The sequence below is a fragment of the Gellertiella hungarica genome (genome assembly GCF_014197145.1).
Lineage (GTDB): Bacteria > Pseudomonadota > Alphaproteobacteria > Rhizobiales > Rhizobiaceae > Gellertiella > Gellertiella hungarica.
The window spans coordinates 111942-204491 of sequence record NZ_JACIEZ010000007.1; the positions used below are offsets into that span (position 1 = coordinate 111942).

79 protein-coding genes and 3 pseudogenes (1 of these 82 cut by a window edge) are annotated in these 92550 nt (G+C 67.1%); 49 read left to right on the forward strand and 33 right to left on the reverse strand.

Annotation, left to right across the window (positions count from 1 at the left end; translation table 11 throughout):
- Positions 1–416, reverse strand: partial view of a hypothetical protein gene (locus GGR23_RS16290; RefSeq protein WP_183367373.1) — the 5' portion only. It extends 292 nt beyond the left edge of the window; 416 of the gene's 708 nt are visible here — the first part of the coding sequence; the start codon lies at positions 414–416; its stop codon lies off the left edge, out of view.
- Between the two features lie 226 nt (positions 417–642).
- Here GGR23_RS16290 and GGR23_RS16295 point away from each other — a divergent pair, with 226 nt between their 5' ends.
- Together GGR23_RS16295 and GGR23_RS16300 are read left to right on the forward strand one after the other, a co-directional pair.
- The gene (locus GGR23_RS16295) at positions 643–927 is read left to right on the forward strand and encodes a WGR domain-containing protein (RefSeq protein ID WP_183367374.1); all 285 of its coding nucleotides are present in this window, start codon (positions 643–645) and stop codon (positions 925–927) included.
- A 112-nt stretch (positions 928–1039) separates the two neighbouring features.
- Complete coding sequence (locus GGR23_RS16300; protein WP_183367375.1) at positions 1040–3049, forward strand: beta-N-acetylhexosaminidase; 2010 nt, start codon at positions 1040–1042, stop codon at positions 3047–3049.
- Here the strand turns inward: GGR23_RS16300 and GGR23_RS16305 are convergent.
- From GGR23_RS16305 to GGR23_RS16320, 4 genes are all read right to left on the reverse strand, one after another.
- On the reverse strand, positions 3040–3573 hold the full coding sequence (locus GGR23_RS16305) for a methylated-DNA--[protein]-cysteine S-methyltransferase (RefSeq protein WP_183367376.1): 534 nt from the start codon (positions 3571–3573) through the stop codon (positions 3040–3042). The two genes, GGR23_RS16300 and GGR23_RS16305, sit on opposite strands and share 10 nt — an antisense overlap.
- 71 nt (positions 3574–3644) lie before the next feature.
- Positions 3645–4841 carry an ROK family transcriptional regulator gene (locus GGR23_RS16310; protein ID WP_183367377.1) on the reverse strand — a complete coding sequence of 399 codons (1197 nt, stop codon included), beginning with the start codon at positions 4839–4841 and terminating at the stop codon, positions 3645–3647.
- Positions 4838–5254 carry a CxxCxxCC domain-containing protein gene (locus GGR23_RS16315; protein ID WP_183367378.1) on the reverse strand — a complete coding sequence of 139 codons (417 nt, stop codon included), beginning with the start codon at positions 5252–5254 and terminating at the stop codon, positions 4838–4840. Before GGR23_RS16315 ends, GGR23_RS16310 begins: the two co-directional genes overlap by 4 nt.
- Complete coding sequence (locus GGR23_RS16320) at positions 5251–6963, reverse strand: dihydroxyacetone kinase family protein (protein ID WP_183367379.1); 1713 nt, start codon at positions 6961–6963, stop codon at positions 5251–5253. The genes GGR23_RS16315 and GGR23_RS16320 overlap by 4 nt, the downstream gene beginning before the upstream one ends.
- A gap of 303 nt (positions 6964–7266) precedes the next feature.
- On the opposite strand from GGR23_RS16320, the gene GGR23_RS16325 reads away from it, so the two are divergent.
- From GGR23_RS16325 to GGR23_RS16335, 3 genes are all read left to right on the forward strand, one after another.
- Positions 7267–8109, forward strand: a complete 843-nt coding sequence (locus GGR23_RS16325) for a MetQ/NlpA family ABC transporter substrate-binding protein (protein ID WP_183367380.1) — start codon at positions 7267–7269, stop codon at positions 8107–8109.
- Positions 8110–8202: 93 nt separating this feature from the next.
- On the forward strand, positions 8203–9276 hold the full coding sequence (locus GGR23_RS16330) for a methionine ABC transporter ATP-binding protein (RefSeq protein WP_183367445.1): 1074 nt from the start codon (positions 8203–8205) through the stop codon (positions 9274–9276).
- Complete coding sequence (locus tag GGR23_RS16335) at positions 9257–9910, forward strand: methionine ABC transporter permease (protein WP_183367381.1); 654 nt, start codon at positions 9257–9259, stop codon at positions 9908–9910. Before GGR23_RS16330 ends, GGR23_RS16335 begins: the two co-directional genes overlap by 20 nt.
- Before the next feature lie 53 nt (positions 9911–9963).
- Here the strand turns inward: GGR23_RS16335 and GGR23_RS16340 are convergent, their stop codons facing one another.
- Positions 9964–10851 carry a cation diffusion facilitator family transporter gene (locus GGR23_RS16340; RefSeq protein WP_183367382.1) on the reverse strand — a complete coding sequence of 296 codons (888 nt, stop codon included), beginning with the start codon at positions 10849–10851 and terminating at the stop codon, positions 9964–9966.
- A 451-nt stretch (positions 10852–11302) separates the two neighbouring features.
- On the opposite strand from GGR23_RS16340, the gene GGR23_RS16345 reads away from it, so the two are divergent.
- Positions 11303–13018, forward strand: a complete 1716-nt coding sequence (locus tag GGR23_RS16345; RefSeq protein WP_183367383.1) for a methyl-accepting chemotaxis protein — start codon at positions 11303–11305, stop codon at positions 13016–13018.
- Positions 13019–13021: 3 nt separating this feature from the next.
- On the opposite strand, the gene GGR23_RS16350 is transcribed toward GGR23_RS16345, so the two are convergent.
- Positions 13022–14134: a Gfo/Idh/MocA family protein gene (locus GGR23_RS16350; RefSeq protein ID WP_183367384.1), complete on the reverse strand. Its 1113-nt coding sequence runs from the start codon at positions 14132–14134 to the stop codon at positions 13022–13024.
- Between the two features lie 201 nt (positions 14135–14335).
- On the opposite strand from GGR23_RS16350, the gene GGR23_RS16355 reads away from it, so the two are divergent.
- Genes GGR23_RS16355 through GGR23_RS16365 form a run of 3 tightly spaced genes read left to right on the forward strand, consistent with a single transcriptional unit; the run spans position 14336 to position 16363 of the window.
- Positions 14336–14866 (forward strand): sigma-70 family RNA polymerase sigma factor, encoded by a 531-nt coding sequence (locus GGR23_RS16355; RefSeq protein ID WP_183367385.1) that lies wholly within the window; start codon positions 14336–14338, stop codon positions 14864–14866.
- Positions 14859–15629 carry an anti-sigma factor family protein gene (locus GGR23_RS16360; RefSeq protein WP_183367386.1) on the forward strand — a complete coding sequence of 257 codons (771 nt, stop codon included), beginning with the start codon at positions 14859–14861 and terminating at the stop codon, positions 15627–15629. Before GGR23_RS16355 ends, GGR23_RS16360 begins: the two co-directional genes overlap by 8 nt.
- Positions 15630–15649: 20 nt before the next feature.
- On the forward strand, positions 15650–16363 hold the full coding sequence (locus GGR23_RS16365) for a Bax inhibitor-1/YccA family protein (RefSeq protein WP_183367387.1): 714 nt from the start codon (positions 15650–15652) through the stop codon (positions 16361–16363).
- Between the two features lie 107 nt (positions 16364–16470).
- Here GGR23_RS16365 and cfa read toward each other — a convergent pair whose 3' ends face one another.
- Complete coding sequence (gene cfa, locus GGR23_RS16370; RefSeq protein WP_183367388.1) at positions 16471–17622, reverse strand: cyclopropane fatty acyl phospholipid synthase; 1152 nt, start codon at positions 17620–17622, stop codon at positions 16471–16473.
- Between the two features lie 225 nt (positions 17623–17847).
- Here cfa and GGR23_RS16375 point away from each other — a divergent pair, with 225 nt between their 5' ends.
- The 5 genes from GGR23_RS16375 (at position 17848) to GGR23_RS16395 (ending at position 23231) form a co-directional block, all read left to right on the forward strand.
- Positions 17848–18573, forward strand: a complete 726-nt coding sequence (locus GGR23_RS16375) for an SH3 domain-containing protein (RefSeq protein WP_183367389.1) — start codon at positions 17848–17850, stop codon at positions 18571–18573.
- 242 nt (positions 18574–18815) lie between these two features.
- The gene (repA, locus tag GGR23_RS16380; protein ID WP_183367390.1) at positions 18816–20027 is read left to right on the forward strand and encodes a plasmid partitioning protein RepA; all 1212 of its coding nucleotides are present in this window, start codon (positions 18816–18818) and stop codon (positions 20025–20027) included.
- 55 nt (positions 20028–20082) lie between these two features.
- Positions 20083–21117, forward strand: coding sequence for a plasmid partitioning protein RepB (repB, locus tag GGR23_RS16385; RefSeq protein ID WP_183367391.1), 1035 nt, complete (start codon positions 20083–20085; stop codon positions 21115–21117).
- 162 nt (positions 21118–21279) lie between these two features.
- Positions 21280–22488, forward strand: a complete 1209-nt coding sequence (gene repC / locus GGR23_RS16390; RefSeq protein ID WP_183367392.1) for a plasmid replication protein RepC — start codon at positions 21280–21282, stop codon at positions 22486–22488.
- A gap of 386 nt (positions 22489–22874) precedes the next feature.
- Positions 22875–23231, forward strand: a complete 357-nt coding sequence (locus GGR23_RS16395) for an HNH endonuclease signature motif containing protein (RefSeq protein ID WP_183367393.1) — start codon at positions 22875–22877, stop codon at positions 23229–23231.
- Positions 23232–23288: 57 nt separating this feature from the next.
- Here the strand turns inward: GGR23_RS16395 and GGR23_RS16400 are convergent, their stop codons facing one another.
- From GGR23_RS16400 to GGR23_RS16410, 3 genes are all read right to left on the reverse strand, one after another.
- Entirely contained in the window at positions 23289–24329 is a 1041-nt protein-coding gene (locus GGR23_RS16400) for a glutamine synthetase beta-grasp domain-containing protein (protein ID WP_183367394.1), read from the reverse strand.
- A gap of 326 nt (positions 24330–24655) precedes the next feature.
- Positions 24656–25189, reverse strand: a complete 534-nt coding sequence (locus GGR23_RS16405) for an invasion associated locus B family protein (protein WP_183367395.1) — start codon at positions 25187–25189, stop codon at positions 24656–24658.
- Between the two features lie 22 nt (positions 25190–25211).
- Complete coding sequence (locus GGR23_RS16410) at positions 25212–33641, reverse strand: autotransporter-associated beta strand repeat-containing protein (protein WP_183367396.1); 8430 nt, start codon at positions 33639–33641, stop codon at positions 25212–25214.
- Positions 33642–33794: 153 nt separating this feature from the next.
- On the opposite strand from GGR23_RS16410, the gene GGR23_RS16415 reads away from it, so the two are divergent.
- The 9 genes from GGR23_RS16415 to GGR23_RS16455 all read left to right on the forward strand — a co-directional run bounded on the left by GGR23_RS16415 (position 33795) and on the right by GGR23_RS16455 (position 41486).
- A complete protein-coding gene (locus GGR23_RS16415) occupies positions 33795–34616 on the forward strand; it encodes a helix-turn-helix domain-containing protein (RefSeq protein ID WP_183367397.1) in 822 nt (273 codons plus the stop codon).
- Positions 34617–34733: 117 nt separating this feature from the next.
- Entirely contained in the window at positions 34734–35009 is a 276-nt protein-coding gene (locus tag GGR23_RS16420) for a hypothetical protein (RefSeq protein ID WP_183367398.1), read from the forward strand.
- A 116-nt stretch (positions 35010–35125) separates the two neighbouring features.
- Positions 35126–36055, forward strand: a complete 930-nt coding sequence (locus tag GGR23_RS16425) for a glutaminase (RefSeq protein WP_183367399.1) — start codon at positions 35126–35128, stop codon at positions 36053–36055.
- A 69-nt stretch (positions 36056–36124) separates the two neighbouring features.
- The gene (locus tag GGR23_RS16430) at positions 36125–36799 is read left to right on the forward strand and encodes a YdeI/OmpD-associated family protein (RefSeq protein WP_343066695.1); all 675 of its coding nucleotides are present in this window, start codon (positions 36125–36127) and stop codon (positions 36797–36799) included.
- Between the two features lie 217 nt (positions 36800–37016).
- Complete coding sequence (locus GGR23_RS16435; protein ID WP_183367400.1) at positions 37017–37448, forward strand: MarR family winged helix-turn-helix transcriptional regulator; 432 nt, start codon at positions 37017–37019, stop codon at positions 37446–37448.
- 149 nt (positions 37449–37597) lie between these two features.
- Positions 37598–39172, forward strand: coding sequence for an MFS transporter (locus tag GGR23_RS16440; RefSeq protein WP_183367447.1), 1575 nt, complete (start codon positions 37598–37600; stop codon positions 39170–39172).
- Complete coding sequence (locus GGR23_RS16445; protein WP_183367401.1) at positions 39169–40209, forward strand: HlyD family secretion protein; 1041 nt, start codon at positions 39169–39171, stop codon at positions 40207–40209. The genes GGR23_RS16440 and GGR23_RS16445 overlap by 4 nt, the downstream gene beginning before the upstream one ends.
- Positions 40210–40264: 55 nt before the next feature.
- Entirely contained in the window at positions 40265–41227 is a 963-nt protein-coding gene (locus GGR23_RS16450; RefSeq protein ID WP_183367402.1) for a DUF808 domain-containing protein, read from the forward strand.
- Positions 41228–41303: 76 nt separating this feature from the next.
- Positions 41304–41486 carry a hypothetical protein gene (locus GGR23_RS16455; RefSeq protein ID WP_183367403.1) on the forward strand — a complete coding sequence of 61 codons (183 nt, stop codon included), beginning with the start codon at positions 41304–41306 and terminating at the stop codon, positions 41484–41486.
- 76 nt (positions 41487–41562) lie between these two features.
- Here the strand turns inward: GGR23_RS16455 and GGR23_RS16460 are convergent, their stop codons facing one another.
- Positions 41563–42012 (reverse strand): DUF892 family protein, encoded by a 450-nt coding sequence (locus tag GGR23_RS16460; RefSeq protein WP_183367404.1) that lies wholly within the window; start codon positions 42010–42012, stop codon positions 41563–41565.
- A 197-nt stretch (positions 42013–42209) separates the two neighbouring features.
- Between GGR23_RS16460 and GGR23_RS16465 the strand changes: the two genes are divergently transcribed.
- The 3 genes from GGR23_RS16465 to GGR23_RS16475 are packed head-to-tail and all read left to right on the forward strand — an operon-like array spanning position 42210 to position 44714.
- Entirely contained in the window at positions 42210–43259 is a 1050-nt protein-coding gene (locus GGR23_RS16465) for a hypothetical protein (protein ID WP_183367405.1), read from the forward strand.
- Complete coding sequence (locus tag GGR23_RS16470; RefSeq protein ID WP_183367406.1) at positions 43252–43668, forward strand: phage holin family protein; 417 nt, start codon at positions 43252–43254, stop codon at positions 43666–43668. Before GGR23_RS16465 ends, GGR23_RS16470 begins: the two co-directional genes overlap by 8 nt.
- Positions 43665–44714 (forward strand): DUF3618 domain-containing protein, encoded by a 1050-nt coding sequence (locus GGR23_RS16475; protein WP_183367407.1) that lies wholly within the window; start codon positions 43665–43667, stop codon positions 44712–44714. The genes GGR23_RS16470 and GGR23_RS16475 overlap by 4 nt, the downstream gene beginning before the upstream one ends.
- Before the next feature lie 65 nt (positions 44715–44779).
- On the opposite strand, the gene GGR23_RS16480 is transcribed toward GGR23_RS16475, so the two are convergent.
- From GGR23_RS16480 to GGR23_RS16490, 3 genes are all read right to left on the reverse strand, one after another.
- Positions 44780–45025 carry a helix-hairpin-helix domain-containing protein gene (locus GGR23_RS16480; RefSeq protein WP_246365654.1) on the reverse strand — a complete coding sequence of 82 codons (246 nt, stop codon included), beginning with the start codon at positions 45023–45025 and terminating at the stop codon, positions 44780–44782.
- A 92-nt stretch (positions 45026–45117) separates the two neighbouring features.
- Positions 45118–46164 (reverse strand): Gfo/Idh/MocA family protein, encoded by a 1047-nt coding sequence (locus GGR23_RS16485; RefSeq protein ID WP_183367408.1) that lies wholly within the window; start codon positions 46162–46164, stop codon positions 45118–45120.
- The gene (locus tag GGR23_RS16490) at positions 46161–47150 is read right to left on the reverse strand and encodes an MDR/zinc-dependent alcohol dehydrogenase-like family protein (RefSeq protein ID WP_210296997.1); all 990 of its coding nucleotides are present in this window, start codon (positions 47148–47150) and stop codon (positions 46161–46163) included. The genes GGR23_RS16485 and GGR23_RS16490 overlap by 4 nt, the downstream gene beginning before the upstream one ends.
- Positions 47151–47411: 261 nt before the next feature.
- On the opposite strand from GGR23_RS16490, the gene GGR23_RS16495 reads away from it, so the two are divergent.
- From GGR23_RS16495 to GGR23_RS16525, 7 genes and pseudogenes are all read left to right on the forward strand, one after another.
- A complete protein-coding gene (locus GGR23_RS16495; protein WP_183367409.1) occupies positions 47412–48518 on the forward strand; it encodes an NAD-dependent epimerase/dehydratase family protein in 1107 nt (368 codons plus the stop codon).
- A pseudogene (locus GGR23_RS16500) lies at positions 48515–50557 on the forward strand (NAD-dependent epimerase/dehydratase family protein). The gene GGR23_RS16495 and the pseudogene GGR23_RS16500 overlap by 4 nt, the downstream one beginning before the upstream one ends.
- Positions 50557–51672 (forward strand): glycosyltransferase family 4 protein, encoded by a 1116-nt coding sequence (locus GGR23_RS16505; RefSeq protein WP_343066696.1) that lies wholly within the window; start codon positions 50557–50559, stop codon positions 51670–51672. Before GGR23_RS16500 ends, GGR23_RS16505 begins: the two are co-directional and overlap by 1 nt.
- Before the next feature lie 2 nt (positions 51673–51674).
- Positions 51675–52805, forward strand: coding sequence for a CgeB family protein (locus tag GGR23_RS16510; protein WP_183367410.1), 1131 nt, complete (start codon positions 51675–51677; stop codon positions 52803–52805).
- A complete protein-coding gene (locus GGR23_RS16515; RefSeq protein ID WP_183367411.1) occupies positions 52802–53893 on the forward strand; it encodes a CgeB family protein in 1092 nt (363 codons plus the stop codon). The genes GGR23_RS16510 and GGR23_RS16515 overlap by 4 nt, the downstream gene beginning before the upstream one ends.
- Positions 53890–55001, forward strand: a pseudogene (locus GGR23_RS16520) (CgeB family protein). The gene GGR23_RS16515 and the pseudogene GGR23_RS16520 overlap by 4 nt, the downstream one beginning before the upstream one ends.
- 2 nt (positions 55002–55003) lie before the next feature.
- Entirely contained in the window at positions 55004–55765 is a 762-nt protein-coding gene (locus GGR23_RS16525; protein WP_183367412.1) for a TIGR04290 family methyltransferase, read from the forward strand.
- Here GGR23_RS16525 and GGR23_RS23480 read toward each other — a convergent pair.
- The gene (locus tag GGR23_RS23480) at positions 55762–55884 is read right to left on the reverse strand and encodes a hypothetical protein (RefSeq protein WP_281375749.1); all 123 of its coding nucleotides are present in this window, start codon (positions 55882–55884) and stop codon (positions 55762–55764) included. The two genes, GGR23_RS16525 and GGR23_RS23480, sit on opposite strands and share 4 nt — an antisense overlap.
- A gap of 125 nt (positions 55885–56009) precedes the next feature.
- On the opposite strand from GGR23_RS23480, the gene GGR23_RS16530 reads away from it, so the two are divergent.
- The gene (locus tag GGR23_RS16530; protein WP_183367413.1) at positions 56010–56543 is read left to right on the forward strand and encodes a DUF1003 domain-containing protein; all 534 of its coding nucleotides are present in this window, start codon (positions 56010–56012) and stop codon (positions 56541–56543) included.
- Here the strand turns inward: GGR23_RS16530 and GGR23_RS16535 are convergent.
- Positions 56540–56977 (reverse strand): DUF1810 domain-containing protein, encoded by a 438-nt coding sequence (locus tag GGR23_RS16535; RefSeq protein ID WP_183367414.1) that lies wholly within the window; start codon positions 56975–56977, stop codon positions 56540–56542. The two genes, GGR23_RS16530 and GGR23_RS16535, sit on opposite strands and share 4 nt — an antisense overlap.
- 31 nt (positions 56978–57008) lie before the next feature.
- The gene (locus GGR23_RS16540; protein WP_183367415.1) at positions 57009–57908 is read right to left on the reverse strand and encodes a hydrogen peroxide-inducible genes activator; all 900 of its coding nucleotides are present in this window, start codon (positions 57906–57908) and stop codon (positions 57009–57011) included.
- A 141-nt stretch (positions 57909–58049) separates the two neighbouring features.
- Here GGR23_RS16540 and katG point away from each other — a divergent pair.
- A pseudogene (gene katG, locus GGR23_RS16545) lies at positions 58050–60218 on the forward strand (catalase/peroxidase HPI).
- Positions 60219–60320: 102 nt separating this feature from the next.
- On the opposite strand, the gene GGR23_RS16550 reads toward katG, so the two are convergent.
- Positions 60321–61658 (reverse strand): aminotransferase class I/II-fold pyridoxal phosphate-dependent enzyme, encoded by a 1338-nt coding sequence (locus tag GGR23_RS16550; RefSeq protein WP_210296998.1) that lies wholly within the window; start codon positions 61656–61658, stop codon positions 60321–60323.
- Positions 61659–61934: 276 nt separating this feature from the next.
- On the opposite strand from GGR23_RS16550, the gene GGR23_RS16555 reads away from it, so the two are divergent.
- The 4 genes from GGR23_RS16555 (at position 61935) to GGR23_RS16570 (ending at position 66796) form a co-directional block, all read left to right on the forward strand.
- Positions 61935–62684: an outer membrane protein gene (locus GGR23_RS16555; protein ID WP_183367416.1), complete on the forward strand. Its 750-nt coding sequence runs from the start codon at positions 61935–61937 to the stop codon at positions 62682–62684.
- Positions 62685–62822: 138 nt separating this feature from the next.
- Positions 62823–64313: a sensor histidine kinase gene (locus GGR23_RS16560; protein WP_183367417.1), complete on the forward strand. Its 1491-nt coding sequence runs from the start codon at positions 62823–62825 to the stop codon at positions 64311–64313.
- Position 64314: 1 nt separating this feature from the next.
- Complete coding sequence (locus GGR23_RS16565; protein ID WP_183367418.1) at positions 64315–64692, forward strand: response regulator; 378 nt, start codon at positions 64315–64317, stop codon at positions 64690–64692.
- Between the two features lie 259 nt (positions 64693–64951).
- The gene (locus GGR23_RS16570; protein ID WP_183367419.1) at positions 64952–66796 is read left to right on the forward strand and encodes a methyl-accepting chemotaxis protein; all 1845 of its coding nucleotides are present in this window, start codon (positions 64952–64954) and stop codon (positions 66794–66796) included.
- Between the two features lie 89 nt (positions 66797–66885).
- Here GGR23_RS16570 and GGR23_RS16575 read toward each other — a convergent pair whose 3' ends face one another.
- From GGR23_RS16575 to GGR23_RS16590, 4 genes are read right to left on the reverse strand one after another with little or no spacing between them, the layout of a single operon-like run.
- Positions 66886–67701, reverse strand: coding sequence for an N-formylglutamate amidohydrolase (locus GGR23_RS16575; protein WP_183367420.1), 816 nt, complete (start codon positions 67699–67701; stop codon positions 66886–66888).
- Entirely contained in the window at positions 67701–69014 is a 1314-nt protein-coding gene (locus tag GGR23_RS16580; RefSeq protein WP_183367421.1) for a type I glutamate--ammonia ligase, read from the reverse strand. The genes GGR23_RS16575 and GGR23_RS16580 overlap by 1 nt, the downstream gene beginning before the upstream one ends.
- Positions 69011–69649, reverse strand: coding sequence for a cysteine hydrolase family protein (locus tag GGR23_RS16585; protein WP_183367422.1), 639 nt, complete (start codon positions 69647–69649; stop codon positions 69011–69013). Before GGR23_RS16585 ends, GGR23_RS16580 begins: the two co-directional genes overlap by 4 nt.
- Positions 69646–70548 carry a MurR/RpiR family transcriptional regulator gene (locus GGR23_RS16590; protein WP_183367423.1) on the reverse strand — a complete coding sequence of 301 codons (903 nt, stop codon included), beginning with the start codon at positions 70546–70548 and terminating at the stop codon, positions 69646–69648. The genes GGR23_RS16585 and GGR23_RS16590 overlap by 4 nt, the downstream gene beginning before the upstream one ends.
- A gap of 190 nt (positions 70549–70738) precedes the next feature.
- On the opposite strand from GGR23_RS16590, the gene GGR23_RS16595 reads away from it, so the two are divergent.
- Genes GGR23_RS16595 through GGR23_RS16610 form a run of 4 tightly spaced genes read left to right on the forward strand, consistent with a single transcriptional unit; the run spans position 70739 to position 75456 of the window.
- Entirely contained in the window at positions 70739–72622 is a 1884-nt protein-coding gene (locus GGR23_RS16595) for a branched-chain amino acid ABC transporter ATP-binding protein/permease (RefSeq protein WP_246365657.1), read from the forward strand.
- 48 nt (positions 72623–72670) lie between these two features.
- Positions 72671–73831, forward strand: a complete 1161-nt coding sequence (locus GGR23_RS16600; RefSeq protein WP_183367424.1) for an ABC transporter substrate-binding protein — start codon at positions 72671–72673, stop codon at positions 73829–73831.
- Positions 73828–74544, forward strand: coding sequence for an ABC transporter ATP-binding protein (locus tag GGR23_RS16605; protein WP_183367425.1), 717 nt, complete (start codon positions 73828–73830; stop codon positions 74542–74544). Before GGR23_RS16600 ends, GGR23_RS16605 begins: the two co-directional genes overlap by 4 nt.
- A 24-nt stretch (positions 74545–74568) precedes the next feature.
- Positions 74569–75456 (forward strand): branched-chain amino acid ABC transporter permease, encoded by an 888-nt coding sequence (locus GGR23_RS16610; RefSeq protein ID WP_183367426.1) that lies wholly within the window; start codon positions 74569–74571, stop codon positions 75454–75456.
- 18 nt (positions 75457–75474) lie between these two features.
- Here the strand turns inward: GGR23_RS16610 and GGR23_RS16615 are convergent, their stop codons facing one another.
- A complete protein-coding gene (locus tag GGR23_RS16615; protein ID WP_183367427.1) occupies positions 75475–76692 on the reverse strand; it encodes an NnrS family protein in 1218 nt (405 codons plus the stop codon).
- 316 nt (positions 76693–77008) lie between these two features.
- Between GGR23_RS16615 and GGR23_RS16620 the strand changes: the two genes are divergently transcribed.
- The 4 genes from GGR23_RS16620 (at position 77009) to GGR23_RS16635 (ending at position 80372) form a co-directional block, all read left to right on the forward strand.
- The gene (locus GGR23_RS16620) at positions 77009–77629 is read left to right on the forward strand and encodes a hypothetical protein (protein WP_183367428.1); all 621 of its coding nucleotides are present in this window, start codon (positions 77009–77011) and stop codon (positions 77627–77629) included.
- A gap of 49 nt (positions 77630–77678) precedes the next feature.
- Entirely contained in the window at positions 77679–78074 is a 396-nt protein-coding gene (locus tag GGR23_RS23250) for a hypothetical protein (protein WP_246365660.1), read from the forward strand.
- Between the two features lie 11 nt (positions 78075–78085).
- Positions 78086–78529 (forward strand): hypothetical protein, encoded by a 444-nt coding sequence (locus GGR23_RS16630; RefSeq protein WP_183367430.1) that lies wholly within the window; start codon positions 78086–78088, stop codon positions 78527–78529.
- Between the two features lie 292 nt (positions 78530–78821).
- Positions 78822–80372, forward strand: coding sequence for a CHASE domain-containing protein (locus GGR23_RS16635; RefSeq protein WP_183367431.1), 1551 nt, complete (start codon positions 78822–78824; stop codon positions 80370–80372).
- A gap of 15 nt (positions 80373–80387) precedes the next feature.
- Here GGR23_RS16635 and GGR23_RS16640 read toward each other — a convergent pair whose 3' ends face one another.
- From GGR23_RS16640 to GGR23_RS16650, 3 genes are all read right to left on the reverse strand, one after another.
- A complete protein-coding gene (locus GGR23_RS16640; protein WP_183367456.1) occupies positions 80388–82022 on the reverse strand; it encodes an FGGY-family carbohydrate kinase in 1635 nt (544 codons plus the stop codon).
- A 113-nt stretch (positions 82023–82135) separates the two neighbouring features.
- Positions 82136–83611: an NAD-dependent succinate-semialdehyde dehydrogenase gene (locus GGR23_RS16645; RefSeq protein WP_183367432.1), complete on the reverse strand. Its 1476-nt coding sequence runs from the start codon at positions 83609–83611 to the stop codon at positions 82136–82138.
- 112 nt (positions 83612–83723) lie between these two features.
- Positions 83724–84929: a diaminopropionate ammonia-lyase gene (locus tag GGR23_RS16650; protein WP_183367433.1), complete on the reverse strand. Its 1206-nt coding sequence runs from the start codon at positions 84927–84929 to the stop codon at positions 83724–83726.
- A 113-nt stretch (positions 84930–85042) separates the two neighbouring features.
- On the opposite strand from GGR23_RS16650, the gene GGR23_RS16655 reads away from it, so the two are divergent.
- Positions 85043–85507, forward strand: coding sequence for an Lrp/AsnC family transcriptional regulator (locus GGR23_RS16655; RefSeq protein ID WP_183367434.1), 465 nt, complete (start codon positions 85043–85045; stop codon positions 85505–85507).
- Between the two features lie 30 nt (positions 85508–85537).
- Here GGR23_RS16655 and GGR23_RS16660 read toward each other — a convergent pair whose 3' ends face one another.
- From GGR23_RS16660 to GGR23_RS16685, 6 genes are all read right to left on the reverse strand, one after another.
- Positions 85538–87232 (reverse strand): methyl-accepting chemotaxis protein, encoded by a 1695-nt coding sequence (locus GGR23_RS16660; RefSeq protein WP_246365664.1) that lies wholly within the window; start codon positions 87230–87232, stop codon positions 85538–85540.
- Between the two features lie 166 nt (positions 87233–87398).
- A complete protein-coding gene (locus GGR23_RS16665; RefSeq protein ID WP_183367435.1) occupies positions 87399–87704 on the reverse strand; it encodes a DUF1236 domain-containing protein in 306 nt (101 codons plus the stop codon).
- A gap of 131 nt (positions 87705–87835) precedes the next feature.
- A complete protein-coding gene (gene sucD, locus GGR23_RS16670; protein ID WP_183367436.1) occupies positions 87836–88747 on the reverse strand; it encodes a succinate--CoA ligase subunit alpha in 912 nt (303 codons plus the stop codon).
- Positions 88748–88759: 12 nt separating this feature from the next.
- On the reverse strand, positions 88760–89941 hold the full coding sequence (locus tag GGR23_RS16675) for a malate--CoA ligase subunit beta (RefSeq protein ID WP_183367437.1): 1182 nt from the start codon (positions 89939–89941) through the stop codon (positions 88760–88762).
- A 16-nt stretch (positions 89942–89957) separates the two neighbouring features.
- Positions 89958–90917, reverse strand: a complete 960-nt coding sequence (locus GGR23_RS16680; RefSeq protein ID WP_183367438.1) for an HpcH/HpaI aldolase/citrate lyase family protein — start codon at positions 90915–90917, stop codon at positions 89958–89960.
- Between the two features lie 10 nt (positions 90918–90927).
- Positions 90928–92112: an aminotransferase class V-fold PLP-dependent enzyme gene (locus GGR23_RS16685; RefSeq protein ID WP_183367439.1), complete on the reverse strand. Its 1185-nt coding sequence runs from the start codon at positions 92110–92112 to the stop codon at positions 90928–90930.
- Here GGR23_RS16685 and GGR23_RS23485 point away from each other — a divergent pair.
- Positions 92111–92239, forward strand: a complete 129-nt coding sequence (locus tag GGR23_RS23485; protein WP_281375750.1) for a hypothetical protein — start codon at positions 92111–92113, stop codon at positions 92237–92239. The two genes, GGR23_RS16685 and GGR23_RS23485, sit on opposite strands and share 2 nt — an antisense overlap.
- Positions 92240–92550: the final 311 nt, after the last annotated feature.

Here is a 92550-nt window from a genome sequence, read left to right on the forward strand (position 1 = left end):
AGGCAGTCGCGCACGACCGGAACGAAGAGCTGCGTTCTCACCTCGTTGCGGCGGGCAATTTCCGCGATATCGGACAGCGGCACCGCATGGCGTGCCATGGCCGGCAGGCCGATCAGGCCATCCCAGGCGGTCGGCAACACCAGCATGAGCGCTCCGTCCTGCAGGACGATCCGGTGCCGCGCCGCAATCACCGCCAGTCTCAGAAGGGCCGCCGCAAGCGCCAGCACCATGAGGCCGAGGCCAAGGAGAAGGAGAACCGGCACAAGAAGCGTGGCATCCTCCCTCATCTCCGCCACAAGCAGAACGGCAGAAACCCCAAGCAGAAGGCCGAGCCCGGCGAGAAGACAGGAGAAGAGGCCGAGCAGCAGCCAGCGAATGACGGAGGGCGCCACCAGCTTTTCCGGAAAATCTGCCATTTGATGATCTTCAATCTTGCAGGAAGTGTTTGACGAGATTTGATATATCAGCGTCGGCCAACCGGAAAGAACCATAACTGGACCTTTGGAGCAGTACCGCGGCGCGTCACAGTTTACGGCGGTCAACCGCCGGCACGGTCATTCATCACGGCCGTGAATCGGTCGGGTCCGACCGATTCAAAACTCTCGTTGGACGGGAGGGACCATTCCCGCGAGACTCCCCCCCATGACCGACCTCCGCTTCCAGCTCTATGTCGAGCGCACCGATCCTCGCCGCAACATGGCGCGCTTTTACGCGCTCAGCATCGAGCCCTCGCTCTTCGGTGTCAGCCTCGTGCGGCGCTGGGGGCGCATCGGCACCTGCGGCCGGGCGCGGATCGAAACCATGGAGAGCGAGGGCGCGGCACTGGACCGCTTCCTCGCCCTGCTGGCGACGAAGCGGAAGCGGGGCTATCGTCCGCCCGTCCGGCCGGGTGCGGCGGGTTTGCCTGCCCTGCCTCCCACAAAATGACGGGCCTCCTGCCGGCATTTTCCCTTGCGGTTTTTCATTAATTCAAATTGATTGAGTCTGTCGCCGGCGCGCTGCTGCCGGCGCTGAGAACGACCCCGGAGGACCGACGACCATGCCCGCCCGCCCTGCCTTTCTGTTCGAAACCGAATGGGTGCCTGCCGCCGACGGCACCGAAAGCGCCTATATCCTGCGGATGACCAACCGGTCGGGCCGGAGCCTCGCCGGCTTCAGCCTGACGGTGAGCGGCCCCGGCCGGGTCGATCCCTCGGGCGAGGTCGAAGGTGCGCGCATCGAGATCCGGCTTTCCAACCACACCCGCTTCGTGCCGCCGGAAGGCATGGTGCTGGCGGATGGCGACACCTGGTCGATCACGGTGCGCAAGCTCAGCTGGCAGTTCCGCCACTGGAACGACGGCGCGCGCGGCGCCTATCTCACGCTCGCGGACGGTTCCACGGTGGCGCTGTCCGTCCGGCCGACGGCTTCGCGCAGTTCCAATGCGCCCTTCAGGCGCGGCGCGGAGCTCTGGCCGGTGCCCGCCGTGCCGCCGGTGCCGGTGTCGGTCATCCCCTGGCCGGAAGAGGTTGCGGTGGGCGGGCGGAGACCCCTGCCCGCCGGCCTGACGCCGAAGGCCGCCGATGCGGAAGGCGAGGCTGCCATCGGCGCCTTTTCCGGGCTGGTCGAGGCGCTCTTCCCGGCCGACGGCCTGGTGCGCAGCGAAGCCGAGGGCGGGCTTCCGGTTCTCCTGCATCGGGCAGACGGCATGGGCGCGGAAGCCTACCGGATCGATTTTGCCGCCGACGCCGTCTCCGTCCGTGCCTCCACGCGGACAGGTCTGCTCTACGGCCTCGTGACGCTCGGCCAGATCTGGCGCGGCGCGCGGCTCCATCCCGCCTCCTACGCCTTTCCCGCGACCGGCCACATCGAGGACCGGCCGGAGATGGGCTGGCGCGGCATGCATCTCGACGTCGCCCGCCAGTTCTATGCCACGGCCGAGATCCGCCGCCTGCTTGCCATTCTCGCCTGGAACAAGCTCAACCGCTTCCACTGGCACCTCACCGACGACGAGGCCTGGCGTATCGAGATCGAGGCCTATCCGGCGCTGACGGAGATCGGCGCCTGGCGCGGAGAGGGCCTGCCGATCCCCGCCCTCCTCGGAACGGGAGCGGAGCGGAGCGGCGGCTACTATACGAAGGCGGCTGTCCGCGAGATCGTCGCGCTTGCGGGCGAGCTGGGGATCGAGGTGGTGCCGGAGATCGATCTGCCGGGCCATTCCTTCGCCCTGCTCGCCGCGCTGCCCGAGCTTCGGGATCCGGCGGAACAGGGGGAATATCAGTCGGTTCAGGGCTTTCCCAACAACTGCATCAATCCCGCGCGGGAAAAGACCTATGAGGTGCTGGAGACGATCTTCGACGAACTGGTGGAGCTCTTCCCCTTCCGCACCATCCATGTGGGTGCGGACGAGGTGCCGCTCGGCGCCTGGTCGGGCTCGCCGGAAGCCTTGGCGCTTCTCGAGCGGCTTGCCGGGCGCGAGGCCGCCCAAAGCCATGCCCGCCGTCTCAACGTGCTCACCAATACCCATGGCGCGGACGACATCGAAGGCTCGGGCGCGGCGGTGCTGCAGGCGGTCTTCCTCGAGCGGGTGCAGAAGATGCTCGCCGCGCGCGGCTGCATCACCGGCGGCTGGGAAGAGGCGGCCCATGGCAATGTCATCGACCGAGAGAAGAGCTACCTCTGCGGCTGGCGCAGCGTCGAAGTCTGCGCCGCGCTTGCCCGGCAGGGTTACGAGATGGTCGTCTGCCCCGGCCAGGTCTATTACCTCGACATGGCCAACAGCCCCGACTGGGCCGAACCCGGCGCGAGCTGGGCCGGCTGGGCCGATTGCGACAAGCTCTATCATTTCGATCCCGTCGAAGGCTGGAGCGAGGCCGAACGGCGCAAGCTCCGCGGCATCCAGGCCTGCCTCTGGTCGGAATCGGCGCTCGACCGCGCCATCGTCGACCGGCTGGTCTTCCCCCGGCTTTCGGCGCTGGCGGAAAGCGCCTGGACGCGCCCCGGCGCAAAATCCTTCGAGCGCTTCAAGGCGATCGCGGCGCTGATGCCGGTCCTCTACGGCTATCCCTGATCGAAGAGGCCGGGCAGGAGCAGGTTCTCCTCCAGCCCGGCCACGCCCTCCAGCCGGAGAAGCCGGAACTTGGTCGCCACGCCGCCCGGCGCGGAAAAGCCGCCCGCCTGCCCCCCGCTTGCCATCACCCGGTGGCAGGGAACGACGAGCGGCCAGGGGTTCCTGGCCATCGCCGCGCCGACGGTGCGCGCTTCGCCGGGAAGGCCGGCAAGCGCCGCAAGCCGGCCATAGGTCACCGTGCGGCCGCGCGGCACGGACCGCAGCGCGCCATAGATCGCCCGCTCCTTGTCGCCGAGGTGCCGGTCGTCGAGCGGGAGTTCGCCGAAATCGACCGCCTCGCCCCGGAAATAGGCCATCACCATCTCCGCCCAGCGGGCGACCGGTCCTTCGGGGACGGGGAGGTCCACGGGCGCGCCGCCTCTTGCGGGATCGGGAAGGCCGGTGCGGACAAGGCCGGCCTCGCTCCAGGCCATGCGGAAGGGGCCCCAGTCGGTCTCGATCTCGAACACCTGCGTCCCGGTCATGCTGGCTGTCTCCCCTCGTCCTCTCGGGCTGTCATCATAGGCGCGCCGGCGAACCGGCCAAACCCGGAAAATCAGCGGGCGCGCTTCTGCAGCACGTCGAATTGCGGGTTGGTTTGCGAAAAGACCGGCAGGGCGGCCGCGCCCAGGATGGCGGTGTCCTTGCCCGTCGCGCCGAGGATGACCCGCGGCAACGCCCGTTCCGCCTTCGGGTCGAGCGGCGGCGGCAGCGGTTCCAGCCGCTCGGCAAGCCGCTTCAGAAGGCCCGGCGGCATCGCCCCGCCGATGACAACCGTTTCCGGATCGAAGGCAAGCTCGAACGTGTCGATCACCTGCCGCATCGGACCGACCGCCTCGTCGAGCCAGGCCTCGATCCCCTCCCCGCCCGCCTCCAGGCGCCGGTCGAGTTCCGCCGGGTCGAGCGACAGCGGGTCCCCGATGCCGAGATGGGCATGGACCGCACCGAGCGAGACGTAGCGGTCGAGGCAACCCCGCTTGCCGCAAGGGCACGGCTTCCCGCCGGGCACGACGGTCATGTGGCCGATTTCGCCCGCATTGCGCCGGCTTCCGCGATAGAGCTGGCCATCGAGAACAAGTCCGGCGCCGATCCCGCCGCCGAGCCACAGGTAGACGAAACTGCCGAGCCCGCGCGCCACCCCGTGCAGCCGCTCCCCGATCGCCGCCGCACTGGCGTCGTTCTCCACCAGAACCGGCAGGCCGATCCGCCCGGACAGCGCAGTCGCCACCGGAAAGCCTGCCCAGCCGGGCAGCGCGACGGGGCTGAGCGATGTCACCCCCTCTCCCTGGTAGCGTCCGGCCATGGCAAGGCCCGCGCCGAGCAACCGCTGCGGGTCGATGCCGGCCCTTTCGATCATCTCCTCCACAAGGCCCGCCATCAGGGGGATCGCCTCGTCCGGGCCGGGACGCAGCGCGGGCCTGCGCGCCCTCGCCCGGATTGCGCCGGAAAGATCGGTCAGCACGCCACCCGCATGGTCGCGCTCGAGCTCGAGCCCGATGGAATAGGCCCCGTCGGGATTGAGGGAATAGGGCGTGATCGGCTGTCCGCGCGGCAGCCGCCGGGGCTCCTCCGCCTTCAGAAGCCGTGCTGCGACCAGATCCTCCACGATGTTGGAAACGGTCTGGACGGTGAGCGCCGAAAGCCGCGCCAGTTCCGCCCGCGACAGCGGGCCGTGAACGCGGATCGCCTCGATGACCACCCGCCGGTTATGGGCCCTGGCCTGCTCCAGGTTGGTGCCGGAAACGGGTTTCATGCCTCGCCTCCCGGCGCCGGTTCGATCTTCTCCACCCGGTCTCCGGCAAAAAGGATCACATAGCCGCCGGTCCGTGCATCCTCCGCCGCCCAGCGCCGCAGCTGGCTCAGCCAGGGCTCCGAGCGGCTTCGGTCCGGCCGGCGCGGGTCGGCCAGAACGGTGCGTTGCGGCCCCTGCCGGTAGACCATCATGCCCGCCGTCGGGGGATGCCATTCCTCGCCGAGCGCCGCTTCCGTCCGCCACAGGCAGAGAAAGGCGCGGCAGGTGTCGGGTCTTGTGTCATAGGCGCGGCACCCCGCCTCCCCGGCCAGATGCCGGCAGGGTTCGTTCGCCGGTTTGTCCAGCGCATCGATGTCGGGCAGGCGGCAGCAGAGGCCGCATCCCGCGCAATCGCGTGCATCGAGCGGCGTCATGAAAGGCGCGCGCCGATGACGGTGGCGATCATCGCCAGCGAAACCGCGCCCGCATCCGGATGACCGATGCTGCGCTCGGCGAGCGGGCGCGCCCGGCCGAGCTTCGGGCTGAGAGGCGCGGTCGCCTCGGCCGCCTGGCCCGCCACTTCGGCGGCCTCTGTCCAGGCGATCTTCAGCGAGCCGGTCGCGGCAAAGCGCGCATCGAGCACGTCGACGAAGGGCACGAAGGCATCGACCAGCGTCTTGTCGCCCACTTTCGCCCCACCGGCCCGCATCACGGCGTCCAGAGCCGCGCGCGCTCCCTTCACCACCGCTTCGCCCGCCGGTTCCGCATCGTCGGAAAGTTCCGCCGCGAAGGCCTTGAGCAGCACGCCCCAGAGCGCGCCCGATGTGCCGCCCGCCCTGTCTGCCCAGGCTTCCGCCGCGGCCCTGAGGGTCGTTGCGGTTCCGGCGCCTGCCTCGGCAGCGGTCCGCGCGGCAAGAAGTGCGGCGGCCGAACCGCGCGCCATCCCCTGCCCGTGATCGCCGTCGCCGGCCTGCGCGTCGATGCGGCCGAGCTCCGCTTCCTTCTCCCTGAGAAGCGCCGCCATGGCCTCGAAGGTGCCGGCGATGCAGGCCGCCCCCCGACGGCCGGCTTCGGGTGCCCGGGCAAAACCGGCATTCCCGCCTTCCTCGCCGGACATGTCCTCGCTTCCGGGGGCTTCCAGCGCCTGCGGTGCCGCGCCGCGCCGCAGGACGGGCGTGTCGCAGGGCGCGGTCCAGAGGCTCTCCAGCTCCTCGTCGAGCCACAGGAGCGTGAGCGAGCAGCCGCTCATGTCGAGGCTGGTGACGAATTCGCCCGCCTCCGGCGCGACGACCGTCAGCCCTTCCGCGGACAGGCGCTCGGCAATGCGCGTCCAGAGCACGAAGAGTTCCTCGTATTTGGTGGCGCCGAGACCGTTCAGCAGAGCGCCCACCCGCGTCACGCCCGCAGGACGTTCCTCGAGCAGCCGGTCGGTGAGGAGCCGGGCGAGATCGGCGGCAGGGAGCGCCTCGCTTTCGGCGACGCCCGGCTCGCCGTGAATGCCGAGGCCGACGGCCATGCGGCCCTTTTGAACGGTAAAGAGCGGCTCGCGCGCGCCGGGCAGCGTGCAGCCGCCAAAGGCAACGCCGACGGTCACGGTGCGGCTGTTGGCATGGCGGGCGACCCGCTCCACCGCATCCAGCGCATGCCCGGCTTCCGCCGCCGCCCCCGCGATCTTGAAGACCACGAGATCGCCCGCGATCCCGCGCCGCTTCTCCGGGGTTTCGCGCGGCGCGCTCGCGACATCGTCGGTCACGTGGACGATCCTGACATCCATGCCCTCGGCGCGCAGCTCATCCGCCGCAACGCCGAAGTTCAGCACGTCGCCGGCATAATTGCCGAAGCCGAGAAGGATGCCGCCGCCCCGGTGCGCCGCCCGGCACACCCGGGCAACCGCCGCCGTCGAGGGCGAGGCAAAGACATCGCCGGCAACCGCCGCATCCGCAAGGCCGAGGCCGACATAGCCGGCAAAGGCCGGGTAATGGCCGGACCCGCCGCCCACCACGACGGCCACCTTGCCCTCCGGCGTGCGGGTGGAGCGCACCACGCCATTCCTCACCAGGCGCACGTAGCGGCCATAGAGTGCGGCAAAGCCCCGAAGCGCGGTCGCGGCAAAATCCTCGGGGGCATCGAAAATGGTGGTCATGGCTCGTCTCCTCCTTGGCAGTCGCGTTCGCCGCCCAGTGTCCACAGCTTCGCCGCCAGCACAAGGACGGTTTTTGCCCCGGCCGTCCGCCGCGAGGAGGAGGCGACCGGCGCGCTTCGTTATCTCTACTAAATCGGTAGATTTTCATTCCCCGGCTCCGGCCCGCTGCCGAAAACTGTTTGCTGCATCCGCGAAAGAAAGGTTTCTGATGCTTCGCTCCCGCGGCAGGGATCGGGCACCTTCATGGACAGAAACGGCAAGGCCCGTTTCGCTCCCGATTGATCCTCCCAAGGAACGACCCCGATGACCAATGCCCTTACTGTTCTTCTCTCGACCACCAGGATTACCCGCCGCGCCGGTCTTGCCGCTCTTCTCGGCGCCGTCGTCGCCTTTGCCGGCATGGCGCCCGAAGCCGCCCGCGCCGAAGGCAAGACGCTGAAGGTCGGCATCATGAGCGGCGAGGACGAGGACGTCTGGCGCGTCGTCACCGCCGAGGCCGCCAAGAAGGGCCTCACCATCGAGACGGTGGTCTTCAACGACTATACCCAGCCGAACGAGGCCCTGTCGCAGGGCGACATCGACGCCAATGCCTTCCAGCACCAGCCCTATCTCGACAACCAGATCAAGACCAACGGCTACAAGATCGTTCCGGTCGGCTTCACGGCAGTCTGGCCGATCGGCCTCTACAGCAAGAAGGTGAAGGCTGTCGGCGAGCTGGCCGAGGGCGCTTCCATCGGCGTGCCGAACGACCCCTCCAACGAGGGCCGCGCGCTGAACCTCCTCGCGCACGAAGGCCTCATCAAGCTGAAGGACGGCACGGGCATCCTCGCCACCATCGCCGACATTGCCGAGAACCCGAAGAACCTCGAGATCCGCGAGCTCGATGCCGGCATCGTCGGCCGGTCCATCGACGATCTGGATGCCGCCGTCGTCAACACCGACTGGGCGCTGAAATCCGGCCTCACCCCCGCCGAACGCATTGCGCAGGAGCCGGTCGAGGGCAATGCCTACCGCAACTTCATCGCGGTCCGCGAGGAAGACAAGGACCAGCCCTGGGTGAAGGATCTGGTGGCCGCCTACCAGAACCCGACCGTGAAGGCCGAGTTCGACCGCGTCTACAAGGGCACGGGGCTTGCCGCCTACTGATCCCGCGAACGCGACAGCGGGACGGGCCGCCGCGGGCAAGCGCCTGCGGCGGCCGATCCCGTTCTCGCCTCCTCCGGAAGGACTGACATGAAAATGGACAAGACGATCGCCGGCCAGCCCCTCGCCGGGCCGGAAACGGCGCCGGCCGTGGCCGAAATCCGCGGCGTGACCCGCACCTTCGGTTCCGCCAGAGCGCTCGACAGCATCTCGCTCACCGTCCGCAAGGGCGAGATCCTCGGCCTGATCGGCCGCAGCGGCGCCGGCAAATCCACCCTCATCCGCTGCCTCAACGGGCTGGAGCGGCCGGATTCCGGCTCGATCCGCATCGAGGGCCAAGAGATCACCGACCTCTCCGACAGGGCGCTCCAGCCGCTGCGCCGCCGCATCGGCATGGTGTTCCAGCATTTCAACCTGCTCTCGGCGAAGACCGTGATCGACAACGTGGCCCTGCCGCTCAAGATCGCCGGCGTCGCCCCTGCCGAACGGCGTCGGCGCGCGCTCGAGCTTCTCGATCTGGTGGGGCTCGCCGCGCGGGCGGATGCCTATCCCTCCGCCCTTTCCGGCGGGCAGAAGCAGCGCGTCGGCATTGCCCGCGCGCTCTCGGCCAACCCGGCCCTGCTGCTGTCGGACGAGGCGACCTCGGCGCTCGATCCGGAAACCACCCATTCGATCCTGGATCTCATCCGCGACATCAACCGCAACCTCGGGCTGACGGTGCTGCTCATCACCCACGAGATGGATGTGGTGCGCTCTATCGCCGGACGGGTGGCGGTGATCGACCGGGGCCGGATCGTCGAGGAAGGGGCCGTGGCCGATGTCTTTGCCCGGCCCGTCCATGCCGTGACGCAGAGCCTGCTTGCCGGCATCCGGCCGCAGCTTCCGGCCTTTCTCTTAGGCCGTCTCGGCGTGAACGGCACGGGCCCCGCCGTCTTTTCGGTCGATGCGGTGGGCGCCGATGCCGGGCGCGATTTCGCCCGCCTCTTCGGCGAGACGCTCGGGGCGCCTGTGCACCTCGTCCACGGCGGCATCGATCACATCGGGGACCAGCCGGTCGGCCGCTTCTTCTTCAGGGCCGAGGCCGATCGCCTTGCCATCCTCGCCCGGGCCGAAAGCCTGGGCCCTGCCATCCATGTGGAGTTCCTCGGCCATGAACCCGGTTCTCGTTGATCTCGTCTGGCGCGCCACGGTGGAAACCGTGGTGATGACCTTTGCCTCCGGGCTGATCTCGCTGGTCTTCGGCCTGCCGCTCGGCCTCCTTCTCGTCGCGACCGCGAAAGGCGGCGTTGCGGAAAACCTCTGGATCAACCGGCTGGTCGGCTGGGTGGTGAACGGCTTCCGCTCCGTGCCCTTCATCATCCTTCTGGTGGCGCTCATCCCGGTCACGCGGCTGATCGTCGGCACGGCGCTCGGCACCGGTGCGGCCATCGTGCCGCTCGCCATCGCCGCGACGCCCTATTTCGCCCGCATCGCGGAGGTGTCGCTGCGCGAGGTGCCGCGCGGCCTCATCGAGGCGGTGGAATCCATGGGGGCGAGCCGGCTGCGCATCGTGCGGGAGGTGCTGGTGCCGGAAGCGCTGCCGGGCATCGTCTCGGGCTTCACCGTCACGCTGGTGACGCTGACGGGCGCCTCCGCCATGGCCGGCGCCATCGGCGCGGGCGGTCTCGGCGATCTCGCCATCCGCTACGGCTACCAGCGCTTCGAAACCTCGGTGATGGTGGTGGTCGTGGTGATCCTCATCCTGCTCGTCTCAGGCATCCAGGTGATCGGCGACCGCATCGCCGCCGCACTGGAACGGCGCTGACAGGGCCGGGAGGAGCTGCCTTCGGCAGGGGCCATAAGCGGCCCCCTCCCCTCTCAGAGCACCAGCACGCCCTGGTGCTTGGCCTTGTTTTCCGGCTCCACGTGAATGGTGATCAGCGCCTGGGGGATGTTCTTCTTCAGGGCGGTCTCGATCCGGTCGCAGATCTCGTGCGCCTCGTCGACCGTGGTGGTGCCGGGCACGACCATGTGGAAATCGATGAAGGTGGCCTTGCCGGCATGGCGGGTGCGCAGGTCGTGAACCTCGAGCGCACCGGTCGCCTGATCCGATATGGTCTCGCGGATCATCTTCAGCATGTCGTCGGAAACCGCCTCGTCGAGCAGGCCGCTCAGCGATTCCGTGATCACCTTCCAGCCGGACCACAGGATGTTGATCGCGACGAGCCCGGCAAGGGCCGGATCGAGCTTCTGCCAGCCGGTAAGGATGGCGATCAGCACGCCGAAGGTGACGCCCACCGAGGAAACCACGTCGGAGAGCAGGTGGCGGCCGTCGGCGACGAGGGCCGGCGACCGGTGGCGGCGGCCATAGCTGATCAGCACATAGCACCAGATGCCGTTGATGGCGCTGGCAAGACCGTTGACCAGCAGGCCTTCCAGCGGCGCATCGAGCGCGCGGGGCGCCATGAAGCCCTTCCACGCCTCGTTCATGATCAGCAGCGCCGCGATGATGATCATCACCCCTTCCAGCACCGCGCTCATGAATTCGGCCTTGTGGTGGCCATAGGGATGGTTCGCATCCGCCGGCCGGGCGGCGACGCGGATGGCCACCAGCGCCGCAATGGCGGTGGCGACATTGACCGTGCTTTCCAGCGCATCCGACAACAGCGCGATGGAGCCCGTCAGCCACCAGGCAAAGGCCTTGAGACCGAGAACGGCAAAGCCGACCACGATGCTGCCGATCGCAATCCTGATGGTGCGGTCCATGAAATGCCTCCGTCTGACGGTCGTGAGATGAGCCGGGCCTCAGACAGGTTAGCCGGAGGATACCGGCGCCTCCGGGTTGCCGCGAGGCCGCCGCTGGATAAGCGGATAGCTGCGGCAGGGGACGGTTTCAAGCTGAAATTCACAGCTAAAACAAGGATTTGTGATATTGCGAGGCATTAGCATTAGCATTACCGGTATGTAACTGAGGAGGCGGCAGGCGGCTGCGTGCAGCCGCCGGTTTCAGCAGCGAACGATTGCATAGGAAAAGCAAAATCTTGGACAGGCGGGCCGGTGCCTGCGCAGAAAAGCCGCCGGGACGCCGCCTGCGCCTTCCCTGCCTTTCCCGGTTGCAGAAGGCGGCCGAATAAAACGATTTCGCGCAAGGATTATACGCCTGTTAACCGCTTTTGTGAGTAAATCGCGAAAATCAGATGTTCATCGAGATCCCTTCATGCCCCATCTTTCGCTCGGTTTCAGTGGTGATTCGAAGCACGTGCTCGATGCGCTGAAGCGCTCGCTCGCGGTGATCGAGTTCGACCTTCAGGGCCACATCCTGGATGTCAACGACAATTTCTGCCGCGCCATGGGCTATGACCGTTCCGAGATCGTCGGCAAGCATCACCGCATCTTCGTCGATCCGGCCGAGGCGGCTTCTCCGGAATACCGGCAGCTCTGGGAGAGCTTCGCCCGGGGAGAGGCGGCGCAAAGGCAGTTCAAGCGGCTTGCCAAGGGCAACCGGGTGGTCTGGATCGAGGCGACCTACAGTCCGGTGATGCGGCGCGGCAAACCCTACAAGGTGGTGAAGATCGCGACCGACATCACCGCCGCCAAGCTTCGGACGCTGGACAGCAACGGCAAGCTGGAGGCGCTCTCGCGCTCCCAGGCGGTGATCGAATTCACCCCCGACGGGCAGGTGCTCGACGCCAACGAGAACTTCTGCCGCGCCATGGGCTATGAGCGCTCGGAGATCGTCGGCCGGCATCATTCGATGTTCTGCCTGCAGGCGCATGTGCAGTCGCCTGATTATGCCGGCTTCTGGAGGCGGCTGGCAGCGGGCGAGTTCTTCACCGATCAGTTCACCCGTCTCGACAAGGCGGGCAACGAGGTGCACATCCAGGCGACCTACAATCCCATCATCGACGATACCGGCAAGGTGGTGAAGGTGGTGAAGTTCGCCACCGACATCACGGGCCGGGTGCAGGCGATGCAGACCCTTGCGGAAGGGCTCGGGCGGCTTGCCGACTGCAATATCCGCATGACCATCGACGAGCCCTTCGTCTCCGACTTCGAGCCCCTGCGGCAGGATTTCAACCGCTCCATCGGCCGCTTCCAGGAAACGCTGGAGCTGGTGCTGGCGGAAACGGCGGGCCTGAACGAGCGCAGCAACGACATGCGGCGCAGCTCCGACAGTCTCGAGGACCGCAGCCACCAGCAGGTCGCGGCTCTGCGCCAGACGACGGCGGCGCTCGGCACCATCACCGGCACCATCCGCGATGCCGGCACCCGCACGGTGGAAACCCGCGGCCTTGTCCGCGATGCCCGGCAGGCGGCGGCCGATTCGGTCAAGGTCCTGAACGCCACCGTGGAGGCCATGGGCCGGATCGAGGGCGCCTCGCGCGAGATTGCCAGCATCATCGGGGTGATCGACGAGATCGCCTTCCAGACCAACCTTCTGGCGCTGAATGCCGGGGTGGAAGCGGCCCGCGCGGGCGAGAGCGGCAAGGGCTTTGCCGTCGTCGCCCAGGAGGTGCGGGCGCTGGCCCAGCGCTCCGCCGATGCCGCCCGGGAAATCGGCCGGCTGATTGCGCGGTCGTCGGAGGAAGTCACCGGCGGCGTCCGCCTCGTGGGCGACACGGGCGACGCGCTTCGCCGCATCGAGGATTTCGTCCGCACCATCGACGGCAATGTCGAGGCCATGGCGGCCGCGGCCGCGGAGCAGACCCAGCAGCTGTCCGAGATCAGCCTGGCGGTGGAGACGCTCGACCGCAATTCGCAGGAAAACATTGCGCTGGTCGACGGCATGAACGCGGTCAGCCGCGCGCTCGCCCAAGGGGCGGAATCCCTCTCGGCCCTCGTCGGGCGCTTCAAGCTCAACCGGCGCAAGGCCATCCGCGAGCCGGGCTCCGCCGCGGCGGCGGCCTCGCCCGCCCAGCGCCGCGTCGCCTGAGGATCAGCCGACCGGGACCCATTCCCTGGCGAGCGCCGAAGCCGCCATGGCATGCACCGTGCGCTCGATCCGCAGCCCTTCCTCGAAGGTGATCACATGGGCCGGCGCACCTTCGATGGCCGCCAGCAGTTCCCGGCATTCGATGGCCTTCAGCTCGTTGAAGCCGAGCCCGTGGCCGGGTGCGGGAATGAAGCGGTCATAGGGCCGGTGGACCGGTGCCGCAAGAACGGTGCGGAACCCCTGCAGGCCTCCGGGATCGGCGGTCGTGTAGAGTTGCAGCTCGTTCATCCGCTCCTGGTCGAAGAGGATGGAACCTTCCGAACCGTAGATCTGCAGCGCGATGCGGCCCTTGCGCCCCCATGCCGACCGGTTGACCATCAGCACGCCGGAGGCCCCCTCCTCCGTTCTGAAAAGTGCGGAGGAGATGTCGTGGTTTTCCACCGTGCGCGTGCCGCCTTCGCGGGTCGGACGGGTCTGGTAGGGCTTGGCCATGTCGGCGGCCACCTCCGCGATCCGCCCGTGCAGCACGCTCAGCAGCGAGAGCGGGTGGACGGCAAAATCGTCGAGCGCCCCGTAGCCGGAGGTCTTCTCGCTCTTCCAGTAGAAGGGCTCGGCCGCATCGGCCATGTAGTCCTCGTCCATCTCGAGGCGGATGTGGTTGACCGTGCCGATCCGCCCCTCGGCGATGATGGCGCGCGCCAGCCGGATCATCGGGTTCTGGATGTAGTTGTAGCCGAGGATCGCGATGCGCCCCGAACGCCGCGCCGCCTGCGTCATGCGCTCCGCATCGGCCAGCGACGTCGCCATCGGCTTCTCGCACCACACGTGCTTGCCCGCCTCCAGCGCCGCCACCGCCATTTCGGCATGGAACTGGTTCGGCGCGGCAATGGAGATGACGTCGATCGCGGGATCGGAGAGGAGGTCGCGCCAGTCGCCCGTCGCGCGCGCGAAGCCGAAGGCGCGGCCCTGGCGCTGCGCAAGCTCCTCGGTCGCATCCGCCAGCGCCAAGAGCCGCGGCCGCTCCACGTCGCCGAAGACGGTTGCAACGCTGGTCCAGGCCAGCGCGTGGCACTTGCCCATGTAACCCGAACCGATCAACCCGACGCCGAGACCCATCCGCTTTCCTCCCTCGCATGCGAATCGTTTTAAAGGCCAGCCTAATCGAGGCCGGGCGGGGATGCGAGGCGGCATGTCGGCGGCGGGGCCGGGGCGAAGGACCATGCGCGCACGGCCGCCGGATGCCCCTCCCCTCATTTTTTCTCATCATGCGAGGCGGGCCACTGGAATAAATCCGCGGGTTGATCCGTATATGAGGGCATGGACCGCGACAAACGACCCTTCGACATCATCGGACAGCTGGCGAGCCTTCGCCGCTATGCCCGCGCGCTCGTGCGCAACGGACAGGATGCCGAGGACCTGGTGCAGGACGCGCTGCTGCGGGCCTACGAGAAGCGCTCGACCTTCCGGAAGGGCGCCAATCTCAGGAACTGGCTCATCTCGATCCTGCACAACACCCATGTGGACCGCCTGCGCGCCGCCCGTGCGCGCCGGCAGGCGGACATGGAGGAGCTGGACGAGATGTCGGCGGTCCTGCCGGCCGGGCAGGAAGAGGCGATGCGGCTTGCGGATGTGCGCCGCGCCTTTCTCGACCTGCCGGAAGAGCAGCGCGCCGCGCTCCACCTCGTTGCGGTGGAGGAGCTCTCCTACCAGCAGGCCGCGGACGCGCTGAACATCCCGCTCGGCACGCTGATGTCGAGGATCTCGAGGGCGCGGGCGCGTCTGCGCGCGCTCGACGAACCCGGACGCGAAGCGCCGACGCTCAGACTTGTGAGGAATGCCGATGACTGAACCCGAACCCGTCGCAGAGACCGATTTCGACGCCTATGTCGACAATCAGCTGGACCTGGCCGGCCGGGCGCGGGTGGAAAATCATCTGGCCCACAATCCCGCGGCCGCCGCAAGGGTGATGGCCGACCTGCACATGCGCTCGGCGCTGAAGCTGGCCTTTGCCGATCCGCCGGCCACCGATCGCGCCGAAACGCGTGAGGCTGCGCGCCGGCTCGGCTCGGCCCTCAACGGGCAGCAGATGTGGTCGGGCCTGCGCCGTGCGGCGGCGATCCTGCTCTTCGTGTCGGCGGGCTGGCTTGCCAACAATGCCTTCAACCCGTTCGGCCCGCGCGAGGTGAATGCCTCGACCCACCCGCCGGATTTCGTGTCCCAGGCGGTCGATGCGCACCGCACCCAGGAGATCCGCCAGGGCATGGCTTCGCAGAAGCTTGCGGGCACCTTCGATCCCGAGGAGATCCGCTCGGCCACGGGCATCGTGCTGCCCGAGCTGCCGAAGGGCTGGCGGGTTGCGGAGGCGGAAGTCTTCCCCTCCAGCTTCGGCCCCAGCGTCGAGGCCGTGCTGGTCGGCGAGGATAGCCGCCGGCTTTCCCTCTTCGCCGTCCGCCCCGGGCACTTTGCCGTCGAACCGGTCAGCGCGACCGCGCTCGGCGAGGCTCAGGCCGCCTGGTGGCAGATCGGCGATGTCGCCTATGCGGTCGTTTCCAGCGACCGCGATCCCGGCCTGCGCGAGAAGGCCGAGACCCTGAAATCCACGCTCTACTGATTGTCAAGGAGTTGCGTTTTATGTACCCCGAACAGAACAGAACCGCCTATGGCACGATGAATGCCGCCCTCTATGACGAGGGCCTGCGCCAGCACATGCTGCGCGTCTACAACTACATGGGCCTCGGGCTCGTGATCACGGGCATCGTCGCCTTCGTCGTCGGCACCACGCCGGCGCTTTACGTGCCGATCTTCTCCAGCCCGCTGAAGTGGGTGGTGATGCTCGCCCCGCTCGCCTTCGTGTTCTTCTTCTCCTTCAAGATGCAGACCATGTCGGCAGCCTCGGCGCAGATGACCTTCTACGCCTTCTCGGCGGTGATGGGCCTGTCGCTCGCCTCCATCTTCCTGGTCTTCACCGGCGCCAGCATCGCGCGCACCTTCTTCATCGCCGCCACCATGTTCGGCGCGACCAGCCTCTATGGCTATGTCACGAAGAAGGACCTGTCGAAGTTCGGCTCCTTCCTGATGATGGGCCTGATCGGCGTGGTCATCGCCTCCATCGTCAACATCTTCCTGGGGTCGAGCGCGCTGCAGTTCGCCGTCTCGGTGATCGGCGTCATCGTCTTCACCGGCCTCACCGCCTGGGATACCCAGAACATCAAGGAACAGTATGCCGAAAATGCCGGCCTCGAGGCCAACCAGAAGCTCGCGGTCTTCGGCGCGCTGTCGCTCTACCTGAACTTCGTCAACATCTTCCAGCTGCTGCTCAGCCTTACCGGCCAGCAGGAAGACTGACGCGCACGAGAAACGGCTGGGGCGGCTCAATGTCCGCTCAGATCCGTCCCGCCGCTTCCAGCCTCCGCATCCAGTGCCCCCGGATGCGGAGGCTTTTTGCTTTCGCCTCAGGCGGGGCGGCGGTAGCCGCCGGCAACGCCTTCCGGGCTCAGCACCACCTGCCACAGCTGCACGCTGCGCGCCCTGAAGGCGCCGGCGCAGGACAGCAGATAATAGCGCCACATGCGATGGAAGCGCTCGCCGAGCCGGTCTGCGAAGCGCGGCCACGCCGCCTCGAAGTTCTCGTGCCAGGCCATCAGCGTGCGGTCGTAGTCCGCGCCGAAATTGTGCAGGTCCTCGACGACGAAATGGGGTGCTGCGGCGTCCGCGATCTGCGCGATCGAGGGCAGGTCCCCGTTCGGGAAGATGTAGCGGTCGATCCAGGGGTCGGGCGCCGTCTCGGTGCGGTTCTTGCCGATGGTGTGCAGCAGGAAGAGCCCGTCGTCGCGCAGGCAGCGGCGGGCAACCTGCATGTAGTCCCGGTGGTTCTTGTGGCCCACATGCTCGAACATGCCGACGCTCGCGATGCGGTCGAAGCGCTCGTTCAGGTCGCGGTAGTCCTGCAGCCGGAACTCGAGCGGCAGATGGCGGTAGCGCTTCCGGCACCAGGCGGCCTGCTCGCCGGAAATGGTCACGCCCACGCCCGTCACGCCATAGCGCTCGCTGGCATAGGACAGAAGGCTTCCCCAGCCGCTGCCGATGTCGAGAAGCCGCATGCCGGGCCGGAGGTCGAGCTTGCGGCAGATGAGCTCGAGCTTGGCCTCCTGCGCCGCGTCGAGGCTGGCCGCATCCGCCCAGTATCCGCAGGTATAGGTCATGCGGCGATCGAGCATGGCCTCGTAGAAGTCGTTGCCGAGGTCGTAATGCACCCGCCCCACCTCGAAGGCGCGGGCAATGGTCTGCAGATTGAAGAACCGCGCCTTCAGCGCCGGCAGCAGCAGCGCCAGGGGCTTCACCTTCTCGTCGATCCGCGCCCGGATGAGGCGGTGGAAGAATTCGTCCAGCCGCTCCGCATCCCAGAGCCCGTCCATATAGGCCTCGCCCAGCCCGAGGCTGCCGCGGGCAAGCGCCTGTTTCAGGGCGCCCGAACCGTGGAGGCGCATGTCCCACGGTCGGGTGCCGTTGAGGCGGATGTCGGCGCTTTCGAGCCATTCGGATACGGTGGAGACGAGCGAGGGGGAGTCGGCGTGGCCGTTATAGGCAAGCGATATGCCGTGCATTTCCAGAACCTTCCCGAGAGCGATTGTGATCGATGTGGGCATGAAGGCGGAATAACGCGGGTCAGAACGCCGAGGCGGGCGAAAGGTTCCGGGCCGGCGCGAAAATTTTTTCATGGCGCGATGGCGTGCCCGCCGCGGGAGGGTTCTGGAAAAGGCACGTCCGGCGTGCAAAACTCCAGCGAGGCGGACGGCACGAACGGCCTCCGGAAGACGAAAGGAAGACAGATGTCGAGACAAACCCGTGCAGCCCGGATCGCCCGCGCCGCCCTTGCCAGCCTTCTCATCCTCGGCAGCGCTCCCCTCCTGCCGCCGCTGTCGTCGCCCGCTGCCGCGCAGGAGCAGCGCATGGAGAACCTTGCCTTTGCCCGCGGTGCATCCAGCCGCACCATTCGCGATTCCATTCGCGGGCGGGAAAGCGTCATCTACCGCTTCGCGGCCTCGGCCGGCCAGCGCCTCTCGATCACGATGCGCACCAACAATCCCTCCGCCACCTTCAGTCTCGGCACCCGGCCCGGCGGCGAGCCGCTGCACATGGGCGCCATCGACGGCAATCGCGTGCAGCTGCTGATCCCGCGCAGCGGCAATTTCTTCGTCGAGGTCTATCTGATCCGCAACGCCGCGCGGCGCGGCGAGATTGCCGATTACGCCCTGACGGTCGGCATCACCGGCGCGCCCGATGTGGATGTGGTCGATCCGGGTCTCGGCGATCCGGACTATGCCGACGGGCTTGCCGGCGGCCCCGATTACTGGCGGGTGTCCAATGTCGCGCCGGGCGATCTCCTGAACATCCGCGCCCGCCCCAGCGCCAGCGCCCCGATCGTTGCCCGGGCCGCCAACGGCATGCGGCTTCGCAATCTCGGCTGCCGCATGACCGGCCCGACGCGCTGGTGCCGGGTGGAACTGCGCGACGGCTCGATCGGCTGGGCCGCAGGCCGCTTCCTGCGGGAATAGGCCGGGACGGGCGTCGCCGATTCGGCCTCCCCTCCCCTCTTCGGGAGCGCGAGGCTGGTAGCTGAGAGGGGGCGCAGGCCCCCCTCCCCCTGCCCGCCACCCCGTGCGGTTGTGGCAAATGCGCCGGGAATCGCTGGAGTTAAGGTTCTGTTAACCCTAAATTCCTTGTCACGCCGGGAGAATCGGTTCTAAATGCGATTTGAAGCGCGTTATCGCGTTGAAAACGCATCTTAGAGAAAAACATGAATATGTCGTCCCCGGTCACGTCAGCGGTTTCAGACGTCGACCAGCTGATCATCGCGCAGGCCCGTGAACTCTCCGACAAGCTGAAGCAGCATCGTCTGGAGATGTTCCCCCCGCGCGCCCAGAAGGGCCTGCGTCCGTTCCAGCTTGCGGAAGCGGCCCGCTTCCTCGGCGTCACCAGCGGCTATCTGCGCAACCTGTCGCTGGAGGGCAAGGGCCCCCTGCCCCAGGTCACTCCCTCCGGGCGGCGTTCCTATACCGCCGAGCAGCTTCAGGAGATGCGGGCCTTCCTCGACGAGAATGGCCGTGGCAGCCGCTACGTGCCCCATCGCCGCGAAGGCGAGCATCTGCAGGTCATCGCGGTCGTCAATTTCAAGGGCGGTTCGGGCAAGACCACTTCGGCGGCCCATCTGGCCCAGTATCTCGCCCTCACCGGCCATCGGGTGCTGGCGGTCGATCTGGATCCGCAGGCCTCCCTCTCGGCCATCCACGGCCTGCAGCCCGAATTCGATCTCGGCGAGAACGAGACGCTCTATGCGGCGATCCGCTACGACGAGGAGCGCCGGCCGCTGAAGGACGTCATCCGCAAGACCAATTTCCCCGGCCTCGACATCGTGCCCGGCAATCTCGAGCTGATGGAATTCGAGCACGATACGCCGCGCATTCTCGCCCAGGGCCATTCGGCCGATTATGGCCGGATCTTCTTCGCGCGTCTCGACGAGGCGCTGGCCTCCGTCTCCGATGACTACGACGTGGTGGTGATCGACTGCCCGCCGCAGCTCGGCTTCCTGACCATGAGCGCCATCTGCGCGGCGACGGCGGTGCTGATCACCGTGCATCCGCAGATGCTCGACGTGATGTCCATGTGCCAGTTCCTGCAGATGCTGGGCGAGGTGCTCAACACGCTGAAGGGCGCCGGCGGCAACATGAAGCTCGACTGGCTGCGCTACCTGATCACCCGCTACGATCCGCAGGACGGACCGCAGACGCAGATGGTGGCCTTCATGCGGGCGATGTTCCGCCATCACGTGCTCACCAATCCGATGCTTCGCAGCGTTGCCATCTCCGATGCCGCGCTGACGAACCAGACGCTTTACGAGATCGAGCGCCAGCAGTTTACCCGCGCGACCTATGACCGGGCGCTGGAATCCATGGACGCCGTCAACGGGGAAATCCTCGACCTTATCCACAAGGCATGGGGGCGCAAATGAAGAGGGGCGAGACAGTTTACTGCGGTAAACTTGACCACCGGGAAGGGAGGGCAGCATGGCGCGCAAGAACATCCTGAGCGGCCTGCTCGACCAGAACCGTCCGCAGCCGGCTGAGCTTCCGCCGGTGGCCCCGGAGACCAAATCCGCCGTCCCGCCGCGCGGGCTGGGCGCGCTCGGCGCCGTCACGCGCAGCATCGACGCGCTGGCCGCCAAGGCCGAGGCCGCCGGGCGGCTCGAGGCGCAGCTGGCCGCCGGCGCGGTGATCGTGGATCTCGATCCCGTGCAGATCGAGAACTCCTTCGTCAGCGACCGCATCGGCGACGACGAGGAAGCCTTCCGCCAGCTGGTGGAGGCGATCCGCGAGCGGGGGCAGGATTCGCCGATCCTCGTGCGGCCCCATCCCGACAAGCCGAACCTCTACCAGATTGCCTTCGGTCACCGGCGCGCCCGCGCCGCGCGCGAGCTCGGCATTCCCGTCAAGGCGGTGGTGAAGCCCCTTTCCGATACGGAGCATGTGATTGCCCAGGGGCAGGAGAACTCCGCCCGCGCCGATCTCTCCTTCATCGAGCGGGCGCTCTTTGCCTCCCGGCTTGAGCAGAGAGGCTTCAGCCGCGAGGTGATGATGACGGCGCTCGGGCTGGACAAGACGACGCTGTCCAAGATGCTTTCCGTCTGCAACCGCATTCCGGGCGACATCCTGCATTCGCTCGATCTCGCCCGCGGCATCGGGCGCGACCGCTGGCACGAGCTTGCGACGCTCTTCGACACGCCCGGTGCCGACCAGCGTGCCCGCCATTTCATGAACCAGCGTCCCTATCGCACCGCGAAGACCCTGGAGGAGCGCTTCCTGCTTCTCCTGCGCTTCCTGAAGGAGCCGGCCGAGGCGGCGCCATCCCGCCCCGCCACCGTCCGGAAGGACTGGGCGCGTCCCGATGGTGCGGTCAAGGCGAAGATCGCCGACGACGGAAAGACATTCACGATTGCGCTGAAGGCTGCCCGCGCGGCGGATTTCGGCGCCTATCTCACCGCGCAGCTCGACCGGCTCTACGAGGCCTTCGAGCGCGAGAACGCCAACAGCAACGGAGACTGAACCCGCAAAAGAAAAAGGCCCCCGCAACGAAACCGCCGTGGAAGCCCTTCTCAATGGTGTAAGCAGCCTGAGAATCTCATTTCCACGAATCCCTGTCAAGCGTTTAGGCGTCGTTCGGCGAGCAGATTTCTTTTGCCTTTGAAAAGGTGAAGGAAAAGACAGATGGAAAGCGTGACGACGCCCTTCGGGCGGCGGCCGATGACGCTTGGCATGCTTGCAAGCCAGGTGCGCGGACGGGAGATCGCGCCCGACCGCACCGCCGACAAATGGAAACTCTTCCGAGCGCTCTGCGAGGCGCGCCCGCGGCTCGGCATCACCGACCGGGCGCTGGCCCTGCTGAATGCGCTGCTCTCCTTCTATCCGAAGGCAGAGCTGGCGGCCGGCGATGGCCTGGTTGTGTTTCCCTCCAATGCCCAGCTTTCGCTGCGGGCCAACGGCATGGCCGAAGCGACCATCCGCCGGCATCTCGCGGCACTCGTTGAGGCGGGGCTGATCCTGCGCAAGGACAGTGCCAATGGCAAGCGCTATGCCCGCCGGGACGGCGAGGGGGCGCTGGACGAGGCCTTCGGCTTTTCCCTCGCGCCGCTTCTGGCCCGGGCAGACGAAATCGAGCGGCTGGCCGCGGATGTGGTTGCCGAACGGCTGGCCTTCCAGCGGCTCAGGGAACGGCTGACGATCGCGCGCCGGGACGTGTCCAAGCTGATCGAGGCAGCTCTGGAAGAGGGGGCTCCGGGCGACTGGACGATGGCGCTGGAAGAGCACCGGACCATCCTGGCCGGCCTTGGCCGGAAGCCTTCCGCATCGGATGTCATGGCAGCGCTCGATGCCATGGAGGCGCTCCGGGAGGAAATCGTCAACCAGCTGGAAACTATCGCACTTTCGCAGATTCCAAGCGGCAATCCCTTACAGGATGAGCGGCACATACAGAATTCAAACACCGAATCCACCCATGAATCTGAACAGCTCTTCGAAAAAGAGCAGGGCGAAAGGCCGGGGCCCGAACGGAAGGGGCTGGCCGTGCCGCCGAAGACCTTCCCGCTTGGCCTGGTGCTGTCTGCCTGCCCCGATATTGCCGATTACGGACCGGAAGGGGCGGTCAAGTCCTGGCGCGACCTGATGGCGGCGGCGGTGGTGGTGCGCACCATGCTGGGCGTCAGCCCCTCGGCCTATCAGGAAGCCTGCGAGGTCATGGGGCCGGAAAATGCGGCGATTGCCATGGCCTGCATTCTGGAGCGGGCGAACGAGATCCAGTCGGCGGGCGGTTATCTGCGCGACCTGTCGCGGCGGGCGGCGCGGGGCGAATTCTCCGTCGGGCCGATGCTGATGGCGGCGCTGCGCGGGCGTGGCGGAGGCATCCGGCAGGCATCCTGATCCTTGTCCGGCCTCGCGGTTTACGGCAGTAAACTCGCCGGTCACAGGACGGGATCGGCGGCGGGCGGGCAGCGCTGCATTTCCTGCATTGCTGCAATGCGAAAATCGTAGTTGTGAAGTGTGCGCTGCAACAATATCTTGATCATCAGCAAGCGGGTCCTCCTCCTCCCAAACCCCTTGCGGCGACCACCGGCGCTCCTCCTCCCAAGCCGATGGTCATGATCGAGAAGCCCGACGCACCTCCTCCCGCGTCGGGCTTTTTCGTTTGCGGTGCGGGCCGGTGTCTGGCGGTGCGAACCGCTTGACCTTTTCCTCTCCCGCGTCATCTTTGGCGAGGATGCGGGGGCGGGCAGTCTCCGCAACGCAGCGAGGGGAGAAGCTCAGTCATGCCGCGCCGAAACCGTATCGAGGTCAAGTCCTGGTACGAGGCGCCGCCGCCGCCCGTCTGCCCGATCTGCGAGCGACCCATCCCGGAAAGCCAGCGCGACGCCCATCATCTCGTTCCGAAAAGCAGGGGAGGGCGCGTGACGGAGGACCTCCACCGCATATGCCACCGGCAGATCCACGCGCTCTTTACCGAAAGAGAGCTGGCGAGGGACTACCACTCGGTCGAGGCCATTCTTGCCCATCCCGAAATGCAGAAATTCGTCGCCTGGATCCGGAAGAAGCCGCCGGACTACAGCGACGGGGTGAAGAAGAGCCGCCGCCTGCGCGAGGGGAGGGGGCAGGACCAGGGAAAATGAAAAAAGCGCCCCGCGGGATCACGGGGCGCTTTCCGGTTTCTGGCCTTGAATGCCGTATCAGGCGGCCTTCTGGGCTTCCACGTCGGTGGGAACGGTGGAGATCGTCTTCAGGATCTGCGAAGCGATCTGGTAGGGGTCGCCCTGGGAGTTCGGGCGACGGTCTTCCAGATAGCCGCGGTAGCCGTTGTTGACGAAGCTGTGCGGGACGCGGATCGACGCGCCGCGGTCGGCAACGCCCCAGCTGAACTGGTGGATCGAGGCGGTTTCATGCTTGCCGGTGAGGCGCATGTGGTTGTCCGGGCCATAGACGGCGATGTGGTCTTCGCGGGCTTCCGCAAAGGCAGCCATCAGGCTTTCGAAATAGGCCTTGCCGCCCACTTCGCGCATGTACCGGGTCGAGAAGTTGGCATGCATGCCCGAGCCGTTCCAGTCGGTGTCGCCGAGCGGCTTGCAGTGATATTCGATGTCGATGCCGTATTTTTCGGTCAGGCGCTGCATCAGGTAGCGGGCGAGCCAGATTTCGTCGGCAGCCTTGCGGGAGCCCTTTCCGAAGATCTGGAATTCCCACTGGCCCTTGGCGACTTCGGCATTCACGCCTTCATGGTTGAGGCCGGCGGCGAGGCAGATGTCCAGGTGTTCCTCGACGATCTGGCGGGCGATGTCGCCGACATTGCTGTAGCCGACGCCGGTGTAGTAGGGGCCCTGCGGTGCGGGGAAGCCGGTTTCCGGGAAGCCGAGCGGACGGCCGTTCTTGTAGAAGAAGTATTCCTGCTCGAAACCGAACCAGGCGTCCTCGTCGTCCAGGATGGTGGCGCGGGTGTTGGAGGGATGCGGCGTCTTGGCGTCGGGCATCATGACTTCGCAGAGAACCAGCACGCCATTGGTGCGGACCGGATCGGGATAGACGGCGACGGGCTTCAGAACGCAATCGGAGCTGTTGCCTTCGGCCTGCTGGGTGGACGAGCCATCGAAGCCCCAGTTCGGCAGCTGCTCGAGAGTCGGGAAGGACTCGAATTCCTTGATCAGGGTCTTGCCGCGCAGGTTCGGGGTGGGCTTGTATCCATCGAGCCAGATGTACTCGAGCTTGAACTTGGTCATTTTTTCTCTCACGTGACGCTGGATTCCACTATGGCCCCGGGCATTCTTCCGTGCCCGACAACCGCCGCCCACAAGAGTTGCAGGAACCGTGCCAGATGCCGCCCCTGCGGCGGAACGACGCGAAAAATACCGAATCCGGGCACTCGGCCATGCCTCTGCACTGCCCGGGCATCACGCAGCGCCTCGCTGCGAGCGGAACGTGCACAAAAAATAGGCAAGCCTGCCGGGCTTTGAGGCAGCAATTACCCGCGGCAGCACGAAAAAGGGGCGCGCTGCCTGGGCAAGGCCGCGCGCCCCGTTGACATCGGGCCGTATCGGAAAGGCCCTTACGGCGCCATCAGCGCCTTCAGGCGGTCGATGGCTGCTGCGAAACCGTTCAGCGAGACCGAAAGGGGCGTCTTCTGCCCGTCGGCGCTCGTTCCGCCGAGCTTCAGCACCTTGCCGCTTCTGAGCCGCTCCGTCAGGGCGGCATCGAAGGTGGCCGGCACGAGGCAGCCCGCGGGGATGCAGGTGCTGAAGCGAAGCGCTTCGCCCGCCGCATCCTCGTCCACCGCAAGGGTGATGCCCGCATCGAGGAGAAGGCCGAAGGGCAGGACGAGCGTAGCCTCCAGCGCATCCGCCTTTCCTTCGCGCACCTCGATCGCCAGCACCCGCTGGCCGTTCTGCTGCATCTGCTGCTGGGAAACGGCGCACTGGCGGGTGTTTTCGATCATCCGGCAGGCGACGCTCCAGTCGCCATAGCTCTCCTGCAGCGAGGAGGCGCCGCCGGGAAGCCCGGCCACGGGCGCCTTGTCCTCGGCCCTTGCGGGCATGAGGGAAAGGCCGAGGAAAAGAAGGGTGGCGGTTGCGGATCTCGTCATGGGGGACGTTTTTCTCTGCATTTCAGAACCTGACATTGAGTTCGGCCTTCACGCCATGGTCGCGTGCATCGCCTGAAAGCTGGCCGGTATAGGAAAGTTCCAGCGTGGCCGCCGGTGTGAAGTCGAAGCCGAGGCCGGCTTCGATGAGGAGGCTGTCGCGGGCGATCGGGGCACCGCCGACGGTGAAGAGGTCGGAGCCGGCAAAGCCGTGGGTGGATCGGGGCACCGTATCGCCCATCGCATGACGCCAGCCGATCGTCCCATGGAGCGTGCCGGTCGCTTCCCCGAGCCCGATCTCCCGTTCTCCCCGAAGGCCGAGGGTCGAGAAGGTCACGCCCTGCGCGTCGCCATCGCCGGAAAGCGCGCCGATGCCGCCGGTCTCGCGCCAGCTATCGCCGTTCAGCCGCACATGGGCGAGATTGGCGAAGGGTTCGAGGCGGAGATTGCCGAGGTCCACCGCATAGGCCACCTCGCCGAAGGCCTGGAGGCTGGAGGCGCCGTACTCTGCCGCAAGCGCCTCGGAAAGGCCGGTAAAGTCGATGCCGCGACGGGTATCGATGTCGTGCCAGGCATAGGCCAGTCCCGTGCGCAGCGAAACGCCGCCGAGCATCGTGCCGGCATAGAGGCCCGCGTGATAGCTGTCGGCATTCGCCTCCGAGAGCCGGTCCGCCGCCTCGAAGCCGGAATGGCTGTAGCCGCCGAGAAGGCCGATCCGCCACCGGTCGAGGAAGAGCGCATCGGCGCCGAAGAGCAGACCCCTGGTCGAGCGGGCAAGCGCGGCGGCATTTCCGTCGCTCTCCGTCTCGCCCCAGGAGCCGAAGCCGGCGCTCCAGAAGACCGGTCCCTGATCGTCGGCGGCCGCACTGGCGAACGAGCCGTCCGGGCCATAGGCGATGACGGGAGCGCTGCGGCCCGAGGTCTCGCCGAAGGCGGCGCGCAGCCGGTCGTTGATCGCGCCGCGCACATGGCGGCTGTCCTCGATGAGGCCCGTTGCGGTGGATGCGTGGATCTCGCCCGAAAGCTGGTCGAAGGCGATCCGGGCCGTCCTGGCGTCGAGCTGGACGATCCGGTCGTGAAGCCGGTCGCCGGGGGAAAGGCCGTCCAGGGCCCGGGCGGTGGCGCGCTGGTTGCGGCTCGCCGCGACATCCTCGAAGGCCGTGCCGTTCCGCGTGAGCGTCAGGCGAATGTCCTTCGCATCGTAGAGGAGCGAGGCGTCGAGGAAGGCGAAGTCGGAGGTCACCCGGTCGAAACGTCCTGATATCCCGCCATCGGCGGTGAGGATGCGGTAGGCGGCTGCGGGATCGTAGCCGCCTGTCGCGCCGATATGGGCGACGGTGCCGCCGAGAAGCCTGGCCGAGCCGGTCACGCGGATGATATCCGCCGCGCCGACGCCCGGTGCTGCCTCCACCTCGTAGCGGCCGCCCTTTTCCATCACCAGATCGCCATCCACCGTCAGCATGCCCGGCGAGTGACCGGGGGCGACGGTGCCGCCATCCCCGATGGTCACGACCGATCCCGCTCCGGAGCCGACCGTGCCGATGCCGGAGAGACGGCCGCCCCTGCCGATCCGGGCCGATCCGCCGAGCTCCCGGTCGACGACGAGCGTTGCACCGGTGACGTCGGTCGTGCCGGCAAACCCCGTGGCATCGCCGGTGAGCGTGACCGTGCCGCCGCCGGTGACGGAGAAGCGCCCCGTGCCCGTGAGATCGCCGGCATAGCTGCCTGCCTCCGCCTGGTCGAAGGTGAAGCGCCCGGCCGCGCCGAGCGCGATGTCGCCCTGGAAGCGGGCGGTTGCCGAGCGCAGCTCGCCGGCTTCCACCGTCCAGTCGAGGCTCGACGCGCCGCCAAGGACAAGGCGTCCCGCGCCACGTTTGATCATGGTGCCGGAAACGCCGCCGAGGCTGCCGATCGTGCCGGCAAAGCGGCCATCGGTCGCCTGATCGAAGACAACCGTCCCGGCATTGCCGAGGTCGCCGCGGATCGAGGCCGCCGTGCCCACAAGCGTTCCCGCCCGCACCCGCGTGTCGCCGCCGTAGCTGTTCGCGCCCGAAAGAACCAGCGTGCCCCGGTCGTCCTTCACCAGATCCGTATCGCCCTGAAGGGCGGCGGAGATGGTTGCCGTCATGGCAGCCCCCGCCGCCGTGCCGTCACCGACGCGGATGACGGTCTCGCCGCCCGCGCCTTCAAGGGAAAGGGGACCGCCGGCGAGGCGGTAGCCGTCCGCCGCGAACTGCAGGCCGGTCGCGCGGACCGCGCCGCCGCCATTGTCCACGCGCACCGTGCCGCCGGTGCCGCCGAAGATCGCGAAGGAAGGGGAGGGGCCATAGCCGCCATTGCGGATGCCGGCTGCATCGGTCCAGTTGCGGGTGCCGATGCTCCAGCTGCCGTCGCCGCCGTCGATCCGCTGGTTGCCGTGGAGGGCGGCGTTTCCGCCGTCCCAGAAGGCCAGCGCCGCACCCTTGGTGGATACCAGGTTGACCTGCCCGGAAATGGCGGTCTGCACCGCCAGGCTGTCGCGCTCGCCGGAGGAGGGGATCGCGCCGATCTCTAGGCCGTTGTCCGTCAGGCTGCCGCCATAGGAGAGGATCCGGTAGACGCCCGCGCTGAAGCCGCCGGCATCGGAAATGTCGAGCCGCCCGTCGAGCGTCACGTCGCCGCCGATATCGAAGAGCGCCACTGCCGAGGGCGTGCCGAGTGCGACGTCGAGGATGGCGCCGCCGGAAAGGGAGAGCGCGCCGAGCCGCATCGTCTGGCCGGCGCGGCCTTCGAGCCTGCCGCCGTTTTCCACCGTGACCGTGCCGGCGATCCGGCCCGTGCCGGCAAGCGAAGCACCGCCCGCGACCTCGATGCGGCGGCTGTCGATGGAGCCGTCGACCCTCAGGCGCCCGCCGCCGACCCGGATTGCGTGGTCCGTATCGCTCGCGCCCGAAAGCATGAAGGTGCCCGCGCCGACCTTCTGCAGGCCGTAGCCGGAGGAGAGCGGCGCCATGCCGGAGAGATTGCCGGCGAAGGTGAAGTCGCCGCCGCTCGTGCCGACGGTGATCCCGTCAGGCCCCGCCCAGGTGATGTCGGCAAGGCCCCCGCCGGTGAGCTCGCCGAAGGTTTCGCTCTGCTGGAAATCGACCCGCGCGCCCGCATCCACCGTCAGCCTTGCGGTATCGGCAAGCGACCGGTTGGCGGTCCGGCTCCAGTTGTCGAGCCAGAGGCGGCCCTGGCGCACCCGGACATTGCCGGTGAAGCTGTTGTCGCCGTAAAGGCTGAGCGTGCCGGCGCCGGTTTTCTCGAAACCCGCATTGCCCGAAATGGTCCGGTAAAGCCCGGCATCCTGTCCCGCATCGACGGCGAAGGTCACGTTGCCGTCGAGCGCCACCGTGCCGAGGTTGGAATAGGGCGAGGAGGCAAAGCTGAGCGTCGTGCCGCCCGCCATCCGGATCGCCCCCGAACCCAGGGCCCGGGCGTCGAGGAGGCGCAGCGTTCCCGCCTCGATCCGCGTGCCGCCCGCATAGGTGTTGATCCCGCCGAGCCCGAGCGTGCCCGCGCCGCGCTTCGTCAGCGCGCCGCCCGAGATCACGCCGCGGAAATTCGCCGTCGCCGGCCCCGCGACGTTGAAGATGCCGCCTGTCGGCCCCAGCATGGAAACGGATCGCAGGCTGTCGAGATTGCCGGCGATCTCAAGCGCGCCGCCGGAAAAGATCAGATTGCCGCCGGAAGCGCCGAGCGCATTGTCCGCTGCGATGCGGAGCGTGCCGCCCCTGATCTGGGTGCCCCCGGAATAGGTGTTGATGCCCGAGAGCACGAGCGTGCCGAGATCGTCCTTGATGAGCCGGGAGGCGCCGGAAAGCGCAGCGCCGACCGTGGCGGTCATGGCAGAGCCCGCCGCCGTGCCGTCGCCGACGCGGATCACGGTTTCGCCGCTTGCCCCCTGAAGGGAAAGGCCGTCCCCGGTGAGGCTGTAGCCATCGGCGGCGAACTGCATGCCGGTGATGCCGATCGCGCCGCCCGCATCGTCCACCGTCACGGTGCCGCCCGTCCCGGAGAAGACCGCATAGGTGGGGTTCGGGTTGTAGCCGCCGTTGATCGCACCGTTCTGGTCGGTCCAGTTGGGGCCGGCGCTTGCCGTGTCCATGCTCCAGGTGCCGGAGCCGCCCTCGATCCGCCCGTTGGAATGGCCGGATGGCGCGCCGCCATCCCAGAAGCCGAGGGTGAGGCCCGCGGCATTGACCAGGTTTACCGTGCCTGCGACACCCGTCTGCACCGAAAGCGCACCGGCTTGCGCGCCGCCTGGCACCGTGCCGATGTTCATGCCCCGGTCGGTGAGCGTCCCGCCATAGGTCATCAGCCGGTAGATGCCGGTGCCGAAGCCGCCCGTATCGGCAATGTCGAGCCGCCCGTCGAGCGTCACGTCGCCGCCGACATCGACGAGCGCGGCATTGCCCGGCGCGCCGAGGCCGACGGAAAGGATGCCGCTCGAGGCGAAGGCGAGATCGCCATCGACGCGAAGCGTCTGGCCTGCGGTTTGCCGGAGCGTGCCGCCGTGATCGACTAGGACCGAGCCCGCAATCCGGCCTGTACCCGACAGCGTGCCGGAAAAGCCGGCGGTGACCCTTGCGGCCCCGCCGAGGGGATCGCCGAAGGTGCCGGTGATCGCAAGCGTGCCGGCGGCAACGGTCGCCTCGCCCGTATAGGCGGCGCTGGCATCGTTGAGGCCCGACAGCGTCAGCGTGCCGGTGCCCTGCTTGGTGATGTCGCCCCCGCCGGTAAAGGGCGTGGCGATGCCGATCGAATAGCCATTGGTGGCGATGAAGGCCCCGCCCGCGCCGATCGTGATGTCGCCCGCCTGGAAGCCCTTGAGGAAATCCGCTTCATGGGCGTTCGCCACCAGCGTGCCGCCGTTGAAGCGCAGCGAAGCCTGTCCGATGCCGCGCACGAGGCCGGGAGCCGCAAGCGAGCCGCGCGCCCCGGCCGTGCCGTTGAGCTCTACGATGCCGACGCCCGACGGATTGAGGCTGCCGCTCATGTTCACGGCGCTGCCGGCGATCACCCGGCCATTGTTCTCGACCTTGAGCGTGCCCGTGCCGGCATCGCCGAGCTCCAGCCGGTCAGTCGCAAGCCGCGTGTTCAGCCCGCCGACCGTGATCGTCGAGCCGAAGCGGGCATAGACCGTCTCGTTGACGATATCGGCGCCGCCGGAAATCGTAAGGTTGCCCTGGTCGGCCACAGACAGCCTGTAATTGCTGTTGCCGGTCAGGGTGAGCGTGCCGGTGCCGAAGACCAGAAGGTCCGCGTCGCCGGGTCCGTTGACGATGCTGCCGGAGAAAGTGGTGTTGCCCGACTGGTTGACGGCCACGGAGCGGCGGGTACCGGCCGCGAAATTGGTGATCGTGCCGCCGCCGCTGAGCGATCCGACGGAAAAAGGGTTCGAGCCGCCAAGCGCCAGCGTTGCGCCGCTGGCAACGGTGAGATGTCCGCCTGACGTGTTCACGCCGCCATTAAGGCCGGTGAGCCGCAGCGTGCCTTCCTCGATGGTCAGGCCACCCGTCTGGGTGTTGTAGGCGGTCAGCGTCAGCGTGCCCGCGCCGCGCTTCACCAGCGCGCCGGTTCCGGTAAGCCCGTGATTGATCGTCACGTTGTAGCCGCGGTCGTCGTAGTAGAGACCACCCGCGGCAATTTCCACCTCGCCCGCTGCAAGGCCGCGGATCAGGTCCGTCTGATCCCCCTGCGGGCGCAGGATGCCGCCGTCGAAGAGAAGCTTCGACGTCGCCGTATCGCTCGTGATGACCCCGGCTGTCAGGACGCCGCGGGCGGCGGCGGTGCCGCGCACCGTCGTCTGGCCGAAGCTGCCGGTTCCCTGGCCAAGGGTGACAAGGGTGGCATCGACCTCGCCGCCATTGTCGATCACCAGCTGGCCCTCGCCCGACTGGCCGAGAATGATGTTGCCGGTACTGGTCCAGAGCGAACCGGCGCCGGTAACCGTCGTGCGGCCGACGAAGCCGCTGCCGATGCCGAAGAAGGTATTGCCCGATGTGGTCAGCCGCCCGCCGTTCTCGACCCGGAGATTGCCCTCGGCCTGCAGACCCACCACGGCGATGCGCGTGGTGAGCGCGCTGCCCGGATCCGCGATCGTGAGGGTGGCCGGTGCGCCGCTCGAGGTCGCCACATGAATGAGATCCGAGGAGGCGGTCGCTCCCTGTTCGATGCGGATCAATCCGGGCCCAAGCGCGCCGGCATCGATGGAATAGGCGGCCGCCAGGCTTGCCCCTGCGCCCGACAGCACGACCTCGCCGCCATCCACCCCCAGCGTGTTGAGCGTGTTGGCCCCTGTCAGCGTCAGCCGGCCGGACCCCTCCTTCCGGAAATAGACGCCCTTGCCGCCGTTCTGGAAGCGTCCGGTGAAGGTGGTATCCGCCGCCTGATCCGCAACGAGAATGCCCAGCAGCGGGGAGCCGGTCTTGGTATCGGTGATCGTGCCGGCGCCGGAGAGGTCGCCCACCCGCTGCGTCGTACCGAAAAGATCGAGCTTCGCGCCCGCCGCGACCGATAGGGCCCCCGTGCCGGCGCCGAGCGTGCCCGCGCCATCCACCCGGATCGTGCCGCCCTCGATGCGGGTGGCGCCCGCATAGCTGTTGGCGCCGGTGAGCAGAAGCGTGCCCCGATCGGTCTTCGAAAGGCCCGAACCGCCGGTCAGCGCCGAGGCGACCGTCGCGGTCATCAGCTGGCCCATGACAGTGCCGTCGCCGACGCGGACCACGGTTTCGCCGCTTCCCCGGAGTTCGACGGGATCGCCCGCGAGCTGGTAACCGTTGACGGCAAATTGCAGGCCGGTGACACCGATGGCGCCTGCGGAATTGTCGACGGTGACGGTGCCCGCGCTTCCCTGAAAGACGGCGAAGCTCGGATTGTCATAGGTTCCCGTCGCGAGATCGTTCTGATCCGCCCAGCCTGTCCCGTTTGCCGTCCAGGTGCCGCTGCCGCCATCGATCTGGCCGTTCTGGTAGAGCGCGGGGTTTGCCCCGTCCCAGAACCGGTAGCCGAGGCCAAGCGTGGTGCGGACGATGTTCACCTGCCCGGCAATGCCGGTCTGGAGGGCGAACTGGTCCGGCGTCGAGCCGACTGGCAGGCTGCCGAGCGCGAGGCCCCCGTCGATCAGCGATCCGCCATAGGTGAAGAGCTTGTAGATGCCGGGGCCGTACTGCCCGGGACCGTAGGGGGAGGCGGAGATGTTGAGCGTGCCGTCGAGGCGAAGGTTGCCCGCGACGGAAAAGAGCGGACCAGCGGAGGCGCCGGCCAGCGCGATATCGATGGTGGAACCCGGCGCGAGGAGAAGATCGCCATTGACCGTCAGCTGCCGGCCGCTTCGCCCGGTGAGGCTCGCACCGTCGTCGAAGGTGGCGGTGCCATCGAGCGTGCCTGCGCCACCGAAGGCCGCACCCGGCTGGACGAAGACCTGGGCGGGGGTGGTGAGGGGATCGAAATCGCCGTAGCTGCCGTCGAGCAGCAGCGTTCCCGCCTCGACCATCGCCTTGCCGCGGAAGTAATTGGTCCCGGCGAGCGTCAGCGTTCCGGCGCCGATCTTGTGCAGGTCGCCCGGGCCCCGGAAGGCGGTGCCGATGGTGACATCATGGCCGTTGCTGTCGATATAGGCTCCGCCGGTGCGGATCTCGGGCTCCATGCTGCCCATCAGGAAGGCATTGTTGCTCGTCATGGCCCTGAGGATGCCGCCCTCGAAGACCAGGCTGCGATTGCCGGGTCCCGTTTCGAAAATGGCCGTTTCGAGCGTGCCGCGCGCCGTGGCATCCCCGGTAAGCGTGACGGAGCCGCTGCCGTAATCCGTGCCGTCATTGCCCTGGCCGACCATGATCCGGAAGGTACGGACGAGCGCGCCGTCGGAGATACTGAGTTGGCCGATGCCGAAATTGCCGATGGTGAGATTACTGTCCACCCGCCATTCTGTGCCCCGGCCATAGACGCCGATGAAGCCGTGGGCGCCGTCGCGGTCGCCCACCATGGCCTGCCAGTTCGTCCGCACCACGGCGCCATTCTCGATCCGGATGTAGCCGTCGCTGCTCTCCGCGATGCTGAAATAGGTGTTTTCCAGGCGTGAGCCCGCACCCGTGACGAGGAGAGAGGAATCCATCGGGCCGGAGCCCTTGCCCACGGTCATGGTGCCGTTGCTGACGAAACCGCCGTTCTTGATCTCGAGCCGGGTGGTCACCGAGGCGCCGACGGTCAGGTTGCCGTCGATCACCCAGGGCGAGGGGTAGGTGCCGCCGCCGGCCCCGTTGATCGTCGTCGTGCCGCCGTCGAGCGTCACGTCGGCTGCGGTGGCGGGCAGGCCCGTGGCCACCAGCGCCAGAAGGGAGACACTCGACAGCCAGGCCGCGCGGCGGATCGAGGTGCGCCCCTCAATATAATCAACCGGAGAGTGTATATTTTTAGACCGTTTCTTTGCCATCGATGTCCGCACCCCGTCCGGCATACGCAAAACGCGACGCCTCCACCGTCTTTGCGACACCGATGGCCGCTCAAGCCTTATCGCCGAGCCGCCGTGCCCCTACCAATCCAAAGTTTGCACCTATTTTTTATTCGCGTATTGATAGCTTCTCCAATGGATGATTCACCGCTCATGGCTTCCTCCGCGCTTGCCGATTATTGCGAGGCGATCATCGCCGTTTCCCCCTCCCGCTGGCCGGTGCGCAAGCTGCTGAACCAGTTCGGCCGCTACTACGCGGCCTACATGCTGATCCATAACTATTACGGCTGGCGGGCGGGTGAGCCGGCGCTTCCCACGCTGTCGCGGCTGAAGGGGATCTCGAGCCTCAGCCCCCGCCATACCACCCATTTCGTCGGCATCCTGAAGACCGCCGGCTTCGTCACCTCCGAGCCCGTGGCGGTCGACAGGCGACAGACGATCCTGCGTCCCGAGCCCATGCTGGTGGAGGAAATCGGCCGCTCCATCCTGGCCTTCCTTGCGGTTCACGACCGGCTGGCCGGCACGGCGCATGCGCCCTTTCTGTCTTCCTCGGTGGAACGGATCGGCACGATCATCCACCTGTCCGGCCGGCAGATCCTCGCCGGCGGGGCCGTCATTTCGCCCTTCCCGACGATTGCGGCCATGGCCCATTTCGACAGCGGCTATCCCGTTCTGGTGGCCGTGATGGCGGCGCATTACGCAGGCCAGGCGGGCCGCCTCGCGCCGCCGCTGACGCTCGAGGCGCTGGCCGAACGGTTCCAGGTGTCCAAATCCCACGTCGGAAACGTCTTCTCCTACCTGAGCGAAGCGGATCTCATCGATGTCGGGCGGGGCGCAAGACCGGCGCTTGTCGAGGAGTTCGAGCGCTGGTGCGCGGCCGAGATGAACCATTATGCCCTCCTCGCGACGCGTCTGGCGGAAGGGGAGGGGGGACGCCGCCGCCCGCTGCGGGCCTGAGGCCGGAGGGGGACGCCCCGCCTTCCTGACAAAGGTCAAGTTGCAGCCCGGCCTGCAAGCCCGGGGCAAGTCCGCTGCGGGAGCCTTTGTCCCGGGGATGGACCACGGGGCATATCAATGACACTCACTCTCATCAGGGGCGGGCAGGCGGAAGCCGCCGCGGATACGACGAATGGCGCCATCGGCGCCCATCAGGTCCGGCAGGAAGCGATCCGCCGGCTCCGGCAGGCGGGCTACACCCAGCAGCACATGCGCCGGCTGGTCACCGGGATCTCGATCCCCAAGCCGCTCGAATATTACAAGATGCAGGTCGATTTCGTCGCCGAAAGGCTGGCCGCACTCGATCCCGTGCCGGAGGATTTCGCCTCCGACATCTACTGGCCGGCACCCTGACAGGATCCGGCTCGGGCAAGGCTTGACCGGCATTTTCCGGCCTGCGGGCGCATCTCTTCCCTTGCGCTTTGCCATGCGGCCTCTAAAAGCACCCTCAAGAGGTAACGGAGCGGTGCATGACGGATCTGCAGCCTGTCGTTGACGAGATTTACGAGGCGCTGAAGCCCCGCCTCGGCGAGGGCCGGGTGGCGGATTACATCCCGCAGCTCGCCCATGTGGATCCGAAGAAATTCGGCATGGCCGTGGTGGATGTCGAGGGCCGCGTGTTTCGCGCGGGCGACAGCGACGAGCCCTTCTCGATCCAGAGCATCTCCAAGGTCTTCACCCTCACGCTGGCGCTCGGCAAGCATGGCGAGGCGATCTGGAACCGGGTGGGACGCGAGCCCTCCGGATCCTCCTTCAATTCCATCGTCCAGCTGGAGCACGAGGGCGGTAAGCCGCGCAATCCCTTCATCAATGCCGGCGCCATTGCCGTGAGCGACCTCATCCTTGCCGGCCACACGCCGCGCGAGGCGATCGGGGAAATCGTCCGTTTCGTCCGCTTCCTCGCCGACGACGAGACCATCGCCATCGATCCGGCGGTGGCGCGTTCCGAGCAGGCGACGGGTTTCCGCAATTTCGCGCTTGCCAATTTCATGCGCTCCTTCGGCATCCTCACCCATCCGGTCGAGCATGTGCTGGGGGTCTATTTTCACCAGTGCGCCATCGCCATGACCTGCACGCAGCTTGCCCGTTCCGGCCTCTTCCTGGCAGCCGCGGGGCACAACCCCATCACCGGCCATCTCGTGGTGTCGAAGCAGCGGGCGCGGCGCATCAATGCGCTGATGCTCACCTGCGGCCATTACGACGGCTCGGGCGATTTCGCCTATCGTGTCGGCCTGCCGGGCAAAAGCGGTGTCGGCGGCGGCATCCTCGCGGTCGCCCCGGGCAAGGCGTCCGTGGCGGTCTGGGCGCCCGGGCTCAACGAGAACGGCAATTCGCTCGTCGGATCGCTGGCGCTCGAAATGCTGGCGAACCGCACCGGCTGGTCCGTCTTCGGCCAGTAGCCACCCGCTCCTCCCCCGAAAATCCGCTGGGCGGCACGGCTTGCCGCCGTCCGCCTTCCGGCGGTATCCATGGCAGTCCCGTCCGCGGGGACGCGGCTGCACCTCAAGCCCGTGGAGATGCGCATGATCGAGAATATCGAGGACTTCTTCACGCGCGGCTGTGGCCGCTGCGCGCGTTTCGATACGCCGGACTGTTCCGTCAGGATCTGGAACCCCGGGCTTCTCGCGCTCCGCGAGATCTGTCTCGAGGCGGGGCTGGAGGAAACGGTGCGCTGGGCCCATCCCTGCTACCGCCACGGCGACCGCAACGTGGCGCTGATCGGCGCGCTGCGCGGCGATTTCCGCCTGAACTTCTTCCACGCGGCGCTGATGACCGATCCCGCCGGCATCCTGGAGAAGCAGGGGCCGAATACCCGCCATCCAGACTCGATCCGCTTCACCTCGCTGGAGTCCGTCACCGCGCGCAGGGACACCATCCTCGCTTATCTCCGGGAGGCGAAGGATTATGCGGAAAGGGGCCTGCTTCCGCCGAAGGAACCGGCCGAGATCGAGCTTCCCGAAGAGCTGGTCGATGCGCTCGATGCCGATCCCGACATGGCCGAGGCCTTCCATCGGCTGACGCCCGGGCGGCAGCGAAGCTATGTCATCAATCTCAACGGCGCGAAGAAGGCCGAGACGCGGATCGCCCGCATCGCCGCCTTCCGCAATCAGATCCTCGCCGGAAAGGGCGCGCAGGAGCGCTAGAGGCCTGCCTTGCGGGGGCTTTCTGCCGTCGGCCCGATTATGTCCGATAATGGAACCTTATCGGACATTGTGGAGTTTCCGTTAACCGTGCTGTTTGCACCGCCTCAGGTCGGCAAAACTGCACATGGCTCTCCCGCCTCTTTCTTCGCCACGGCATCTTGAAAGGGCCGTATTCTGCGACAATATAAATAGCAACCTAACTATATGGATGCTAATCATGTCGCTCCGCCAGATCCTGCTCGAGGAAATCACCGCCCTCACGCGGCACATGCGCACCGTTTTCGATGCGCGCGTGCGGGTGCGCGGCCTGACCCTTGCCCGCGCCCGCATCCTCCTCCGGCTGAAGCGCGCCGGGGAGGGGGAGACGCAGAAGCGGCTTGCCGACGCGCTTGACATCGAGGCGCCGACGCTGGTCCGCCTGCTCGACAGCCTGGAGGAGGCCGGTTCCATCGCCCGCATCGCCGTCGAGGGCGACCGCCGCGCCAAGGGCATCGTGCTGACCGAAAGCGGTGAGGCCGAGGCGGATGCGCTGGAAGACACGCTCGACGACTTCAGGAGCGATCTCCTCGCCGGCATCGACGAGAAGGACCTCGACGTCACGCTCCGCGTTATCAGGCAGATGCTCGGCAACCTGGAGACCATGGCGTGACCCCCCTGCCGCGAAAGGACGAATCGCAGGAAGATGAGGCGCTGGCCGGCGGAACGGCCGGCGCTCCCTCCCCGCAGCCGGCGCCGGCCGCTGCCGAGGGCGCGATCGGCGCCCCGCCCGCCGGGGCGGACCGGCCGCAGGCGCTCGTCATGTCGCGAGGGCGGGCGCTTGCCTATATCGGCGCTGCCGTTCTCCTCGGGCTGGCGCAGGGCCTCGGCATGAATGCCATTGCCGCCAACATCAACCAGATCCAGGGCTCCTTCGGCGTCACCGCGACCGAAGCCACCTGGCTGATGGCCGCCTACATGGCGCCCAATGCCAGCCTTTCGCTGATCCTCATCAAGGTGCGCAACCAGTTCGGCCTCAGGCGCTTCGCCGAGATCGGCATCGTGCTCTTCGCCCTCGTCTCCGCGGTTCATCTCTATGTGGACGATTTCCGGACCGCGCTGGTGCTGCGCTTCTTTGCCGGCATGGCGGCCTCGCCGATGTCCTCGCTCGCCTTCCTCTACATGCTCGAGCCCTTCGCGCCCGCCCGGAAGATGACGCTCGGGCTCTGCCTGTCGCTTGCCAACATCGCGATCGCCACGCCGGTTGCGCGGCTCATCTCGCCGCCGCTCCTCGATCTCGGCCAGTGGCATGCGGTCTATACGGTGGAGATGGGCTTTGCGCTCCTGGCGCTGATCGCGGTCTACCGGCTGCCGCTCAGCCCGCAGCCGCGGACCCATGTCATCACCCTTGCCGATATCGTCAGCTACCTGTTCCTGGCGGTCGGCTTCGGCGCGCTTTCCGTAGTGCTGATCGTCGGCCGGCTCTACTGGTGGATGGAGGCGCCCTGGCTCGGCGTGCTGCTGGCGACCGGTCTCCTCAGCCTCTCGGTCTCGGTGATCATCGAGCTGAACCGGGAAGCGCCGCTCATCGACGTGCGCTGGCTCACCAGCGCGCCGATCCTGCATTTTGCCGCGGTGCTGCTCACCTTCCGCATCCTGCTGTCCGAGCAGTCGGCGGGCGCGATCCCCTTCCTCACCCAGCTTGGTGTCGCGCCGGCACAGATCGCGGTTCTCTGGGCCACCATGCTGGTGTCCTCCGTGGTGGCGGGGCTTGCCTGTGCCTTCGTGCTGAAGCCGGGCCGCGAGCCGCTCATCCATCTGGTGGCGCTGGTGATGATCGGAACCGGAGCCCTCCTCGATTCCTTCTCGACCAGCCTCACCCGCCCCGAACAGATGATCGCGAGCCAGATGCTGATTGCGGCGGGCGGCGCGCTCTTCCTGCCGCCGGCCCTGTCTTCCGGCATGATGATGGCGCTGAAGAATGGACCGAACTACATCCTGAGCTTCATCGTCGTCTTTCTCACCACGCAGAATATCGGCGGCCTGATCGGCTCGGCCCTCCTCGGCACCTTCGTGACGGTGCGGGAGAAATTCCATTCCAGCCAGCTGGTGGAGCATCTGACCCTGACCGATCCGCTGGTCGCGCAGCGGATCGGTCAGCTCGGCGGCGCCTATGGCAAGACCATCGGCGACCGGGGGCTCCTCCAGGCCGAAGGGGCGCAGCTTCTCTCCCAGCAGGCCAGCCGCGAGGCCTATGTGCTCGCCTACAACGACCTGTTCCGGCTGATCGCCATTCTCTGCGCGGTGGCGCTGGCGGGACTTCTGCTCGACCTCGCCCTGCGCCGCCTCAGAACCCGACCCTCCGTTTCCAACGATCCGATTGTGCAAAAGCCATGAAACCGCTCTCCCGCCTCGTCGCCTCCCTCATCGCAGCCGCCATTGCCCTTCTGGGCATCGGCCTCATCCTCTTCGCGTGGCACCTGCCGCCCTTCGCCAACCGGCCCGAGATGACGGAGAATGCCTATGTGCGCGGCCAGGTGACGATCCTTTCGCCGCAGGTCTCCGGCTATGTGGCCGAGGTGACCGTGAAGGACTTCGAGCGGGTGAAGGCCGGGCAGGTGCTCTTGAAAATCGACGACCGGATCTACCGCCAGAAGGTCAAGCAGGCGGAGGCCAACCTGAAGGCTCAGGAGGCGCAGATCGCCAGCCTGGAGCAGAAGCGCCGCTCCGCCGAAGCCAAGCTGGAAGCCGGACGGGTGCAGATCACCAGCGCCGAAAGTGCGCTGAAGACCGCCGAAGCCACGCTGGAGCGCAACCGGGGGCTCGCCGCAAAGACGGTGGTTTCGCAAAGCGCGCTGGAGCAGAGCGAGAGCATGGTGGAGCAGGCCCGTGCCGCCCTTGCCGTGGCATCGGCCAGCCAGAAGGTGCTGGAGCAGGATGTGGAGGCGATCGAGGTGTCCCGGCAGGGCTTCGAGGCGGCGGTGGACGGCGCCCGCGCCGCGCTCGAGCTTGCCCGCATCGATCTCGCCAATACCGCGATCACGGCGCCCGCGGACGGGCGGCTTGGCGAGGTCGGGGCCCGAAAGGGCGCCTTTGTCACCATGGGCACGCAGCTGATGGCGGTGGTGCTGGACAAGGTCTGGGTGACGGCCAACTTCAAGGAGACCCAGCTGCCGGACATCCGCGTCGGCCAGCAGGTCACCTTTACGGTGGACGCCCTGGACCACCATGTCTTCCGGGGCCGGATCGAAAGCCTCTCGCCGGCGACCGGCAGCGAGTTTAGCGTGCTGAAGCCCGACAACGCCACCGGCAACTTCACTAAGGTGGCGCAGCGCGTGCCGATCCGCATTGCCATCGAGGAAGGACAGGCCGGCGCCGGCAGGCTGGAACCCGGCATGTCCGTCGTCGTCACGGTGCCGAAGCTCCCCTCCTGAACAAAACCGGCTATCGGGGGTTTAGCTCCGGCAAGCCAACCCACCAGGAAAGACCATGTCCGTCGGATTGATCGCGCTTCTCGATGATATCGCAGCCCTCGCAAAACTCACCGCCGCCTCGCTCGACGATGTCGCAGCCCAGGCCTTGCGCACCAGCGTCAAGGCGGCCGGGGTCGTCATCGACGACACCGCGGTGACGCCGCGCTATGTGGTGGGGCTTGCCCCGCAGCGCGAACTGCCGATCATCGGCAAGATCGCCGCGGGGTCGCTGCGCAACAAGCTTCTGGTGCTCTTGCCGCTCTGCCTTCTCCTGGAGCGCTTTGCGCCGTTTCTCGTCACGCCCCTGCTGATGATCGGCGGGCTCTATCTCTGCTACGAGGGCGCCGAGAAGCTGATGGAGGCGCTGGGGGCGGCGGACGAGCACGAAGACGGCGCGGACGGCGAGCCGACAAGCCCCGACGATCTGGAGAAGCGCACGGTTTCCGGCGCGATCCGCACGGATTTCATCCTGTCCGCGGAAATCATGACGCTGTCGCTTGCCAGCATCGAGCTGACATCGCTCCTGTCCCAGGCGCTGGTGCTCGCTCTCGTCGGCGTCGTCATCACCGCCGGCGTGTATGGGGCCGTCGCGCTGATCGTGAAGGCCGACGACATCGGCCTTGCCATGGCGCGGGGCGCGACGGGCCTGCGCCGCCGCTTCGGCTGCTGGCTGGTGCGCAGCGTCCCGGTTTTTCTCGATGCGCTGGCCGTTCTCGGCACGGCGGCGATGCTGTGGGTCGGCGGCAACATTCTGGTTCACGGGCTGGCGAGCTGGGGCCTCGGTGCGCCCGAACACCTGATCGAAGGCGTCGGCGAGCATGCAGCCAGCCTCTTCGGCCTCTTTCCGGAGGCCGTCCGCTGGCTGTCCACCGCGCTGGTGGACATGGTCATCGGCACCCTCGTCGGCGGCCTCCTCGTCCTGCTGCTGCGGCTCGTTCTGGCGACCGGGCTTTTTTCCGCGCGCGGCGCGTCCCGCTGACGGGACCCACTCCCGGGAACGGGCGCCGCCCCCCGGCGTTTCTATCCGTCACGCGGCGACCGGAAGGAGAACGGGCATGGACAAGGACAAGCAGGCGCAGGAAGCCATCGAGGAAACGGCAGTGCCGGCCAAGAAGGCGGATAGCCCGCCGGCAGGACCCCATGCGGAGGAAAAGCTCACAGACGGCATGAAGACGCCGGGCACGGGGCTCCTGCCCGACAAGGACGACGGCGGCGACGTTTCCGCCGCCTCGGGTTGAGCCACCCGCTGAAACGGGATGAGAACAAGAAGGGGCGCCCGGAGCGCCCCTTTTTGCTGTTCCGATCCCGCCGCGGTCAGAGCCGGTCGGCGGTGCTGTCCATCCAGGCGCGGTGACGTTCCTCGTCATGCAGGGCCTTTTCGAAGAAGGCGCGGGATTTCGGGATGGCGTCCCGATGGCGCGCCGCGCGCTCGTAGGCGGTGACCGTATCGTCCTCGTTGGTCTTCATGGCCTTGAGGATGGCGGCATCGCCCATCAGGTCGGCAAGCGCGATCTTGCCGGTGGTGAGCATCTGCTTCATGTCGCCCTCGGTGGGAGCCTCGGTGCCGATTTCGCGCGCCATCTCGTTCAGCACCTGCAGGTGCTGGAGGTGATCCTCGCGGAAGCGGGCGATCTGGCTGGAGAGCTCGGGGCTGTCGAGCCTTTCGATGCAGGACTCGTAAGCCGCAATCGCATCATGTTCGAGATAGATGAGATTGGTGACGAGATCGTTGATGCTGGATTCGTTTCCGACCATGGTAACCATGATGTTTCCTGTCCTTCCGGTTGTTTCGCGGTGGGAAAACCGGCGAGACGCGCGGATGTTCCGCTCCAGCGGCCGGTGCCCGGCCCGTCGATCCGCAGCCCGGTGCGCGAGGGGCGAGGGAACTTTGTCGGCCTCCCGCGATTATCGGTACGGCACGCTGCAGATGGCAGCCGCTCACCAGCACCGGGAGATTTCCTATGACCGATTATCCAACCACAAGCGGAGACGGGCAGAACCGAGGCGCTTCCGCGTCGCAGACCGACTCCGGCACACACAGCGAGCGACAGGCCTCGGGCCTCGGCAGCCTCCAGGAGAAGGCGGCCCAGGATTTCAGCGAGATCCGCGAGGCGGCCAAGAACCAGGCAAGCCAGGCGCTCGACAAGTCCGCCGAGATGGCGGCCGAGAAGAAGAACTATGTGGCCGAACAACTTTCCGGCGTTGCCGAAGCCCTCGAGAAGGTGGGCGGCGAGATGAAGGATGGCGAATACGGCATGATCGGGCGCTACGCCCGCGATCTCGGCGGCAGCGCCCGGCGGCTCGCGACCGATCTGAAGAACCGCGACATGAGCGAGGTGGTGTCAATGGCCGAGAACTTCGGCCGGCGCCAGCCGGTGGCCTTCCTCGGCCTTGCCGCGCTTGCGGGCCTTGCCGCAAGCCGCTTCGTCACCGCTTCCGCCCATCGCCACGGTTCGCACGGCACGGCCCGCACCGGCGCGGGCGCCATGACCTCCGCCAATCCGATGGCGGGCCGGGCAAACGAATTCGCCTCCGGTTCCGGCGCCACCAACCCCTCGAACCCGGCCCCCCAGGCCTCCCATTCGACGACCGGCCAGTCCTCCGTAGGCCAGTCTTCCGGGATGCAGGCCGGCGGTAGCCAGTCGGGCATGGGTCAAACGGGCGCGGGTCAGGCGGGTGCCAGCCGCAGTTCCGGGCTGCCCGGCGGTCCCTCGCCCTTCTCGCAGGATGCCTCGCGTTCCGGCTCCGGCGCCGATCAGGGCACGTCCCGTCCGGCCGGCGGCATGGAGGCGACGGGCATCGGCGGCACGGGCCTCGGTACCTCGCGCGACCGTCCGTCGAGCAGCACCGACACGCCGACGCTCAGCCCCTCCGGCCCCAACCCCCATCCGGCGGGCCGGGTCTCCATCGGCGAGACTTCGGTCGGCCAGTCCTCCGTGAGCCCCGCCTCGCCGCAGGGCCAGTCCAACCGTCCCAACAACTCCAGCAATGAGGGCCGTTCCCATGTCTAGCAGCGATAACCGTCCCCTCGGAGAACTGGTCTCCGGCCTGGTCGGCGATCTCTCCAGCCTCTTCCGCAAGGAAATAGACCTGGCCAAGCGCGAGGCATCCGAAAAGTTCACCTTCGCCATGGGCGGGGTGGAAATGCTGGTCGCCGGCATGGTGCTGGCGATCGGGGCCATCGGCGTGCTGCTTTCGGCGCTCGTCAGCGGCCTGGCCGCCTTCCTCGTCGCACAGGGAATGTCCGAGCCCGGCGCCAATGCGCTGGCCGCGGTCATCGTCGGCGTGGTGGTCGCGGGCGTTGCCTGGATGTCCATGTCGCGCGGCCTTTCCATCCTGCGCGGAACAGACCTTTCGCTCGACCGGACCGGCCGCTCGCTGCGCCGTGATGCCGAGGTCGTCAAGGAGAAACTGTCATGAGTTACGATTACGAAAAATCCTCCGCCGACATCGAGCGCGAGATCGAGAACGACCGGGAGCGGATCGGCGAGAAGCTGTCCGCCATCCAGGACAAGCTGACCCCCGGGCAGCTGATCGACGAGGCGCTCGGCTACCTGCGCTCGAGCGGCGGTGCCGAATATATCGGCAATCTCGGCTCCTCGATGAAATCCAATCCGGTGCCGGTGGCACTCATGGGCATCAGCCTTGCGTGGCTGATGGCCGGCAACGGGTCGGGCAACGGCTCCTCCGCGAGCACGGGCACCAACCGGGCAAGCATCGCGACCTCGGACTATCCGCTCGCGACCGTCAGCGGCGAGGTGCGCCGCACCGGCCCGCCGCGCATGGAGAACGGCAACCACTATTCCGACTTCGTGGACACGACGGGCAAGCGCTTCCGGGCGCTGACCGACAAGTCGGGCCGCCGCGCCGGCGACTTCATGGATGAGGCAGGCGGCGTGTTCCGCGGCTTTGCCGACAGCACCGGGCGCCGCATCACCGAGTTCCGCGACGAAACGGGATCGCTGATCGACGACGCGCTCGGCTGGGCCGCCGATACCTGGGCCGCCGCACGCGAAAGCGCCGGCGGCGTGGTGGACAGCGTCACCCGCAGCCTGTCGGGCATGGGCTCGTCCATCGGCTCCGGTTCCTCCTCGGCCATGTCGGGCGTCCAGGATCAGGCCAGCCGCCTCAACGACATGATCCTGCGCAACTTCCGCGACCAGCCGCTGGTGGCGGGCGCACTGGCCTTTGCCGCCGGTGCGGCCATCGGTGCGGCCCTTCCCCATACGGAGCGCGAGGACGAGCTGATGGGCGAGGCCGCCGACCAGCTGAAGAACGATCTCGGCGAGCGCTCGGCCGATCTCATGGATCAGGGCAAGAAGATGGCCGGGGATGTCTACGAGAAGGCCGTGACCATGGCCGACGAGCTGCATGACACCGCCCGCGAGCGGATCATCGAGGAAAGCCGCAACTTCCGCGAACCGTCCCGGGACGGCGCGGGCCGCGGCGCCGGCGCCGGTCTCTGAGACGGGTCACCCGAACGGAAAACCGCCCCCTTCCGGGGCGGTTTTCGCGTGTCTGCGGCACCGGTTCAGAGGGAGCGGCGACCGGCGCCTCGATGTGGCGGCAGGACTGTCCTGATGATGGAAAGGGCGCGCTTGCCGATGCCGGGAACGGCGAGAAGCTCCGCGTCGCTCAGCGTGTCCAGCAGGCTCATCCGCTTGATCCCGCCGGCCCTCAGGGCACGGATGATCCAGGCGGGCAGGGGGCTTCGGATCACCAGATCGCTTTCACGCCGTGCCGGTTTCGGGTCTTCCGCGCTCTGTCCTGCCGGCATGATGGAGACGATCCTCTGTTCCTCGCCTCAAAACCGCCGGAAGGCGGAGCGGTTCCCGCCCGGACGGAAAATGCCGGTCTGCCGCGCCCGGTTCAGCGGGCGGCGGCGTAGATGCGGTCGATGGCGGCGGACACGGCCGCGAGCCCCTCGGCGGACGGGTCGAAGCCCTTGCTGCGTGCCAGTCTCGCCGCCCAGGCGGCAATCGCCTTTCCGCCCCAGTCTTCCGGCGGGCGGGCAAGCGCCTCGCGGCGGGTGCCGTGGAAGCGCTCGGTGACGAAATCGTAGAAGGACCCGTCGACATTGCGCATCGCCGCGCCGCCGCCGGTGCCATAGACGCTCGCCTCGATGACGGCGTCCCGGCCGGCCTGCAACCGCCAGGAACAGGCAATGCGGATCACCGGCCCCGAGCGGGGGGTGAGCGTCGCGACGGCAAAGTCCTCGACGGCCTCCATGCCCGCAACAAGCGGTTCTCCGCCCGCCGACAGATGGCTGTCCACATGGGCGATCTCGGGAAAATCCAGGAGCCAGAGCGCGAGATCGACGAGATGCACGCCGAGATCCATCACCGCTCCACCGCCGGAAAGCGCCCGGTCGTAGAACCACGGCTTGTCCGGGCCATAGGCATTGTGAAAGGTGAGATCGAGGGCAAGGAGGGTGCCGAGCGCACCGCTTCGGACGAGTTCGCGGATGGCCTCCATGCCTGCCGTATGGCGATAGGAGAAGTCGACGCCGAGCAGCCGGTCGGCCCGGCGTGCCGCCTCGATCACGGCCCGGGCCTCGGCCTCGCTGCGCCCGAGCGGCTTCTGGCAGAAGACGGCGATGCCGGCCTCCAGCGCCGCAATAGCCTGCTCCGCATGCTGGGCGCTCGGGGTGGCGATCACCAGCCCGTCGGGTCTTTCGGCAATCAGCGCGTCGAGGGAGGAGTGCACCCGCGCCCCGGGCGCGATGCGGGCGGCCTCCTCCAGCGCTTCCGGGGAGGCATCGGCAAGGGCGACGGCCTCCGCGAGACCGGCCTCGAGCAGCGACTTCATCCGGTGGCGGCCGATCCAGCCGACGCCCAGAAAGGCAAGGCGCGGGAGGGCCGGATCCGCCGGCGCGGCAGGGCGCGCGGCGGGGGCGGTTCGCAGAAGATCGTTCATGGCGCGATCACCAGTGCCTTGAGGAAGCCGTCGGGGCGGTCGCGCGTGGCATCGAGCGCCTCGCCCAGCCCGGAGAGCGGATAGGTATGGGTGAAGAGCGGGCGCGGATCGAGCCGGCCCTCGGCGACGGCGGCCACCGCCTCGCGGATGCCGCTGACATAGACGGCCGGATCCCGCTCATGGGCATTGATCACGTCGAGGCCGCGCCAGTTCCAGAGCTGCATGTTCACCTGCCGCGGCCCGTCCTGGTGATAGCCGGCAATCACCAGCCGGCCGCGCTCCTTCGTGAGCTCGCCGGCAAGGTCGATCGGCCACTGCTTGCCGACCGCCTCGATGACGCAATCGCAGAAGGCGCCGCCGGTCAGGCCGCGCACCGCCTCGATGATCTGCCAGTGGTCCTCCATTGGAATGGTCACCGCCGCACCCATCCGGCTCGCCACTTCCAGCGAATAGGGGCGTCGGGAAATCGCGATCACCCTTGCCCCCGCCGAGGCGGCGAGACGGGTGAGAAGCGCGCCGAGAAAGCCGATGCCGACGATCGCGACCGTCTGGCCGGCCCGGATTTCCGAGCGGCGGAAGATGTTCATGGCGCAGCCGAGCGGCTCTCCCGGAAAGGGCATGCCGTCGAGCGCGGCGGGGAGGGGAACGACCATGGACTGGTCGGCGATGTCATGGGTGGCATAGGCGTGATAGCTGAGCGCGGCAACGCGGTCGCCGACCGAGAGCCCCTCGACGCCCGGCCCGACCGCCGCGATGACGCCCCAGCCCTCGTGTCCGAGCCCGCCGGGTTCGGTCGGAAAGGTCATCCAGTCCGGCCCCGCCCAGGGGCCGAGATTGGACGCGCAGACGCCCGAGCCTTCCAGCCGGATCAGCACCTGCCCATCGCCGGGTTCCGGCAGGGGATGGTGCTCCACCCGCATCTCGCCCGCGCCCGTCACCACCGCAGCCGCCATCTCTCCGGCCACGGTTCCTGGCATCATCGTCATCCCGTGCGCTCCCTTGTGCAGGGGCTTTTCGGGCCGGGTCGGGCGCCGCCTGCATCCTGAAATGTGCCTTGTTCCGACCGCCGGCCACGGGGGCTTGAACCGGCAAGCGGACAAATGGTTCCGCCGGGGGCGGTAGAAGATGAAGAAGATGCTCGCCTGCGCCGGCGGATGTCATTGATGAAGTCATTGATGAGGAACCATTTGAGCCGTGAGCGGTTCAACCTTCCTCAGGGGGCCGATTAATCCAACTTCGAGAGCGCTATGTCAAAGATTTTGGTTACCGGCGGGTGTGGTTTTATTGGAAGGCATGTCACGGAAGAACTGGTCGGGAAGGGATATGAGGTCCGAATACTGGACGCCCTGATCGATCAGGTTCACGCGGATGGCGAGATTGCCATCCCGGAGGGAGTGGAGCTCCTGAGGGGGGATGTCAGGGATCGGGAGGCCGTTCGCGAGGCGCTCGACGGCGTCGATGCGGTCATCCACCTGGCCGCGGAAGTCGGCGTCGGCCAGTCCATGTACGAGATCGCCCGCTATGTGGGCGGCAACGATCTCGGCACCGCCGTCCTCATCGAGGCGATGATCGGCCTGCCGATCCGCCGCATCGTCGTCGCCTCCTCCATGAGCGTCTATGGCGAGGGTCTCTACCAGGGACCCGACGGCACGCGGTTCAACCGTATCCGCCGCCGGCCCGAATGGGTCCGCGCGGGGCAGTGGGAGCCGAGAGGCCCGAACGGCGAGGCGCTCCAGCCCGTCGCCACCGACGAGGAAAAGCTCGTCGATCTCGCCTCCATCTATGCCCTCACCAAATATGCGCAGGAACGGCAGGTCCTCATTTTCGGCGAGGCCTACGAGGTGGAAGCGGTGGCGCTGCGCCTGTTCAACGTCTTCGGCGCCGGCCAGGCGCTCTCCAACCCCTATACCGGCGTGCTTGCGAACTTCGCCGCGCGCCTCGCCAACGGCCAGCCGCCGACCATCTTCGAGGACGGCGAGCAGCGGCGCGATTTCGTCCATGTGCGGGACGTGGCGCTCGCCTTCCGCCTCGCGCTGGAACAGCCGCAGGCACGCGGTCACGTCATCAATATCGGCAGCGGCCAGAGCTATTCGGTCTCGGATGTCGCCGTGATGCTGGCCGAGGCGATGGGCGTTCCCGACATCGCGCCCGAGATCCTCGGCAAGGCCCGTTCGGGCGACATCAGGAACTGCTTCGCCGACATTTCCAAGGCCCGCGAGCTTCTGGGCTTCGAGCCGCGCTACCGGCTGGAGCAGTCGCTCGGGCCCTTCGTGGAATGGGTGCGCGGCACGGCCGCGGTCGACCGCGGCGCCGAGATGCGGCGCCAGCTGGAAGAGCGGGGTCTGGTATCATGAAAACACCGGCAAGCGGAGACAAGGCGGCGGGTGCCGCACGCCCCTACGGGTTCGTGGAATGGTTCCGTCCCGGCGAGAGGGAGCGGACGCTGGAGGTCCTGCCGGACATCCTCGCCAGCGGGGCGAGCTACCTGCGCACCCATCTGTCCTGGGCAGAATATCTGGCGCCGGGCGGCGAGGCCTGGTTCGACTGGCTGATACCCGAGCTCGGCCGGGCCATCGATCTTCTGCCCTGCATCCATTACACGCCCCCGTCCCTGTCGCGCACGGGGCGCGCCTCCGGCCCGCCCGTCGACCTGAAGTCCTATGCGGATTTCGTCGATCACGTCCTCACCCGCTACGGCCGGCACTTCCGCCACATCGAGCTCTGGAACGAGCCGAACAACCTGCTCGACTGGGACTGGCGGGTGGATACCGACTTCCTGATGTTCAGCGAGATGGTGGGCGGCGCGGCCTACTGGGCCGGGAAGCGCGGCTTCAGGCCCGTGCTCGGCGGCCCTTGCCCCTTCGATCCCCACTGGCTCAACCTGATGGGCGAGCGCGGCGTGCTCGGCGTCGTCGATGCGGTGGGCTTCCATGGCTTTCCCGGCACCTGGGACAGCGAGGCCGGCACCTGGGGCGGCTGGGACATGCATCTCGGCGAGATGCGCGCGATCATCGACCGCTTCAACCCGCAAGCCGAGATCTGGATCACCGAAACCGGCTATTCCACCTGGCGGCAGGACGAGCTCGAGCAGGCGCGCCGCTTTGCGCAGGCACTGCAGGTGCCGGCGGACCGCATGTACTGGTATTCCTGGCGGGACGTGCCGCCGGATGTGCCGGTGCAGGAGGGCCTCTGGTTCGATCCCCGGCATTATCACCTGGGGGCAGTCACCCATGAGGGCCAGCCGAAGCTTCTCGCCCGCCTGCTGACGGAAGGCGGAGTGGAGCGGCTGAAGGCGGTGACCGAACTCGCCGTTCCCCATCTTGCCAAGGCGGCCGCGCCGATCCTCGTGACCGGCGGCAGCGGCTTCATAGGCTCCAACCTGGCCGACAGCCTGCTTCGCGATGGCGAGGAGGTCATCGTCCTCGACAATCTCGGCCGTCCCGGCGTCGACCAGAACCTTGCCTGGCTGACGGAACGGCATGGAGACCGGGTGCATCCGGTGCTTGCCGATGTCAGGGATTACCACGGCATGGAAGCCGCCTTCGCCGATGCAAGGGCGGTGTTCCACTTCGCCGCGCAGACGGCGGTGACGACGAGCCTCAGCCATCCGATGGACGATTTCGAGGCCAATGCCCGCGGCACGATCAACGTGCTGGAGGCGGTGCGCAAGGCGGGGCGCCGCGCGCCCGTGATCTTCGCCAGCACCAACAAGGTCTATGGCGCGCTCGAGGACCTGAAGATGATCGAGCTCGACGACCGCTACATTCCCTCCGACGAGGCGATCCGGGCGAGCGGCATCGGCGAGGACCGGCCGCTCAGCTTCTGCACGCCCTAAGGCTGCTCCAAGGGCGTCGCCGACCAGTATGTGCTGGATTACGCCAAATCCTTCGGAATTCCGACGGCGGTGCTGCGCATGAGCTGCATCTACGGCCCGCGCCAGTTCGGCACCGAGGATCAGGGCTGGGTCGCGCATTTCCTCATCCGCGCGCTCGCCGGCGAGGCGATCTCCATCTATGGCGACGGCAAGCAGGTGCGCGACGTGCTGCATGTGGACGATGCGGTGGCCGCCTATCGCACCGTGCTGGGTTCGATCGAGCGGGTGAAGGGCGAGGTGTTCAATCTCGGCGGCGGACCGCACAATGCCGTCAGCGTGCTCGGCGTTCTGCGCGAGATCGAGAAGCTCACCCGCAGGCCGCTCGAGACCTCCTTCGGCGAATGGCGGGCGGGCGACCAGTTTTATTTCGTCGCCGATACCGGCAAGCTCGAGCGTTCGCTCGGCTGGCGGGCCCAGATGCGCTGGCGCGACGGCTTGCGCAACCTCGCCGAATGGCTGGTCGAGCATCGCTTCGGCGGCGAACCGGTTTTGGCCAAGCGCCAGAGGATAACCGCCTGATGGCCGGCGGCCGGCACGACCGGGGACGGCTGATCCTGATGACCGTGGATGCGGTGGGCGGCGTCTGGCGCCACGCGATGGATCTCGCCGCCGGGTTGCGCGCCTGTCGGAAAGCCCGCATCCTCTTCGTCGGTCTCGGGCCGGAACCCGCGCCTGACAAGGTGGCGGAAGCGGAGGCGATCGGCCGGCTCCTCTGGCTCGACCTGCCGCTCGACTGGATGGCCGGGGATGCCGGGGCCCTTCTGCCCGTGCCGGAGCGGATCGCCTCAATCGCCCGTTCCGAAGGCGCGGATATCGTCCATCTCAACCTGCCTTCCCAGGCAGCCGGCCTCAGCCTGCCGGTTCCTGTCGTCACCGTCTCCCATTCCTGCGTCGTCACCTGGTTTGCGGGCGTGCGCGGTCATGGGCTCCCGGATCACTGGGCGTGGCAGGAGCGGCTGAACCGGGCGGGCTTCGACTGCTCCGATGCCGTGCTGGCTCCGAGCCGCAGCCATGCGGCGATGCTGAAGGCGGCCTATGGCCCGATCCCCCATCTCGCGGTGGTGCTGAACGGCAGCGCCTGCCCGGAACGGCATCCGCCGAAGGACGAGATCGTCTTTTCCGCCGGGCGCTGGTGGGACGACGGCAAGAACGGCGCCGTGCTCGACCGCGCCGCCCCGCAGATGGTCTGGCCGCTGCATGTGGCGGGCGCCACGCTGGGGCCGAACGGGCAGGCCCTCGCCTTCTCCCATGCCCGGCACCTCGGCGAACTGTCCCATCGCCGGACCATGGCGGAGATGGAACGGGCGGGGATCGTCGTCTCCCCCTCGACCTACGAGCCCTTCGGCCTTGCGGCACTCGAGGCGGCACGGGCGGGCGCGGCGCTCGTCCTCTCCGACATCCCGACCTATCGCGAGCTCTGGGACGGGGCGGCGCTCTTTGCCGATCCCGCCGATCCGGGGGCCTTCGCACTTGCCGTCAACCGGCTCGCGGAAAGCGAAGCGCTCCGGACCGATCTTGCCCGTGCGGCCCGCCTGCGCGCCCGGCGCTACACGGTGGATGCCCAGGCCGAAGCCGTCAGCCGCCTTCACGACCGCCTTCTCGGCATCACGACCACGCAGACCGCAGCGGAGTAGCCATGCGTTTTCTCTTCTATACCCATTCCCTCGTCTCCGACTGGAACCACGGCAATGCGCATTTCCTGCGCGGCATCATGCGCGACCTGCTGCGGCGCGGCCATCGGGCGGAGGCCCTCGAGCCCGCGGATTCCTGGAGCCGCGAGAATCTGGAGCGCGACCAGGGCGCGGCGGCGGTGGAGGGTTTTCACCGCGCTTTTCCCGATCTCGTCAGCCGCCGCTACGGCCCGGACTTCGACCATGAGGCGGCGCTCGATCAGGCGGATGTGGTGATCGTCCACGAATGGACGGACCCCGCACTCGTGGCCCGCATCGGCCGGGCGCGGCGGAACGGCGGGCGCTTTTCGCTTCTCTTCCACGACACCCACCACCGGGCCGTCTCCGCCGAGGGCGACATCGCCGGGCTGACGCTCGAGGATTATGATGCGGTTCTTGCCTTCGGCGAGACGCTGCGCGAGCGCTATCTCGCGGCCGGCTGGGGCAGCCATGTCTTCACCTGGCACGAGGCGGCCGACGACGCCCTCTTCCATCCGATGCCGGAGGTGGAGAAGGAGGGCGATCTCGTCTGGATCGGGAACTGGGGCGATGACGAGCGCTCCGCCGAAATCCTCGAATTTCTCGTCCGGCCGGCCCGCGCCCTGAAGCTCCGCACCGCGGTGAGGGGGGTGCGCTACCCCGCCCATGCGCTGCAGGCACTGGACGAGGCGGGCATCGCCCATGGCGGATGGATCGCCAATGCGGAGGTGCCGCGGGCCTTTGCCCGCCACCGGGTCACCATGCACATTCCGCGCCGGCCCTATGTGGAGGCGCTTCCCGGCATCCCGACCATCCGGGTCTTCGAGGCGCTGGCCTCGGGCATACCGCTGGTATCGGCGCCGTGGAACGATGCCGAACATCTCTTCCGCCCGGGCACGGATTATCTCGTGGCGCGCGACGGCGCGGAGATGGAACGCTGCCTTTCCGCGATCCTCGCCGACCGCGATCTCGCCGAAGGCCTGTCGGCTGCGGGTCTGGAGACGATCCGGGCGCGGCATACCTGCCGCCACCGGGTGGACGAGCTGATGGCGGTGCTCGCCGCGCGGGGCACGTTCGATGTCAGGGAGAAACTTGCGCCGAAGGAGGCCGCGGAATGAAGATCGCCTTTTACGGATCGAGCATCGTCTCGGCTTACTGGAACGGTGCCGCCACCTATTACCGGGGGCTGCTGCGGGCCCTTGCCGCGCGCGGACACGACATCACCTTCTACGAGCCCGACGTCTACGACCGCCAGAAGAACCGCGACATCGATCCGCCGGAATGGTGCAAGGTGGTGGTCTATGACGGCACCCTCGAGGCGCTGCGGCAGGCCGCCGCCCGGGCCGGCGAGGCGGATGTGGTGGTGAAGGCGAGCGGCGTCGGCTTCGAGGACGACCGGCTGCTGTCCGAGGTCATGGGCGCGGCCCGGCCGGAGGCGCTGAAGATCTTCTGGGACGTGGACGCCCCGGCGACCCTTGCCGACCTGAAGGCCGCGCCGGACCATCCGCTGAGGCTTGCCCTTCCCCGCCTCGACATGGTGCTGACCTATGGCGGCGGCGATCCCGTCGTCAGCGCCTACCGGGCGCTCGGCGCGCGCGACTGCATCCCCGTCTACAACGCGCTCGATCCGGAAACGCATTTTCCGGTCGCCTCCGATCCGCGCTTCGTCGCCGATCTCGGCTTCCTCGGCAACCGCCTGCCGGACCGGGAAGCGCGCGTCGAGCAGTTCTTCCTCGAGCCGGCGGCGAAGAGCCCGAACCAGGCCTTTCTTCTCGGCGGCTCCGGCTGGGACGGCAAGCCGATGGCGGGGAACGTGCGCTCGCTCGGCCATGTCTCGACCCGCGACCACAACGCCTTCAACGTCTCGCCCAAGGCCGTCCTCAACATCTCCCGCGAAAGCATGGCGGAGAACGGCTTTTCGCCCGCCACCCGCGTCTTCGAGGCGGCGGGTGCGGGTGCCTGCCTGATCACCGACCACTGGGAGGGGATCGACCTTTTCCTGAAGCCCGACGAGGAGGTGCTGGTCGCCCGCGACGGGCAGGATGTCGCCGAGATCATCGGCCGGCTCGACCGGCAGCGGGCCTGGGAGATCGGCCGTAAGGCGCTTGCCCGCGTGCTTGCCGAGCACACCTACGATCATCGCGCGGAGGCCGTCGACCGGCTGCTGCGCACCCACGGGCCCTCGCGGGTGGAGGCGGCGGAATGACCGGAAGCCTCGACATCGTCATCTTCGGCCTCTCGCTCTCCTCCTCCTGGGGGAACGGCCACGCCACCACCTTCCGCGCTCTCCTTCGCGGCCTTGCCGCCGAAGGTCACCGGGTGCTGTTCCTCGAAAGGGACGTGCCGTGGTATGCGGCCCACCGCGACCTGCCGGAGCCGGATTTCTGCGCCTTCTCGCTCTACCGCGAGCTGGATTCGGTTCTCGGGGACCACCGCGAGCGGATTCTTCGCGCCGATGCCGTGATCGTCGGGTCCTATGTGCCCGACGGCGTGGCGCTCATCGACCGGCTGGCGGCGCTCGGTCCCCGGCGGCTCTGCTTCTACGATATCGACACGCCCGTCACGCTGGCACGGCTGGAGCGCGGCGAGGAGGAATTCCTCGCGCGCCGGCAGATCCCGCTCTTCGACGCCTATTTCTCCTTTTCCGGCGGCGCGGTGCTGGACAGGCTGGAGGCGCGGTTCGGGGCAAGGAAAGCCCTGCCGCTCTATTGCTCGGTGGATGCGGCGCGCTACCGTCCGACGGGGGATCCACTGCGATGGGACCTCGGCTATCTCGGCACCTACAGTCCCGACCGCCAGCCGACGCTGGAGCGGCTCCTCATCGAGCCCGCGCGGCGCCTGCCGCACCGGCGCTTCGTGGTGGCCGGGCCGCAATATCCCGGCGACATCGACTGGCCGGCCAATGTGGAGCGGATCGAGCATCTCGGCCCCGCCGATCATCCGGCCTTCTACAGCCGCCAGCGCTTTACCCTCAACGTCACCCGGGCCGACATGATCGCCGCCGGCTGGTCGCCCAGCGTCCGTCTCTTCGAGGCGGCGGCCTGCGGCACGCCGATCGTCAGCGATGCCTGGCGCGGGCTGGACGACCTGCTGCCCAATGGCGAGGCGCTGATCATCGCCCGCGACGGCGATGACGTGATCCGCGCGCTGGAGACGCTCGACGATGCCGCGCTGGAGCGATGGCGCAAGCGGCGCGGGCCCGGGTGATGGCCGCCCATACGGGCGATGCCCGCGCCCGCGAACTGGCGGGCGCCCTCGGGCTGCTCGCCGAAAGGCGGCCGGAAGCGGCGCTGGCGCGCGCCATGGGAGAGTGAGAATGGACAGGACGGCAGGCAGCAGCACGGAAGAACTCGCCCGGCGGATCAGGGAGCTCGGCCCCTGGTTTCACAATCTGGAGATCGGCGGCGTGCAGACCGCGCCCGATCACTTCCTCGGCGATTATCCCGCCTTCAAGTGGGAAGGCTTCCGCCATGTGGTCCCGGAGGATCTCGAAGGCCGCAGCGTGCTCGACATCGGCTGCAATGCGGGCTTCTATGCGCTGGAAATGAAGCGGCGCAATGCCGGCCGGGTGGTCGGCATCGATGCGGACCCGCATTATCTGCGGCAGGCGCACTTCGCCGCGGAGGCGGCCGGCCTCGACATCGAGTTTCGCCAGATGTCGGTCTACGAGGTGCCGAAGCTCGGCGAACGGTTCGACCTCGTGATCTTCATGGGCGTGCTCTATCACCTGCGCCATCCGCTTCTGGCGCTCGATCTCATCCACGAGCACGTCGCCGGCGACCTGATGCTGTTCCAGTGCCTGCAGCGCGGCGACGAGCGCATACCCCCACTCGAAGAGGACTATCCCTTCTCGGAATGGGCGGTCTTCGACCGGCCCGATTATCCGAAGCTCTTCTTCGTCGAGGAGCGCTATGCCTCGGATCCGACCAACTGGTTCATCCCGAACAAGGCGGCGATCGAGGCGATGCTGCGCAGCGCCGGCTTTGCGATTCTGGAGCACCCGGAGCGCGAGGTCTATCTCTGCCGGCGCGGCGAGCGGCATTACGCGGTGGAGACGGTTCCGGGGCTTGGCGGCTAGAGCAGCCAGAAGACCGTGGCCCCGACCAGGATGTAGAGAACGATCACCGCCAGCAGGCGCGGCATGCCCGCGGCCGTGTTGGTCGAACCGCCGATGAGGTAGTACCAGTCCGTGTTCATCCGCCGTCTCCCAGAAGTTTACGGACGTAAACCGGTGGGCGTCGCCGGCGGTTCCCCTAAAAACGGCGGTGGAACCGGTGCGGGGGGCTGCCGGTTCTCCGTCACCCCGAAACCGGAGATGCGAGATGCAGCCTTCGCCGCGCAAGCCCCCGACCACCACGCTCGGCCGGCTCGACCGCAACATCGAGGCGCTTCTGGAGCGCCGCCAGCAGGAGGCGGACAACGCCTCGCTCGAGGACCGGATCGCCCGCACCATCACCCGCTTTGCCGGGTCCATGGCCTTCGTCTACATCCATGCGGTCATCTTCGGCCTCTGGATCCTGACCAATACCGGCGTTCTTCCGGTTCTGCCCGCTTTCGATCCGTCGCTGGTCATTCTTGCCATGGTGGCCTCGGTGGAGGCGATCTTCATCTCCACCTTCGTGATGATCAGCCAGAACCGCATGGCGGAGGTGGACGACAAGCGCGCCGACCTCAACCTGCAGATCTCCCTGCTGGCCGAGCACGAGACGACGGAGCTTCTCAACCTCGTGTCCGCGATGGCCGAGAAGCTCGGGGTCGAGGTGGAGGCCCGCGCCGAGATCGAGGAACTGAAGCAGGACGTGAAGCCGGAACAGGTGCTCGATGCGATGGAGACCCGCAGCCGCGACGAGGATTAGGCGCCGCTTGCCGGGCCCTCTTCAAGGAGCGCGCGCGTCCGCTCGTCCGGTCCGCCGAACCATCGTCCGAGGGCGTCGGCAAAGAGCGATCCGCCCCCTGCGGCCGCAAAGAGCGTCAGGCTGGAGCGCAGCTTCAGGGCATCGACGGAGCCGAAGACGAGATCCGCATCCGGCCTGTCGAGGGCCGCAAGCGCCGCGACGCATTCCCTCAGCCGTGCCCCGAGCAGGGGATGGCCGAGATAGGCGCGCGCCTCCCCGAGGGAGCGGATGGCATAGTGACGGGCCGTTGCACTGTGGCCGAGGCCGGCAAGCTGGGGGAAGACGAACCACATCCAGTGGGTCTCCTTCCGCCCGCGGCGGATTTCGGCGAGCGCGGTTTCGTACGTGCCGGCCTGCGCCTCGATGAAGCGTCTGAGATCGAAGGGATCGCTCATCCCGTCAGCCTAGCAGCTGCTGCGTGCATCCTCAACCATTCCGCGCAAGATCCATGCCGGCCATGGTTTCTGCAATCGCGGCGAGTTCGTCACCCAGCGGATTGGTCTTGCGCCAGACCATGCCTATCGTGCGCGAAGGCCGCGGCTCGGGCAGCCGCGCGACCGCCACCGATGCGGACCGGGTTTCCATGGGCACGGCGATGTCGGGGATCAGCGTGACGCCGATATCGGCGCCGACCATCTGCACCAGCGTCGTCAGCGAACTGCCTTCGATGAGGTCGCGCGAGGGGGTCGGCGCAATCTTGCAGAAGGCAATGGCCTGCTCGCGGAAGCAGTGCCCCTCCTCGAGCAGCAGCAGACGCCTGTCCTGGAGTTCCTCGAGGCCGGGAACCGGGGCCCCGGCCTCCCGGATGGGCCGCACCAGCACGAATTCCTCCTCGAACAGGCTTTTCTCGGCAAAGCTCGCCTCGGCAACCGGCAGCGCGACGATGGCCGCATCCAGCCGGCCGTCGGCCAGGTCCGCGAGAAGCTTGCGGGTGACGGCTTCCCGGGGACGGATGTCGAGCCCCCCGTAGATTTCGCCGAGCCCCATGATGAGACGGGGCAGGAGATAGGGCGCAACCGTCGGGATCACGCCGATGCGGAACTGCCCGGTAAAGGGCCGGCGCGAGGCGCGGGAGAGATCGTCGAGCTCGTCCACCGCCTGCAGGATGTCGCGCACGCGGGCGGCAAAGCGTTCGCCGAGCGGGGTGAGCCGGATCTGCCTTGCGCTGCGCTCCACCAGACGCGCGCCGATCAGCGCCTCGAGTTCCTTGATCTGCACGGAAAGCGCCGGCTGGGACACGGAACAATCGGCCGCGGCGCGTCCGAAATGCCCGTGCCGCGCCAGCGCGTCGAAATAGCGCATGTGCTTCATCGAAAGGTTGTTCATAATCAAAACCTATCGCGCCATTAAGAAAATGCAATTTTATTTTATGGAACCAATGGCCTACAAGGCCTTCATCCGTCTGTCGCCGGGGCGTGCCATGGCTGACGGACCGGCAGCAATGCAGCAATACAAGGAGGGAATCCCATGAACGAACACGCGAAGATCGTTGGCAAGTGTCCGGTGGCGCATGGTGGCCACACGACGCGTCAGGCCAGCAACACCGACTGGTGGCCGAACGCGCTGAACCTGGATATCCTGCACCAGCACGACACCAAGACCAATCCGCTCGGCCCGAACTTCAACTACCGCGAAGAGCTGAAGAAGCTCGACGTCGATGCGCTGAAGGCCGACCTGCGCGCGCTGATGACCGACAGCCAGGACTGGTGGCCGGCCGACTGGGGTCACTATGGCGGCCTGATGATCCGCATGGCCTGGCACTCCGCCGGCTCCTACCGCCTGGCCGACGGCCGTGGCGGCGGCGGCACCGGCAACCAGCGCTTCGCACCGCTGAATTCCTGGCCTGACAACGTCAGCCTCGACAAGGCCCGCCGCCTGCTGTGGCCGATCAAGAAGAAGTACGGCAACCGGATCAGCTGGGCCGACCTGATGATCCTTGCCGGCAACATCGCCTATGAAAGCATGGGCCTGAAGACCTTCGGCTTCGGCTTCGGCCGCGAGGACATCTGGCATCCGGAAAAGGACGTCTACTGGGGCGCCGAGAAGGAATGGCTGGCCCCGAGCGATGGCCGCTACGGCAATGTCGAAGATCCCAAGACCATGGAAAACCCGCTGGCCGCCGTCCAGATGGGCCTGATCTACGTCAACCCGGAAGGCGTGAACGGCAAGCCGGACCCGCTGAAGACCGCCGCGCAGATCCGCGAGACCTTCGCCCGCATGGCGATGAACGACGAGGAAACCGTGGCGCTGACGGCCGGTGGCCATACCGTCGGCAAGGCGCATGGCAATGGCGATGCGAGCCTCATCGGCCCCGATCCGGAATCCGCCGACGTGACCGAGCAGGGCATGGGCTGGGCCAACCCCAACAAGTCGGGCAAGGGCCGCTACACCGTGACCTCGGGCATCGAGGGCGCCTGGACCACGCATCCGACCCGCTGGGACAACGGCTATTTCCAGATGCTGTTCAACCATGAATGGGAGCTGCGCAAGAGCCCGGCCGGTGCCTGACAGTGGGAGCCGGTCAGCATCCGGGAAGAGGACAAGCCGGTCGACGTGGAAGACCCCTCGATCCGCTACAACCCGATGATGACCGATGCCGACATGGCCATGCGCGTCGACCCGATCTATCGCGAGATCTCGCTGCGCTTCATGAACGACCAGGCGTATTTCTCGGAAGTCTTCGCCCGCGCCTGGTTCAAGCTGACCCACCGCGACATGGGCCCGAAGGCCCGCTATGTCGGCCCCGACGTGCCGGCAGAAGACCTGATCTGGCAGGACCCGGTTCCCGCCGGCCGCAGGGATTACGACGTCGATGCCGTCAAGGCGAAGATCGCCGCAAGCGGCCTCAGCCTCACCGACATGATCAACACCGCCTGGGACAGCGCCCGCACCTATCGCGGTTCGGACATGCGCGGCGGCGCCAATGGCGCGCGCATCCGCCTCGCTCCGCAGAAGGACTGGGTCGGCAACGAGCCGGAGCGTCTCGCCCGCGTGCTCTCGGTGCTCGAGAAGATCGCCGCCGAATCCGGCATCAGCATTGCCGACACCATCGTGCTCGCCGGCAATGTGGGCCTCGAGCAGGCCATCAAGGCCGCCGGTTTCGACGTGAAGGTGCCCTTCCTCCCCGGCCGCGGCGACGCGACCGACGAGCAGACCGATGCGGAAAGCTTCTCCGTGCTGGAGCCGCTGCATGACGGCTACCGCAACTGGCTGAAGCAGGACTACGTCGTCAGCCCCGAGGAGCTGATGCTCGACCGCACCCAGCTGATGGGTCTCACCGCTCACGAAATGACCGCACTCGTCGGCGGCATGCGCGTGCTCGGCACCAATCACGGCGGAACGAAGCACGGCGTCTTCACCGATCGCGTCGGCGCGCTCACCACGGACTTCTTCGTCAACCTCACCGACATGGCCAACAGCTGGCACGCCGCGGGCGACGGTCTCTACGAGATCCGCGACCGCAAGACCGGCGCCGTCAAGTGGACCGCGACGCGCATCGACCTGGTGTTCGGTTCGAACTCCGTCCTGCGCGCCTATGCGGAAGTCTATGCCCAGGACGACGCGAAGGAAAAGTTCGTGCACGACTTCGTCGCCGCCTGGACCAAGGTGATGAACGCAGACCGTTTCGACGTCTGATCGCCGGGACAGAAACACGAGAGCCCGCTCCGCCTTCAAGGGCGGGGCGGGCTTTTTTCATGGCCGGTGCGGACGGGCGGGAGCCCGCCGCCGCGCGACGTCTCAGGCGGCGAGGAACGCCTTGTCGCGGGAGCCGGTCAGCATGTCCAGATCGGTGCGGGCCGCATCCACGGCTTCGCGCAGGATAGCGACGGCATCGCGGATGTTTTCCTCCTTGTGGCCGGCCATGACCTGCATGCGGAAGCGGGCAGCGCCCTTGGCAACGGCCGGATATTCCACGAGGTTCGAGAGAAGGCCGAGCTCCGGGATGCGGCGGCTGACGAGGCGGGCAAGCCCTTCGGAGCCCATCTTCACCGCGACGATGGCGGAGGGATCGCCGTAATATTCGAAACCGGCCTCGCTCAGCGTCTGGCGCAGCAGGTGGACGTTCTTCATCAGCGATGCGCGCAGCCGGGCGCCTTCTTCCGACTGGATGATGTCGAGCGCCTTCAGCACCACCGCGGCCTGCATCGGCGACAGCGCATTGGAGAAGGTCGCCGACGGGCTGTAGAAGCGCAGATATTCCTTCAGCGCCCGGCTGCGGCAGGCGACGAAGCCGCCGTTCGAGGCGAATGTCTTGGAGAAGGAGCCCATCACCAGGTCCACCTTGCCCAGCATGTTCTGCAGGCCGATATGGCCGGTTCCGTCGCCAAGCGCGCCGAAATCATGCGCGACATCGACGACCAGGCGGGCACCGAACTCGTCCGCCAGCGCCTGGAAGCCGGCGATGTCGGGCGTGTCGGAGTCCATCGAGAACAGGCCTTCGGTAACGATCAGGATGCCGTTTTCCGTATCGCGGGCACGGATGGACTCGAGCTTCGACCGGCAATGCTCGAGGTCCAGATGGCGGAACTGGTAGATGTTGCGGGTGGCGGCATTGGCGCCTTCCTGAAGGCAGACATGGGAGAGCGTGTCCATCACGATGTGATCGGCGGAACGCACCAGCCCCTTGATGATGCCATAGCCGGCAGCCCAGCCGGTGGGGTAGAGGATCGCCTCTTCCATCTGCAGGTAATCGGCCAGCCGGCGCTCCAGCGCCACGGAGAGATTGGTGTTGCCGACCAGCGCCGAGGAACCGGCGCTGTGCACGCCATAGGTGCGGATCGTCTCGATCGCCGTTTCCTTGATCGCCGGGTGGGACGACATGCTGAGATAGTCCTGCGAGGCGAAGTTCACGCCCCGGATCGGGTTGCCGCGGTCGTCGGCGGCGGCGCAGACGGTGCCGGGGCCGGCTTCCGTCGAGCGGGAGAAGGGCCAGAGGCCATTGGCGCGGCGGTTGTTCTGCCACGCATAGAAGGCGTCGCCGCGCCTGGCGAGATCCGGCCCGCTCTGGACACGGAAGTCGCGCATGCTGCCCCCGAGCGCGCTGACGGCCTGATTGTTGAAGAGATCCCTGGTCATGATTAACCCCGCTTGCGATTGTTCTTATGGGTGTGCAAGTTTTTGCATGCGGAGATTTCGCCCTCAGGCTTTAAGGGGTGGTTAAATTAGCCTCCATAACTATTCGTATGGATAAATGTACATTACTCGACAAAGTTAGCGGCCCGTTAGCGCCTGCGAATATCCAGATACGCGACCATTAGCATTCAAGGTAAAAGTTCCGGCTACTTTTAGCATTCATTAACCATACAAACCTATTGTTGGCTTCGATAACTTCGTTTGCGCAGGGACGTTGCCATGTCTGTGAATCGTCAGGAACCCCATAGTGCTCGTATCCGGGCGGTCCTTTCAGCCATGGTTGCCGTCCTGGCGATCGGCGGCGGGCCGGCTGCCACGGCAAGGGCCGCGGACCTGGAAGCGCAAGCCGCCCCTTACGAGACCGGCCCCTATGACTGGTCCGGCGCCTATGTGGGTGCGGCTGCAAGCTACAGCTGGGGCAAGGACCGGACCACCGAATACGTGACGGCCACCGGCGCACCCCGCAACATGTTCTTCGACTACGAGCCCAAGGGCAAATCCGGCGGCATCAAGGCCGGTGCGAACATGCAGAAGGGCTCCTTCGTTTTCGGTGCGGAGGCGGATTTCGAGCTCAGCAACCTGCGCGGCACCTTCATCGATACGATCGAGAATCTCGGCCGCGGCGACGACAATTACGACTGGAAGGCCTCGCTGCGCGGGCGTGCCGGCATCGCCCTCGACCGCTTCATGGTCTATGGCACGGGCGGTCTTGCGGCCGCGCGCATCCGCAACGTCTACACGCTGGTGCCGCTGCGGGTCTCCGAACCCATCGAGGATACCCGCTACGGCTGGACCGCCGGGATCGGGGTGGACTACGCTCTCACCGACAATCTGATCGCCGGCCTGGAGTACCGCTACACGCGGTTCAACCGTTACACCAATGTCTCGACGGTTGCCTTCCCCGGCCTTTCCGGCACCCAGGAACCGTCGCTGAACGACATCAGGATCACCCTGAGCTACAAGTTCTGAGATCGGCCTTACCCGCAGAACGGGATTTTTGCAGGCGCCGGTGGTCCCCCCGCGCCTGTTTAACGTATTATCAATTGCGGATGCCTAAAGTTAGCACAGGCAACATTTGTCATGTGAAAATTAACTCGGGCGATGCCGATGACCCTTTCGATCTCGAAGCTGACCAACGCGCTCGACCATGCGGTCGACTGGTTCATTCCCGCCTCCATCGTCGCCGACAAGGACCTGCGCAAGCAGGCGCGGCTGTTCCTCATCAGCCACCTGCTCGGACCCTTCATCGGCAACACGGTGCCGCTGGCCCTCTATCTCTTCGATCCGCAGCCGAGCTGGGACATCGCGGTGCTTTCCGCCTCGATCACCGGTTTCTGGATCTTCCCGCTCGTTCTGCGCGCGATCGGCCATTACCACACGCTGGCGCTGCTCTCGATCCAGAACCTGATGTTCTGCATTCTCTGGAGCTGCTATTTCTACGGCGGGGTGACCTCGCCGACGCTGCCCTGGGTGCTGACCATCCCGCTGCTGGCCTTCTTCTATATCGACGATTCCGTGAAGCTGCGCTATGCGGTGCTGCTGATGTTCGCGCTGAATTCTATCGGCTTCGGGTTGATCTCCTACTACCTGCCGGCGCCGGAACACGGCATTCCGCAGGCCGCGATGCAGGGCCTCGGCATCGTTTCCACCATGGCGGCCGCCGCCTATGTGGCGATGATGGCGGTCTATTATGCCCGCGCCCTTGCCTCCCAGGCGGAACTCGAGGCGGTCGTGCGCCACCAGCGCACCACGGCCCAGCACCTGCGCATCGCCACCCTCGAGGCCGAGCGGGCGAGCAAGGCCAAGGCCGAATTCCTCGCCAAGATGAGCCACGAGCTGCGCACCCCCCTCAATGCGGTGATCGGCTACAGCCAGATGCTGCTCGAGGAGGCGGAGGAAACCGGCGATTTCGAGGATGTGCCCGACATCGAGCGCATCCATGCGGCAGGGGTTCATCTGCTGCGCCTCGTCAACAGCGTGCTTGATCTCTCCAAGATCGAGGCGGGGCACATGGAGCTGTTCGTCGAGACCTTCAGCCTGCGCAGCGTGGTCGATGCGGTCATCGAGGACGTCCGCCCCCATGCGGAGCAAAACGGCAATCGCCTGTCCGTCTCCTTCGATCCGTCGATCCCCACCATCAGGGGCGACCAGATGAAGACCCAGGCGGTGATCGGAAACGTGGTCCGCAATGCCAGCAAGTACACCCACGGCGGCACGGTGGAACTGGTGTGCAGCCCTTCGACCCTGCCGACGGGCGCCGCCGTGCGGATCGAGGTGCGCGATACCGGCATCGGCATCGACGGAAAGGACCTGCCGCACATCTTCGAACGCTTCACCGTGGTGGATGACGAGACCTCGTCCAAGTATGGCGGCACCGGCATCGGCCTCGCCCTGACCCGCGAGCTCTGCCGGATGATGGGCGGTTCGATCCAGGTGGCGAGCACGCTCGGCAAGGGAAGCACATTCACCATCATGCTGCCGCTCGAAATCGCGGCGGAAAAGAACGGGGCGGCGGATGCGGCCTCCGGCGAAACCGAGCGCCTGACGGAAACCGGCAGGCCGAACGACATCATCGAGACACGGCTGAAAGTTGCCTGAGATGCCCAAGATCCTGATTGTTGAAGACAACGAAATGAACCGCGACATGCTGACCCGCCGCCTGCAGCGGCACGGCTTCGAGATCTGCTCGGCCATCGACGGGGCAAGCGGTATCCGCGCGGCAGAAAGCGAAATGCCCGACCTCATCCTGATGGACGTGGCGCTGGGCGAGATGGACGGTTGGGAAGCCACCACCCGCATCAAGGCCAATCCGAAGACGGCCGCCATTCCCGTGATCACGCTGACCGCCCATGCGCTGTCCAGCGATCACCGCAAGAGCCTCGAGGTGGGCTGCGTCGACTTCGATACAAAGCCCGTGGACATGACGAGGCTACTCGGCAAGATCAACAACGCGCTCTCCGCACGGGTCGCGGCCTGAGCACCGGGCAGGGTCCGCACGGATTATCGCGGCCGCTTTGACGGCGGCCGGCACCGCCCGCCGGGCTGCATGGAAAAAGTGCTCCCGACAGGCCAGCGAAGCGAGCCATTAACGGGCCGTTAGTCATGTATAATACACATTACTCCTACAGCTTCACATCCTATTCAGAAATGCGGATATGAGCTTTCCCCCCGGCAGGATGCCGGGCAGCACGGGCATGAAGTCCAGGAATCGCATTCAGTTCTGTGACGGGTATCTCATGCTCAAACTCTCGATTTCGCGGCTCCTCGTCGTCTTTGCCCTCGTGGTGGCTTCCGGCCTCGTTGCCGCGCTCGCGATCCAGAACTACGCGCTCTATCATCTCAAGATCGACAGTCCGCTCTACAACAGCATCGTGCGGCAGAAGGATTTCGTCGCCGATCTCCTGCCCCCGCCGCTTTACATCGTGGAGCCCTATGCCGCGGCCTACGAGGCGCAGTTCCATCCGGAGAAGCGCGACACGGCGCTCAAGCGCATCCTGGAGCTGAAGAAGCTCTACGACGAACGCCGTGCCTACTGGACCGGCAACCTTCTGGACGCGGAGGAGGAGCGGCTCCTGAAGACGAAGCTGATCGCCTCGGCGGATCATTTCTGGGCAGTGCTGCTGAATGAATTCGTGCCGGTCGCGGGCCGTGAATACGAGATCGTCGATCCGGTGCTCGAGAAGCTGGTCAGCACCTATCAGCAGCAGCGCGAGGCCGTCATGGAGCTCAACGGGCTGGCAACGCGGAACCTGCAGCAGAGCGAGGACGCCGCAAGCGCGGATGCCAACAGCCTGAGCCGGCTTGCGATCATCGCCGGCTCGACGGGCGTGCTTCTCTTCCTGGCCGGCGTCGCCTTCCTCAGGGCAAGGGCCATCGCACCGCTTGCGCGGATGACGGAGAAGATGCGCGAACTGGCCGATGGAAAGCTCGATACGGACATTCCCTATGGCCAGCGCCGCGACGAGATCGGGGAGATCTCCCGGGCGCTGCTCGTCTTCCAGAAGGCAGGGCTGGCCAAGCAGGAGATGGAAAGGGAGGCGGAGGAAGCGCTTCTCGCCCGCCGCGCCAAGCGGATTGCCCGCGAGGAGGAGGCGCGCCTGCGCGCGGAGCAGACGCAGGCGGTGGTCGATCAGCTCGGCGCCGGCCTCGAACGCCTGTCCGACTGCAACATCCGCATGACCATCGACGAGCCCTTCTCGCCGGAATTCGAGGCGATCCGCCACAGTTTCAACCGGTCGATCGCCACGTTCCAGCTGACGCTCGAAAGGGTGATGGCCGGCACGCGGGAGATCCGCGAAGGCAGCGCCGAGCTTTCCTCCGCGGCCGGAAACATGGCCCAGCGCACCGAACAGCAGGCGGCCGCGCTCGAGGAGACCGCAGCCGCGCTGGAGCAGATCAACGGCACGATCGCCAACCTGACCGCCAGCACCCAGTCGACGCGCAAGCTGGTCAGCGATGCGCGCGACCGGGCGGGCGCATCCAGCGTCGTCGTCACCGATGCGGTTCAAGCCATGCAGCGGATCGAGACATCCGCCTCCGAGATCGGCAAGATCATCGGCGTGATCGACGAGATTGCCTTCCAGACCAACCTGCTGGCGCTCAATGCCGGCGTCGAGGCAGCCCGCGCCGGCGAAAGCGGCAAGGGCTTCGCCGTGGTGGCGACCGAGGTGCGCGAACTTGCCCAGCGCTCGGCGGCTGCCGCCAAGCAGATCAAGGCGCTCGTCGCCCATTCCGCCCAGGAGGTGAGCGTCGGCGTGAAGCTGGTCGACGAGGCGGGCCGGGCGCTTTCGGAGATCATCGACTTCGTCGGCGACATCGACACGAACGTGGATCACATCGCGACCGGCATCACCGAGCAGGCGGACGGGATTCGCCAGACGACGCAGGCCATTCACGATCTCGACGGAACCACCCAGCAGAATGCCGCCATGGCCGAACAGGCGCTGGCCCTCAGCCAGGCGCTGGCGGATCAGGCCGGCCTGCTTGCGGCGCAGGTGGAGAAGTTCAAGCTCAACCGGCGCAAGGCGATCCGCGAACCGGGCAGCCCCGCCGCGCTGGCCGGCCCCCGCCGGGCGGCCTGACCTTCGGCCTCTTCCAGACGTGAAGAAGCCCCGGTGCCAGCAGCAACCGGGGCTTTTTCCCGTCCGGGAGGACGCGGGTCTTCCGTGGTTCAGGCCCCGCCGGCCGGGGGCACGACCAGCGATTGGCAGGCGCGAAGCGCCCGCACGCAGTGACCGGCCCATTCCAGCGCGCCTTCACGGTTCGCGATGAGGTCCTGGCGGATTTCGATCAGCACCGCCGTCAGCCCGCGCGCCTCGCCATGCACCGGCACGGTGTAATCCTCTTCGGTCTCGATCACATAGGGTTCGTTGACGGCGGAGGGCGCATCCGGACGGTCGAGCGCCGCCACCAGCGCCTGGCCGAAGGCGAGCGAGTGGGAGCAGAGCACCCCCGATGCCCAGGGGCGGCTGAACCCCTTGAAGACGGGCGTGAAGCTGTGCACGCCGATGACGGCCGTCGGCACGCCCTTTTCCCGGCGCCGGTCGAGCAGCGCTCCCACCGCCTCCTGGAAGGGCTGGAAATAGGTCCGGACGCGATAATCCCGTTCCGCCTCGGTCAGGTTCTCGTTTCCCCTGATCGGCGTCGTTTCGCTGACGACGGGAATGGAGGAGCGCGATTGCAGCGGCCGGTTCAGGTCGATCAGCAGGCGCGAAAAACCCGCCATGACCAGCGGCGCGTCCAGCGCCTCCGCCATGGCCAGCGCCATCATCTTGGCGCCGATATCCCAGGCGATATGGGCGGACTGATCCGCCTCCGGAAGCCCGAGCCCCGCATAGCGCGCCGGGATGTGGCGCGAGGCATGCTCGCACAGAAGCACATAGGGCGAGGTGCCCTCGGGATTGAGGACGGTGACCGCCTGCAGGCGCTCGGCGGCCTCTTCCCCCGGGGAAGGAAGGGGAGGGGGCGTCAGGGCGCGGCCGAGCATCAATAGATCTCCGCATAGCGGGCGCAGCGCTCTTCTTCGGAAAGTCCGGCCATCAGGTCCTCTTCCTTGCGCTTCATGCCCGTATAGCTCTCGATCATGAGGGGATCGAACCACGACTTCACGGTGCCGTCGGCATCGAGCGCCGCAAGGCAGGCATCGATGGAGGTGGGCAGGCGGTGAAGGCCGAGCCTCTGGCGTTCCTCCGGGGAAAGCAGATCGGGATCGCCGCTGAAGACGGGGGCGAAGGGCAGGTTTTCCTTCAGGCCCTGCAGGCCGGCGAAGATCAGCACGGCAAGGGCGAGATGGGGCGATGCGGTGCAATCGGCGGCGCGGTATTCCATGTTGAACTGGGCATCCGGCGTCTTGCCGCCCATGGTCACGACCGGGCAGATGCGCAGCGAGGATTCCCGGTCGCGGTCGCCGAGCCAGGTGTAGCTCGAACTCCAGTTGTGCGGCTGGAGACGGATGCCGGAAATGGCACTGCATGCGGTGAAGGCGACCAGTGCCCGCATGTGGCGGACGATGCCGGCGGCAAAGCGTGCGGCGCGATCCGAAAGACCGCCCGGACCGCCCGCGCTGTAGGTGGCGGGCCTGCCGTTTTCGTCGGTGAGGCTCAGATGGATGTGCAAGCCGTTGCCGACGCCGTCCGGCGCGGATTTCGGGCTCATGGTGATCGTCCGCCCATGGGTGCGGGCAACCTCGTTCAGGATCGCCCGCAGCGCGACCGCACGGTCTGCGGCGGCAAGGGCAGCGGCCGGTTTCACGGTCACCTCGAACTGGTGGCCGCCATATTCCGGCAGCAGGTTTTCGGGCCCGAGCCCGGCCTGATCGAGCGCGGTGAAGAGATCCTCGGCAAAGATCTCCATGCCGCGCAGCTTGGCGAGCGAGAAGGGTGCGCCTTCGCCCGCCCCGTCGGTGAACTGGAACTCGTGCTCGAAGCTCGCCGTCACCGAAAGGCCGGTTTCCTTCTTCAGCGCGTCGATGGCCTGGCGGAGGATGGTGCGCGGGCAGGCGGCAAAGGCGGAGCCGTCGAGGTTGACCACATCGCTCATCACGAAATCGAGCGGCGTGGCAGCGCCCTTCGGATGGCAGGTGAAGCGGGCTTGCGGATCGGGCTTCAATCGCAGGTCGCCCGCCGAGCCCCAGGGGTTCGGAAAGGCGATCTCGCCGAAGGGGGTGAGCGAGAAATTCGCCGGCACCCAGCCACAGGTCTTCGTAGTGTCGGCCTCGTAGGCGGCGCGGGAAAGTGCGCGCCCGCGGGTAATCCCGGCATGATCGGTGGTGACGAGCGTGATCAGGGAATGGTCGCTCATGGCTTCAGTGCCTCCAGGCGGGCCAGCACGGTCTCGGTATCGGTGATCCAGCAATAGCCGCCATAGGCGCGCAGCGCCGCATCATGGCGCTCCTGGCTGAGCGTCGCGCAGGCATCGTGGACGAGGGTGACGAGATAGCCCCGGTCCGCCGCATCGCGCACCGCCATGTCGACGCACTGGTCGGTGACGACGCCCGCGATGATCAGGTGGCGGATGCCGAGATTGCGCAGCACGTAATCCACATTGGTGGAGTTGAAGACGCCGGAGGAGGACTTCGGCAGCACGATCTCGTTCTCGATCGGCTCGAGCTCGTCGATCGGCTGGCCGAGCGGATCGCCCTTGGCGACGAAGATGCCCGAAAGCTTGTGATCGAGCGAGATGTCGCGGCCATCGGCCGTCAGCGCCTCGATGATGGTGTGCATCACCTGCACGCCAGCGGCGCGGGCGGCTTCCAGCATCTTCACCTGGTTCGGCACCACGAGGTTCTTCAGGCGCTGGTGGTAATAATGCTCCGCATTGAGCTCCGGATGCTTGGGGTCGAGGTCCGGCAGGCAGAAGATCTTCTGCATGTCGACGAAGAACAGGGCGGTATCGTCGGCCCGGTAGGGCGACTGGCGGGTGATCGGCGCATTCATGACGTCTTGTCCTCGAAGTTTCCGAAAGGTGGGGCCTGGTCGGCATCGCCCCTGGAGGCGGCCTGAAGGCGGGCGCGGAGCGCCTCGATGCTCTCGAGGCGCTGGCGGGATGTCTCCCCGAGGCGGCCCGCAAGAGCGGCAATGACCGCTTCCGTCTGGGCCAGCGCCGGGATCATGGTGTCGAAGGGGGAAATCGTGTCGACGGGGGCGGTGAAGGTGATCGTCGCCCAGTCGGCGATCGGCGATTTCCATTTGTCGGTAAAGAGGATGATGCGGGCCTTGCGGGCGGCCACCTCTGCGGCAAAGGCCACCACATCCGCCTGATAGCGGCGGTAATCATAGACGACCAGCAGGTCCTTCGGGCCGAAATCGGCGGCAAGGTCGATCCGCTCCGAGGAATCGTCGGGCAAAAGGTGGCTGCCGGCGCGCAGCAGAAGCAGGTGGCGGTGAAAGAGGCCCGCCAGGAACCGGCTGAAACGACCGCCGAGAAAATGGATCTTCAGCTTCGGATCGGCGAGAAGCGCCACCGCCTGATCGAAATCGCTCGCCATGATCCCGGTGTCGGCGGTGCCGAGCGTCTGGGCCGATGCCGTGAGGAAGCGCGTGAGATAGCTCTGCTCGCCCGCCTGCGGCGTGCGCTCGCCGAACATCGAGAGCGGCGAATTGAGCGTTGCCTCGACCTCGCCGAGCAGCGCCTCCTGAAAGGCGCCGTAGCTTTCGAAGCCCAGTTTCGCCATCAGCCGCGCAACCGTCGGATCGCTGACGCCGGCACGCTTGGCCAGCCGCGACGCCGTGGTCATCGCCGCGCTCGGATAGTTGGACAGGAGCTCCCGGACGATCTTCCGCTCGGAAGGCGTCAGCGTGGCCTGTGCGTCCTTGAGTTGGTCCTTGATGCTCATGATCCAGTCATCCGACAGGTTCTTGCCGATGTCAACATTCCAACAAAAATAATTGAAAATGGCAAACTGAAAAATGTTTGACATCGCCGTCTTTTCGTCCAATGCTAGGCTCCATGGAAAAACCGGGCCGGCAAACGGCCGCGTCGCCCGTGCCTTCGAGGCCGGGCCGTACGGGGGAACGGACAGGATCATGAGCATGGCGGAGGCAGCGCCCCTCAAGGGGGAAAAGCCGGAAATCGGGCGGCAGGCGGCGGCGGGCGAAGGCCTTGCCGCCCCCCGTTCGCTGGAAAGGGCACGAACCTTCAGGGATGCGGCGGCGCTTGCGGCGCTGGTTCTCGCCGGTGCCGGGCTCGTCTACTTCCTGCTGCCCGGCGGACCGCGCATCGCCACGATGTTCCTCATCTATCTCACGGCGGTGCTGTCGCTCTCGATCTATTCCGGCAACAGCGGCATCACCTCCTTCGGCCATGCGGCCTTTCTCGGGCTCGGGGCCTATGTCTCGGCGATCCTCACCATGCAGCCGGCCGTGCAGGCGTCGGCGCTGCCGCATCTGCCTGAATTCCTGAAGGGCTGGGCGCTCACCTACTGGCCGGCGCTCGTTGCCGTCATCGGCGCGGGCGTGGTCGTCGGGCTGGTGACGGGCGCACCGCTCAGCCGCCTGAACGGCGGCGCGGCGGCGATCTCGACGCTCGCGCTTCTCATCATCGTTCATGTCATCCTGGTCGGCGCGCGGGACTTCACCCGCGGCAGCCAGACCTTCTACGGCGTGCCGCGGCTGACCACCCCGGTCGTCGTCGCGGTGGTGGCGATCGCCGCCGTCTTCGTCGCCCGCTGGTTCCGGGACAGTGCAACAGGCGTGAAGCTCCGCGCCACCCGCGACAATGAAGTGGCGGCGGAAGCCCTCGGCATCAAGGCCTCGCGCGTGCGCTATGGCGGGTGGATCCTCTCCGTCGTGGTCGGCATGGCGGCGGGCTCGCTCTACGGTCATTTCCTCGGCGCCTTCTCGCCCAAGGATTTCTACTTCTCCTTCACCTATCTGCTGGTCGCGATGCTGATCGTCGGCGGCTTCTTCTCGGTCACCGGGGCGGTGGTCGGGACGGCGCTGATCTTCGCCGTGGTGCAGATCCTCCGCCAGGCGGAGGGGCAGTCGAGCTTCCTCGGCCTCTTCCCGCTGCCGCCGCTCTTCGGCCTGACGGAAGTGGGCCTCGGGCTTGCGCTGATGCTCACCATCTGGCGCCGGCCGCTCGGCCTTGCCGGCCTTTCAGAACTCAGCCTGCCCTGGGGCGCGTCGCGCCTTGCGCCGGCACGGACCCGGTCCGTCGCCCCCGCCGCAGCGCCCGGAACGGCGGGCGACCGGCTGGAGATATCGGGCCTTTCCTGCCGCTTCGGCGGGCTGAAGGCGGTGGACGACGTGAGCTTCTCCGTGCGCCCCGGCGAGATCCTCGGCCTCATCGGTCCGAACGGCGCCGGCAAGACCACGCTCGTCAACCTCATCTGCGGCCAGATCGCCGGACAGGCGGGGGCGGTGGTGCTGAACGGCAAGACCGTCAGCGGCCTGCATCCGGCGGCGCGGGCAGACGCCGGTCTTGCCCGCACCTTCCAGAACATCCGCCTGTTCGAACGCATGACGGTGCTGGAAAACATCACCGCGGCCGCCCTTCTGAGAACCGGCAGCCTTGGCGCCGCGCGGGAAAAGGCGATCGCGCTCGCCTCCGAATTCAACCTCCTCGACATCGCCGACCGCATTGCGGGCACGCTGCCCTATGGCTCGCGCCGCCGGCTGGAGATCGCCCGCGCGCTCGCCACGGAGCCGAAATATCTCCTCCTCGACGAGCCAGCCGCCGGCATGAACCCGGCAGAAACCGAGGCGCTGACCGAGGAAATCAAGGCCATCCGCGACCGCTACGGCCTCGGCCTCATCGTCATCGAGCACGACATTCCGCTGATCATGCGGGTGTCCGACCGCATCGTCGTCATCAATCGCGGCGCGAAGATCGCCGAGGGCGATCCGGCGACCGTGCGCAACGATCCGGCCGTCATCGAAGCCTATATCGGCAGCCGCAACAGCCACTGAAAACCAACCATCGAGACAGGACAACAAGGGGAACTGAAAACCATGCCCATGCTCAGGAAAAACACCCGGCGCGCAGCGCTCGCACTTTCGCTTCTCGCATCGACTGCTGGCTTCGCCGCAGCCGAGGATTTCGTGCTCGGCCTCGCGACCGGGCAGACCGGCGGCCTTGCCGCCTATGACCAGCCCTCGCTGGCGGGCCTGAAGCTCGCCATCGACGAGATCAATGCCCGCGGGGGCCTCGGCGGCAAGTATCCCGTGAAGCTCGAGATCAAGGATACCCGCTCCGATACGGCCGCTGCCGTGCAGGCGGCGCAGGAGCTCGTGGACCAGGGCGTCAACGCCATCATCACGCCCTGCGACGCCGACCCCTCGATTGCCGCCGGCCAGATCACGCAAGGGGCGGAAATCCCGACCTTCACCTTCTGCGGCTCGACGCCGACGATCACGTCCGCCGTCGGCGACTTCATGTTCGGCACCTATCCCGCCGACAATGCCCAGGCGCTGGTGCTTGCGGAATTTGCCGCCAAGAAGGGCTACAAGAGCGCCTACGTTCTGAAATCCGCCGACAGCGCCTATACGCTGAAGCTGCCGGAATACTTCGCCACCGCCTTCGAGGCCGCCGGCGGCAAGGTGCTGGAGCAGTCCACCTACACCATGGGCCAGCAGGATTTCGGCGCAGAGGTGACCAAGATCAAGGGCCTGAACCCGCAGCCCGACGTCATCATGACCGCCGCTTACGAGCCCGATTTCCCGGCCTTCATCAAGCAGCTGCGTGCCGCCGGCGTCACCGCGCCCGTGCTGGGCTCCGACGGCATCGATACGCCCACCACGCTCTCCCTCGGCTCGGTCGCCGACGGCCTCGTCCACACCACGGCGGGCTTTGCCGTGCCGGGTTCGAGCCTCGAGGCCTTCAACGCCAAGTACAAGCAGGCGACCGGCAAGGAGCCGGATACCGTCTACATCGCCAACGGCTACGAGATCGGCCTCATTCTCGACGCCGCCGCCAAGGTCGCCGCCTCGCCGCGCGGCCGCGACCTGCGCGATGCCATCGCCAACCTCGAGAATGTCGAGGGCGTGACGGGTCCGATCACCTACAAGGGCACGGCCGGCATGCCGGTCCGCTCCATCTCGCTGGTCGAGGTGAAGGGCGGCGCGCGCAGCCTCGTCGAGGCGGTCGTCCCGGAAGCCGCCAAGGTTCCGGCACCATGACCGCAAGCCCGCTTCTCGACGTGGCGGGGCTGAATGTCCGCTACGGCTATGTCGAGGCGGTCCGCGGCATTTCCTTTTCGGTCGCGCCGGGAGAAATCCTGGCGCTGATCGGGGCGAATGGTGCGGGCAAGACCTCGACGCTGTCGGCACTGTCCGGCCTGACGCCGGCGACGGGGCGCATTGCCTACCGCGGCACGGACATCTCCGGCCTGGGTGCGGAAAAGCGCTCCGGCCTCGGCATTGCGCTCACTCCGGAGGGGCGGCGCGTGTTTCCGAGCCTGACGGTGGCGGAAAACCTGCTGCTCGGCGGGGCCGCCCACAAGGGCAAGCACGATCCGGCTGCAAAGCGGGAGGAAATGCTCTCGCTCTTCCCGATCCTCAAGGAGCGCTACCACCAGCGGGCCGGACTGCTGTCCGGCGGCGAACAGCAGATGCTGGCGATTGCCCGCTCGCTGATGTCGGCGCCCGACCTGCTGCTCCTCGACGAGCCTTCGCTCGGCCTTGCGCCGCAGATCGTCGACCAGGTCTTCGAGCTGATCGTCAAGCTGAACGGCACGGGGCTCACCATCCTGCTCGTCGAGCAGAATGCGTCCCGCGCGCTCGAAATCGCCCATCACGCGCTGGTGCTTGCCAATGGCGCGGTGGCGCTATCGGGCAAGGCCAGCGATCTCCTTGCGTCTCCGGACATCCGGGCCGCCTATCTTTCCGCCTGAACCGTAGCCCGAGGTTTTGAAACCATGGATCTCCTCCTCCAGCATGTCATCAATGCGGTGAGCCTCGGCGGCACCTATGCGCTGCTCTCGCTCGGGCTGGCCATCGTCTTCTCGATCATCGGGCTCATCAATTTCGCCCATGGCGAGCTGATGACGGCGGCCGGCTACACGATCTTCTTCATGCTGGCGGCGGGCGTGAGCCTTCCGCTCGCGATCGTCTTTGCCATTGTCGCCGTGGCGATCCTTGCGATGGGCATCGAACGCGTCGCCTTCCGCCCCATGCGCAAGGCCGACATGACCGGGCTTCTCATCACCTCCTTCGCCATGAGCATGATCCTGCAGGCCTTCTTCCAGAATGCCATCGGTGCAAGGCCACGGGCGGTCGCCATGCCCGAGGCGCTGTCGGGGGTGGTCAATCTCGGTTCGGTCCATCTCGGCATCATCCCGCTGATGTCGATCTCGATAACCGTGGTTGCCCTCGTTGCGCTGAACCTCTTCCTGAAACACACGGTGATGGGCATCACCATGCGCGCGGCGGCAGAGGATATCGACGTCGTCCGCCTGCTCGGGTTGAAGGCGGGCCGCGTCGTTGCCACGAGCTTCGCTGTCTCCGGGGTGCTTGCGGCCACCGCCGCCTTCCTCTGGGTGGCGCAGCGCGGTTCCGTCGATCCGCTGATGGGCTTCGTGCCCGTGCTCAAGGCCTTCGTTGCCACCATCGTCGGCGGCCTCGGCTCGCTGACGGGCGCGGTTGCCGGCGGCATGCTGCTCGGCATCGTGGAGGTGCTCGCCCAGGTCGTCCTGCCGCCGAGCATGGTGGAGTTCCGCGATGCATTCGTGCTCGGCTTCGTCATCCTGCTTCTGCTCGTGCGTCCGCAGGGCCTGCTTCCTGCGCCGACCGGCCGGCGGAGCTGATCTCCTTCCCCTTCGTCTTCAGCCCGCACGGGCGGCGCTGAAGACCGGTCGGGGGGAGGGCCGGGCAAGGCTCGGCAGATAGGCGGCGAGAAAGAGAAGCCAGCCGAGACACATCGATCCGGCTGCCGCCAAAAGCAGCCCCGGCTGACCGGCCGGGTCCGCAAGGAAAAGGCGCAGGAGGGCCGACAGGCTCATCAGGGCGTATCCGGTCCCCAGCCTCGCGCCGATGCGAAGCCGCCCGCCTTCCCGCCGCATCGCCGCACGCGCCATGAAACCGTAGATCATCGTGGCGATCGCGCCAGCGGCCAGCGCGTGCAGCGCCTGATGGGGCAGGATCGGCGTTTCCGGGAGGGCAAGGGTCGTGCCTGCGAGAATGAGCCCGGCCGGCAACCACAGCCAGGAGAGATAGAGGATCATCAGGGCCCCATATCGCCGGGCGATCCGCCAGGGCCAGCCGCAGCAGGCAAGAAGCAGCAGACAGCCGGACAGGGCAAGCGCGGTCCCCGCGAGCCGGTCCTCGCCCGCCGCATGCATGGCCCCGGCGGCCACAAGCACCCCGATCCCCCATGCCGGATGCCCAACGTGGCCGGACGCTGCCCCATCTGCCTTCAGCCAGAAACGGCCGAAGGCCGGGAGGGCCCGGCCGCCGACAAGGGCGATCAGCCCCCCAAGCGCGAAGACCGCGACAACCGGCGGGACCGGCCGTACTGCGGCATCCTCCGGAAGTCCCGCCCATCCGGCCCCCATCAGCGCAAGGAGCGGCAGGACGGCAGCCCGGCGCCATCCGCCCCCTGCCAGGAAGCGGATGAGCGCGGTCGCGCCGACGGCCGCCGCGGGAAGGGCCGCTAGCCAGGCCGGCCCGTCCACGAGACCGAGAAGCCGCGCGAGCGCGACGAGGAACAGAAGGGTGAAGAGCGCACTCGTCCCGGTCCCGAAGCGGGCGGTGCGGGTCCAGCCCGGAAGAGCGGTGAGCAGATAGCCCGTCACGGCAGCCTGCGCCATGCCGCCCAGGAACAGGCCGACATGAAGGCCCGCCGCCTCGCCGCCTTCCGGCGTCCGCAGCCAGACGGCGGAGCCGGCAGCGCCGCAAAGCGCGGCAAGGAGAAACAGGGGCCGGTGCGGCGCTTCGAGGAGCAGGCGCGCAGCCCTCGCAGGCGACAGGCGTCCCTGTGGCGTCGGCCCGCCTGCGTGCCATAGCGGCACCTTGACCCCCGCTTCCGTCGGATCGGCCTTCATCCCGGCTCCTTCCCTGTTTCGCCCCCTTCTTCGCACGGACCTGATGGCCTGTCCTTGCCGGAGGACAAGAAGGGAGGGCACGCCCGATGCCGGTGCTTTCCGGCAGTCCCGCGGCCCGTTCCGCCGGCTCCGCCCCGGTCCGGGCCCCTTGTCCAGCCGATGCCGGACTTCCGGCTGCAGGGTCCGGGACGAAGGTCCGATCCTCCATGAGACTGAAGTCCCGACGGGGGAACAGGTGCGGCTTCCGGAGGGTTGTCGGGGCAGCTTCACGGAAGCTCGAACGATCGGAAATCAGAGGAAAGCCAAGGAGATACACATGAAGATCGCCAGAAGCGCTGCACTGGCTGCAGCACTCATCGCCGGCACGGCTCTTTCGGCCTACGCCCAGTCCAGCAGCACCGTAGGCACCGGTGGTTCCACCGCCGGTGGCGGCACGTCCAGCAGCACGATCGGCACCGGCGGTTCGTCGTCGGGTTCGGCCTGCGCCGACGGCGCCACCAATTGCGATTCCGGTTCTGCATCCACCATCGGCACCGGCGGCTCGTCCGCAGGCGGCGGCACCTCGAGCAGCACCGTCGGTACGGGCGGCTCGGCCGCGGGCTCGGGTGACGGCAGCTCGTCTTCGACCATCGGCACCGGCGGTTCTTCGGCCGGCGGCGGAACCTCCAGCAGCACGGTCGGCACCGGCGGGTCGTCCGCAGGCTCGGGCGATGGCAGCTCTTCCTCGACGGTGGGAACGGGTGGTTCTTCGGCCGGCTCGGGTGACGACAGCGGCTCGTCTTCCACGGTCGGCACCGGCGGTTCCACCGCTGGCGACGGCAACTCGGCAAGCACCACCGGCACCGCCAACAGCGCAGCCGGCGCCGCCCAGGATGACGTGAGCAACAAGAAGTGCCCTCCGGGACAGTCCAAGAAGAAGAACGGTTCCTGCAAGTAACACCCCCGGCCGGCCACTGCCCGTGGCCGGCCTCTCCGGAGGACCCGACATGAATTCGGCACCCAAGATCTACAGACCCGCATCGGCACTCGTGCTGACGCTTGCGCTTGCGCTTGCCGCCGCCGGCGCTGCCGTCGCGGAGGAAACGGAAACGCTCGAGGATGGCACCCGCTGCACGGTGATGGAAAGCGAGAATTCCGCCGGTCCGGGATTGTCCTCCCGGGTGACGGCGGGCGGCGGCCAGGTCAGTGCATCGACCACCACCGGCGGGGGAACCCATTCGGCCACATCGAGCTCCGGCTCCTCGGCCTCGGCGGGCTCCAGCAGCACGTCCGGCACCGCGGACGCCAAGGCCGTCTCGTCGACAAGCACCACCCGCCCCGATGGTTCGGTGGTGACGCGCAGCTCCGATGGCACATGCGTCATCACCAGGCCCGCCCGATAAGGAGACACGACATGAAGATCACTCTGCTCGCCGCAGGACTTGCGGCCTTCACGCTTGCCGCGCCCCTCGCGGCTGAGGCACAGGATTGCAACGCGGCCGGTACCGTCGGCACGGGCGGCACCGCCAGCGCCGGTGGCACCTCGGCAACGACGCTCGGCACGGCAGGTGCCTGTGCCACCGATGACGGCACCAATGCCTCCATAGCCTCCGGCGGCAGCGCCGCGGCTGTCGACGGCAAGGCCAGGACGCAGACCAAGGTCAACGAGAACCCGAACCAGCTGAAGGCCCAGTCCAAGGCACAGGCCATGGATCAGGGCACCTTCAGCAAGTCGAAGACCAAGACCCGGGTCAAGGACGGCGCGCTGGAAAGCAACACCCGCACCATGTCCCACGTGCCGGGCCAGAAGCCCATCATCAACACCACCGAAAGCGGCACGACCCTTCCGCAGCCGTAAGGCCGCGGGACAAGGGGAGGGGTGCGGGTTTAACGGATCACCTGCGCCCCTCTCCCCCGTTTCCGTTCCTGCTCCCGGCAGCATCGCGCCCGGCCCTCCCCCCGTACCCGCCTCGAGGGACAGGCGGTCGGACCCTCCTTACACAAGCTTCGCTCCGCTGTAGGGCGGCCACACATGGCGCATTTGTCGCATTGCGACGGCCAGTGGTTGCATTTCTCCGGTAGCCCTATCATGCTTGTTTCGGATATCTAATGATCCGCGAAGCATCGATGGACGCGCAGAAGGGCTGGGAATGGGGACTTGGGCTCGGCTTGCGGCGGGGGCTGCCATCATTGCGGGAAGCATGATTCTCGCGGGTGGGCTGGAATATGTGGGGCAACTGAAGACCCGGGCGGACCTGCGTGCCGTCGCGGACCGCATCGAGCAGCGCATCGTCAGCCAGACGCAGGTGCTCGCGTCGCTGCGCGCGCTTCTGGTCGCCGACAACCTCCAATACGATCTTGCGCAGGTGCGCCAGTATCTCGCCCTCGTCTCGGGCGACGGGCTCGTCTCGGGCATGCAGGGCATCGGCATTGCCGTGCGGCAGGAGAGCGCGAAAACCGAATATGCCCTCGGCCGGCTCCGGGAATTCTACGGCGCGAGCCAGCGCATCTGGCCCGAAACCGATCAGCCGGAGCGCTACCCCATCGTGCTGCTTGAGCCTCCCGACCCCCGCAATCGTGCGGCCTTCGGCTATGACATGTATTCGGAACCGGTGCGGCGGGATGCCATCGACCGTGCCGTGCGGTCCGGAAAATCGGCGGCCACCGCCCCTGTCAAGCTGATGCAGGAAATCACGCCGGACAAGCAGGTGGGCTTCCTCATCTACACGCCCGTCAGGCTCGGGGGGGAGGGCAAGGCCTATGGTGTCGTCTACGCCCCCTACCGGGTAGGCGACTTCATGCGCGAGGTCCTGTCCAAGCCGACGGATCTCGGCGTCGCGGTCCGGGTGACGGACAAGGCGACCGGAACGCTGATGCTCGATGCGGATCCGCATTTCCGGGCCGCGCTGGAAAGCTTTCCGATCCATGTGGCGGACCGGGAGTGGGAGGTGGGCCTTGCCTTCCGCGAAAGGCCTTCCCCCTGGCGGGGCTCGCTGGCGGTCATCGCCGCGGGGCTGCTCGTGGCCTATCTCACCCATCGCCTGCTTCTCCAGAAGGAGCGCCGCATGGAAGCCGAGCGGAGCGCGCTGCACGAGCGCGAGAAGGCCGCGGAGCTGCGCGCTCTGCTGCTGGACGAATCCCGCCATCGCCTGAAGAACGTCATTGCCCGGATGTCGGCCATCGCCCGGATGTCGGCGCGCCAGACCGGATCCAAGGAAGAATTCGAGGCGGCGCTGCAGCGCCAGCTGATCGCGCTGGCCGCCGCGCAGAGCGTGCTCGACACCGGCAAGACCAATGGCGCCAGCCTGCGGGACCTCATTCTGGCCGAACTTTCCTCCATCGGGGGCCGCCAGGATCACGTCACGCTCGAAGGGCCGCACGCGCGGCTGACGGAAAACGAGGCGCAGGCCGTGGGTCTGGTGATCCACGAACTTCTCACCAACGCGCTGAAATACGGCGCCCTTTCGCTGAACCCGTCGGGAAGCCTCCATATCCGGTGGACCTGTGCGGACCGCCTTACGGTGGAATGGCTGGAAGAGGGCGTCTTCACCTTCAACGAGGAAGCCGCCGGCTTCGGGACGAAGCTGCTCGACACGGTGATCGTTCGCCAGTTGCGCGGCGAATACCGCCGCGAGGTCGGCTCCGGCCTCTTCCGTCAGACGATTGCCTGGAAGCCGGCGAGCCCCCAGGCGTCCGGGTGAGGTTTCCCCGGCCGCTCAGCAGTCGCGCATGGAGCGGGCAATCCCCTGCAGGGCGGCAAAGTGTCCGTAGCGGGCCGCATGCAGCGCGGCGATCTCTCCGCCCGCTGGCTCGAAGACCCGCTCCGCACGGCTGAGCGCGGCCATGGCCGCGCCGATATCGGCAAAAAGACCTGCCGCCGCAGCGCCCAGGATCGCCGACCCCAGTAGCACCGGCTCCGCGCAGACGGTCGCCACCACAGGCTTTCCGCTGGCGTCGGCAAGGATCTGCCGCACGAGATCGTTCTGCCCCGCACCGCCGCTGATGACGATGCGCCGGACCGACGCGCCGGCGCTATCCTGCGTCTCGATGATCTGCCGCAACCCGTAGCCGATGCCGCAGAGGCCCGCCACGTAGAGCGCGAGGAGGCTGTCGAGGTCGCGCTCCATGCCGAGCCCGGCAATCACCGCCCGCGCATGGGGATCGGCGAAGGGCGCCCGGTTGCCGAGAAATTCCGGCACGACCTGCAGGCCGCGCGCAAGCCTCGCGGCGTCCGATGCGTCGGGGCAGCGCGCAAGGACGGCCGAGGCAAGGAAGGCCGGCAGGCCTGTGCCGCCGTCCCGCGCCCGCGCGGCCGCCTCGGCGGCGGCCGGGTGAAAGGCCAGAAGCTGGTCGATCGCGGCACCGGCCGCGCTTTGCCCGCCCTCGTTCAGCCAGAGGCCGGGCACCATGGCGGAGAAATAGGGACCCCAGACGCCGGGCACGAAGACGGGCGCTTCCGTCGACGTCATGGTGCAGGAGGAGGTGCCGAAGACATAGCCGAGATTGTCCGTCGGCGTCCCGCCGATGCCGACCGTGCCGATGCCGCCCGCATGGGCGTCGATCATGCCGGCGCCGACGGCGATCCCGGCGCGAAGACCCATGGCCGCCGCCGCCTCCGGCGTCAGCCCCGCGCCGAGTGGCGTTCCCGGCTCGACGATGCGGGTGCCGATGCGCGCAAAGCCCTCGTCCGCCAGCGAACCGAGCCCGATCTGGTGGAAATAGCCGGGGTCCCAGCGACGCTCGTGGGCAAGATAGGTCCACTTGCAGGTCACGGTACAGGTCGAGCGGGCCAGATCGCCCGTCGCCTTCCAGGTGAGGAAATCGGCGAGATCGAAAAACTGCCAGGCCGCCGCGAAGACCGCCGGCCGGTGTTCCTTCAGCCAGAGCAGCTTCGGCGTCTCCATTTCGGGCGAGATGCGGCCGCCGACATAGTCCAGCACGGCATGGCCGAAGCCGTTGATCCGCTCCGCCTGCTCCACCGCGCGGTGATCCATCCACACCACGATGTCGCGGGCGGGATCCTCCGACGGGCCGACGGGAAGCGACGTGCCGCCCGGGCCCAGCACCACCAGCGAGCAGGTGGCGTCGAAGCCGATGCCGGCCACCGCATCCGGCGAAACCGCGGCTTTCGCCACGGCGGCCCGCACCGTGGCACAGACCGCCTGCCAGATCTCCGCGCTCGACTGCTCGACGATGCCGCCCGCTTCCCGGAAAAGGCCGATGTCCTGCTTCGCGACCGCGAGCATGCGCCCGCTCATGTCGAAAAGGCCGGCGCGGGCGCTGCCGGTGCCGACGTCGACACCGATCAGGTAGGGGCCGTTGTCAGAAGTCCTGGGGATGTCGGATGGCATCGGTCGGAGGTCCATGCTGGCGGGCTCGGAAACAGGCGGCGCGCGCGCCCGCCTGCCGGTTTCGTCTAGCATGAAACTCCGCGTCTCGGAAAGCAGGCAGCACCGCTGCCCGCTCAGATGCCGCCCATGCAGATATACTTCATCTCCAGATAGTCCTCGAGCCCGTGGCGCGACCCTTCGCGGCCGATGCCGGACTGCTTCATGCCGCCGAAGGGGGCGGCTTCGGAGGACATGCGGCCCGTATTGATGCCGACCATGCCATATTCCAGCGCTTCCGCCACCCGCCAGACACGGCGCAGGTTCGAGGCGTAGAAATAGGCGGCCAGACCGTAGATCGTGTCATTGGCCTCGCGCACGACCTGCTCCGGATCCTCGAAACGGATGATCGGCGCGAGCGGACCGAAGGTTTCCTCCTGCGCGATGCGCATGCCGCCGGTCACGCCGGTCAGCACCGTCGGCTCGAAGAAGGTGCCGCCATTGCCGATCCGCCGGCCGCCGCAGCGAACCGCGCCGCCCTTGGCGACGGCATCCTCGATATGCGCCTCGATCTTGCCGAGCGCGCGGTCGTCGATCAGCGGGCCGATCGCCACGTCGGGGGCAAAACCGTCGCCGACGGTCAGGCCACGCACCCGTTCGGCAAACTTCCGGGCAAATTCGTCATGCACGCCGGCCTGTACATATAGCCGGTTCGCGGAGACGCAGGTCTGGCCGGCATTGCGGAACTTTGCCTGGATCGCGCCATCGACGGCGGCATCCACATCCGCGTCGTCGAAGACGATGAAGGGCGCGTTCCCGCCAAGCTCGAGGCTGACCTTCTTCACCTGATCGGCGCACTGGCGCATGAGCAGCCGCCCCACTTCGGTGGAGCCGGTGAAGCTGATCTTGCGGACCTTCAGGTTGCCGCAGAGCTCGCGCCCGATGGCATCCCCTTCCGAGGCATAGACGAGATTGACGACCCCCTCGGGAAAGCCGGCCTGTTCCGCGAGGGCGAACATGGCACCGGCGACGAGGGGGGTCTGCTCGGCGGGCTTCAGGATGACCGTGCAGCCGGCGGCGAGCGCCGGCGAAATCTTGCGCGCCACCATCGAGGCCGGGAAATTCCAGGGCGTGATCGTGCCCACCACGCCGACGGGCTGCTTGATCACCATCATGCGCCGGTCGGTGGAGGGCGCGGAAATCGTCTCCCCATAGATGCGGTTTGCCTCCTCCGCATACCATTGCAGATAGGCGGCGGCATGAGACACCTCGGAACGCGCCTCGGCGAGCGGCTTTCCCATCTCCGCCGTCAGGATCGCGGCGAGATCCTCCGTATGGGTGACGATCAGCTGGTGCCAGCGCCACAGGGTGTCGGAGCGTTCGCGGGCGGTGAGGGCGGCCCAGGTCTCCTGCGCCGCGTAGGCCCGATCGATGGCGGCGGCCGTTTCGGCAACGCCCATGTCCGGCAGCTCGGCGAGCTTCTCGCCCGTCGAGGGATTGAAGACCGCGAAGCGCTTCGCCGTGCCGACCGTGCCGAGGGACGGCAGGCGATCGATGCCGGAAAAGAGGTCCGGCCGCTTGAGGTGACGGGTCAGCGCATCGAAGAGGGGCATGGCGGTTCACTCCTGTTGCTCGCTTGTATAGCGGCAGCCACCACCCCGGCAATATCGCCGGCGTCAATGCTGACCCGTTCTTTTTGCCGGGGCGGGGAGGGGAAGGCAGGTTTCAGGCCGGTTCCGCCGCCCGCGCGAGAACGGCCGTGGGCGACAGGCCCACATGGTGCTCGTATTTCGCCGGATCGGTCGCGCCTTCGGTATTGACGACGAAGATGCGGGAGGAGGGGCCGAGGCCGAGCGCCTCCCGGATCGCGGGATCGCAGGCGGCCCGCATCAGTCCGGCAAGGCCCACGCCGCCGCTTTCCCCGGCAATGACGGCGGGATCGCCGCCAAGCGGGCTGGCAAGGCGGCGCATGACGGCAACCGCATCCTCCTCGTCGACGGTCATGAAGGCATCGCCGACCCGCGAGAGGATCCGCCAGGCGACGAGCGACGGCTCGTAACAGTCGAGCATGGCCATCACGGTCGGCTCGCCGGGCGGCACGGCGACCGGTCTGCCGGCCCTGGCGCTTTCCACCATGCAGGCGGCGCGGGCGGGATCGACGGCGACGAAGAAGGGGCGATCGCTGCCGAGCGCCAGCGCGAAATGGGCGGCGACCGCGGCCGCGATGCCGCCGACGCCGACCTGCACGAAGACATGGGTCGGGGGCTCGGGAAGCGCCTTCAGCGCCTCGTGGACAATGGCCGTATAGCCCTGCATCACGAGGCTCGGGATTCGCTCGTAGCCGGGCCAGGACGTATCGGACACGATGGTCCAGCCGTTCTCCGTCGCAACCCGTGCGGCCTCGCGGACGGATTCGTCATAGGTGCCGTCGACGCGGATCATCTCCGCGCCGAAACGGGCAATGGCCGCCACCCGTTCGTCGCTGACATGGGAATGGACGAAGATCGCCGCCCGCGCGCCGACCAGCTCGGCGCCCTGCGCCACCGAGCGCCCGTGATTGCCGTCCGTCGCACAGGCGAAGGTCATGGTGCGGGCCACCGCCCTGACTTCGGGATCGTGGAGCTCCGAAACGTCGAGGCTGCGCCCGAGCCGGCGCCCGGCCTCCTCGAGGACGAGCCGGATGACGGTGTAGGAGCCGCCGAGCGCCTTGAAGCTGCCGAGCCCGAGCCTCTGCCCCTCGTCCTTGAGGTGGATGCTGCCGACACCGAGATGGCTCGCCAGCCCGGAAAGGGAGACGAGGGGCGTCGGGGCGCTGTTCTCCCGGAAGGTCAGGAAACGCTCGACCTCGGTCGCCGCCGCAACGCCGAGCATCTCCGAGTCGCGCGGGTCGAGCGGGGCGTGGTGGTCGGGGTGGGAATTCATCAGGAACATGGCTGCCTCTCTCTCTCTGTCTTGCGGAAAGATATTGCAGCACCGGCGAAATGTGCGCTGAATATGAGAGGGCCATTTGCAATTTTGTTTCGTCCGCGCGTCAGGAGAACCGCATGAAGCTTGACGATTTCGACCGGAAGATCCTGGCGATCCTGCAGAAGGACAATCTGACGCCGCAGCGCACCATCGGCGAGGCGATCAACCTGTCCGCGCCAGCGGTGCAGCGGCGCATCGCGAAGATGACGGAAGCCGGGATAATCCGCGCCAATGTGGCGGTGCTCGATCCCGCCGCGCTGGGCAACCCGATCACCCTCTTCGTCGAGGTGGAGGTGATCAGCGAGACGGCGGCGCAGATCGAGGAGGCGAAGCGGGAATTCGCCCGCACGCCGGAGATCCAGCAATGCTACTACGTGACGGGGGACGCCGATTTCGTGCTCGTCATCCTCGTGCCCCACATGGCGGCCTACGAGGCGCTGACGCGCCGGCTGTTCTTCGGCAACAACAATGTGAAGCGCTTCCGCACGCTGGTCGCGATGGACCGGATCAAGACCGGGCTAGAGGTGCCGCTCGGCGCATGAGACGGGAGAGGACGTCGCCTCTCCCGATGCTCAGGCTGCGCTGCGCGCCAGGCGGACGGACTGCCCCTGCGCCGCCTGTCCCCGTTCGGAAAGCCGGAACTGCGCGATCATCCCCAGCAGCTTGTTGCATTCCACGGCAAGGGTACCGGAGGCCGCGCTCGATTCTTCCACCATCGCTGCATTCTGCTGCGTGCCCTGATCCATGGTGTTTACCGCCTGATTGATGGACTGGAGGCCCGAGGACTGCTCGTGCGACGAGACGGAAATGGCCTTCATGTGATCGTTGATGACGAAGATCAGCTCATTGATCGCCTTCAGCGCGCCGCCCGTTTCGCTGACGAGCTGTACCCCGCGGGATACCTCGCTGGCGGAAGAGTGGATCAGGTCCTTGATTTCCTTCGCGGCCTTGGCAGAGCGTTGGGCAAGCTCGCGCACCTCCTGCGCCACGACGGCAAAGCCGCGCCCGGCCTCGCCCGCCCGGGCTGCCTCCACGCCTGCATTCAGCGCCAGCAGGTTCGTCTGGAAGGCGATCTCGTCGATGACGGAAATGATGCTGGAAATCCGGCGCGACGATTCCTCGATCTGGCCCATCGCATTGACCGCATTGGCAACAACCGCACCGGACTCCTCCGCGCTCGAATTCGCGCGCGCCGCCACCTGGCTCGCCTCGCCGGCCCGGCTGGTGGAGTTGGAAACGTTCACCGTTATCTGGTCGAGGGCGGCCGCAGTCTCTTCAAGCGTTGCGGCCTGGCTTTCGGTGCGCCGGGAGAGATTCTGGATGGCCTCGCTGATGTCGTGCGAGCCGTCGCTGATCGTGCGGACGCTGCGGGAGATCTCCACGAACGTATCGTTGAGCTGGCGGACGGAGCGGTTCAGGTCCTCCCGGAGCTGCTCGAATTCCGGCGCGAACTTCTCCTCGAGCTGGAAGCCGAAATCCCCGGCGCACAGGCGCGTCAGTGCATCGCCGAGGGCATTCACCGTATTGACGCGCCGGGTTACGTCATTGGCGAATTTCACCACCTTCACGACTTTGCCGTTCTGGTCGAAGATCGGGTTGTAGGAACCGGAAATGACGACGATGCTGCCATCCTTGGTCAAGCGCCGGAATTCGGAAGCCCGGTACTGGCCTGCCGCAAGCCCGGCCCAGAAGGCGGCGTATTCGGCGCTCTCGCCATAGTCCCGCTCGACGAACAGCCGGTGTGGCCGGCCCCGAATTTCGTCCAGCGTATAGCCCATCAGGTTGAGGAAGTTGGCATTCGCGCTGATGATCTCGCCCGTCGGCGTGAACTCGATGATGGCCTGGGACCGGCCGATCGCCGCGATCTGCGCTGCGTAGTCGAGATTGAGAAGGCGTTCGCGGGCATTGGACCATTCGACGACGAAACCGGTTACCGTGCCCCTGCGCTTCAACGGTGTGACGATCAGGTCGAAGACGTGCGGGCCGATGGTGATGGTGGCCTCGTGGCGCGCGGACAGCGCGGCCAGCATCTTGCGCTGATGCCCCGGGTTCTTGTGGAAAACGTCGATATTGCTGCCGATCAGTCCGTCGACGCTGAAATGCGGCAGCTCCTTGCGCAGGTCGGCTTCGACATCCTTGAGCAGCTCGATGACCGCCTCGTTCATGAAGGTGATGTTGAGATCCCGGTCGGCGATCATGACATTCGCCTGGATCGCCTGCAGCGCTTCGAGCTTCAGGCCGGATTTGCGGGTGATGGTAGGAAACATGGGAAGAGGCCCCGGAGACGAAACAAGTATACAGGGGGGTCGAGTGCACAACCTGTAATTTATAATAATACTAAAAAGTATAAAATGCACTAATTGTATACGGATACTTTAATTTATATCAAGCCGAAAGGAAGACGGCTCCCGCGAAGGGCGGGAGCCGGTCCTGTTACTGCACGACCTTGATGATCTTGCGCGTGCCGGGATCGACGATGACGGTGGTGCCGTTGACGACCGTGTATTCGTAGTTCACGTCAGGCGCTTCGATCCGGTGAAGCTCGACCGTGTCGGGCAGGGCGGTCCCGACCGTGACTTCCACATCGGGCACGTCCACGGACGTCACCGTGTGCTTCGTCACATATTCGGTGATCACCGGCTCCTGCTCGGTGGTTATGACGACGTCCTGCGCGAGCGCGACACAGGAACCGCCGGTGAGGATGAAGGCCGCGACGGCCATTCGAGCAAGCTGTTTCATTGTCTCTTCTCCAATCGCTGAATATCGCCCGAATGGCGATGGATGGATAATCCGGAGAAGAATTGTTTGTTCCGCTGGGGGCCCGATATCCTGGGGGAGGGCAGGCCGGCCGGCCTGCCCTCCCGCCCTTCTCACGAGGCCGCGCGCAGGGCTTCGGCGCCGGTTCCCACCACGCTTGCCACCGTCTCCCCGAAGGAGGAGGGCGTCGGCACGATGGTCACGCCGGCATTCTTGAGGATCTCCACCTTTTCCTGCGCCGATTCCCCGAAGGCGGAGATGATCGCGCCCGCATGGCCCATCTTGCGGCCCTTGGGAGCGGAAAGGCCGGCAATATAGGCGATCAGCGGCTTCGTCATGTGCTTTTCGGCCCAGAGAGCGGCTTCGGCCTCCTGCGGGCCGCCGATCTCGCCGATCATCACCACCGCATCCGTATCGGGATCCTCCTCGAAAAGCTCCAGCATGTCCTTGAAGGAGGAGCCGTTGATCGGATCGCCGCCGATGCCGACGGAGGTCGAGACGCCGATGCCATAGGCCTTCATCTGGCTCGCCGCCTCGTAGCCGAGGGTGCCGGAGCGCCCGACGATGCCCACCCGGCCCGGCAGGTAGATGTGGCCCGGCATGATGCCGAGAAGCGATTCCCCGGGCGTGATCATGCCCGCGCAGTTGGGACCGATCAGGCGCATGCGGTCCTCGTAGCGATACCGGCGCATGGTGCGCTTCACGCGGATCATGTCCTGGCTCGGAATGCCGTCGGTGATGCAGACGCAGAGCTTGATGCCCGCATCCGCGGCCTCCAGGATCGAATCCGCCGCAAAGGGCGGAGGCACGAAGACGATGGAGGTGTCCGCGCCGGTTTCCTGCACGGCGCCCTTCACGGTGTTGAAGACGGGCAGGCCGAGATGGGTCGTGCCGCCCTTGCCGGGCGTGACCCCGCCGACGACATTGGTGCCGTACCTCTTCATGTCCTCGGCATGGAAGCTTCCGATCTTGCCGGTGAAGCCCTGCACGATGACGCGGTTCTTGCTGTTCAGTAGGATGCTCATCGGTCTTCCTCCTCAGGCTGCTGCCCTGGTGACGCTCTTCCACGCGGCGACGGCCTTTTCCGCGGCCTCCGCCAGGGTCTCCGCCACGATGATCTGTTCGCCGGACTCGGCAAGGATGCGCCGGCCCTCCTCCACGTTGGTGCCCGCAAGGCGCACCACCAGCGGCACCGGCACGCCCACCTCGCGGATCGCCTTCACCACGCCTTCCGCCACCCAGTCGCAGCGGTTGATGCCGGCGAAGATGTTGACGAGGATGGTCTCCACGTTCTTGTCGCCGAGCACGGCGCGGAAGCTCTTGGCCACCCGCTCCGGCGAGGCGCCGCCGCCGATGTCGAGGAAGTTCGCCGGTTCGCCGCCGGCGATCTTGATCATGTCCATGGTCGCCATGGCCAGCCCCGCACCGTTGATGATGCAGCCGATGCGCCCGTCGAGACCCACATAGGAGAGGCCGCGGTCGGAGGCGAAGGTCTCGCGCGGGTCTTCCTGGCTCTTGTCGCGCAGTTCGGAGATCTGCGGCCGGCGGAAGAGCGCGTTGTCGTCGAAGGACATCTTGGCGTCGAGTGCCAGCAGCCGGCCGTCGCGGGTGACGACGAGCGGGTTGATCTCCAGCATGGAGGCATCGAGTTCGCGGAAGGCGCGGTAGCACCCCATCAGCGTCTGCACGGCCTTGCCGATGATGGCATTGTCGAGCCCGAGGCCGAAGGCGATCTCGCGCGCCTGGAATTCCATCATGCCGGTGCCGGGATCCACCACGGCGCGGATGATCGAATCCGGCTCCCGCTCGGCGATTTCCTCGATTTCCATGCCGCCGGAGCCGGAGGCGACGATCATCACCCGCTCTTCCTTCCGGTCGAGAACGAAGCCGAGATAGATCTCGCGCTGGATGTCCATCGCTTCCTCGACATAGAGGCGGGAGACGAGCTTGCCGCGCGGGCCGGTCTGCGCCGTCACCAGCTTGCGGCCGAGCATGAATTCCGCGGCTTCGGAAATCTCCTTGTCGTTGGCGCAGAGGCGGATGCCGCCGGCCTTGCCGCGGGCGCCGGAATGGATCTGCGCCTTCACCACCCAGCGGCTGCCGCCGATCTCGCTCGCCCGGTAGGCGGCCTGTTCGGGACTGTAGGCGAGGCCGCCGCGCGGCACCTCGACATTGTAGCGGGCCAGGATTTCCTTGGCCTGGTATTCGTGAATGTCCATTGGTTCCTCCCGGTCGTCACTCGGCCGCGATGGCCTGGGCCGCAGCCCTGATTGCATCTGATGTGGCGATCACGTTCCTCGCCATGCGCTCGGAGGCGGCATCGATCATCTTGCCGTCGAGCGAGGCCGCGCCCTTGCCCTGGGCCTCCGCTTCCTTCAGCGCTGAAATGATCCGCTCCGCCTTCGTCACCTCGGCGGGAAGCGGCGAGAACACCTCGTTGGCAAGCGCGATCTGCGAGGGGTGGATCGCCCATTTGCCCTCGATGCCGAGCGCCGCCGCCCGGCGGGCCGCCGCGCGATAGCCTTCCGGATCGGAGAAGTCGCCGAAGGGCCCGTCGATGGGGCGAAGCCCGTAGGCCCGGCAGGCGACGGTCATCCGCGAGAGCGCGAAATGCCACTGGTCGCCCGGATAATCCGGGTTGAGCCCGCCGATGTTGACGGTGCGCGCCTTGTTGAAGGCGGCATAATCGGCAACGCCGAAATGCAGGGCCTCCAGCCGGTGCGGATAGGCGGCAATCGCCTCGACATTGGCCATGCCGAGCGCCGTCTCGATCAGCGCTTCCAGGCCGACGCGGGTCTTGTAGCCCTTCGCCATCTCGATCTGGTTGCAGATGGCATCGACCATGTAGAGGTCGGCAGGCACGCCCACCTTCGGCACCAGGATGGTGTCCAGACGGTCGCCGGCCTGTTCCATCAGGTCGACCACGTCGCGATACATGTAATGGGTATCGAGCCCGTTGATGCGCACCGAGACGGTCTTGCCCCGGCCGCGCCAGTCGATCTCGTTCAGCGCGCGGATGATGTTGGCGCGGGCGCGCTCCTTGTCCGGCGGCGCCACGGCGTCCTCGATGTCGAGGAAGACATAGTCGGCGGCCGAATTGGCGGCCTTGAGGATCATTTCCTCGTTCGAACCCGGCACCGCAAGCTCGGAGCGCTGGACGCGCAGCTTGCGCAGGTGGTGAATGGTGTGGCTCATCGCTTGCTCCTCAGGCGGCCTTGGCAAGGCTCTGCTGGTTGCGGAAGAAATCGACCGCGGCGCCGACGCCGGAGCCCGGCTTCAGCTTCACGCCGCAATCGAGCATCGTCATTTCCGCCGCCGACAGCGCGGAGCAGACCATGACCTCGTCGAGCGAACCGAGATGACCGATGCGGAAGACCTTGCCGGCGACCTTGGCAAGGCCGGCGCCGAAGGCGGTGTTGTAGCGGACGAGGCCGTGGCGGACGACCTGCGCGCCATCGATCCCTTCGGGCAGAACGATCGCCGAGACCGTGTCGGAGTGCCATTTCGGCTCCTTCGCGCAGAGCTTCAGCCCCCAGCCGGAGACGGCGCGGCGCACGCCCTCGGCAAGGCGGTGATGGCGGGCATGGATGTTGTCGAGCCCTTCCTCGGCAATGAGATCGAGCGCCACGCGCAGGCCGCGCAGCAGCTGGGTCGGCGGGGTATAGGGGAAATAGCCCGTGTCGTTGGTGCGGATCATGTCCTCGAAGGAGAAGTAGCAGCGCATGTGCCGGGCCGTCCGTGCCGCCTCCAGCGCCTTGGCCGATACGGAAAGGAAGCCGAGGCCGGCGGGCAGCATGAAGCCCTTCTGCGAGCCGGAGACCGCGCAATCCACGCCCCATTCCTCCTGGCGGAAGTCGATGGAGCCGATCGAGGAAACGCCGTCGACGAAGAGCAGCGCCGGGTGCCGGGCGGCATCGAGCGCACGCCTGACGGCGGCGACATCGGAGGTCACGCCGGTCGCGGTTTCGTTCTGGGTGACGAAGACCGCCTTGATGCGGTGCTCCCGGTCGGCCATCAGCCGCTCGGCGTAAAGCTCCACCGGAACGCCCGTGCCCCATTCGCAATCGATGACATCGACATCGAAGCCCAGGCGTTCGGCCATGTCGACCCAGAGGTGGGAGAACTGGCCGAAGCGGGACATCAGCACCCGGTCGCCGGGCGAAAGCACGTTGGTCATCGCCGCTTCCCAGGCGCCGGTGCCGGAAGAGGGATAGATGAAGACGCGGCCGGTCTCGTTGCGGAAGACCGACTTCAGGTCGCTGAAGATCGGCAGGGTCAGCTCGGGGAAGGACCAGGCGCGCATGTCTTCCATGGGCAGGTTCATCGCCCTGCGAACCTCGTCCGGTATATTGGTCGGTCCGGGAATGAAGAGATGGGAATGGCCTGCCATGAAGATCCTCCGTCTGTCTGCGCCGCCAGATCTGGCGCTTCTGGAGCGGATGATTTCGCCCACGGCCTCCACCCGCAACACCCGCCCGGATGAGCCGCCAATCTCTTTCGCGAACCGTGTCGAGTAGGGCCTTTCCTACCCGTCCGGCGAGGCGAAAGGCCCCGATCCGGCGGGTTTTGCCGCCCGTCCGGTTCTCCTTCCGGTTGCCCGGCAAAGGGCCGTTCCGGCGCGCTTCGGCGCGGATCGGATTGGGGCTAGGGTGCGTCGCAATCGGATCGGATGTCGCAATTCCTCCGTGCTAGCCTTTGTCCGATTTCGCCTCGGGGAGGAGGCGGGTCCGGCATGGCCGGACCGGGAAGGCAATCGGGAGGAATCCGCGTCGCGTGCCGGGCCGGCAAAGGCCGGGCAGGCGGGACGCCGGTTCCCGAGAGGGAGCGA

Coding starts and splice junctions, on each gene's coding strand:
- GGR23_RS16440 (WP_183367447.1), top strand. CDS start 37,598: ATGTCGCGAGGGCGGGCGCTTGCCTATATCGGCGCTGCCGTTCTCCTC.
- GGR23_RS16505 (WP_343066696.1), top strand. CDS start 50,557: ATGGCCGGCGGCCGGCACGACCGGGGACGGCTGATCCTGATGACCGTG.
- GGR23_RS16675 (WP_183367437.1), bottom strand. CDS start 89,941: ATGGACATTCACGAATACCAGGCCAAGGAAATCCTGGCCCGCTACAAT.
- GGR23_RS16575 (WP_183367420.1), bottom strand. CDS start 67,701: ATGCTCGGCCGCGCCCTGACGCCCCCTCCCCTTCCTTCCCCGGGGGAA.
- GGR23_RS16425 (WP_183367399.1), top strand. CDS start 35,126: ATGACGGATCTGCAGCCTGTCGTTGACGAGATTTACGAGGCGCTGAAG.
- GGR23_RS16320 (WP_183367379.1), bottom strand. CDS start 6,963: ATGACCACCATTTTCGATGCCCCCGAGGATTTTGCCGCGACCGCGCTT.
- GGR23_RS16550 (WP_210296998.1), bottom strand. CDS start 61,658: ATGACCAGGGATCTCTTCAACAATCAGGCCGTCAGCGCGCTCGGGGGC.
- GGR23_RS16305 (WP_183367376.1), bottom strand. CDS start 3,573: ATGACCGGGACGCAGGTGTTCGAGATCGAGACCGACTGGGGCCCCTTC.
- GGR23_RS16660 (WP_246365664.1), bottom strand. CDS start 87,232: ATGTTTCCTACCATCACCCGCAAATCCGGCCTGAAGCTCGAAGCGCTG.
- GGR23_RS16605 (WP_183367425.1), top strand. CDS start 73,828: ATGACCGCAAGCCCGCTTCTCGACGTGGCGGGGCTGAATGTCCGCTAC.
- GGR23_RS16630 (WP_183367430.1), top strand. CDS start 78,086: ATGAAGATCACTCTGCTCGCCGCAGGACTTGCGGCCTTCACGCTTGCC.
- GGR23_RS16420 (WP_183367398.1), top strand. CDS start 34,734: ATGACACTCACTCTCATCAGGGGCGGGCAGGCGGAAGCCGCCGCGGAT.
- GGR23_RS16465 (WP_183367405.1), top strand. CDS start 42,210: ATGACCGATTATCCAACCACAAGCGGAGACGGGCAGAACCGAGGCGCT.
- GGR23_RS23480 (WP_281375749.1), bottom strand. CDS start 55,884: ATGAACACGGACTGGTACTACCTCATCGGCGGTTCGACCAACACGGCC.
- GGR23_RS16490 (WP_210296997.1), bottom strand. CDS start 47,150: ATGACGATGATGCCAGGAACCGTGGCCGGAGAGATGGCGGCTGCGGTG.
- GGR23_RS16565 (WP_183367418.1), top strand. CDS start 64,315: ATGCCCAAGATCCTGATTGTTGAAGACAACGAAATGAACCGCGACATG.
- cfa (WP_183367388.1), bottom strand. CDS start 17,622: ATGCACGGCATATCGCTTGCCTATAACGGCCACGCCGACTCCCCCTCG.
- GGR23_RS16560 (WP_183367417.1), top strand. CDS start 62,823: ATGACCCTTTCGATCTCGAAGCTGACCAACGCGCTCGACCATGCGGTC.
- GGR23_RS16335 (WP_183367381.1), top strand. CDS start 9,257: ATGAACCCGGTTCTCGTTGATCTCGTCTGGCGCGCCACGGTGGAAACC.
- GGR23_RS16330 (WP_183367445.1), top strand. CDS start 8,203: ATGGACAAGACGATCGCCGGCCAGCCCCTCGCCGGGCCGGAAACGGCG.
- GGR23_RS16475 (WP_183367407.1), top strand. CDS start 43,665: ATGAGTTACGATTACGAAAAATCCTCCGCCGACATCGAGCGCGAGATC.
- repB (WP_183367391.1), top strand. CDS start 20,083: ATGGCGCGCAAGAACATCCTGAGCGGCCTGCTCGACCAGAACCGTCCG.
- GGR23_RS16405 (WP_183367395.1), bottom strand. CDS start 25,189: ATGACGAGATCCGCAACCGCCACCCTTCTTTTCCTCGGCCTTTCCCTC.
- repC (WP_183367392.1), top strand. CDS start 21,280: ATGGAAAGCGTGACGACGCCCTTCGGGCGGCGGCCGATGACGCTTGGC.
- GGR23_RS16365 (WP_183367387.1), top strand. CDS start 15,650: ATGTACCCCGAACAGAACAGAACCGCCTATGGCACGATGAATGCCGCC.
- GGR23_RS16685 (WP_183367439.1), bottom strand. CDS start 92,112: ATGGCAGGCCATTCCCATCTCTTCATTCCCGGACCGACCAATATACCG.
- GGR23_RS16595 (WP_246365657.1), top strand. CDS start 70,739: ATGAGCATGGCGGAGGCAGCGCCCCTCAAGGGGGAAAAGCCGGAAATC.
- GGR23_RS16495 (WP_183367409.1), top strand. CDS start 47,412: ATGTCAAAGATTTTGGTTACCGGCGGGTGTGGTTTTATTGGAAGGCAT.
- GGR23_RS16355 (WP_183367385.1), top strand. CDS start 14,336: ATGGACCGCGACAAACGACCCTTCGACATCATCGGACAGCTGGCGAGC.
- GGR23_RS16530 (WP_183367413.1), top strand. CDS start 56,010: ATGCAGCCTTCGCCGCGCAAGCCCCCGACCACCACGCTCGGCCGGCTC.
- GGR23_RS16300 (WP_183367375.1), top strand. CDS start 1,040: ATGCCCGCCCGCCCTGCCTTTCTGTTCGAAACCGAATGGGTGCCTGCC.
- GGR23_RS16410 (WP_183367396.1), bottom strand. CDS start 33,641: ATGGCAAAGAAACGGTCTAAAAATATACACTCTCCGGTTGATTATATT.
- GGR23_RS16360 (WP_183367386.1), top strand. CDS start 14,859: ATGACTGAACCCGAACCCGTCGCAGAGACCGATTTCGACGCCTATGTC.
- GGR23_RS16470 (WP_183367406.1), top strand. CDS start 43,252: ATGTCTAGCAGCGATAACCGTCCCCTCGGAGAACTGGTCTCCGGCCTG.
- GGR23_RS16400 (WP_183367394.1), bottom strand. CDS start 24,329: ATGACCAAGTTCAAGCTCGAGTACATCTGGCTCGATGGATACAAGCCC.
- GGR23_RS16350 (WP_183367384.1), bottom strand. CDS start 14,134: ATGGGTCTCGGCGTCGGGTTGATCGGTTCGGGTTACATGGGCAAGTGC.
- sucD (WP_183367436.1), bottom strand. CDS start 88,747: ATGAGCATCCTACTGAACAGCAAGAACCGCGTCATCGTGCAGGGCTTC.
- repA (WP_183367390.1), top strand. CDS start 18,816: ATGAATATGTCGTCCCCGGTCACGTCAGCGGTTTCAGACGTCGACCAG.
- GGR23_RS16600 (WP_183367424.1), top strand. CDS start 72,671: ATGCTCAGGAAAAACACCCGGCGCGCAGCGCTCGCACTTTCGCTTCTC.
- GGR23_RS16315 (WP_183367378.1), bottom strand. CDS start 5,254: ATGACGCCGCTCGATGCACGCGATTGCGCGGGATGCGGCCTCTGCTGC.
- GGR23_RS16345 (WP_183367383.1), top strand. CDS start 11,303: ATGCCCCATCTTTCGCTCGGTTTCAGTGGTGATTCGAAGCACGTGCTC.
- GGR23_RS16485 (WP_183367408.1), bottom strand. CDS start 46,164: ATGAACGATCTTCTGCGAACCGCCCCCGCCGCGCGCCCTGCCGCGCCG.
- GGR23_RS16375 (WP_183367389.1), top strand. CDS start 17,848: ATGTCGAGACAAACCCGTGCAGCCCGGATCGCCCGCGCCGCCCTTGCC.
- GGR23_RS16610 (WP_183367426.1), top strand. CDS start 74,569: ATGGATCTCCTCCTCCAGCATGTCATCAATGCGGTGAGCCTCGGCGGC.
- GGR23_RS16620 (WP_183367428.1), top strand. CDS start 77,009: ATGAAGATCGCCAGAAGCGCTGCACTGGCTGCAGCACTCATCGCCGGC.
- GGR23_RS16655 (WP_183367434.1), top strand. CDS start 85,043: ATGAAGCTTGACGATTTCGACCGGAAGATCCTGGCGATCCTGCAGAAG.
- GGR23_RS16455 (WP_183367403.1), top strand. CDS start 41,304: ATGGACAAGGACAAGCAGGCGCAGGAAGCCATCGAGGAAACGGCAGTG.
- GGR23_RS23250 (WP_246365660.1), top strand. CDS start 77,679: ATGAATTCGGCACCCAAGATCTACAGACCCGCATCGGCACTCGTGCTG.
- GGR23_RS16415 (WP_183367397.1), top strand. CDS start 33,795: ATGGATGATTCACCGCTCATGGCTTCCTCCGCGCTTGCCGATTATTGC.
- GGR23_RS16435 (WP_183367400.1), top strand. CDS start 37,017: ATGTCGCTCCGCCAGATCCTGCTCGAGGAAATCACCGCCCTCACGCGG.
- GGR23_RS16395 (WP_183367393.1), top strand. CDS start 22,875: ATGCCGCGCCGAAACCGTATCGAGGTCAAGTCCTGGTACGAGGCGCCG.
- GGR23_RS16555 (WP_183367416.1), top strand. CDS start 61,935: ATGTCTGTGAATCGTCAGGAACCCCATAGTGCTCGTATCCGGGCGGTC.
- GGR23_RS16310 (WP_183367377.1), bottom strand. CDS start 4,841: ATGAAACCCGTTTCCGGCACCAACCTGGAGCAGGCCAGGGCCCATAAC.
- GGR23_RS16640 (WP_183367456.1), bottom strand. CDS start 82,022: ATGCCATCCGACATCCCCAGGACTTCTGACAACGGCCCCTACCTGATC.
- GGR23_RS16635 (WP_183367431.1), top strand. CDS start 78,822: ATGGGGACTTGGGCTCGGCTTGCGGCGGGGGCTGCCATCATTGCGGGA.
- GGR23_RS16525 (WP_183367412.1), top strand. CDS start 55,004: ATGGACAGGACGGCAGGCAGCAGCACGGAAGAACTCGCCCGGCGGATC.
- GGR23_RS16615 (WP_183367427.1), bottom strand. CDS start 76,692: ATGAAGGCCGATCCGACGGAAGCGGGGGTCAAGGTGCCGCTATGGCAC.
- GGR23_RS16665 (WP_183367435.1), bottom strand. CDS start 87,704: ATGAAACAGCTTGCTCGAATGGCCGTCGCGGCCTTCATCCTCACCGGC.
- GGR23_RS23485 (WP_281375750.1), top strand. CDS start 92,111: ATGAAGATCCTCCGTCTGTCTGCGCCGCCAGATCTGGCGCTTCTGGAG.
- GGR23_RS16430 (WP_343066695.1), top strand. CDS start 36,125: ATGGCAGTCCCGTCCGCGGGGACGCGGCTGCACCTCAAGCCCGTGGAG.
- GGR23_RS16460 (WP_183367404.1), bottom strand. CDS start 42,012: ATGGTTACCATGGTCGGAAACGAATCCAGCATCAACGATCTCGTCACC.
- GGR23_RS16480 (WP_246365654.1), bottom strand. CDS start 45,025: ATGCCGGCAGGACAGAGCGCGGAAGACCCGAAACCGGCACGGCGTGAA.
- GGR23_RS16325 (WP_183367380.1), top strand. CDS start 7,267: ATGACCAATGCCCTTACTGTTCTTCTCTCGACCACCAGGATTACCCGC.
- GGR23_RS16510 (WP_183367410.1), top strand. CDS start 51,675: ATGCGTTTTCTCTTCTATACCCATTCCCTCGTCTCCGACTGGAACCAC.
- GGR23_RS16680 (WP_183367438.1), bottom strand. CDS start 90,917: ATGAGCCACACCATTCACCACCTGCGCAAGCTGCGCGTCCAGCGCTCC.
- GGR23_RS16445 (WP_183367401.1), top strand. CDS start 39,169: ATGAAACCGCTCTCCCGCCTCGTCGCCTCCCTCATCGCAGCCGCCATT.
- GGR23_RS16645 (WP_183367432.1), bottom strand. CDS start 83,611: ATGCCCCTCTTCGATGCGCTGACCCGTCACCTCAAGCGGCCGGACCTC.
- GGR23_RS16570 (WP_183367419.1), top strand. CDS start 64,952: ATGCTCAAACTCTCGATTTCGCGGCTCCTCGTCGTCTTTGCCCTCGTG.
- GGR23_RS16515 (WP_183367411.1), top strand. CDS start 52,802: ATGAAGATCGCCTTTTACGGATCGAGCATCGTCTCGGCTTACTGGAAC.
- GGR23_RS16580 (WP_183367421.1), bottom strand. CDS start 69,014: ATGAGCGACCATTCCCTGATCACGCTCGTCACCACCGATCATGCCGGG.
- GGR23_RS16590 (WP_183367423.1), bottom strand. CDS start 70,548: ATGAGCATCAAGGACCAACTCAAGGACGCACAGGCCACGCTGACGCCT.
- GGR23_RS16340 (WP_183367382.1), bottom strand. CDS start 10,851: ATGGACCGCACCATCAGGATTGCGATCGGCAGCATCGTGGTCGGCTTT.
- GGR23_RS16540 (WP_183367415.1), bottom strand. CDS start 57,908: ATGAACAACCTTTCGATGAAGCACATGCGCTATTTCGACGCGCTGGCG.
- GGR23_RS16650 (WP_183367433.1), bottom strand. CDS start 84,929: ATGTTCCTGATGAATTCCCACCCCGACCACCACGCCCCGCTCGACCCG.
- GGR23_RS16585 (WP_183367422.1), bottom strand. CDS start 69,649: ATGAATGCGCCGATCACCCGCCAGTCGCCCTACCGGGCCGACGATACC.
- GGR23_RS16295 (WP_183367374.1), top strand. CDS start 643: ATGACCGACCTCCGCTTCCAGCTCTATGTCGAGCGCACCGATCCTCGC.
- GGR23_RS16450 (WP_183367402.1), top strand. CDS start 40,265: ATGTCCGTCGGATTGATCGCGCTTCTCGATGATATCGCAGCCCTCGCA.
- GGR23_RS16535 (WP_183367414.1), bottom strand. CDS start 56,977: ATGAGCGATCCCTTCGATCTCAGACGCTTCATCGAGGCGCAGGCCGGC.